97 protein-coding genes, 1 pseudogene and 1 riboswitch (2 of these 99 running past the window's edge) are annotated in these 114703 nt (G+C 74.1%); of the genes and pseudogenes, 41 read left to right on the forward strand and 57 right to left on the reverse strand.

Features of this window, described 5'->3' with window-relative positions:
• Window positions 1-138 carry the 3' portion of a GTP cyclohydrolase II gene (gene ribA, locus ACFVTF_RS18090; RefSeq protein ID WP_387814532.1) on the forward strand. It extends 492 nt beyond the left edge of the window, so the window shows 138 of its 630 coding nt (coding positions 493-630); its start codon lies beyond the left edge, outside the window; its stop codon occupies window positions 136-138.
• A 36-nt stretch (window positions 139-174) separates the two neighbouring features.
• On the opposite strand, the gene ACFVTF_RS18095 is transcribed toward ribA, so the two are convergent.
• The 4 genes from ACFVTF_RS18095 to ACFVTF_RS18110 all read right to left on the reverse strand — a co-directional run bounded on the left by ACFVTF_RS18095 (window position 175) and on the right by ACFVTF_RS18110 (window position 6966).
• Window positions 175-3594, reverse strand: a complete 3420-nt coding sequence (locus ACFVTF_RS18095) for a hypothetical protein (RefSeq protein WP_387814534.1) — start codon at window positions 3592-3594, stop codon at window positions 175-177.
• Window positions 3595-3887: 293 nt separating this feature from the next.
• The gene (locus ACFVTF_RS18100) at window positions 3888-6002 is read right to left on the reverse strand and encodes a putative bifunctional diguanylate cyclase/phosphodiesterase (protein WP_387814536.1); all 2115 of its coding nucleotides are present in this window, start codon (window positions 6000-6002) and stop codon (window positions 3888-3890) included.
• Window positions 5999-6163, reverse strand: coding sequence for a hypothetical protein (locus ACFVTF_RS18105; RefSeq protein ID WP_387814538.1), 165 nt, complete (start codon window positions 6161-6163; stop codon window positions 5999-6001). The genes ACFVTF_RS18100 and ACFVTF_RS18105 overlap by 4 nt, the downstream gene beginning before the upstream one ends.
• Window positions 6160-6966, reverse strand: coding sequence for an SAM-dependent methyltransferase (locus ACFVTF_RS18110; protein WP_371520875.1), 807 nt, complete (start codon window positions 6964-6966; stop codon window positions 6160-6162). Before ACFVTF_RS18110 ends, ACFVTF_RS18105 begins: the two co-directional genes overlap by 4 nt.
• A 276-nt stretch (window positions 6967-7242) precedes the next feature.
• On the opposite strand from ACFVTF_RS18110, the gene ACFVTF_RS18115 reads away from it, so the two are divergent.
• The 8 genes from ACFVTF_RS18115 to ACFVTF_RS18150 all read left to right on the forward strand — a co-directional run bounded on the left by ACFVTF_RS18115 (window position 7243) and on the right by ACFVTF_RS18150 (window position 16586).
• Window positions 7243-7707 (forward strand): SRPBCC family protein, encoded by a 465-nt coding sequence (locus tag ACFVTF_RS18115; protein ID WP_387814540.1) that lies wholly within the window; start codon window positions 7243-7245, stop codon window positions 7705-7707.
• Between the two features lie 73 nt (window positions 7708-7780).
• Entirely contained in the window at window positions 7781-8935 is a 1155-nt protein-coding gene (locus tag ACFVTF_RS18120) for an aminotransferase class I/II-fold pyridoxal phosphate-dependent enzyme (RefSeq protein ID WP_387814542.1), read from the forward strand.
• A gap of 289 nt (window positions 8936-9224) precedes the next feature.
• On the forward strand, window positions 9225-10514 hold the full coding sequence (gene egtA, locus ACFVTF_RS18125) for an ergothioneine biosynthesis glutamate--cysteine ligase EgtA (protein WP_387814544.1): 1290 nt from the start codon (window positions 9225-9227) through the stop codon (window positions 10512-10514).
• Window positions 10511-11854, forward strand: coding sequence for an ergothioneine biosynthesis protein EgtB (gene egtB / locus ACFVTF_RS18130; protein ID WP_387814546.1), 1344 nt, complete (start codon window positions 10511-10513; stop codon window positions 11852-11854). The genes egtA and egtB overlap by 4 nt, the downstream gene beginning before the upstream one ends.
• Entirely contained in the window at window positions 11854-12603 is a 750-nt protein-coding gene (gene egtC / locus ACFVTF_RS18135) for an ergothioneine biosynthesis protein EgtC (RefSeq protein ID WP_371520861.1), read from the forward strand. Before egtB ends, egtC begins: the two co-directional genes overlap by 1 nt.
• Before the next feature lie 45 nt (window positions 12604-12648).
• Window positions 12649-13620, forward strand: coding sequence for an L-histidine N(alpha)-methyltransferase (gene egtD / locus ACFVTF_RS18140; protein ID WP_363616848.1), 972 nt, complete (start codon window positions 12649-12651; stop codon window positions 13618-13620).
• A gap of 158 nt (window positions 13621-13778) precedes the next feature.
• A complete protein-coding gene (locus tag ACFVTF_RS18145) occupies window positions 13779-15206 on the forward strand; it encodes a sugar porter family MFS transporter (RefSeq protein WP_387814688.1) in 1428 nt (475 codons plus the stop codon).
• Window positions 15207-15503: 297 nt separating this feature from the next.
• Complete coding sequence (locus tag ACFVTF_RS18150; protein ID WP_387814690.1) at window positions 15504-16586, forward strand: nitric oxide synthase oxygenase; 1083 nt, start codon at window positions 15504-15506, stop codon at window positions 16584-16586.
• Window positions 16587-16629: 43 nt separating this feature from the next.
• Here ACFVTF_RS18150 and ACFVTF_RS18155 read toward each other — a convergent pair whose 3' ends face one another.
• On the reverse strand, window positions 16630-17367 hold the full coding sequence (locus ACFVTF_RS18155; protein WP_387814549.1) for a TetR/AcrR family transcriptional regulator: 738 nt from the start codon (window positions 17365-17367) through the stop codon (window positions 16630-16632).
• A 141-nt stretch (window positions 17368-17508) separates the two neighbouring features.
• Between ACFVTF_RS18155 and ACFVTF_RS18160 the strand changes: the two genes are divergently transcribed.
• The 4 genes from ACFVTF_RS18160 to ACFVTF_RS18175 all read left to right on the forward strand — a co-directional run bounded on the left by ACFVTF_RS18160 (window position 17509) and on the right by ACFVTF_RS18175 (window position 22556).
• Window positions 17509-18672: an acyl-CoA dehydrogenase family protein gene (locus ACFVTF_RS18160; RefSeq protein ID WP_387814551.1), complete on the forward strand. Its 1164-nt coding sequence runs from the start codon at window positions 17509-17511 to the stop codon at window positions 18670-18672.
• Window positions 18673-18833: 161 nt separating this feature from the next.
• Window positions 18834-20036: an acetyl-CoA C-acyltransferase gene (locus ACFVTF_RS18165; RefSeq protein ID WP_063350054.1), complete on the forward strand. Its 1203-nt coding sequence runs from the start codon at window positions 18834-18836 to the stop codon at window positions 20034-20036.
• Window positions 20037-20161: 125 nt separating this feature from the next.
• A complete protein-coding gene (gene fabG / locus ACFVTF_RS18170) occupies window positions 20162-20932 on the forward strand; it encodes a 3-oxoacyl-ACP reductase FabG (RefSeq protein ID WP_387814692.1) in 771 nt (256 codons plus the stop codon).
• A 253-nt stretch (window positions 20933-21185) separates the two neighbouring features.
• The gene (locus ACFVTF_RS18175) at window positions 21186-22556 is read left to right on the forward strand and encodes a S53 family peptidase (protein ID WP_350875433.1); all 1371 of its coding nucleotides are present in this window, start codon (window positions 21186-21188) and stop codon (window positions 22554-22556) included.
• A 175-nt stretch (window positions 22557-22731) separates the two neighbouring features.
• On the opposite strand, the gene ACFVTF_RS18180 is transcribed toward ACFVTF_RS18175, so the two are convergent.
• Complete coding sequence (locus ACFVTF_RS18180) at window positions 22732-24885, reverse strand: hypothetical protein (RefSeq protein WP_387814554.1); 2154 nt, start codon at window positions 24883-24885, stop codon at window positions 22732-22734.
• Between the two features lie 158 nt (window positions 24886-25043).
• Here ACFVTF_RS18180 and ACFVTF_RS18185 point away from each other — a divergent pair, with 158 nt between their 5' ends.
• The gene (locus ACFVTF_RS18185) at window positions 25044-25586 is read left to right on the forward strand and encodes a hypothetical protein (protein WP_387814556.1); all 543 of its coding nucleotides are present in this window, start codon (window positions 25044-25046) and stop codon (window positions 25584-25586) included.
• A gap of 207 nt (window positions 25587-25793) precedes the next feature.
• Here the strand turns inward: ACFVTF_RS18185 and ACFVTF_RS18190 are convergent, their stop codons facing one another.
• From ACFVTF_RS18190 to ACFVTF_RS18250, 13 genes are all read right to left on the reverse strand, one after another.
• The gene (locus tag ACFVTF_RS18190; protein WP_387814558.1) at window positions 25794-29840 is read right to left on the reverse strand and encodes a BTAD domain-containing putative transcriptional regulator; all 4047 of its coding nucleotides are present in this window, start codon (window positions 29838-29840) and stop codon (window positions 25794-25796) included.
• Entirely contained in the window at window positions 29840-30286 is a 447-nt protein-coding gene (locus ACFVTF_RS18195) for a hypothetical protein (RefSeq protein WP_371520841.1), read from the reverse strand. Before ACFVTF_RS18195 ends, ACFVTF_RS18190 begins: the two co-directional genes overlap by 1 nt.
• Before the next feature lie 164 nt (window positions 30287-30450).
• Window positions 30451-30912: a TadE/TadG family type IV pilus assembly protein gene (locus tag ACFVTF_RS18200; RefSeq protein ID WP_387814560.1), complete on the reverse strand. Its 462-nt coding sequence runs from the start codon at window positions 30910-30912 to the stop codon at window positions 30451-30453.
• Between the two features lie 77 nt (window positions 30913-30989).
• Window positions 30990-31367, reverse strand: a complete 378-nt coding sequence (locus ACFVTF_RS18205) for a TadE/TadG family type IV pilus assembly protein (RefSeq protein ID WP_387814562.1) — start codon at window positions 31365-31367, stop codon at window positions 30990-30992.
• 35 nt (window positions 31368-31402) lie between these two features.
• Window positions 31403-31696, reverse strand: a complete 294-nt coding sequence (locus ACFVTF_RS18210; protein WP_371520835.1) for a hypothetical protein — start codon at window positions 31694-31696, stop codon at window positions 31403-31405.
• A 53-nt stretch (window positions 31697-31749) separates the two neighbouring features.
• Window positions 31750-32628, reverse strand: coding sequence for a hypothetical protein (locus ACFVTF_RS18215; protein WP_371520832.1), 879 nt, complete (start codon window positions 32626-32628; stop codon window positions 31750-31752).
• Window positions 32625-33587 carry a type II secretion system F family protein gene (locus ACFVTF_RS18220; protein ID WP_387814564.1) on the reverse strand — a complete coding sequence of 321 codons (963 nt, stop codon included), beginning with the start codon at window positions 33585-33587 and terminating at the stop codon, window positions 32625-32627. Before ACFVTF_RS18220 ends, ACFVTF_RS18215 begins: the two co-directional genes overlap by 4 nt.
• Entirely contained in the window at window positions 33584-35218 is a 1635-nt protein-coding gene (locus ACFVTF_RS18225; protein WP_387814566.1) for a CpaF family protein, read from the reverse strand. Before ACFVTF_RS18225 ends, ACFVTF_RS18220 begins: the two co-directional genes overlap by 4 nt.
• Window positions 35208-36515 carry a hypothetical protein gene (locus ACFVTF_RS18230; protein WP_387814568.1) on the reverse strand — a complete coding sequence of 436 codons (1308 nt, stop codon included), beginning with the start codon at window positions 36513-36515 and terminating at the stop codon, window positions 35208-35210. The genes ACFVTF_RS18225 and ACFVTF_RS18230 overlap by 11 nt, the downstream gene beginning before the upstream one ends.
• Complete coding sequence (locus tag ACFVTF_RS18235; RefSeq protein ID WP_387814570.1) at window positions 36515-37327, reverse strand: SAF domain-containing protein; 813 nt, start codon at window positions 37325-37327, stop codon at window positions 36515-36517. Before ACFVTF_RS18235 ends, ACFVTF_RS18230 begins: the two co-directional genes overlap by 1 nt.
• Window positions 37328-37566: 239 nt before the next feature.
• Complete coding sequence (locus ACFVTF_RS18240) at window positions 37567-38511, reverse strand: hypothetical protein (protein ID WP_371520818.1); 945 nt, start codon at window positions 38509-38511, stop codon at window positions 37567-37569.
• Window positions 38505-39077, reverse strand: a complete 573-nt coding sequence (locus ACFVTF_RS18245) for a hypothetical protein (RefSeq protein WP_387814572.1) — start codon at window positions 39075-39077, stop codon at window positions 38505-38507. The genes ACFVTF_RS18240 and ACFVTF_RS18245 overlap by 7 nt, the downstream gene beginning before the upstream one ends.
• Before the next feature lie 188 nt (window positions 39078-39265).
• Window positions 39266-40120 (reverse strand): hypothetical protein, encoded by an 855-nt coding sequence (locus ACFVTF_RS18250; protein ID WP_387814574.1) that lies wholly within the window; start codon window positions 40118-40120, stop codon window positions 39266-39268.
• A gap of 202 nt (window positions 40121-40322) precedes the next feature.
• Between ACFVTF_RS18250 and ACFVTF_RS18255 the strand changes: the two genes are divergently transcribed.
• The 3 genes from ACFVTF_RS18255 to ACFVTF_RS18265 all read left to right on the forward strand — a co-directional run bounded on the left by ACFVTF_RS18255 (window position 40323) and on the right by ACFVTF_RS18265 (window position 42887).
• Entirely contained in the window at window positions 40323-40766 is a 444-nt protein-coding gene (locus tag ACFVTF_RS18255; protein ID WP_371520811.1) for a pyridoxamine 5'-phosphate oxidase family protein, read from the forward strand.
• A gap of 125 nt (window positions 40767-40891) precedes the next feature.
• Entirely contained in the window at window positions 40892-41344 is a 453-nt protein-coding gene (locus ACFVTF_RS18260; protein WP_350875401.1) for a MaoC family dehydratase, read from the forward strand.
• A gap of 358 nt (window positions 41345-41702) precedes the next feature.
• Window positions 41703-42887, forward strand: coding sequence for an MBL fold metallo-hydrolase (locus tag ACFVTF_RS18265; RefSeq protein ID WP_371522932.1), 1185 nt, complete (start codon window positions 41703-41705; stop codon window positions 42885-42887).
• A gap of 34 nt (window positions 42888-42921) precedes the next feature.
• On the opposite strand, the gene ACFVTF_RS18270 is transcribed toward ACFVTF_RS18265, so the two are convergent.
• The 3 genes from ACFVTF_RS18270 to ACFVTF_RS18280 all read right to left on the reverse strand — a co-directional run bounded on the left by ACFVTF_RS18270 (window position 42922) and on the right by ACFVTF_RS18280 (window position 48209).
• Window positions 42922-43866 carry a DUF389 domain-containing protein gene (locus ACFVTF_RS18270; RefSeq protein WP_387814576.1) on the reverse strand — a complete coding sequence of 315 codons (945 nt, stop codon included), beginning with the start codon at window positions 43864-43866 and terminating at the stop codon, window positions 42922-42924.
• Window positions 43867-43983: 117 nt separating this feature from the next.
• Complete coding sequence (locus tag ACFVTF_RS18275) at window positions 43984-46755, reverse strand: DUF6493 family protein (protein WP_387814578.1); 2772 nt, start codon at window positions 46753-46755, stop codon at window positions 43984-43986.
• Window positions 46752-48209, reverse strand: a complete 1458-nt coding sequence (locus tag ACFVTF_RS18280) for an SWIM zinc finger family protein (protein WP_387814580.1) — start codon at window positions 48207-48209, stop codon at window positions 46752-46754. The genes ACFVTF_RS18275 and ACFVTF_RS18280 overlap by 4 nt, the downstream gene beginning before the upstream one ends.
• Before the next feature lie 136 nt (window positions 48210-48345).
• Between ACFVTF_RS18280 and ACFVTF_RS18285 the strand changes: the two genes are divergently transcribed.
• The 4 genes from ACFVTF_RS18285 (at window position 48346) to ACFVTF_RS18300 (ending at window position 52226) form a co-directional block, all read left to right on the forward strand.
• On the forward strand, window positions 48346-49245 hold the full coding sequence (locus tag ACFVTF_RS18285; protein ID WP_387814582.1) for an acyl-CoA thioesterase: 900 nt from the start codon (window positions 48346-48348) through the stop codon (window positions 49243-49245).
• A gap of 129 nt (window positions 49246-49374) precedes the next feature.
• The gene (locus ACFVTF_RS18290; protein WP_350875391.1) at window positions 49375-50034 is read left to right on the forward strand and encodes a TetR/AcrR family transcriptional regulator; all 660 of its coding nucleotides are present in this window, start codon (window positions 49375-49377) and stop codon (window positions 50032-50034) included.
• Between the two features lie 244 nt (window positions 50035-50278).
• Window positions 50279-51922 (forward strand): BCCT family transporter, encoded by a 1644-nt coding sequence (locus tag ACFVTF_RS18295; protein ID WP_371520796.1) that lies wholly within the window; start codon window positions 50279-50281, stop codon window positions 51920-51922.
• Window positions 51923-52040: 118 nt separating this feature from the next.
• Complete coding sequence (locus ACFVTF_RS18300) at window positions 52041-52226, forward strand: hypothetical protein (RefSeq protein ID WP_371520793.1); 186 nt, start codon at window positions 52041-52043, stop codon at window positions 52224-52226.
• Between the two features lie 164 nt (window positions 52227-52390).
• Here the strand turns inward: ACFVTF_RS18300 and ACFVTF_RS18305 are convergent, their stop codons facing one another.
• A complete protein-coding gene (locus ACFVTF_RS18305; protein WP_387814585.1) occupies window positions 52391-54202 on the reverse strand; it encodes a DUF2398 family protein in 1812 nt (603 codons plus the stop codon).
• 234 nt (window positions 54203-54436) lie between these two features.
• Between ACFVTF_RS18305 and ACFVTF_RS18310 the strand changes: the two genes are divergently transcribed.
• Window positions 54437-55246 (forward strand): lysoplasmalogenase, encoded by an 810-nt coding sequence (locus ACFVTF_RS18310; protein WP_387814587.1) that lies wholly within the window; start codon window positions 54437-54439, stop codon window positions 55244-55246.
• 70 nt (window positions 55247-55316) lie between these two features.
• Here the strand turns inward: ACFVTF_RS18310 and ACFVTF_RS18315 are convergent, their stop codons facing one another.
• The 7 genes from ACFVTF_RS18315 to ACFVTF_RS18345 all read right to left on the reverse strand — a co-directional run bounded on the left by ACFVTF_RS18315 (window position 55317) and on the right by ACFVTF_RS18345 (window position 63040).
• Window positions 55317-55988 (reverse strand): hypothetical protein, encoded by a 672-nt coding sequence (locus ACFVTF_RS18315; RefSeq protein WP_387814589.1) that lies wholly within the window; start codon window positions 55986-55988, stop codon window positions 55317-55319.
• 154 nt (window positions 55989-56142) lie between these two features.
• A complete protein-coding gene (locus ACFVTF_RS18320) occupies window positions 56143-56946 on the reverse strand; it encodes an exodeoxyribonuclease III (protein ID WP_063350028.1) in 804 nt (267 codons plus the stop codon).
• Between the two features lie 154 nt (window positions 56947-57100).
• Window positions 57101-58894: a gamma-glutamyltransferase gene (gene ggt / locus ACFVTF_RS18325; protein WP_387814591.1), complete on the reverse strand. Its 1794-nt coding sequence runs from the start codon at window positions 58892-58894 to the stop codon at window positions 57101-57103.
• Between the two features lie 114 nt (window positions 58895-59008).
• Entirely contained in the window at window positions 59009-60115 is a 1107-nt protein-coding gene (locus ACFVTF_RS18330) for an ROK family glucokinase (protein WP_371520780.1), read from the reverse strand.
• 2 nt (window positions 60116-60117) lie between these two features.
• The gene (locus ACFVTF_RS18335) at window positions 60118-60996 is read right to left on the reverse strand and encodes an ATP-binding cassette domain-containing protein (RefSeq protein WP_387814594.1); all 879 of its coding nucleotides are present in this window, start codon (window positions 60994-60996) and stop codon (window positions 60118-60120) included.
• Window positions 60993-62024 carry an ABC transporter permease gene (locus ACFVTF_RS18340; protein ID WP_363616784.1) on the reverse strand — a complete coding sequence of 344 codons (1032 nt, stop codon included), beginning with the start codon at window positions 62022-62024 and terminating at the stop codon, window positions 60993-60995. Before ACFVTF_RS18340 ends, ACFVTF_RS18335 begins: the two co-directional genes overlap by 4 nt.
• Complete coding sequence (locus ACFVTF_RS18345; protein ID WP_387814596.1) at window positions 62021-63040, reverse strand: sugar ABC transporter substrate-binding protein; 1020 nt, start codon at window positions 63038-63040, stop codon at window positions 62021-62023. Before ACFVTF_RS18345 ends, ACFVTF_RS18340 begins: the two co-directional genes overlap by 4 nt.
• Window positions 63041-63352: 312 nt before the next feature.
• On the opposite strand from ACFVTF_RS18345, the gene ACFVTF_RS18350 reads away from it, so the two are divergent.
• Window positions 63353-64498 (forward strand): alpha/beta hydrolase, encoded by a 1146-nt coding sequence (locus ACFVTF_RS18350; protein WP_371520772.1) that lies wholly within the window; start codon window positions 63353-63355, stop codon window positions 64496-64498.
• An 89-nt stretch (window positions 64499-64587) separates the two neighbouring features.
• On the opposite strand, the gene ACFVTF_RS18355 is transcribed toward ACFVTF_RS18350, so the two are convergent.
• A complete protein-coding gene (locus tag ACFVTF_RS18355) occupies window positions 64588-66180 on the reverse strand; it encodes a PucR family transcriptional regulator (RefSeq protein ID WP_387814598.1) in 1593 nt (530 codons plus the stop codon).
• 451 nt (window positions 66181-66631) lie between these two features.
• On the opposite strand from ACFVTF_RS18355, the gene ACFVTF_RS18360 reads away from it, so the two are divergent.
• The 5 genes from ACFVTF_RS18360 to ACFVTF_RS18380 all read left to right on the forward strand — a co-directional run bounded on the left by ACFVTF_RS18360 (window position 66632) and on the right by ACFVTF_RS18380 (window position 73581).
• Window positions 66632-67519 (forward strand): FAD binding domain-containing protein, encoded by an 888-nt coding sequence (locus ACFVTF_RS18360; RefSeq protein ID WP_387814600.1) that lies wholly within the window; start codon window positions 66632-66634, stop codon window positions 67517-67519.
• Window positions 67516-68004 (forward strand): (2Fe-2S)-binding protein, encoded by a 489-nt coding sequence (locus ACFVTF_RS18365; protein ID WP_371520762.1) that lies wholly within the window; start codon window positions 67516-67518, stop codon window positions 68002-68004. Before ACFVTF_RS18360 ends, ACFVTF_RS18365 begins: the two co-directional genes overlap by 4 nt.
• Entirely contained in the window at window positions 68001-70370 is a 2370-nt protein-coding gene (gene pucD, locus ACFVTF_RS18370) for a xanthine dehydrogenase subunit D (protein WP_387814602.1), read from the forward strand. Before ACFVTF_RS18365 ends, pucD begins: the two co-directional genes overlap by 4 nt.
• A gap of 322 nt (window positions 70371-70692) precedes the next feature.
• On the forward strand, window positions 70693-72207 hold the full coding sequence (locus ACFVTF_RS18375) for an NCS2 family permease (protein WP_387814604.1): 1515 nt from the start codon (window positions 70693-70695) through the stop codon (window positions 72205-72207).
• Window positions 72208-72312: 105 nt separating this feature from the next.
• Window positions 72313-73581, forward strand: a complete 1269-nt coding sequence (locus ACFVTF_RS18380) for an XdhC family protein (RefSeq protein ID WP_387814606.1) — start codon at window positions 72313-72315, stop codon at window positions 73579-73581.
• Between the two features lie 9 nt (window positions 73582-73590).
• Here the strand turns inward: ACFVTF_RS18380 and ACFVTF_RS18385 are convergent, their stop codons facing one another.
• The 12 genes and pseudogenes from ACFVTF_RS18385 to ACFVTF_RS18440 form a co-directional block, all read right to left on the reverse strand.
• Window positions 73591-74211, reverse strand: a complete 621-nt coding sequence (locus ACFVTF_RS18385) for a LysE family translocator (protein ID WP_387814608.1) — start codon at window positions 74209-74211, stop codon at window positions 73591-73593.
• A gap of 113 nt (window positions 74212-74324) precedes the next feature.
• Window positions 74325-76163 (reverse strand): SDR family oxidoreductase, encoded by a 1839-nt coding sequence (locus ACFVTF_RS18390; protein ID WP_387814610.1) that lies wholly within the window; start codon window positions 76161-76163, stop codon window positions 74325-74327.
• Window positions 76160-77023 (reverse strand): M24 family metallopeptidase, encoded by an 864-nt coding sequence (locus ACFVTF_RS18395; protein WP_387814612.1) that lies wholly within the window; start codon window positions 77021-77023, stop codon window positions 76160-76162. Before ACFVTF_RS18395 ends, ACFVTF_RS18390 begins: the two co-directional genes overlap by 4 nt.
• A gap of 27 nt (window positions 77024-77050) precedes the next feature.
• Window positions 77051-78133, reverse strand: coding sequence for a PDR/VanB family oxidoreductase (locus ACFVTF_RS18400; protein WP_387814614.1), 1083 nt, complete (start codon window positions 78131-78133; stop codon window positions 77051-77053).
• Window positions 78134-78278: 145 nt separating this feature from the next.
• A complete protein-coding gene (locus ACFVTF_RS18405; RefSeq protein WP_371520743.1) occupies window positions 78279-79196 on the reverse strand; it encodes a metal-dependent hydrolase in 918 nt (305 codons plus the stop codon).
• A 240-nt stretch (window positions 79197-79436) separates the two neighbouring features.
• The gene (locus ACFVTF_RS18410; RefSeq protein WP_063350013.1) at window positions 79437-80216 is read right to left on the reverse strand and encodes an IclR family transcriptional regulator; all 780 of its coding nucleotides are present in this window, start codon (window positions 80214-80216) and stop codon (window positions 79437-79439) included.
• A gap of 325 nt (window positions 80217-80541) precedes the next feature.
• Complete coding sequence (locus ACFVTF_RS18415; protein WP_063350012.1) at window positions 80542-82002, reverse strand: catalase; 1461 nt, start codon at window positions 82000-82002, stop codon at window positions 80542-80544.
• Window positions 82003-82312: 310 nt separating this feature from the next.
• Window positions 82313-83359, reverse strand: a pseudogene (gene alc, locus ACFVTF_RS18420) (allantoicase); the annotation flags it as partial.
• 9 nt (window positions 83360-83368) lie between these two features.
• Window positions 83369-84772 (reverse strand): allantoinase AllB, encoded by a 1404-nt coding sequence (allB, locus tag ACFVTF_RS18425; protein ID WP_387814617.1) that lies wholly within the window; start codon window positions 84770-84772, stop codon window positions 83369-83371.
• A gap of 251 nt (window positions 84773-85023) precedes the next feature.
• On the reverse strand, window positions 85024-86166 hold the full coding sequence (locus ACFVTF_RS18430; RefSeq protein ID WP_371520732.1) for a glycerate kinase: 1143 nt from the start codon (window positions 86164-86166) through the stop codon (window positions 85024-85026).
• A gap of 441 nt (window positions 86167-86607) precedes the next feature.
• Complete coding sequence (locus ACFVTF_RS18435) at window positions 86608-87495, reverse strand: 2-hydroxy-3-oxopropionate reductase (RefSeq protein ID WP_387814619.1); 888 nt, start codon at window positions 87493-87495, stop codon at window positions 86608-86610.
• A 154-nt stretch (window positions 87496-87649) separates the two neighbouring features.
• Window positions 87650-88495: a TIM barrel protein gene (locus tag ACFVTF_RS18440; protein ID WP_387814621.1), complete on the reverse strand. Its 846-nt coding sequence runs from the start codon at window positions 88493-88495 to the stop codon at window positions 87650-87652.
• A 225-nt stretch (window positions 88496-88720) separates the two neighbouring features.
• Between ACFVTF_RS18440 and ACFVTF_RS18445 the strand changes: the two genes are divergently transcribed.
• The 7 genes from ACFVTF_RS18445 to ACFVTF_RS18475 all read left to right on the forward strand — a co-directional run bounded on the left by ACFVTF_RS18445 (window position 88721) and on the right by ACFVTF_RS18475 (window position 94684).
• The gene (locus ACFVTF_RS18445) at window positions 88721-88966 is read left to right on the forward strand and encodes a thiamine-binding protein (RefSeq protein ID WP_079136014.1); all 246 of its coding nucleotides are present in this window, start codon (window positions 88721-88723) and stop codon (window positions 88964-88966) included.
• The gene (locus ACFVTF_RS18450; protein ID WP_371520723.1) at window positions 88963-89343 is read left to right on the forward strand and encodes a helix-turn-helix domain-containing protein; all 381 of its coding nucleotides are present in this window, start codon (window positions 88963-88965) and stop codon (window positions 89341-89343) included. Before ACFVTF_RS18445 ends, ACFVTF_RS18450 begins: the two co-directional genes overlap by 4 nt.
• A 262-nt stretch (window positions 89344-89605) precedes the next feature.
• Window positions 89606-90109 (forward strand): 2-oxo-4-hydroxy-4-carboxy-5-ureidoimidazoline decarboxylase, encoded by a 504-nt coding sequence (gene uraD, locus ACFVTF_RS18455; RefSeq protein WP_371520720.1) that lies wholly within the window; start codon window positions 89606-89608, stop codon window positions 90107-90109.
• 94 nt (window positions 90110-90203) lie between these two features.
• On the forward strand, window positions 90204-90539 hold the full coding sequence (gene uraH / locus ACFVTF_RS18460) for a hydroxyisourate hydrolase (protein WP_363579258.1): 336 nt from the start codon (window positions 90204-90206) through the stop codon (window positions 90537-90539).
• Between the two features lie 32 nt (window positions 90540-90571).
• Window positions 90572-91492: a factor-independent urate hydroxylase gene (pucL, locus tag ACFVTF_RS18465; protein ID WP_387814624.1), complete on the forward strand. Its 921-nt coding sequence runs from the start codon at window positions 90572-90574 to the stop codon at window positions 91490-91492.
• Between the two features lie 274 nt (window positions 91493-91766).
• Window positions 91767-93230: a nucleobase:cation symporter-2 family protein gene (locus ACFVTF_RS18470; RefSeq protein ID WP_387814626.1), complete on the forward strand. Its 1464-nt coding sequence runs from the start codon at window positions 91767-91769 to the stop codon at window positions 93228-93230.
• A 68-nt stretch (window positions 93231-93298) separates the two neighbouring features.
• The gene (locus ACFVTF_RS18475; protein WP_371520710.1) at window positions 93299-94684 is read left to right on the forward strand and encodes an 8-oxoguanine deaminase; all 1386 of its coding nucleotides are present in this window, start codon (window positions 93299-93301) and stop codon (window positions 94682-94684) included.
• Window positions 94685-94995: 311 nt separating this feature from the next.
• Here the strand turns inward: ACFVTF_RS18475 and ACFVTF_RS18480 are convergent, their stop codons facing one another.
• A complete protein-coding gene (locus tag ACFVTF_RS18480; protein WP_387814628.1) occupies window positions 94996-95382 on the reverse strand; it encodes a gamma-glutamylcyclotransferase in 387 nt (128 codons plus the stop codon).
• A 153-nt stretch (window positions 95383-95535) separates the two neighbouring features.
• Window positions 95536-97188, reverse strand: coding sequence for a malate synthase A (gene aceB, locus ACFVTF_RS18485; RefSeq protein WP_387814630.1), 1653 nt, complete (start codon window positions 97186-97188; stop codon window positions 95536-95538).
• Between the two features lie 188 nt (window positions 97189-97376).
• Between aceB and ACFVTF_RS18490 the strand changes: the two genes are divergently transcribed.
• Both ACFVTF_RS18490 and ACFVTF_RS18495 read left to right on the forward strand, forming a co-directional pair.
• Entirely contained in the window at window positions 97377-98174 is a 798-nt protein-coding gene (locus tag ACFVTF_RS18490) for an IclR family transcriptional regulator (protein WP_387814632.1), read from the forward strand.
• Between the two features lie 205 nt (window positions 98175-98379).
• Window positions 98380-99006 carry a hypothetical protein gene (locus ACFVTF_RS18495; RefSeq protein WP_387814634.1) on the forward strand — a complete coding sequence of 209 codons (627 nt, stop codon included), beginning with the start codon at window positions 98380-98382 and terminating at the stop codon, window positions 99004-99006.
• Window positions 99007-99024: 18 nt separating this feature from the next.
• On the opposite strand, the gene ACFVTF_RS18500 is transcribed toward ACFVTF_RS18495, so the two are convergent.
• Window positions 99025-100371 carry a hypothetical protein gene (locus ACFVTF_RS18500; protein WP_387814636.1) on the reverse strand — a complete coding sequence of 449 codons (1347 nt, stop codon included), beginning with the start codon at window positions 100369-100371 and terminating at the stop codon, window positions 99025-99027.
• A gap of 2 nt (window positions 100372-100373) precedes the next feature.
• Window positions 100374-100540: riboswitch (cyclic di-AMP (ydaO/yuaA leader) on the reverse strand.
• 290 nt (window positions 100541-100830) lie between these two features.
• A complete protein-coding gene (locus tag ACFVTF_RS18505; RefSeq protein ID WP_387814638.1) occupies window positions 100831-102141 on the reverse strand; it encodes an esterase/lipase family protein in 1311 nt (436 codons plus the stop codon).
• Window positions 102142-102350: 209 nt separating this feature from the next.
• Between ACFVTF_RS18505 and ACFVTF_RS18510 the strand changes: the two genes are divergently transcribed.
• A complete protein-coding gene (locus ACFVTF_RS18510; protein WP_063349998.1) occupies window positions 102351-102680 on the forward strand; it encodes a MoaF N-terminal domain-containing protein in 330 nt (109 codons plus the stop codon).
• Window positions 102681-102785: 105 nt separating this feature from the next.
• On the opposite strand, the gene ACFVTF_RS18515 is transcribed toward ACFVTF_RS18510, so the two are convergent.
• Window positions 102786-103928 (reverse strand): alpha/beta hydrolase, encoded by a 1143-nt coding sequence (locus ACFVTF_RS18515; RefSeq protein ID WP_387814640.1) that lies wholly within the window; start codon window positions 103926-103928, stop codon window positions 102786-102788.
• Window positions 103929-104146: 218 nt separating this feature from the next.
• Window positions 104147-104767 (reverse strand): TetR family transcriptional regulator, encoded by a 621-nt coding sequence (locus ACFVTF_RS18520; protein ID WP_387814642.1) that lies wholly within the window; start codon window positions 104765-104767, stop codon window positions 104147-104149.
• Between the two features lie 138 nt (window positions 104768-104905).
• On the opposite strand from ACFVTF_RS18520, the gene ACFVTF_RS18525 reads away from it, so the two are divergent.
• Complete coding sequence (locus ACFVTF_RS18525) at window positions 104906-105670, forward strand: SDR family NAD(P)-dependent oxidoreductase (RefSeq protein WP_387814644.1); 765 nt, start codon at window positions 104906-104908, stop codon at window positions 105668-105670.
• A 161-nt stretch (window positions 105671-105831) separates the two neighbouring features.
• Here ACFVTF_RS18525 and ACFVTF_RS18530 read toward each other — a convergent pair whose 3' ends face one another.
• On the reverse strand, window positions 105832-106545 hold the full coding sequence (locus ACFVTF_RS18530) for a TetR/AcrR family transcriptional regulator C-terminal ligand-binding domain-containing protein (RefSeq protein ID WP_387814646.1): 714 nt from the start codon (window positions 106543-106545) through the stop codon (window positions 105832-105834).
• 107 nt (window positions 106546-106652) lie between these two features.
• Between ACFVTF_RS18530 and ACFVTF_RS18535 the strand changes: the two genes are divergently transcribed.
• Window positions 106653-107678 (forward strand): carboxymuconolactone decarboxylase family protein, encoded by a 1026-nt coding sequence (locus ACFVTF_RS18535; RefSeq protein ID WP_387814648.1) that lies wholly within the window; start codon window positions 106653-106655, stop codon window positions 107676-107678.
• A 29-nt stretch (window positions 107679-107707) separates the two neighbouring features.
• Here ACFVTF_RS18535 and ACFVTF_RS18540 read toward each other — a convergent pair whose 3' ends face one another.
• The 6 genes from ACFVTF_RS18540 to ACFVTF_RS18565 all read right to left on the reverse strand — a co-directional run bounded on the left by ACFVTF_RS18540 (window position 107708) and on the right by ACFVTF_RS18565 (window position 112463).
• Window positions 107708-108217: a GNAT family N-acetyltransferase gene (locus ACFVTF_RS18540; RefSeq protein ID WP_387814650.1), complete on the reverse strand. Its 510-nt coding sequence runs from the start codon at window positions 108215-108217 to the stop codon at window positions 107708-107710.
• 96 nt (window positions 108218-108313) lie between these two features.
• Window positions 108314-109306: a phosphotriesterase gene (locus ACFVTF_RS18545; RefSeq protein ID WP_387814652.1), complete on the reverse strand. Its 993-nt coding sequence runs from the start codon at window positions 109304-109306 to the stop codon at window positions 108314-108316.
• Window positions 109303-109851 carry a carboxymuconolactone decarboxylase family protein gene (locus tag ACFVTF_RS18550; RefSeq protein ID WP_387814654.1) on the reverse strand — a complete coding sequence of 183 codons (549 nt, stop codon included), beginning with the start codon at window positions 109849-109851 and terminating at the stop codon, window positions 109303-109305. Before ACFVTF_RS18550 ends, ACFVTF_RS18545 begins: the two co-directional genes overlap by 4 nt.
• A 17-nt stretch (window positions 109852-109868) precedes the next feature.
• Window positions 109869-110489: a DUF4865 family protein gene (locus ACFVTF_RS18555; RefSeq protein WP_387814656.1), complete on the reverse strand. Its 621-nt coding sequence runs from the start codon at window positions 110487-110489 to the stop codon at window positions 109869-109871.
• A 125-nt stretch (window positions 110490-110614) separates the two neighbouring features.
• Window positions 110615-111181: a TetR/AcrR family transcriptional regulator gene (locus ACFVTF_RS18560; protein WP_387814658.1), complete on the reverse strand. Its 567-nt coding sequence runs from the start codon at window positions 111179-111181 to the stop codon at window positions 110615-110617.
• 262 nt (window positions 111182-111443) lie between these two features.
• Entirely contained in the window at window positions 111444-112463 is a 1020-nt protein-coding gene (locus ACFVTF_RS18565) for an LLM class flavin-dependent oxidoreductase (protein ID WP_371520661.1), read from the reverse strand.
• Window positions 112464-112870: 407 nt separating this feature from the next.
• On the opposite strand from ACFVTF_RS18565, the gene ACFVTF_RS18570 reads away from it, so the two are divergent.
• Window positions 112871-113860, forward strand: a complete 990-nt coding sequence (locus tag ACFVTF_RS18570; RefSeq protein WP_387814660.1) for an aldo/keto reductase — start codon at window positions 112871-112873, stop codon at window positions 113858-113860.
• Between the two features lie 114 nt (window positions 113861-113974).
• Here ACFVTF_RS18570 and ACFVTF_RS18575 read toward each other — a convergent pair whose 3' ends face one another.
• Window positions 113975-114703 carry the 3' portion of an LLM class flavin-dependent oxidoreductase gene (locus ACFVTF_RS18575; protein ID WP_371520658.1) on the reverse strand. It continues 345 nt past the right edge of the window, so the window shows 729 of its 1074 coding nt (coding positions 346-1074); its start codon lies off the right edge, out of view; the stop codon is at window positions 113975-113977.

The following is a 114703-nucleotide window of genomic DNA, read 5'->3' on the forward strand; positions in this document are numbered from 1 at the left end:
CAGCTGGCCGACCTCGGGATCACCGTGCGGCGGCGGGTGCCGACCGGCGTCCACCTGTCCGCGAGCAACGTGCGCTACCTGCGGGCGAAGGTGGAGCGGACCGGGCACTCGATCGAACTGTCCCGGCTGGTCGGCTGAGCCGGACGACGGCCGGACCGGATGACGGCCGGACCGTCAACCGTCCGCACCCGCACCCGCACCCGCACCCGCCCGGACCGTGCGCAGCACCCCGTACGCCGCGAGCGGGAGCGCGACCAGCAGCGCGGCCCAGAACGCGCCGTGCCCCCAGAACTCCGCGACGGCCGCGAACTGCCCCTGGAACACCGGGATCCGCAGCGCCTCGACCGGGCCGAGCGGTCCGGGCCAGGCGCCGAGCACCAGGGTGGCGGGGATCCAGCAGCCGAGGAGCGCCCGGGCGGTGCCCGGCGTCCCCAGGGTGCTCGCGAGGGAGACGACGGCCAGCAGGACGACGAACCCGGACTGGTAGGCCGCGCCGCTCTGGCCGGTCCCCCAGGAGGCCGGCGTCGGGTGGTGCCCGGTGGCCGCCAGCCGCACCTCGACCGCCGCCCACAGCAGCAGGGCCAGCACACCGGTGCTCCCGAGCGCGAACAGCGCGCGGTCGCGGGCGCCCACGGGGCCCGTCCGCCACTGCTTGCCGTCCCACCGTGCCGCCGCGCCCCGCCCGGCGAGCCGCCGCCAGGCCTCCCGCGCCTGCCGCCGGGCCTCGTGCGCGGGCTTCAGCAGCCGGTCCGCCGCGCGCTCGATCAGCGCGAACGACGCCAGGATCGCCGCCACCGCCGCGAGGCCGGCCCAACTGCCCATCCCGCCCTCGAACATGACCACCCGCTCGGCCACCGGTCGCGGCATCTCCAGGCCCGTCATCGGCGGTCCGAGCCGCAGGTAGCCGATGGCGAAGGCCCCGACGCCGGTCAGGGCGGCCGTGCCGAAGCCGACCCGGGCGGGGAAGAAGGCCAGGACGGCGGCGGCGACCAGCGCCGCCCCCAGTTGGCCGACCACCTGCTGGGCCGCGTGCTCGCCGGCCTTCTTCAACGGCCCGCCGAAGGCGCCGTCCGGCGAGATCTTGAGCTGGACCCCGGCCTCGACGGGGTAGCGGAACACCGCCCCCGCCCACAGCAGCAGCCCGAGGGCGAGGAACAGCAGCAGCACGGCGCCCGCCCGGCGCGGCAGGCCGGTCCGGGCGTGCGGCCACCACTCCCGCAGCCCGGCCGCCCAGTCCACCGGCGTCCGTTCACGCCCGCCCGGCCACAACCGTCCCGGCCACCTGTCCCGGCCGGCCTGGCTCTCCCGCCCTGCCCCGCCCTCCCGGCCCTCCGCACCGTCGGGCCGCTCGCCCCGGCCCCGGCCGCGCGGGCGCAGCGTCTCGGCGGCGACCAGGGCCGCGCGCCCGGCATCGTCCCCCGGGTCGGCGCCCACCGCCCGCCGCCGCAGCGCCGACCAGCGGCGCCGGACCGCCTCCGGCGCGGCGGTCGGGTCCGGCGCGGGTCGGCGCACCGCGGCGCGTACGGCGGCGCGGATCCCGGAGCCGGCGGCCAGGGCCGCGTCCACCACCACCGCCGCGACCAGGGCGGCGAGCTCCGCCACCCGTTCGGGCAGCGGCAGCCGGTGCAGGGCGGTGGGCAGCGGCGAGAGCCGGCCGAGCAGCCGGTCGCGTTCCTCGGGGCGCACGCTCAGCCACACCACCAGCCGGTGTGCCTCCTCGCGCTCCTGCGGGCTGAGCCCGTCGCCGCCCCGCCGGCCGCCGCCGACGGTGCGGGCGGCACGGTCCACTTCGGCCAGGACGTCCGGGAGCCGGGCCAGGGCGAGCAGTCGGGAGCAGTGTTCGCCGGAGCACTCGGGGTGGAAGCAGTCGTAGCGGGCGGCGACGGCCGGGGCGCCGACCCGGACCAGCGCGTCGATGAACGCGGCGCCGTCCGGCTCGGTGGCGATGCGTTCCAGCCCGGGGGTGTCGATCGGGCGGTCGAGGTAGTGGGGGGTGGCGGAGGGGGCGAAGGCGGCGCCGAAGGCGAGCACCGCGAGGGCGGCCACGGCGTCGCGGCGGGAGCCGGGTGCCCGGGCGACGTCGGTCAGGTGGTGCAGGTCGAAGACGTTGTCCTGGACGTCGTCGCGCAGCCAGTCGCGCAGCCGCTCCGCTCCCCCGGCGGAGAGCCAGCGGGCCGCGTCGCCGGAGCGCCGGAGCAGGACCTCGGCGAGCTTGGCCGGGTCGGTGAAGGGGGAGCCGAAGAAGGTGATCGGCCGGTGGGTGCGGCCGGTGTCGGCCCGGGTCTGCCGCCGGACCACCGCGGGGCTGCCGCCGGCCAGCCAGCTGCGGACCTGCGGGGCGGTCCAGCGGTCCTCCGGGTTCTTGGTGAACAGCCCTTGGAGGAGCAGCAGTTGGCGTGGGTCGGCGAGGGCGGAGAGGTCGACCTCGTCCCCCAGGACCAGTTCCAGCTGAAGCACCTCGTCGCTGATCAGCAGGCCGTCCGCGCCGAGGAAGCGGGGGCGGCCGGTGAACAGCTCGTACAGGACGTTGCCGAGCGCCCACCAGGGCCCGGCCTCGTGGTTGCGGCCGGCCAGGAGTTCGGGGGCCATGTACGGGATGGTGACGATCGTCTCGGGCGTGAAGCGGCGGCTGGCGGTGAGCCGGGCGACGCCGCCGAAGTCGGCTATCACGAACTCCCCGGGCGCGCGGCCGGGGCGGACCAGGACGTTGGCCGGCTTGAAGTCCAGCGGGTTGCGCTCGATCCGGCGTTGCCAGAAGTCGAGCAGGGCGACGAGCTCGTAGACGATCCGCTCGGCCTCCCGCGGGTCGGTGGGCCGGCCGCGCTCGCGCAGTTCGGCGAAGTGGTCGGCGAGGGTGACCGGCAGGTACTCCATGGCCACCCAGTCGAGTTCGGCGCCGTGGTGGCCGACCCGGCCGAAGTCGACGATGTGCGGGACGTGGCGGCGGTAGTCGTCGTTGCGCAGGTAGCCGAGCAGGTCGGCGTCCATGGACTGGCCGGCGGCCGTCACCTTCACCGCGGCCTCGCCGCCGCCGTCGGTGCGCCGGACGTGCCAGACGGTGCCCTCGGTGCCGGAGCCGGCCACGCCGAGCGGGGCGAAGCGGCCGCGCAGGGCGTCGGGGAAAGCGCCCGCGAACCGTCCGCCGGTGGGCCCCGCACCCTCCGGCACCCCGCCCTTCGATGTCCCGCTCCCTGGCACCCCGACCACGGGGCCCCCGCCGCTCCGGCTGGGCCCGGGGCCGACGTTGTCGGCCCAGCCGGGGGTGGCGGCGCGCCCGGCGCCCGCGCGCCGCTGCACCTTGGTCGGGGCCTCCGGGTCGACCCGCTCCGGCGCGGCCCGCTGGACCCTGGTCGGGGCCTCCGGGTCGAAGCGGGCCCCGCCGTCCGGCTCCCGTCCGGTCGCGGCGTCGGGGTCCGTCCGGGTGCGCGGGACGGCTCCGAGCCGGGACGGCCGGTCCGGCACGACACCGAGGCGCCGCCCCCACGGCCGCCGGTCCGCCCTGGTCGGGGGCTCGGGCCGGGCCCCGGGGCCGCTCTGCGGCCAGGGGCCTGGTCGGTCGTCGTCGGCCGGGCCGGCGTCCTCCGGTGTGGCCATGGCGGCGCTCTCCTCCCCGCTTCCCGGGGCCGGCGCGGGGCCGTAGCCGCGCGCCGCACGGCCCCGGGTGGTGATTTTGACGCGCCATCATCCCGCATGGTGGGCCGTGGTGTTGGCCGATTTTCCGGAACGCGACCGAGCGGTTGCACGACCGCCGCCGAACGCCGCCGCGGGCCTCCCCCACCTGCCCGGCCCTGCCTCCTTCGGCCGCGGAGCCGACGCCCCCGCCGCGTCAGCCCCGATACGCCCCCCCACACACACACGCCAGCCACCCACACGTCAGCGGCGACGCGTCAGCCCCCGACCGGGCGCCCCCGGGGCTCCTCGGCGATCCGACGGGCGATCTCGCCCGGCCGCACCGGGCGGCCGAAGTGCCAGCCCTGCGCCCAGTCGCAGCCGATGGTCCGCAGCCGTTCGGCGTCCTTGCGGGTCTCCACGCCCTCGGCGGTGACGGTCAGCCCGAGCGCGTGCGCCATCGACACCAGGCCGCTGACGATCCGCCACCCGGTGGACTCGTCCTTCTCCGGATCGTGCAGGTCGCCGACGAAGGAACCGGCGATCTTCAGCCCGGACACCGGCAGGTCGCGCAGGTACGCGAGGTTGGACCAGCCGGTGCCGAAGTCGTCCACGGCCAGCGACACGCCGAGGTCCACCAGCCCGTGCAGGGTGCGCAGCGCCTCGTCCTCGGGCCCGACCACGGTCGACTCGGTGATCTCCAGTTGCAGCCTGGCCGGTTCGAGGCCGGTCGTGTCGAGGATCCGGCCGAGGTCGGTGACGAGCGCCGCGCTGCGCGCCTGGCGGACCGCCAGGTTGACGTTCAGCTGCGGCGCGGCGTCGCCGAAGCGCTTGACCCAGTCCGCGGCCTGGCCGCAGGCCTGCTCCAGCACCCAGCGGCCGAGCGGCATGATCAGCCCGGTCTCCTCGGCGGTGGTCACGAACTCGTCCGGGCCGAGCACGCCGAGCTGCGGGTGGCGCCAGCGCACCAGCGCCTCCACCGCGGCCAGCCGGCCGTCCGCCAGCGCGTACAGCGGCTGGTAGTCGATGAAGAACTCGCCCCGGTCGAGGGCGGCCGGCATCCGCACCGACACCGCGTAGCGGCTGACCGCGCGGGCGTTCTCCTTGGGGTCGAACAGCGTCCAGCGGCCGCGGCCGGCCTCCTTGGCCCGGTACAGCGTCAGGTCGGCGGCCCGGACGGCCGCGCCCGGGGTGGTGGTGGACACCCGCCGCTCCAGCACGCCGACGCTCGCGCCCACGGCCAGCTTGTGGTCGCCGATCAGCACCGGCCCGGCCAGCGCCTTGAGCACCGTCTTCGCCGCCGCGACGGCCTCCTGCTCGCCCCGGCAGTTCTCCAGCAGCACCACGAACTCGTCGCCGCCGAGCCGGGCCACCAGGTGGCCGAGCGGGTTGAGCGCGGCCTTCAGCCGGGCGGCCACGGCGGACAGCAGCTGGTCCCCGGTGTCGTGGCCGAGGCTGTCGTTGACCACCTTGAAGCCGTCGAGGTCTACGTAGCAGAGGCCGAACCTGGCGCCCGGGTCCGGATCCTCGAACAGCTTCTCCAGCCGCTCGAAGAAGGCCGCCCGGTTCGGCAGGCCGGTCAGCGGGTCGTGGGTGGCCTGGTGGCGCAGCCGCTCCTGGAGCCGGTAGCGGTCGGTGACGTCCTCCAGCATCGCGACCTGGTACTGCGGCACGCCGTCGTCGTCGCGGATCAGCGAGACGGTCAGATGGGTCCAGACCACCTCGCCGTCCTGGCGGTAGTACGGCTTGTCGAACTGGAAGTAGTCCCGCTTGCCGCCGATCAGCTCCTCGTACGCCTCCCACACGCCCGGGGTGTCCTCGGGGTGGACGAGATCGCCGACCCGGCGGCCGGTCATGTCCTCCGGGCTCGCGCCGAACAGCTGCTGGAGCGCCTTGTTGACCGCCAGGATGTTGCCGTCGGTGTCGCCGATGCCGATCCCGATGGCGGCGCTCTCGAACAGCGCCCGGAACCGGGCCTCGGAGGCGCGCAGCGCCCGCTCGGCCTCCTTGCGGGCGGTGTCGGCGGCGGTGCGGATCGCCTCCTGCTCCCGCAGTGTGCGCTCGCGCAGGGCGGCGGCCCAGCCGGCCGCGAAGGCGCCGGTCAGGGCCGGGCCGCGGTCGTCGCCGAGCGGCTGCGCCTGGAGCAGTTCCACCGCCCGGGCCAGCACCACCGGGTCGGTGAAGTGCGCGTCGACCAGTTCCGCGCCGGCCTGCTCGGCCAGCCGGGGCTCGAACGGCTCGCCCAGCTGCGCGCGGTGGAGCAGGGCGGCGGTCCGGGCGATGAGGCGGCCGAGCAGCCCGGGGTGGACGGCCGTGCCGTGGTCGGCGGAGAGCAGTCGCGCCCAGGCCTCGTGGAACCGCTCGGCGCTGCCGGACACCGGGGCGGCGCTCATGCGTCCACCCGGGTGCGCGCGGTCGGCGCTGCGGGGTGGACGCCGCGGGCGGCGGTCCGGGCGGGGGGCGCGGTGGTCCGCGCGGCGGGCACGGCGGGGTGACCGGCGGCCGCTTCGCGGAGCCCGCGGCCGTCGGTCACCCGCCCGATCCGTCTGCTCAAGGGCGGAACCCCACGCCCGCCACCCCGGACATCCGCTCGGGGTGCTCGCCGACCGTCTCCGGCTGGTCCGGGCGCCACTGCGGCAGGTAGACGACGCCCGGTTCGACCAGCTCGAAGCCGGCGAACATCCCGCTGATCTGCTCGTGGGTGCGCATGGTCAGCGGGGTCGGCGTCCTGCGGTAGAGCTCCTGGTGGTCCTCCGCCTGGTCCGGGCGGCCGTCCAGGGAGGCGTGCGAGAGGACGAGCGCGCTGCCGGGCGGGAGCGCGTCACGCAGCGTGCCGATCAGCTTCCACGGGTCCTCGTCGTCGGTGACGAAGTGCGCGACGGCGACCAGCAGGACGGCCACCGGCTCGCCCTGCGCCAGCAGGGCGGCCACCTCGGGGCGGGCCAGCAGGTCGTGGACGTCGCGCAGGTCGGCCTGGACGACCTCGCTGCCGGGGTCGTCCTCCAGCAGCAGGCGGCTGTGCGCGACGGCGACCGGGTCCCGGTCCACGTAGAGGACCGTCGCCTCGGGGCGGATCGCGCGGGCGATCTCGTGCACCGCGCCGAAGGTCGGGATGCCGGAGCCGATGTCCAGGAAGCGGGTGACGCCGCGCTCGGCCAGGTAGGACACGGCCCGTCGCAGGAAGGCCCGGTTGGAGCGCATGATCTGCGGCAGTTCCGGCCACAGGGCCATCGCCTTGCGCGCCATCTCCCGGTCGACCTCGAAGTTGTGCGAGCCCCCCAGGTAGTAGTCGTAGACCCGCGCGGCGTTCGGTTTGTCCAGGTCCGTGCCCTCCGGTACCCAGCTCGGTCGCCGCATGCCTGTGACTCCTTCACTCCGTTTTCCGGGGATGCAGTGCCTCGCGACAACTGCTGTGACAGACGAGACTACAAGCACACAAGATCCTCCCCTGCACCCCGAACGGCTGCAAGCGGAACACCTCCCTCCTGGCATGCGACGTTTACGGAGCGTTCCCCTCCCGTCTCACCGGAACCGGTCCCGCCGACGGCCGGGCCACCGTGGGGCCCGGCCGTCGGCGAGCGAACCCGACCGAAACGGGCCGGCCCCGGACCTGGGCGCCCTAGGGTGGGGCGCGTGGACCCCAACCACTACCGCTTCCGGGGCACGTGGCGACTCGCGGCGCCGGCACCCGACGTGTACGCGGCGCTGGAGGACGTACGGAGTTACCCGCTGTGGTGGCCCGAGGTCCTCGAAGTCCGGCCGACCGGCGAGGAGTCCGGGGACCTCGTGGTGCGCGCGCTGCTGCCGTACCGGCTGGTGATCCGCCTGGAGGCGCGACGGCACGACCCGGCCGCCGGAGTGCTGGAGGCGGCCATGCGGGGCGATCTCACCGGGTGGTCGCGGTTCACCGTCACCACGGAGGGGCCGGGCAGCCGCGTGCTCTTCGAGGAGGACACCCGCCCCGGCAAACCCCTGCTGCGCCGCCTCGCCCTGCCCCTGCACCCGCTGTTCCGGGCCAACCACGCGGTGATGATGCGCCGGGGGCGGCGGGGGCTGGCGGCGCACCTGGGCAACGAGGACGGGCCGGCGACCGGGTGACCACACGGCCGGTGGCGGCCAGGACCCGTCCGGCTCTAGCGTGGCGGCGCACCCCCGACCACCGGAGGCCGTCATGCCCACCACCGCACCGGACGCGTTCGGCTTCGCGGCCCCCTTCGACCGGACCGGGACGGGCAGCAGCAAGTGGGCCCGCGCGGGGGCGCCCGGGGTGATCGCGATGGGCCTGGCGGACATGGACCTGCCCGGGCCGCCGGCCGTGGCCGCCGCGCTGGAGCACCGGGCCCGCCACCGCGCGTACGGGTACACGGTGTGCGATCCGGCCGGGCGGGCGCTGGTGGCCCGCTGGTACCGCTCGCGGCACGGCGTCGAGGTGGATCCGGACTGGGTGCTGCTGCTGCCCTGCGGCCCGCGCACCGCCCTGCGCCTGCTGCTGGAGACCGTGCGCCCGCAGGCGCCGGTGCTGTTCCCGACGCCGGAGTGGGGCGGCTTCGCCCAGCTGTGCCGGGCGGCCGGCCTCCCGTACCGGGAACTGCCCCTGGCCGCCGGCCCGGACGGCTACCGGCTCCCGGACGGTCCGCTCCCCCACCCGGCCGGAGCCGTCCTGCTGAGCAGCCCGCACAACCCCTCCGCCCGGGTCTGGCCGGCCGCCGACCTGCGGGCCCTCGCCGAGCGGGCGGCGGAGGCCGGCGCGCTGCTGGTCTCGGACGAGGTGCACGGCGACCTCACCCACCCCGGGTACGTCCACCCGGTGGCGGTGGCCACCGTCGACGCGGCGCTCCGCCCCCGGGTGGTCACCCTGAACTCGGTCGGCAAGACCTTCAACTGCTCCGGCCTGCCGAGCAGTTTCGCGCTCGTCCCCGATCCGGGCCTGCGCGCCCGGTTCACCGAGGTGCTGGCCGGCTTCGGCCTCTGGGAGGGCGGCCTGCTGGAGCAGACCGTCCAGCGGGCGGCGCTGGCCGAGGGCGGGCCGTGGCTGGACGCGCTGCTCGCCCACCTCGCCGCCGCCCGCGCCCGGCTCACCGGCCGGCTGGGGCCCGCCGTCCGCTCCGCGCCGCAGTCCTCCTACCTGCTCTGGCTGGACGCCGCCGCCCTGGGGCTGCCGCCGGACGGGGCCCGCCGGGCGCTGCTGGAGCGCTGCGGCCTGGAGGCCTCGGACGGCGCCGAGTTCGGCCCCGGCGGCCGGGGCGCGCTGCGGCTGAACTACGCCCTGCCGGGCCCGGTGCTGGACGCCGTCCTGGAGCGCCTGGAGCGCCTGGACCGGCGGTGACCGAACCGCCGGGCCACCCCGCCCGGCAGCCCCACGCGGGCCCCGCCCGACACCCCCGCGCACGCCCGGAATACCGCCCCGGATCCCCGGATTCACCCAATCGCGCCACCCCTGACCTGCAGAAACGAACGTTCACGCGATATTTGCGAAGCGCCCCCGCATGCTCCGTAGCAGACTGGGCAGGGTAGTTCGGGCCGCAATCCTGACCCCGAGGATGGTAAGTCCGGTGATACCGACATCCCGCACCACTCCGCCCGACCGGCAGAGCCCCCCAGCGCCCCCGCCGGGGGTGACCCCGCTGACCGAGTCGGGGGCGCTCAGCCACGTGTCGGGCGTCTGCTTCAAGATCGGACCGCCCCGGTTGGTGGGCGTCGAGGTCGAGTGGTTCGTCCACGACGACCGATGTCCCGGAAAGCCCGTCCGACCGGAACTGGTCCACGCCGCACTGGAGTCGCTGCCACTGGGCGGCCCGGACGGAGCCTCGCTCCCCTCCGGCTCGCGGCTCACGCTCGAACCCGGCGGGCAGGTCGAGCTCAGCTCCCCGCCCGCCACCGGCCTCCTGGCCTGCGTCGAGGACACCCGACGCGATCTGACCGCCCTGCGGGCCGCCTTCGCGGCACAGGGCCTGCGCCTCACCGGCACCGGGACGGACCCGCTGGCCCGCCCCCGCCGGATGGTCCTGGACCACCCCCGCTACCTCGCGATGGAGCGGTTCTTCGACTCCGCCGGCCCCTGGGGCCGGATCATGATGACCGGCACGGCCTCGGTGCAGGTGTGCCTGGACGCCGGCGACGCGGACGGCCCGCACGCGGTGGAGCGCCGCTGGCGACTGACCCACCTGCTCGGCCCGGTCCTGGTCGCCGCCTTCGCCAACTCCCCATTACTGGACGGCAGGCCGACCGGCCACCGCTCCACCCGGCAGACCGTCTGGTCCCGGATGGACCCGACCCGCACGCTCGCCCCGGAGCCGGACCACGGCGACCCCGGCGAGGCCTGGGCCCAGTACGTGCTGGACGCCGAGGTGCTGTGCGTGCGCCGCCCCGAGGGGCTGCCGTGGACGGCCCCGCCCGGCCTGACCTTCCGCGACTGGGTCCGCGGCGGCGGCGAACGCCCGCCCACGCTGGCCGACTTGGACTACCACCGGACCACCCTGTTCCCGCCGGTGCGCCCACGCGGCCACCTGGAGCTGCGCATGATCGACGCCCAGCCCGGGGACGGCTGGGTGGTGCCCACCGCCCTGGTGACCGCGCTGCTGGACGACCCGCTGGCCGCCGAGGCCGCGCTCGCCGCGCTGGAGCCCCTGGGCCGCCCGGACGGTCCGCGCCCGCCGCGCAGCGACGTCTGGCGCCGGGCCGCGACGCTGGCCGTCACCGATCCCGAGCTGCGCCGCGCCACCCTGACCTGCTTCGCCGCCGCCGACGCCGCGCTGGGCCGCCTGCCCGGCGCCGGCCGGCTGCGCGCCACCGTCGCCGAGTTCGCCGAGCGCTACCCCGCGCGCGGCCGCTGCCCGGCCGACGACCAGCTGGACGCCCTGCGCGCCGGCACCCGACGCACTCCTCCGGAGGAGGCCGCACCATGACCGACGTCCGCCCCCCTGCCGCCCCGGCGGCGGGCACCGAGGAGTTGCGCGAGACCATCGCGGCCGAGCTGCTGGCCGCCCGCGCCCGCACCGCCGCGCTCACCGACTGCGTCGAGGACGGCGACCTCACCGCCCAGCACTCGCCGTTGATGTCCCCGCTGGTCTGGGACCTGGCGCACATCGGCAACCAGGAGGAACTCTGGCTGCTGCGCAACGTCGGCGGCCGCGACCCGATGCACCCGGAGATCGACCCGCTGTACGACGCCTTCCAGCACCCCCGGGCCGAGCGGCCGAGCCTGCCGCTGCTGGCGCCCGCCGAGGCCCGGGCGTACGCGCACGAGGTGCGCGGCCGGGTGCTGGACCTGCTGGCAGCCAGTCCGCTGGAGGGCGCGCCGCTGCTGGACGCCGGGTTCGCGTTCGGGATGATCGCCCAGCACGAGCAGCAGCACGACGAGACGATGCTGATCACCCACCAGCTCCGCCCGGGGGAGCCGGCGCTGACCGCTCCCCCGCCACCGCCCGCCCCGGCGGACGCGGCCACGCTGCCCGCCGAAGTGCTCGTCCCCGCGGGGCCGTTCACGATGGGCACCGACACCGAGCCGTGGGCGCTGGACAACGAGCGCCCGGCGCACGTGGTCGAGCTGCCCGCCTTCCTGCTGGACACCACGCCGGTCACCAACGCCGCCTACCAGCGGTTCATCGCGGACGGCGGCTACGACGAGCCGCGCTGGTGGACGCCCGAGGGCTGGGAGCACCGGCGACGGGCCGACCTGACCGCCCCGCTGTTCTGGCGCCTGGACGGCGGCCAGTGGCTGCGGCGCCGGTTCGGCACGGTGGAGCCCGTCCCGGCGGACGAGCCCGTCCTGCACGTCAGCTGGTACGAGGCGGACGCCTACGCCCGGTGGGCCGGACGGCGGCTGCCGACCGAGGCGGAGTGGGAGAAGGCGGCCCGGCACGACCCGGCGAGCGGCCGCTCCCGCCGCTACCCGTGGGGCGACCAGGCCCCCGGAGCCGAGCACGCCAACCTCGGGCAGCGGCACCTGCGCCCGGCCCCGGCCGGCGGCTACCCGGCGGGCGAGTCCCCGTACGGCGTACGGCAGTTGATCGGCGACGTGTGGGAGTGGACGGCCAGCGACTTCCGCCCCTACCCCGGGTTCCGGGCCTGGCCCTACCAGGAGTACTCGGAGGTCTTCTTCGGACCCGAGTACAAGGTGCTGCGCGGCGGATGCTTCGCGGTGGCGCCGGTCGCCTGCCGGGGCACCTTCCGCAACTGGGACTACCCCGTCCGGCGGCAGATCTTCGCCGGGTTCCGCACCGCCCGCGACCTGGAGGTGGCCTGATGTGCCGCCACCTCGCCTACCTGGGTGAGCCGGTGGCGCCGCGGGAGCTCCTGGTGCACCCGCCGCACGGCCTGTACCGGCAGTCCTGGGCGCCCAGGGTGCAGCAGTACGGCACGGTCAACGCGGACGGCTTCGGCCTCGGCTGGTACGCGGACGGCGACGAGGTGCCGGCCCGCTACCGCCGGGAAGGGCCGATCTGGGCGGACGCCGCGTTCGCCGACCTCGCCCGGGTGATCCGCACCCGGGCACTGCTGGCGGCGGTCCGCTCCGCCACCGAGGGCTGCGCGGCGGGCGAGAGCGCGGCGGCGCCGTTCGCGGCCGGGCGCTGGCTGTTCAGCCACAACGGCGTGGTGGCGGGCTGGCCGGGCAAGCTGGACGCGCTGGCCGCCCTGCTCCCGCCGGCCGAGCTGCTGGAGCTGGAGGCCCGCTCCGACTCGGCGCTGCTGTGGGCCCTGGTCCTGCACCGGCTGCGGGCGGGGGCCGGGCTCGGCGAGGCGCTGGCGGGCACCGTCGCGGACGTCACCGCGCACACCACCGGCCGGCTCAACCTGCTGCTCACCGACGGCCGCACGCTCGCCGCGACCGCCTGGGGCGACACCCTGCACCACCGCGACCTGCCCGGGCTCGGCACGGTGGTGGCCTCCGAGCCGTACGACGACGCCCCCGGCTGGACGGCCGTCCCGGACCGCTCGCTGGTGGTGGTCGACGAGCGCGGCGTCACCGTCCGTCAGCTCCTCGGTCACTACTGATCCTCCACCGCCCCTTCATCTTCTGAACAGAGGACCCACCCTGTCATGGACACATTTGATCTCACCCGGCTGCTGCCCGCCGACCACTTCAGCAGCGCGCTGCGCCACGACGTGCAGCACGGCCTGACCTCCGAACCCAAGTGGCTGCCGCCGAAGTGGTTCTACGACGCGCGGGGCAGCGAGCTGTTCGAGGAGATCACCCGGCTGCCGGAGTACTACCCGACCCGCGCCGAGCGGGCCATCCTGACCGCCCGGGCCGGCGAGATCGCCGCCGCCACCGGGGCCCGCACGCTGGTCGAGCTGGGCTCCGGCTCCTCCGAGAAGACCCGGCTGCTGCTGGACGCGCTGCGCGCGCTCGGCACCCTGGAGACGTACGTCCCGGTGGACGTCAGCGAGAGCGCGCTGACCGCCGCCGGCGTCGCGCTCGCCGCCGAGTACCCCGGGCTCGCCGTGCACGGCGTGCTGGCCGACTTCACCGCCCGGCTCGGCCTGCCCCCGGAGGGCGGCCCCCGGCTGGTCGCCTTCCTCGGCGGCACCCTGGGCAACCTGCTGCCCGAGGAGCGGGCGGCCTTCCTGCGCGGGCTGCGCGCCGCCCTCGACCCGGGCGACTTCCTGCTGCTCGGCACCGACCTGGTCAAGGACCCGTCGGTGCTGGTCGCCGCCTACGACGACGCGGCCGGGGTGACCGCCGAGTTCAACCTCAACGTGCTCAACGTGCTCAACCGCGAGCTGGGCGCCGACTTCGACCCGACCGCGTTCGCGCACGTCGCGCGGTGGGACCCGGACCGGGAGTGGATCGAGATGCGGCTGCGCTCGCTGCGCGCGCAGACCGTGAAGATCCCGGCGCTGAACCTGCCGGTGCACTTCGACCGGGGCGAGGAGCTGCGCACCGAGGTGTCCGCCAAGTTCCGCCGGGAGCGGGTGTCCGCCGAGCTGGCGGCGGCCGGGCTGCGGCTGAGCCACTGGTGGACGGACGAGGAGGGCCGGTTCGGGCTGTCGCTGTCCGCCCCGGCGTAGGGGCGGTCTGCGGCATAGGGACAGTCGGCGCAGCTGAATTTGCTTGTTCACCTTACGAATTCTCAGAGCAAAAATTGAGGTTTCCGGTGTACAAGACTTAAACGAATAAGGGTTACGATCTCGGCTACCGAGCTCAGCGTTGAGTACCAGGAGTCAAGATCGTGAGCGTCACCAAGCAGCCCTCCGGGGCGGTCGAGGCCTCCGCGCCCGGCCGCCTCGGCTTCGTCGTCTTCATCACCGCCGCCGCAGCCCTCGGCGGGTTCCTGTTCGGCTACGACAGTTCCGTGATCAACGGCGCCGTCTCCGGGATCCAGGAGAAGTTCGGCGTCGGCGACGGCGTGACCGGTCTGATCGTCTCCTCCGCCCTGCTGGGCTCGGCGATCGGCGCCGCGCTGGCCGGCCGGTTCGCCGACCGCTACGGCCGCATCAAGGTCATGAAGGCGGGCGCGCTGCTGTTCGCGGTCAGCGCGGTCGGCTCGATGCTCCCCTTCGCCGCCTGGGACCTCGCCTTCTGGCGCGTGCTCGGCGGCGCGGCCATCGGCATCGCCTCGGTGATCGCCCCGACCTACATCGCCGAGGTCGCGCCCACCAAGTACCGGGGCCGGCTGGCCTCCTTCCAGCAGGCCGCGATCGTGCTCGGCATCGCGATCTCCCAGCTGGTCAACTGGCTGCTGGCGAACGCGGCCGGCGGCGACACCCGCGGCCAGCTGCTCGGCCTGGAGGCCTGGCAGTGGATGCTCGGCATCTGCGTCGTCCCGGCCGCGGTCTACTTCACCCTCGCCTCGGTGATCCCCGAGTCCCCGCGCTACCTGATCCAGGCCGGCCGGCTGGACGACGCCCGCGCCGTGCTCGCCCAGGTCGAGGGCCAGGACGTCGACACCGACGCCCGGATCGCCGAGGTCCAGGGGCTGATCGCCTCCGACCACCGCCCGCGCTTCGGCGACCTGCTCGGCGGGCGCTTCGGCCTGCTGCCGATCGTCTGGGTCGGCATCGGCCTGTCGGTCTTCCAGCAGCTGGTCGGCATCAACGTGATCTTCTACTACTCGTCGATCCTGTGGCAGTCGGTCGGCATCGACCAGAGCAACTCGCTGCTGATCAGCTTCGTCGGCTCGGTCATCAACATCCTCGGCACCGTGGTCGCGATCCTGCTGGTGGACCGGATCGGCCGCAAGCCGCTCGCCCTGATCGGCTCGGCCGGCATGGCCGTCGCGCTCGGCGCGGCCGGCTGGGCGTTCTCCTCCGCCACCGGCAGCGGCGACAACGTCTCGCTGCCCGACCTCCAGGGCACCGTCGCGCTGGTCGCCGCCAACGCCTTCGTGCTGTTCTTCGCGATGTCCTGGGGCGTGGTCGTCTGGGTGATGCTCGGCGAGATGTTCCCGAACCGCATCCGGGCCGCCGCGCTGTCCGTCGCCGCCTCCGCGCAGTGGATCGCCAACTGGGCGATCACCGTGTCGTTCCCGTCGATGTCGCGCTGGAACCTGTCGGCGACCTACCTGGTGTACGCGGCGTTCGCGGCGCTGTCGATCGTCTTCGTGGCGAAGTTCATGAAGGAGACCAAGGGCGTCCGGCTGGAGGACATGGGCTGATCCGACAGTCCGACCATCGGCCCCCGCACCCTAGCGCGATCAGCGCGGGTGCGGGGGCCGAATCGTTCACTCCCTGCGGCGGCCCGGACACCTCCGGTACTCCTGTTCGCCAGGAGGGATGTGTCCTTGATCTTCAACCGGCTCCGCGCCCGCAGACCAGCCGCCGCCCCCGCCGGCGGCTGCCCGTACGCCCACGCCCACGCCCCGGCCGGGCACCCGGCCGCCGCGGCCCAGCCGTCGCCCACGCCGTCGTCCCCACCATCGCCCACGCCGCCGTCCCCGCCGCCGCCCCCGCCGCTGTTCACCGACCCGGAGCAGGCCGCCGAGTTCATCCGCCGCTTCCATCACGAGCAGCCCGCCACCGGGGCCCCGGACGCCCGGGTACGGGCCGTCCTCGACGAGATCGAGCGCACCGGCAGCTACGAGCACACCCCCGCCGAACTCGCCTACGGCGCCAAGCTCGCCTGGCGCAACGCCGCCCGCTGCATCGGCCGACTGTACTGGCGCAGCCTGGTGGTGCGCGACCTGCGCCACCTCGGCTCGGCCGACGACATCGCCGCCGAGTGCTTCGAGCACCTGCGGCTGGCCGGCAACGGCGGACGGATCCGCCCGGTGGTCTCGGTGTTCGCCCCCGACCGCCCGGGCCGCCCGGCCGCCCGCATCGTCAACCAGCAACTGGTCCGCTACGCCGGCCACCGGGTCGGCGACGCCGTCGTCGGCGACCCGGCCGGCACCGCACTCGCCGCCCGCGCCCGCGACCTCGGCTGGAAGTGCGCCGAGGACCGCTTCGAGGTGCTGCCGCTGCTCGTCCAGGAACGCCCCGACGAACACCCGCACTGGTACGAACTGCCGGACGACACCACGCTGGAGGTGCCGCTCACCCACCCCGCGTACGACTGGTTCGGCGGCCTGGGCCTGCGCTGGTACGCGGTGCCCGCGATCAGCGACATGACGCTGGAGATCGGCGGCGTCCGCTACCCGGCCGCGCCCTTCAACGGCTGGTACATGGGCACCGAGATCGGCGCCCGCAACCTCGCCGACGCCGACCGCTACGACCTGCTCGGCACCGTCGCCGAGCACCTGGGCCTGGACACCTCCAGCGCGCGCACGCTCTGGCGCGACCGCGCGCTGATCGAACTCAACATCGCGGTGCTGCACTCCTTCCAGGAGGCCGGAGTGACGATCGCCGACCACCACACCGAGTCCGAGCGCTTCCTCCGGCACGTCGCCCAGGAGAAGCGGCTCGGCCGGCCGACCCCGGCGGACTGGAGCTGGATCGTGCCCCCGGTCTCCGGCGGGCTCACGCCCGTCTACCACCGGTACTACGACCCGGTGGACCCGTCGCTGCGGCCGGCCTTCCTGCCGCGCGAGCCCTGGTGAGGCGGCGGGGGCGGCGGGGACGGGGGAAGGCCCGCAACGGGGTCTAGGAGCGTTCGGTGAGGCGCTCGAAGCGCAGGACGAGCCCGTCGAGCAGTGCTTCCAGGCCGGTCTCGAAGGCGCCCTCGTCCACCGTCCCGCGGTGCCCGGCCAGCCGGTGCGCCTCGCCGAGGTGCGGGTAGTCGGCCGCGTCGTACACCTCGGCGTCCGCGGGGAAGCCGGCCGCGAAGGAGGCCAGCGCCGAGCCGGTGACGAAGTAGCGCATCAGCGCGCCGATCCGGGTGGCCTGGCCGCGCGGCCAGCCGGCCTCGACCAGGTGGCCGAAGACCGCGTCGGCCAGGCGCAGCGCGTTCGGCCGGCGGCCCGGGCCCTGGGCGAGCACCGGCACGATGTTGGGGTGGGCGGCGAGGGCGGAGCGGTAGGAGCGGGCCCAGTCGCGCAGCGCGTCCGGCCAGGGCGTGGGCCCGCGGTGGGGCGTAGCGGTGGGCAAGCGGTCGGGCGCGCCGTCGGGCAAGCCGCCGGGAGTTCCGTCGGAAGCTCCGTCGGGAGTTCCGTCGGGAGTTCCGAACATCGACAAGTCGACCTCGCCGATCACACTGTCCACCACCGCGTCCAGCAGTTCGTCCTTGGTCGCGACGTGGTTGTAGAGCGAGGGACCGCTGACCGACAGTTCGGTGGCGAGGCGGCGGGTGGAGAGGGCCGCCAGGCCCTCGGCGTCGATCAGCCGCAGAGCAGCGGCGACGATGCGCTCGCGGCTGAGCAGCGGGGTGCGCGGGCGGGCCATCGGGGTGCTGCCTCCGGTTCCTCCGGTCGGGTGGGGCGGGGACCGATTCTGGCAGGCGCCCCTTCCCAGCGCGGGCCGGCCGGGGCTACAGTCCCCCCATAAAACTTGCAGCGCTAGTTTAATGGATCTGGAGCCGCCGCCGTGAACCTGGAGCTGTCCGAGGAGCAGAGCGCCGTCCGGGACCTCGCCGCCTCCTTCACCGACCGCGAGATCGTGCCGCACGCCGCCGCGTGGGACCGCGCCGAGTCCGTCGACCGCGCGATCATCGGCAAACTGGCCGGGCTCGGCTTCCTCGGCCTCACCATCCCCGAGGAGTACGGCGGCAGCGGCGGCGACCACCTCGCGTACTGCCTCGTCCTGGAGGAGCTCGGCCGCGGCGACTCGGCCGTCCGCGGCATCGTCTCGGTCACGCTCGGCCTGGTCGCCAAGTCCGTCAACGGCTACGGGACCGAGGAGCAGAAGCGGCACTGGCTCCCCCGGCTCACCTCGGGCGAGTCGCTCGGCTGCTTCGCGCTCACCGAACCCGGCACCGGCTCCGACGCGGCCAACCTCAGCACCCGTGCCGTCCGGGACGGCGACGACTGGCTGATCAGCGGCGCCAAGATGTTCATCACCAACGGCACCTGGGCCGACGTCGCCCTGGTCTTCGCCCGCACCGGCGGCGACGACCCCGACCGGCAGGGCCACAAGGGCATCACCGCGTTCCTGGTGCCCACCGACCTGCCCGGCTTCACCCGCACCGAGATCCACGGCAAGCTCGGCCTGCGCGGCCAGGCCACCGCCGAACTCGCCCTCGACCAGGTCCGGGTGCCCGACGGCGCGCGGCTCGGCGAGGTCGACAAGGGGTTCCGGGTGGCGATGTCCGCGCTCGCCAAGGGCCGGATGTCGGTCGCGGCGGGCTGCGTCGGCATCGCCCGCGCCTGCCTGGAGGCCGCCGTCCGCTACGCCGGCGAGCGCGAGCAGTTCGGCCGCCCGATCGCCTCGCACCAGCTCGTCCAGGAACTGCTGGCCGGCATCGCCGTCGACGTCGAGGCCGCCCGGCTGCTCACCTGGAAGGTCGCCGACCACATCGAACGCGGCCTGCCGTTCGCCACCGAGTCCTCCGTCGCCAAGCTCCACGCGAGCGAGGCCGCCGTCCGGGCCGCCAACAACGCGCTCCAGGTGTTCGGCGGCTACGGCTTCATCGACGAGTACCCGGTCGGCAAGTACCTGCGCGACGCGCGGGTCATGACCCTCTACGAGGGCACCAGCCAGATCCACCAGTTGCTCATCGGCCGCGCCCTCACCGGGGTCAACGCCTTCTGACCAGCCCGTTCCCTCTTGTCCGAGCAACCACGAAGACCCGATCGGTCCGCCCGGACCCCGGGGATCACCCGGACCGTCCTGACCGCTCGGACCACCCTGACCGCTCGGATCACCCTGACTGCTCGGATCACTCGGATTCAACCGGATAGGAGCCCGACGACGTGCGTCCCGTCTACTTCGCCGCAGCCCGCCGCACACCCATCGGCCGACTGCGCGGAGCGCTCGCCACGGTCCGCCCGGACGACCTCTCGGCCACCGTGCTGCGCGCCCTGCTCGCCGACGTCCCCGCCCTCGACCCCGCCCGCATCGACGACGTCTACTGGGGCGCCGCCAACCAGGCCGGCGAGGACAACCGCAACGCCGCCCGGATGGCCGTCCTGCTGGCCGGCCTGCCGGAGACCGTCCCCGGCGCCACCGTCAACCGGCTCTGCGCCTCCGGGCTGGAGGCCGTCACCCTCGCCGCCCGGGCCATCGGCTCCGGCGAGGCCGACGTCGTCCTGGCCGGCGGCTGCGAGTCGATGACCCGCGCCCCCTTCGTCCTCCCCCGCCCCGACGAGGCTCTCCCGCACCGGATCGAGACCTACGACACCCGGCTCGGCTGGCGGCTCACCAACCCCCGGATGGCCGAACTGCACGGCGTGCTCAGCATGGGCGAGACCGCCGAGGAGGTGGCCGGCCGGTACGGCATCGGCCGGGAACGCCAGGACGCCTTCGCGCTGCGCAGCCACCAACGGGCCGCCGCCGCCCGCAAGGACGGCCACTTCGACGCGGAGCTGATCCCGGTCGAACGCCCCGACGGCGTGACGGTCGGCCAGGACGAGGGCATCCGCGAGGACACCAGCCTGGAGAAGCTCGCCCGCCTCAAGCCCGCCTTCCGCCCCGGCGGCACCGTCACGGCCGGCAACGCCTCGCCGATGAACGACGGCGCGGCCGGGCTGCTCCTGGTCGGCGAGGAGGCGCTGCGCGACCTCGGACTGCGGCCGCTCGGCCGGTACGTGGCCGGCGCCTCCGTCGGGGTGCACCCCGACGTGATGGGCATCGGCCCGGTGCCGGCCACCCGCAAGGTGCTCGGCCGGGCCGGCTGGTCGCTGGCCGACCTCGACACCGCCGAACTCAACGAGGCCTTCGCCGCCCAGGCCCTGGCCTCCGCCGACGGCATCGGATTCACCCCCGAACAGGCCGACGAACTGGTCAACCCGAGCGGCGGGGCGATCGCACTCGGCCACCCGCTGGGCGGCTCCGGCGCGCGCATCCTCACCACCCTGCTGCACCGGATGCGCCGCACCGACGCCCGGCGCGGCCTCGCCACCATGTGTGTGGGGGTCGGTCAGGGCACCGCCGTCCTGGTCGAGAACGTTGACTGAGTGCGCGCTCGCGTTTCGCACTCGCGATCACGTCCGAGTTCACGTCCGAGTTTGATTTCACGTCTGAGTTCGCGTCCGAGTCCAAGGGAGCACCGGGAATGACTGAAGTAGCCGCAGTGGCTGAAGTGTTGGGCCTGGCAGGCAGGTTCGCGGGCAGGGTCGCCGTCGTGACCGGCGCCGCCCAGGGCATCGGTGCGGCCACCGCCCACCGGCTCGCCCAGGAGGGCGCGGCCGTCGCCGTCGTCGACCTCACCGCCGAACGGGCCGCCGGGGCGGTCGCGGAGATCACCGCCAAGGGCGGCACCGCTCGGGCGTACGGCTGCGACGTGGCCGACTACGACGCCGTCGAGGCGGTGTTCGCGCAGGTCGCGGCGGACCTCGGCGGGGTGCACATCCTGGTGAACAACGCCGGGATCACCCGGGACAACCTGTTCTTCAAGATGCCGAAGGCCGACTGGGACGCGGTCCTGACCGTCAATCTGACCAGCGCGTACAACTGCAGCCACGTCGCACAGAAGTACATGGTGGCGCAGAAGTACGGGAAGATCGTCTCGCTCAGCTCGCGCTCCGCCCTCGGCAACCGGGGACAGGCCAACTACGCGGCCGCCAAGGCCGGCATCCAGGGGCTCACCGCGACCCTCGCGATCGAGCTGGGGCCGTTCAACATCAACGTCAACGCCGTCGCCCCCGGGTACGTCGCCACCGCGATGACCGCGGCCACCGCCGAGCGGGTCGGCAGCACGGCCGAGGACCAGCAGGCGGAGGTCTCCGCCCGGACCCCGCTGCGCCGGGTGGGACAGCCGGAGGAGATCGCGTCCGTGGTCGCCTTCCTGGCCAGCGAGGACGCCTCGTACGTCAGCGGGCAGACGCTGTACGTCAACGGCGGGGCGCGGTAGGTCTGGCCCGGGCGGGGACCTTCGAGGGCCCTTCAGCATTAGTACGATAATACTGACGTGTCGTCACATGACCGTCCCGGGCGTGGGGTTACCTTCGCCTGGGACGGCCTTTACCTTTTCGCGTAGCCGATCATGACCATGCCTCTGATCAGGCGACCCCACCAAATGACTATGGCATGATCATGCGGCAGTCGATGGGATGGCCGGACCGACCCGACCGGACCAGGTCGGGCCCTGCGCCCCAAGGAGTCCCATGGGCAGCCCCGCCCCCCTTCGCCGTGCCCTGGCTCTGCTCGCCGTCGGGGCCACCGCCCTCACGGCCGGCACCATCGCCGTCCCGGCGGTCGGCGCCGCGACCGCGGCCCCCGCGCACGACCTCACGGGCGTCCACGTCCGCCCCGCCTCCTTCGGGCACCACAACGCCCAGGGCCGCACCGCCCCGCTGACCACCACCCAGTGCGTCAGCCAGATCGGCATCCACTGCTACTCGCCGCTGCAGTACCGGAACGCCTACAACCTGAACCCGCTGTACCAGGAGGGCATCACCGGCAAGGGCCGCACGATCGTCATCGTCGACTCCTTCGGCTCGCCGACCATCCAGCACGACCTGGAGGTCTTCGACAAGCAGTGGGGCATCCAGGACACCAACGTCGAGGTGGTCAAGTGGGGCAACGTCCCCGCCTTCGACCCCAAGAACCCCGACCACACCGGCTGGGCCGGCGAGACCACGCTGGACGTCGAGTACGCCCACGCCATCGCCCCCGACGCGCACATCGTCCTGGTCGAGACCGGTGTCGCCGAGACCGAGGGCACCACCGGCCTGCCCGAGATGATGGACGCCGAGAAGGCCCTCATCAAGGCCGGCCGCGGCGACGTCATCTCGCAGAGCTTCGGCGCCACCGAGAACACCTTCCCGGGGTACGACAAGGGCGACTTCAAGTCGCTCACCGACCTGCGCTACGCCTTCCAGGCCGCCGCCGACCACAACGTCACCGTGCTCGCCGCCTCCGGCGACAACGGCGCCACCGACTCGCAGACCAACGGCACCGACCTGTACCCGTACAAGGTCAACTCCTGGCCGTCCTCCGACCCGCTGGTCACCTCCATCGGCGGCACCCAGCTCACCCTGGACGACAACGGCGCGCGCACCGCGCCCGACAAGGTGTGGCACGACAAGTCCGGCGCCGGCGGCGGTGGCGTCTCCGGCATCTTCGAGCGCCCGTGGTACCAGGCCGGCGTCGCCAACGTCACCGGCAACCACCGCGGCACGCCCGACATCAGCATGAGCGCGGCCGTCGACGGCGGCGCCTGGACCTACGAGTCCTACGACCCGACCTCCGTCGGCTGGCACCTCACCGGCGGCACCAGCGAGGCCACCCCGCTGTTCTCCGGCGTCGTCGCCCTCGCCGACCAGCTCGCCGGCCACCGCCTCGGCCAGCTCAACTGGCGCCTGTACGGGCTCAACCTGCTCCCGAGCGCGTGGAGCGGCATCACGGACGTGAAGGAGGGCGACAACTCCTGGGGCGGCGTCACCGGCTACACCGCCACCGAGGGCTACGACCTCTCCAGCGGCCTCGGCACCATCGACGGCGCGAAGTTCGTCCACGCCATCGCCGGTCGCTGACGGGCCACGGTGGACGGCAGGTAGCAGGTAGCGGCTGACAACTGACAGCGAACAGATAACAGATTTCGAAATCTGTTATCTGTTCGCTGTTTTCTGTTTCCTGTTCGCTGTCATCTGTCATCTGTTCGCGGCCAGGTGCCGGTCGGTCCGGCCCAGCCGCGCGCGGCGCGAAAAGTCAGACGCGGTCCGCCGGGGCGGAAGCAGGCGTCGCGGCGGGCTCCGGAGCGGCGGCCAGTTGGGCGAGGTAGCGCTCGGCGGCGCGGAGCTTGCGGCCGTCGGGGCCCGGGAGGTAGGCGCGGAGCTCGATGATCTCCGGGGCGATCCGAAGGGCCACCGCGCGGTCGGGGACCGAGCGCCAGCAGGCCTCGGCGTTGGTGGCCGCCTGCTGGGTCTCCGGGTGGTCCGACCCCTGCGAACGGAGCAGCGCCAGGGCCACCTCACGGTAGATGTCCGCGGCCTCGGCCGGCCGGCCCGCGAGACGGCACACGTGTGCCCGGACCTGGCGCACCTGGAGGACCGGTTCGGAGACGGCGCCGTGCTCGGCGATCGCCTCCAGTTCGAGGGCGAAGGCGAGTTCGGTGGCGGCATCGTGCTCCCCGGCGTCCGCGCTGCGGACGATCCGGCCGATGGCCTCCCGGTAGTCGGCACGCGGCTGACCGGACACCGGAGCGTCGACGGGCACCGCGTCGGCAGGTGCCTCGTCCGCGGGGGCCTCTGCCATCGGGACCGCGTCCACGGGGGCCGCGTCGTCGGTCGGGGCCGTGTCGTCCGGCGTCTCCGCCGTCGGCGCCGCGTCGGTGGGGGCCTCGTCAACGGGAGGAGCCTGCGCCGAAACGGCGTCCGCCGGTGCCTGCTCCGGCTCCCGCTCCCGCTCGGACTCCAACTCCGGCTCCGACGCCTGCTGCTGGGTCTTGGCCAGCGTCACGCCTGCGAACGGCTCGACGGCCTCGGGCGTCGCGTCCGCCGGAGCGGGCTTGTGCAGGGTCACGCCGGCCGGACCGGCCGGCTGCCCCTTCAGCAGGCTGACCGGGCGGGCCGGCCTCGGCGGGGTGGGCGGCACGCCGGGCTTGACCAGGCTCACCGGACCGACCTCGGTGGCGGGAGCGGGGGAGGCCGACGGCCGCGGAGCCGTGGGCGCCACGGGCGGTTCGACGACGGCGTCCTGTGACTCCGCCCGGCCCGGCACCGGCGGCACCGGCGCCACCGACACCGCGGGCTGCCCGGACGGCACCACATCGGCGCGCACGGCATCGACCGGCACCGCATCGACCGGCGGCACCGCGTCGGTCGGCGCCGACACGTCGGCCTGCGGACCGTCGCCCCGGCGGGCGGTGTTGCGGAAGACCGGGCGGTCCGGTGCGTGCGTGGCCAGGATGACGACGTCCGGCCGCAGCACCGAGTACACCTGCTGCCGCAGTTGCTCGGGCGCGAGCACGTCGCCCGCGCCGGGGCGGCCGCCGTGCAGCGCCTCGATCAGGGCGCGGGTGAAGGTGCCGACCTGCTCCGGGTCCGGGCTGACGACCGCCCAGAGCGGGATGCCCTCGCTGAGCGGCGAGGCGGCGCCCTGGAGGTACGGCCAGGCGTTCTGGTCGGCGCTGAGGTCGGCGACGACGAGGGTCTGCCACTCGGCCGGGCGGTGGCTCAGCTCGGCGGCGACGGCCTGCCAGGGCAGGCCGTCCTGCTTGGAGTCGCGCAGGGTGAGCTGGAGCTGTCCGCCGCGCTTGTCGGCGACCACGTGGCCGCCCAGGTGGACGAGCAGCGGCCCCGGATGGCGGGACGCGGCGCGCAGGTGGGCCAGGACGGTGTGCGGGTCGCCGGCGCCGGGGAGGTGGACGGCGTCCACGGCGTCCGCGGCGAGCAGCACCTGTGGTGAGACGGCCGCGAGCATCGCGGACAGCACCGACGCCTGGGCGGGACCGCCCCGACCCCAGGTGCGGCGCCCGGAGTTGCCGTAACCGCCCTCGACGACCAGGATCCGTCCGCGCGGAGCCGACCCCAGTCCACCCGTACCGGGGGCGTTCACGCCCGGGGCCGGGAAGGGCGGCGGCGTGGCCGCGGACGGCGGCGCGCCCACGGCGGGCATGCCGGTGACGGTCCATCCGGTGGGCGCGGTCGGCGGCGGGCCCGGCACCGTGGCCGGAGCCGTCGGAGCCGACGGCGGGGCGGCCGGAGCGGACGGCGGGAGCGGGGGCACGGGCGGCGGCTCGTAGAGCGCGGCGGGCCCGGGCGGGTGCTCCTCGGCCGGGGTGCGCGGCGGCGGTACGGCGTCCCAGGGGCCCGAGTCCGCTGCCGGTTCGGGGCCTCCGGGGACAGCTGTCGTCTCCGCCATCTTCTGGTCACCACCCACCCCGCCGCTCCGCGGCGTCTGATGCCCTTGCTGGGTGGTGCCTACCACCACTCCCGTCGCGCCACCCTACGAGATCCCGGCACACCCGATCCAGGCCGGGTCTCCGATCGGCGCGCCACCCGGCCCGCTATCGTGCCGTCATGGCAGGCCCCGGTGCACCTCTCCTGTTCCTCGACGTCGACGGACCGCTCATCCCCTTCGGCGCGCCGCCCCCTGGCGGCTACCCCGTCTTCCGCGGCGCCTCCGCCGCCGCACCCGGTCCGGGCGTCAACCCCCTGCTGGCCCGCGTCGATCCGGCACTCGGCGGGCGCCTGCTGAGCCTGCCCTGCGAACTGGTGTGGGCGACGACGTGGATGTCCGATGCGAACGAGTGCCTCTCCCCCTGGCTCGGACTACCACAACTGCCCGTCGTGGACTGGCCGGTGGCGGAAGGCGACGAACCGGCCGGCCTGCACGGGAAGACCCGCGCACTGGTCGCCCGGGCTGCCGGCCGCCCGTTCGTCTGGGTGGACGACGAGATCACCGCCACCGACCGCCGCTGGATCGCGGCCCACTCGCCCGCCCCCGCGCTCCTCCACCGCGTCGACCCCCAACGCGGCCTCATCGCAGCCGACTTCGCCACCCTGGACGCCTGGTTGCGCGCACTACCGACCCGACACGCCCTGGACTCCCCGACCATCTGAGCTCCCGGACCGTGGACTGCGCCGCCGTCCGGGACGTCCACACCGCCACCGAGCGCACCGTCGACGGCCGGTGCGTCCGCTCGACCTGACCGACCTGACCGACCTGGCCAACCTGACCGACCTGACCGACCGCCCCCACCGGCCCTGCCCTGCATGCCGCTGCCCGGTCACCCCGAGGGGCGGCCGGGCAGCGGCATGCAGGGGACGTCAGGAACCGGCCAGCAGGTCGCGGAGCAGGGCGACGGTGTCGGCGTCCAGGTCACGGCCGGTACGGCGGCTGAGCGCGTCGAGACGGTTGACGGCGCGCAGGAGTTGGTCGCGGGCGCCGGCCGAGGCGTAGGCGTAGAAGAGGTCCCGGTGCAGGAGTTCGACGTCCGGGGCGACGGCGAGGCCGCGGAAGACGGCGGCCTCGGCGCTGCGGTGGTCGCCGTACTGCAGGCGGCGGGCGGCCAGTTCGTGGGCGGTGTCGACGATCGCCGCGATCATGTCCTGGCGTTCGGCCTCGGCCCAGCCGTAGGAGGCGGGCGGGGCCTCGGCGAACGGGGCGCCGCGCACCAGGGCCAGGGCGTGGGCGAGGGCGGCGTCGGCGGTGGCGCTGGTGCTGCGCATGCCGCGCCGGTAGAGGCTGCGGAACTCGTCCCAGTCGCAGGTGACGACCGGGGTGAAGGAGTAGCCGTCGGTGGTGTCGGTCGGCAGGAAGGCGCGGCCCTCGGGCGAGGTGCCGAACCAGGCGGCCAGGTCGGCGAGTTTGCCGGGGAGCGGGCTCTTGGCGTCGGCCGCGGTGGGGTGCGGGTCGAGGTGGGCGGCGCCGGGGTGGAGGTCGTGGTCGAGGGCGTGGTGGTCGGCGCCGGGCCGCAGCGCGAGGTAGACGGCGAGTTCGGTGAGCCGGGACAGTGCGCCGGGTTCGGCGGTACCGAGGGCTCCGGCGACGTCGACCGGGCCGAGCAGGCGGATCCGGGGGGCGTTGCGGGCGGCGTGGGCCTCCGGGGAGCGCAGGATGGCGAGCAGGTCGTCGCTGTCGCTGCGCCCGGGAGCGGTCTGGGCGACCGGGGCGACGGCGGCGGGGCCGGGCTCGGATCCGGGTTCGACCCCGGGCTCGGCGTAGGAATCGGCCTGGGAACCGGCTTCGGCGGCGGGCACGAGATCGGGCACGAGGTCCGGCGAGGGCTCCGGCCGGGACGGGACGCGCGGGTCGACGCCGGAGGGCGCGGGCGCGGGCTGGTGGACCGGGGCCGGCTCGACGGGCGGCTGCGGCGCGACCGGCTGGACGGACTGGACGGCGGGCACGGACGGCACGGGCTGGACGGACGGCACGGCGAGGACGGCCGCGGGGGCTTGCTGCGGTGCCTCCGCCGCATCCTCCGCCACCGCGTCCGGGCGGCGCAGGTCCCGGGTGGCCTCGTCCCCCGCCTCGTCGGAGGCCTCGTCGACGACCTGACCGACCACCAGCTCTTCCTCGGTCCCGATCCCGCTCCCGGTACCGACCCCGACCCCGCTCCCGTTCCCGGCCTCGGACTCGGCGGAGGCGGCCTGCCACCCCTGCCCGTTGACCGCGTACCGCCCCGGCCCGGCCGGAGGGGCCGGCACCGGCGTCGCCGGGTCGGTGCCCGCGAACGGGCTGGCGCCGGTGCCGATGACCCGGGCGAGCAGCCGGGGCCCGGCGGCCGTGTCCGTACCGCCCTGCGCGCCGGCCGCGGGGGCCCCGACGGCGGCCAGGACGGGTACGGCGGCGGGCAGTTCGGCCGTGTCGGTGTCGTCGTCGTCCGCGTCGGGGTCGAGGCCGGGACCGTCCAGGGTCCAGGCGGGGGCCGGGTGCTGGGTGAGGTCGTCGGCGGCGCGGAGCAGTTCGGCGACCTGGTCGTACTGCTGGTCGCTGAGCCGCTGGAGTTCGACGGTGAGGTGCAGGCCGGGGATGGCCGCCTGGCCGGTGGTCGGGAGGGTCCAGCGGGCGACGGGGCCGGTGCCGCGTTCGGGGGCACGGGTGATGACGGCGACGCAGGTGCGCGGCCGGGCGTCGAGCAGCCGGCCGAGTTCGGCGGGGACCTCGCCACCGGGCTGCTGGGCGCAGAGCACGATCTCGGGGGTCCAGGACTCGTCGGCCTGGCCCCGGCTGCGGGCGTCGCGCGGGCTGGCGGCCTCGGCGGCGACCAGTGTGGCGCGGGCCTTGGCGGTGCGCGGGCCGAGGGCGGCGAGCGCGGCCTCCAGGGTGGGGTGGCGGTGGATGCGTTCGGCGGCCGGGCCGCTGATCGGCACCTCCTCGGCGAGGTCGACCAGGTGCAGGTGGAGCCGGTCGGCGAGCGGGCTGTGCGCGAGTTCGATGGCGAGGGTGCGCAGGATGTCGCGGGCGTCGTCGGGGTGGCCGGAGAGGTGGAGCAGCCGGACGGCCTCCAGGTCGGCGAGGACGACCGAGCCGTCGGGCGAGGTGCCGAGGGTGACCAGGGCGGGGTAGGGCGCGGCGGTCTTGCGGGCCTGGGCGGCGCTGAGCAGGTCGCCGGAGTCGAGGCTGCACCACCAGACGTTGGCGGCGTGCGCGGCGCGGAACGGCGCGATCGGGGTGGCCGGGCCGGAGAGGTGCAGTTCGATGGTGTGGCCGGGGGTGATCCGGGCGGCGACGATGGCGGGCAGGCGCTTGCCGCCGCGCACGGTGTTGCGGGCCATGGTGCGCAGGGCGCGGTCGAGCAGGTCGAGGCCGGCGCCGTCCTGACGGGCCCTGAGCTCGTTCTCGAAGGCGGCGGCCTCGGCGTCGGGCATGGTGATGCGGTGCCGGGGGCGGCGGGCGCGCAGCTGGGTGCCGCGCTTGTGGGCGACGGTGCCGACCATGACGGCGGCGAGCAGGACACCGACGGTGGAGGCGGTGAGGGCGATGGAGTAGTCGTCGGCGGCCGGTTCGGCGTGCGCGGCGGGGGCGGGCGCATGGGTGGGGGCGTGGGTGGGCGCCGGGGTGACGGGCTGGGACGCGGCCGGGGTCGGCGCGGCCTGGGTCGGCGCGGGGGCGGGGGTGGCGGGCGCCTGATCGGCCGACGGCGCCGGCTGCGGCGCGGGAGCGGGCTCGGACGAAGGCGCAGGAGCAGGCGCCGGAGCAGGCGCGGGGGCGGCCGCCCCCGGCACCGTGAGCACCATCCCGGGCACCAGCACGTCCGGATCGGTCAGCCGTTCCCCGTCCGGTGCCTGGGCGCCCTTGTTCGCCTCGAACAGCTTCGGCCACGCCTCGGCGTCCCCCAACTCCTTTTGGGCGATGGCGGACAGGCTGTCCCCGCCCTGGACGGTCACCGTCGCGTGCCCGCCCGCACCCGGCTCCGTCCCGGCCTGCGGCACCTGGGCCGACCCGGCACCGGGAGCAGGGGCGGGCGCGGGCTCGGACGAAGGAGCAGGCGCGGGAGCGGGCGCCGACCCGTCCGCCTTCGCGTCCCCCGGCATCAGCAGCGCCCACCCCGGCTGGATCGGCCGGTCGGCGTCGAAGCGGATGCCGGAATCGTCCATCACCCGGCCGTCGTTGAGCTTGGCGATGTCCACCCACCGTTCACCGGAGCCCAGTTGGCGTTCGGCGATGGACCACAGGCTGTCGGCGGGCCGGCTGTCCCGCACGGTGTACGTGGGGTTCTGCTCGGCGGCGGGCGCCAGGGCGGGCGCGGCCTGGGCGGCGGGCAGGGCGGCGCGCTGCACGCCGGCCACCAACTGCGCCGGGGCGGTGGCGGTGTGGGCCGGGGTGGCGGCGAAGGCCGAGCCGGCGACCGGCATCAGCGCGAACACCGAGCCGACCAGGCCGGCCGCCATCCGCTGGCTCCAGCCGAAGGCGGGGATGCGGCGGGCGATCCGGCCGCGCAGCTGCGCGGGGATCTCCAGCAGGACGGAGAGCGCGAAGCAGGCCCAGGCGAGCCAGCCGACCACGACCAGCAGCCAGAGGAACAGCCGCCCGTCGTCCGGGCCGGTGAGCGCCTGGCCGACGCCCTCCGGCGCGACGTCGCCCATCGCGGCGACCGCACGGGTGCCGTAGAGCAGCAGCGCGGGGACACCGAGCAGCAGGGCGAGCAGGGTGACCAGCGCGGCGAGCGCGGCGATCAGGGCTGCGCCGCGGCCGCGCCCGCGCGGTGGGCGGGGCACGGGGGCGGCGGGGCGGCCCGCGGCCCGGTGTCCGGTGTGGGCCCGGCCGGTGGCGCCCCGGGCCTGGTCCGTGGCGCCGGGGCTCCGGCCCTTGGCGGTTCGAGCCCGGCCCGGGGCGGTTCGGGCCTGGTCCTTGGCACGTGGCGCGGCCATCAGTCGGTCTCCGCTTTCTCGACTCCGTGGACGAGGGTCGCACTGCCCTTGCCCGTTACCTTCCGCTCCCCGAGCGCGCCCAGCAGGACGGGCCGGTAGTCGGCCCGCACGGTGACGGTGACGACCTTGCCGTCGCCGGAGAACTCGACCTCGCCCGCCTGAAGGCCGTACAGGGCCAGGTAGGCGTCGGCGGCCTGCCGGACGTATTCCTGCTGGACCTTGAAGCCCTTCCCCTGGAGGACGGCGGCCTGGTCGAGCTGCTGCCCGCCGACCCGCGCGGCCTCCTGGGCGTAGGCGTCGGTGCGTTCGGCGACCCGCAACCGGCCGCCGGCGTCGATCACCAGGGCGATGACGAGCACGACGTAGGCCGCGCAGATCGCCACGAAGAGGGCGACCGCGCCCCGGTCGGAGCGGCGCCGGCGCCGCGCCCTGACAGGCACTCCCATCCCCCCTGCCCCTCCCGCCCCTCGTCCTCCCCGCCGGCCCCCACCGGGCGCCGGCCGGTCCCGTCGCGTCATCCCCCGTGCGCTCTCCGCTTGCGTCTCCCCCGCGCGGGCCGTCCCCAATCCCCCGTCGTGGCCCGTGTCCCGCCGGGTGCCGCCCCGGGTGGTCATGTGCCCCGGTAGCGGTCCACCACGGAGGTGAACTCGCCGACGAGGTGCTTCGTCACGGGTACGCCGGACGGTCCGCCGAGCAGGTCCGCCAGTTCGACGTCGCACACCACGGTGACCTTGACGGTCGTGACGGCGCCGCCGGGCAGGTCCAGTTGGCCGGGCACGACCTGGACGGTCCCGTTGCGGCAGGAGACGCCCTGCTGGCGCAGCGTCGCGAGGGCCGAGTCCCGGCCCGGCTGCGTCATCCCGTCGACGCTGCGCTGCAGCGAGGCGGTGCGGGCGCCGGCCCGGGCGGCGGCCTCGACCGTACCGGCCGTGGTCTGCACCCGCCCGGCGGCGATGGCCACCAGGACCAGCCCCACCACCGGCGGCACGACGATCGCCGCCTCGATGGCGACCGAGCCGCCGTCGCTCCGCCGGACCGGCCACCACCGGGGTCGGCGCGTCGAACGGCGCACGGCGCGGGGCTCGGAACGGCCCTCGGCGCGGCCCTCCGCACGGAGCGCCGGCCACCGGTCGGTCCGGGTCCGCGGTCTCACGGCGCCACCGCCACCGGCGGGACGAAGTGCTCACGCGGCGCCTCGGCGAACTGCCTGAGGGCGGGCGCCGACAGCCCGGGTATCAGCAGCGGCGGGCGCACCGCCACGGTGACCCGGACCACTTCGGGCGTGCTGCCGTCGGTCGTCACCGTGTACGAGTGCACGCCCTGCCGGTCGAGGAAGTCCCTGGCCTGTCGGCGCGCCGCCTCGTTCTTCACCTCGTCCGTCGCGCTGCCCTGGATCCGGCCGGCGTCCACGCCCTCGCGGGCGGCGGTGAGCGCGAGCTGGCGGTCGTACCACAGCAGCGCGGCCTGGACGACGAGCATCAGGAGCACCAGGACGACCGGGAAGACGATGGCGAGGCTCACGCTCATCGACCCCCGGTCGCCGCGGCGGCGAGGTCGGTACGTCACTTGGTGGCGCCTCCCGCGGCCCCGCCCGCACCCGGCATGTTCGGGTCCTGCTCGACCTTCTGCACGACCTTGTCCTTCAGCAGGTACAGCGCGGTCGCGACGGCGCCCGCGACGAAGACCAACGCGATGATGGCGAGGGCGAGTTCGATGCTGATCGCGCCGCGGTCGCCGCGCGCGCGGGCGGCCCGCAGCCGGCCGAGCCGCAGGGTGAACAGCAGCAGGGCGAACTGCACGGGCAGCAGGACGGGCCGGATCAGCCGGCCTGCCAGGTGGACGAGTCGGACGGTCATTCGGGTCTCCCGGGGTGGAGTGCGGTGTGGTGCCAGATGCCCTGTGAGGAGGGTCAGTTGAGCATCTGGTGGAGTGCGGGGAAGACGATCAGGACGGTCATCAGCAGGGTGAGGGCGGCTCCGGGTGCGACCATCCGCTCGCTGTCGGCGTTGGCGCGGGCGAGGTCCTCGGCGAGCAGCTCGCCGCGCAGACCCTTGGCGCGCGCCCGCAGGGTGTCGTACACGGCGGCGCCGTCGGTGCCGGACAGCCGCATGATGTCCGCCACGTCCTGCAGCGGGCTGAGCCCCAACTCCTCGGCCAGCGCGTCGAGTCCGGCCCAGGGCGGGAGCCGGTCGGTGGCGGCGCGGTCGAGGGCGTCGCGGATGCGCCGGAACACGGTGCCGCGCCCGACCGCGGCGGCGCGGCGCAGCGCCTCGGCGGGCCCGCAGTCGGCGGCCCGTTCCAGGGCGACGAGTTCGAGGTAGGCGGCGATGCCGTGCAGGTACTCGGTGCGCGCCTCCTTGGCCTCGCCGCGCACGATGGCGTCGGGGACGAACCAGAGCAGGCCGGCCAGCAGCGGCCCGGCCAGCAGCGGCAGGGCGAAGGGCAGGCCGATGTCCATCAGCACGGCCATCGCGCCCAGGTAGGCGGGCAGCAGCAGGCCGATCGCGGCGAACAGCAGCTTGTGCACCATGAACCGGGCCGGGGCGCGGCCGATCAGGGCGAGTTCGCGGTGCGGCAGGGACACTCCGCGCAGGCCGATCGAGCGCTCGCCGATCCGGTCGTACCAGCTCGGCCGCTCGTCCGGGTCCGCGGCCCGTTCGGCGGGGGTGCGGTGCAGCCGGTCCAGGGCCTGGCGCAGGTCGGGCGGCGCGGGGCGGAGTTCGGCGACCAGCAGGGCGACGCCGCCGGCGGCGACGGCCCCGGCCAGCACGGACCAGGGGGAGATCACCGGACCTCCCCGAGCGGCTGGAGCGCCTCGTCCTCGCGCACCGGGGCGCGGCGCCCGGCCTTGCCGCGCCGGTCGGGCGCCAGCAGCCGGGGCACCGGCGGGTGCGAGGCGAGGGCGCGCATCCAGGCGATGATCGCGACGAACAGGGCGGCGACGACGGCGAGCACGATCTGGCCGAGCAGCGTGCCGTACGGCCGGGTGTACTCGGTGTTGAAGGAGCCGACCGTGACGACCAGCACGATGATGCCGACCAGCCAGCGGATGGTGGTGCGGTGCTTGGCCCGGTCGGCCTCGATGGCGCGGCGCTGGCGGACCTCCTCGCGCACCGAGTCGGCCATGTCGGCCAGTGCCCGGGCCAGGCCGGGGCCGCTGTCGCCGGACCGCAGCACGAGCGCGGCGAGCACCTTGTCGGCGGTGGCGTCGGCGACGCTGTCGGCGAAGGCCTGGAGCGCCTCCTCGGGCCGCCAGCGGGCCTGGAGCCGGGCGGCCAGTTCGCCGATCTCCTCCTCCAGGGCGGCGGGGGCGGTGCGGCGGCTGGTGACGATGGCCTGGTTGAGGCCGACGCCGAGCAGCAGCACGTCGGCGATGCGCTGGGTCCACTCGGACAGCGCCTCCAGGCGTTCGATCCGGCGGGTGTCCGGGCGGGTGGTGTCGAACAGCCAGGGGAGGCCGAACACGGCCAGCGGCACCAGCAGGGCGGCCAGCGGGATGCCGGTGAACAGCCAGGCGAGCGGGGCGCCGGCGAGCGCGAGCGGCAGTTGGATCCGGCGCAGCCGGGCGACCCGGGCCGAGGCGGCGCCGGGGGCGCCGTACCAGAAGACGTGGGCGCGGCCGGCCAGCGGGCTGCTCCGCTCCGGGGTCTCGTCCTCGTCCGCCGGGTCGCTGCCGCGGGCCCAGGCCACCAGGGCGACCAGGCCGCCCGCGACGGCCAGCCCGCACAGGGCGAACAGCAGCATCATCGCGCGCCACCGCCGATCCGCAGTTGCAGCGGGGTGGCCCAGCCGCCGTAGCGGGAGCCGAGCAGGGCGGCGTCGAAGCCGGCCCGGCGCAGGTCGTCCAGGCACTGCGGCGGGGTGTGCGGGACGGCCCGCGGCTCGCCGAGGTCCACCCGGGGGCCGAACACGGTGTTCAGCGCGGGCCGGCCGCTCTCGCCGAGGCCGGCGACCTCCAGGACGTGGGAGACGAAGCGGTGCCGGCGGCCGCCGACGGCGGTCTCGTCGACCATGGTGACGTGCACGATGAGGTCCAGGGCGTTGGCGGTGAGCCGGTAGGCGAGCGAGTCGGTCATGTGCGAGCCGTACTCCAGGCAGAGTTCGGCGATGCGGTCGACGACCATGTGCGGGCCGCGGGCGTGCAGGGTGCACATCGAGCCGCCCTCGCCGTTGGTCATGACCCGCAGCATCGGGACGACCTCGCCGGATCGGACCTCGCCGACGATGATCCGGGACAGCGTCATCCGCAGCGCCGCCGGGATGAGGTCGCCGATCGTCAACTCGCCCGCCAGGCGGCCTTCGACGCGTTCGCCGTTGCCCTCGCGGGCCTCCATCGGGACGACCTGGCGCAGGTGGCCGAGCGTGTGCAGCCACAGCTCGAACTCCGACTCCAGGGTGCCGATCCGCTCGTCCGGCGGGATCTCGGCGGCCATCGCGCGCAGCAGGCTGGTCTTGCCGACGCCCTGGGTGCCGGTGATCATCACGTTCTTCCGGGCCCGGATCGCGGCGGCCAGGAACGCGGCCAAGGTGCTGTCCAGGGTGCCGAGTTCGACCATCTCCGGCAGGGTCGCCGAGGCCACCCGGTGGCGCCGGATCGCCACGTACGGGCGGGGCGTCACCTCGGTGAGCGCCTGGAGGCGCATGCCGCCCTCCAGGCGCAGCGCGAGGGTCGGGCTGGCGGTGGACAGGCTGCGCTCGCCGCCGCCGTGCTGGCGGGCCAGGTCCTGGAGCAGTTCGACGAGTTCGGCGTCACTCTCGGCCACCGGCGGTACCTGGCGCAGGGGTTGGTGCACCCGGGAGATCCACACGTCGTCGCAGCCGTTGATCAGGATGTTCTCGATCTCCGGGTCGTCCAGGTAGGGCTGGAGCCGCCCGGCCCGGAACAGCAGGTCGAAGACGGCCTCGGCGAGCGCGCGGTCCTGCTCCCGGGTGGGCGGGATGCCGTGGGTCTGCGCGTAGGCGTCGGACCAGCGGGCGACCGCCTCCTCGATCAGCGCGCGGCCGCGCTGGCGGCGGGTGGCGCGGTCCGGTTCGGCGCCCGAGGTGGCGGTCAACCGGGTGATCTGCTGGTGCAGTTCGGCCGCGACCTGGCGCTTCAGCTCGCGGGCCACCTGCGGGTCGACGGCCGGCCGGGTGGCGGCGCCGCGCAGGTCGAGCGAGGGCAGCTGGGAGGGCACGGCGGTGGGCGTGGCCGCGCCGCCCGGCTGGGCGTACGGCGGCGGCACGGGCTGCGGGGCGACGGGGCCCGGCCGGTAGGCCTGGGGCGGGGCGGCCGCCGGCGCCTGTGTCTGGGCCTGTGTCGGGGCCTGGGCCTGGGTGGCCCAGGGCAGTGCGGCCGGGTCGGCCGCGGGGTGCTGGTGCAGGGGGCTACCGCGCACGGAGCACCTCCCCGGGGTTGTACGGCTGCGGACCGTTCGGGCGTGTCTGATCGGGTGTCACGGCGGGCTGCTGGAGCGGGAAGCGGCCGTCGTCCTCGGGCTCCGGGCGCACGTACCCGGGCTGCTGGTCGTACGCGGCCCCGCTCTGCTGGTCGTACGGGGTGAACCCGCCCTGCTGGTCGTACGCGCCGTAGCCGGCCTGCGGCCCGTACGGCGGCTGCGGCGACTGCGGCGACTGCGGCTGCTGGACGTGCCCCGGGAACGGGGCCGGAGCAGCCGGCTGGGGGGCCAGCCCGGCCAACGGCGCCACCGGGCCGGTGGTGATCACCGGCCCGACCGGCTGCGGCGGGGTGTACGAGGGCTGCTCCCCCTCCACCGGCCGGTACGCCGTCGGCGCGGCCGCCTGCGGGGTCGGCACCGGGGGCTGGGCGTGCACCGCGGTCGGGGGCTGGGCCGCGGTCCCGGTCCGGGCCGCGGCGGTGAGCTGGGCCGGGACCGGCGCGGCGGTCGGCGCGAGCCGCTGGCGACGGCGGCGGACCAGCAGCTGCACCTCGTCCGCCGCCGAACGCGCCGTCCGCATCAGCTCCGAGCGGATGAACCGCCGGTCGGTGATGTCACCGCCGTCGGAGAGCACCCGGGCGGTGCGGGTGGCGTGCGGCAGCAGCCCCAGCACCGGGAGGCCGAACTCGCGCGCCACCTCCGGCCCCGAGTACGGCCCCTCGGCGACCAGCAGCAGTCCGAGCGCGTCCACCCCGGTGCCGGCCGTGGCGAGGTCCTCGGCGAGCGCGGCCAGCCGGGGCCGGGCCGAGCTCAGACCGCGCAGCGTGGTGCGGACGGTCACCGCGACGACGTCCGCCCGGCGGGCCAGCACGGCGCTCACGCCGGTGGCGCCGGAGCGGCCGAGGTCCACGATGACGTCGTAGCCCTGCGGTTCGAGGCCGTGCAGCAGGTCGACGAGCGGCTCCCAGGTGTAGGCGAGGCCCGGGGCCTGGGTGGGGTCGGTCAGCCCGGGCAGCAGCAGCCGCTCTGCGGTGCCCTCGGGCGACAGGTCGATCAGCTGCTCCCAGATGGTCTCGGCGAGCAGTCCGCGCCGGTCCGCGACGGCCAGGTTGCGCAGCCCGTACACCGCGTCGACCCGGCCCTCCAGGGCGCCCGCGAGCACCGCGCCGCCGTCCGGGTCGGCCTCCACCAGCAGGACCCGCCGTCCGGACTCCAGCGGCCAGGCCAGCAGCAGGGCCAGGGCCGCCGTGGTCGCGCCGGGCGCGCCCGGGCCGCCGGCCACCGCGATCACCGCCATCAGGCGCCACCCGCCCCGGTCGGGGGCACAGGGGCCGTGGCAGCGCCGGGGGTCCCGGTCGCCGGGGCCGTCGGCGCGGTACTGCCGCCGGTGCCCGCACCGGCGGTGCCGGTCGCGCCGCCGGCCGCGGCGGCGCGCGGGGCCAGCAGGACCTGGATCCGGCCGCCGGCCACCCACTGCGCCAGCCGGGGGCCGTCCGCCGCGCCGACGGCCACGTCGATCACCTGGCTGCCGTCGGTGTCCACCCGGCCGACCGTGATGACCGTCGCGGGCATCGAGTCGGCCTTGGTGTTGTCCGGGGTGTAGACCACGACGATCTGCAGCCCGGGCTGGAGCCGGCTGGCGGGCAGCTGGCTGCGCTTGGCCGAGACGCCGACCACGATCTGGCCCGGCTGCACCGCCAGGGTCTGCGCGACGTCGCCCCTGGTGAGCATCGCGCCGCGCTTGAGGTCGGTGGCGGCCCGCATGCCGACCGCCTTGTCCCGTTCGGTGGCGGACAGCGGCCGCAGCGCAGGATCCCCGGCGATCCGGGCCACCACCAGGTCGTCGTCGGTGATCACCTGCCCCCACGGGATGTCCCGGGCCAGCGCCAGCACGGCGACCCGCTGGCCGGTGCTGTTGTAGAGCACCGCGCCGCCCAGGCCGCCGGCCGCGATCAGCGCGACGGCCATCGCCAGCACCGCCGGGCGCCGCCGCCGGGCCCGCAGCGTCCGGCCGGGGACGTGCGGGGCGGCGCGCCCCTTGCCCCTGCCCGCACCGCCGCCCTGGGCCTCGCCCGGCCCCTGCCCCTGGTCCGGGACCGCCACGGACACCGCGGCCCCTGCGGGTGTGCCGGATCCCGGCGTCGCGAACGTACGGTTCTCCACCGGGTTCCGCCCTTCCCTCGTGCTCGTTCCGGATCGTCAGTACTGGGTTCTCGGTGCTCGGGTCGTCGCTGCTCGGGCCGCCGGTGCCGGGCTCCGACGCCCGGGCTCCGGTGCCGTGGTCGCGTGCGGCCGGGCCGCCGGCGCCCCGCAGCCGGGCCGCGGGGCATCGGACGTCCGCCGCCGGGTCAGTTGAGGACCTGCACCTCGGCGACCTTCAGCGTGAAGTTCGAGGACTGCGGCATCTTGACGTCGAAGGTCTTCGCGTTCGGCCCCGTGACCACGACCTCGCCCACCCAGTTCGCCGTCACCGTGCCGTTGAAGACGCCGCTCTTCCTGGTGCCCGAGCCCACGGCGAACTCGTAGCCGCAGTCCGGTGACTTGGCGGCGCCGTACTTGGGGTCGTACGGCGTCCCGGCCTTGTCGCAGGTCACGGAGACACCGGTGTCGAAGATCCAGGTCACACCCCTCAGCACCGGGGTGACGGTGACGGAGGCCCCCGGGACGGACAGCGTCTTGGCCGCGGGCGCCGCGACGCCGTCCAGCCAGAGCCAGACCGGCGCCTTCACCACCGCCGTGCCCTTGGGCGCGACACCCGCCGTCGGCTTCGGGAAGCGCATCTCATGGGCCAGGCCGAAGCCGACGTCCACCAGGTTCAGCGCCGGCGGCCCGGCCGGCGAGGTGGCCTCGAAGACGATCTCGGCGCCGTCCTGCCCGCCGCCCGTCTGCGGGCAGACCTTCGAGTAGAGCGCGCCCTCGGACGGCTTGTGGCCCTGCCACGCCGGGTCGCTCTCGGGGGGCGGGTTGTCCAGCGGACGGAAGTAGCACCCGACGCCGCTGTTGAACCAGCCGCGCTCCGGGTCGTGGCAGGGCCACTGCTGGTCGTGGTAGCTGCACAGCAGCGGCCCGTCGCTCGTACCGCCCCCGCCGCCACCGCCCGGCTGTGACGGTCCTGGCTTCGGTTTCGTGCCACCGGTGTTGACCCCGGAGCAGATCACGTCCGGGTAACACTGTTCGGCACCTCCGCCCGGCGGTTCGTCCGCCGCCGCCGACACCGCCGAGGCCAACAGCAACCCGGCGGACAACGGCGCGAGGATCGCGAATCGCCGGGCCGGTTTACGCGTGTTCAGCATGCCCGGTCCACCTCCCGCTTGAAGTCGTAGATCAGCCAACGTGCTTGGAACCAGCGCAGGGACGCGGTCGCGACGTAGCGGTTCAGTCGGTCGCCCGGATCCTTTGCCACCTGGGTGACGGCGTCGACGCGGTGCCATCCCGACACGTCGACGCAGTCCTCGATCACGGCGGTCTGCGGATCGGCTTTCAGGTCAATGGCCTTGACCACCGCCGAATTGCGCGGCGTTCCGGTCATCACCAGTTTGGCGTCGCGAAGTTGGCGGAGCCCGACCAGGGTGTCGGTAAGGGCCCGTCCGGAGGAGTACGTCTCCAGAGCGAATCCGTCCGAATCCGACCGCCCGAACGCCTCGGTCTGGGCCTGCCACCAGTCCTGATACGTCTTCAGGGCCAGTCGCCCCATGGCACCTTCCGGGCCGTCCGTCGGCGCGATCGAGGTGTTTACCGAACCACCCGAAGGAGGTACCGGATCCACTCCCGCGACACTGGGCGCAGCCGTTCCGAGCCGATCGACGGAACCATCGGAACCGCCGCTCGCACAGGCGCCGAGGAGCAACACCAGAACCACCCCACCGACCCCAACCGCCCCAGGGCGCAACACATTTCCGCGCTGCCGCATCGCCCCACCTCGTCGCGACCGACCGATTCGTGATCCGTGGCCGCCGGAAGAATTTCCGTCGTCCCGCAGGTGTTTCCGCTGGGGATCGATTCTTCGCCAACCCACCCCATCACGGCAACACCTCAGGCCACCTGACCTTACGCGGAAGGCGGTTCCGTCGGGGCACTTTCCCGCCACAGAACGGCCAACAGTTCTTCGGAAAGCGACAATCCGGCCAATGCGCCCCGAACCGCGGCCCGATTGCGCATCAACAGGCGCCCGCCCTGCGGCGGAACGAGCAGGCGCGCGCCCGGCGCACCCGAACCACCCGGCGCTTCGCCCCCGTCGAGCAGCGCGGCGACGGACGGCTGGAGGTCCAGCGGGGCGACGGCGGCCGGGGCACCCGGGACGCCCTGCCGCAGCACGGTGGTCAGGGCGTGGCTGAACGAACCCTCACCACCCGGCAGCACGGCGTCCCGGCCGCGTCTGCCCGGGGTGTACCGGCCGACCCGGCCCCACAGCGGGACGCGCGGGTAGGCCAGCAGTTCGCCCGCGCCGTCCTCGCCGCCGCCGCGCTCCAGCGCCGCCCAGGTGTCCCGGTCGGCCACCGCGTCGACCAGCAGCAGGGCCTCCTCGTGGTCGCCGTGCACCATCGCGCTGACCACCCAGTCCCAGGCCAGGCCGCGCCGGTAGGCGTTGTCGGCGGTGCTGCCGCCGGTCACCAGGGCGAGCCGGCGCCCGCGCGGATCGACCGCCAACTGGCCGACCAGGCAGACCACCAGCCACCGGCCCGGGTGCTGGGCGGCCTCCCGGACGGCGGTGAGCATCGCGTTGGCGTCCGCGTCCGGCGCCACCTCGGTGACCCGGCAGCCGGCCGCGCCGACGTCGAACCACATCCCGGGCAGCACCCGCGCGAGCAGCCGGGCCCCGTCCGGCGCCAGCGCCGAGCCCCCGAAGCCCCGATCGGGCCCCCCGTTCGCCCCGATCACCACCAGGTCGACCCCGCCCGCCATCCGCACGCCCCCTCCCATGCCGGCCCCGGCGCACCCGGGGCCGCCCGCCGCGCCCGCCGCTGCCGTGGTGAGCAGGGGCGCGTACCGTACCGCCGCCGGGCAGGCTACCGCTCCGGGCGGCCGCCGACGGGGCTCCCGGCCCGTCCGCTCAGGGACCATGGGCCCTATCGGCACACGCGCCGACCGGAGGACGATCGGACGCATGGAGCGTGAGGACCGTGTGGAGACCCTGAGCGAGGCCGAGTGCCTGCGGCTGCTCAGCACCGTGCCCGTCGGGCGCGTGGTGTACACCGAGCACGCGCTGCCGGCCGTGCTACCGGTCTCCTTCGAGGTCCTGGACGGGCGGTTGGTGCTCGCCGTGCGCCGGGGAAGTGCCACCGCGCGCGGGCTTGACGGCACGGTGGTGGCCTTCCAGGCGGACCTGCTGGACCCGGTCACCCGGACGGGCTGGAGCGTGCTGGTCCACGGCCGGGCGGACGTGGTGCGCGAGCCCGAGCAGGTGCGGCGGGTGCTGCGCTCCGGCCTGCGGCCGTGGGTGGGGGACCCGGAGCCCATGTTCGTCGCGCTGGTGCCGGAACTGGTCAGCGGTCGGCGACTGTTCCCGACCGGGCAGGACGCGCCGGGGCGCGGGGCGCTGCGCTCCTGAGACACCCGCAGGCCGCCGCGCCCCCGGGTTCCGGGGTTCCGGGGTTCCCGGTTCCGCACCGCTGACAGATACCGGCGGGTACGCATACGCTTCCGGCGTCCTGACCCCTCCCCCAGGAGCGCACCGTGACGAGCTTCGCCTCCCTCGCCGATCTGACCGCCGCCGTCGGCACCGAACTGGGCACCAGCGAGTGGCACACCATCGGACAGCGGCAGATCGACCTGTTCGCCGAGGCGACCGGCGACCACCAGTGGATCCACGTGGACCCGGAGCGGGCCAAGGAGAGCCAGTTCGGCTCGACCATCGCGCACGGCTACCTGACCCAGTCGATGATCCCGGTGCTGGCGAAGGAGTGCTACGGCGTCGAGGGCGTGCGCATGGCGCTGAACTACGGTTCGGAGAAGGTGCGCTTCCCGGCGCCGGTGCCGGTGGGCACCGCGATCCGGGCCACCGCCGAACTGCTCTCGGCCACCGAGGTGCCGGGCGGGGTCCAGGCGCTGGTGCGGTTCACGATCACCAGCGCGGAGAGCGCCAAGCCGCACTGCGTCGCGGAGACGATCACCCGCTTCTACGCGTAGCGGCACCGGACGCTTCTAAGCGTGGCGGCACCGGGCGGTGGCCCTGGGCGGGCGGTGGGCGCGCGGCCGGGGCGGGGTACGCCGAATGGCCCGCGCGGGGCCGCTCACCAGGTCCGGACGGCCCATGACGAGTAATCTCCGACGAGATGGTTGTCGTATCGCAGTGGCCTCACCAGTCGCCCGGATACGCGCCCCGGCATGCCCGGTAGCCGTGACCGTCCTTGGAGGAGCCTTGCCCCGCCCCGCCCCCTGGTTCTCCCGCCTCGCCGGTCTGTCCTCGCAGTTCACCACCCCGCCGACCAGCAGCCCGACCACCAGCCCGGCCCTCGGCCCGACGGCGAACCGCACCGGGTCGGACCTGGCCCGACTGCCCCGCGCGGCCTGGCACCGGGTCCGGGCCGAGGCATTCGGGGCCGAGCCCCGGGGCGAACGGCTGGCCCGGATCCACCGCTCCCCGCAGTTCGCCGACGGCGCCTTCCGCAACCCGCTGCCCACCCGCCGCCTGGTCTACGAGCGCAGCCCGCTGGAGATCACCCGCGCCCAGCTGACCGGGGACAAGACCCGCCGGGCGCCGACCGCCGCCGTACCCGTGCACCGGCTGCTCCCGGTCGACCTCGCCCTGCCGCCGGACTCCGGACTGCGGCTCACCTGGCTCGGCCACGCCACCGTGCTCGCCGAGATCGGCGGGCGGCGGGTCCTGATCGACCCGGTGTGGGGCGAGCGCTGCTCGCCGTTCGCCTGGACGGGGCCCAAACGGCTGCACCCGATGCCGCTTCCGCTGTCCGAACTCGGGCCGGTGGACGTGGTGGTGATCTCCCACGACCACTACGACCACCTCGACATGGCCACCATCCGCGAGCTGATCGGGACGGCCGCGGTGTTCGCCGTCCCGCTCGGCGTCGGCGCGCACCTGGAGCGCTGGGGAGTACCGGCCCGGCGGATCGCCGAACTCGACTGGTGGGAGTCGGTCGAGGTCGCCGGGCTCACCCTCACCGCCACCCCGGCCCGGCACTACTGCAGCCGCGGCCCGCGCACCAGCGCGCTGTTCCTCTGGGCGTCCTGGGTGGTGGCCGGCGGCGGGCACCGGATCTTCCACAGCGGGGACACCGGCTACTTCCCGGGCTTCGCCGAGATCGGCCGCCGGCTCGGGCCGTTCGACGCGACGCTGATGCAGGTCGGCGCGTACAGCGACTTCTGGCCCGAGGTGCACATGACGCCCGAGGAGGGCGTCCGGGCGCACCTGGACCTCGGCGGCGATCTGCTGCTGCCGATCCACTGGTGCACCTTCAACCTGGCGACGCACCCCTGGGAGGAGCCCGCCGAACGGGTGGTCACGGCGGCGCAGGCGCTCGGCGCCCGGCTGGCGGTGCCCCGGCCCGGCAAGCCCTTCGAACCGGTCGACCCGCCCGCGCTGCGGCTGTGGTGGCGCGCGGTCGCGGCCACGCCCCGCGGCATCGAGCCACTGGTCGGGGACCGCAGGGCGGTGCCGGTCCGGGAGCGGGCGACGGATCTCAGCGAGCAGATTTCGAGATCCGTTCGCTGAAGCCCGTCATCCGTTCGCTGTCAGCCGCCCGCCGTCACTCCTCCGCCCCCGGCCGCCGGAGGCGGATCAGCGCCCAGGCCCGCTGCTGCACCAGCAGGGTCAGCACCCCGGCCAGCACGATCCCCAGCAGGTTCAGCAGCAACTGCACGCTGGAGCCCCAGAACTGGCGGAACTCCCCGTACCCGAGCGCGACGGTGGCGTTGGCGGCGGCGGGCACCGTGGTCACCGAGATCGCCACTCCGACCAGCATCCCGGCCTTCGAGGAGGTCAGCGAGAGCACGCCCGCGATGCCCGCCAGGAAGGCGACCACGAAGGACGTCGCGTCGGGCTGCCAGATGAACGAGGTGTTCGGCCGCGCGGCGGCGAACTTGGCCTCGCTGAACAGCCCGAGCCCGTCCATCAGCAGAGAGAACCCGACGGTCAGCGCCATCGCCACCGCGAAGCCGGTGACCAGCGCGTTCAGCGACCGCAGTGCCGGGCGCAGCCGCCGCTGGACCAGCGCCACGCACAGCCCGGCCAGCGGCCCGAACTCCGGCCCGACCGCCATCGCCCCGACGACCAGGACCGCGCTGTCCAGCACCGCGCCGCACGCGGCCAGCATGGTCGCCACGGTGAGGAAGGCCAGGAACACCCAGGTGAGGGTGGACTCCTCGTGCGTGATCTCGGAGACCGACTCCCAGACCAGCGCGTCGGCCCCCTCCCCCGGGGCCAGCCGCTCGGCCTCGTCGGCGGCCGCCGAGATGGTCAGCTCGATGTCGGAGACGTCGATCGCCCCGCGCTCGGGCAGGCCGGTCCCGCGCAGCGCCCCCAGGACCTCGTCCGCCGACTCGCGGGCGACGTCGCAGAGCACCACGTCCCCGGCGGGCCGTACGGCCGCGCCCGGCAGCACCACGACGTGCGTCACCCCGACCACGGCGTCCAGGCTGCTGAGCACGGGCTCCCGCAGGTCGGGCGGGACGATCAGGCGCAGGTGCAACACGAGCACTCCGGTGGGACGGGGCGGGCGAAAGTCCCGCCCACCCTAGGGCGTGTCGTCAAACCCCCGCCTGCGCGCCGTCACCCGGTGGTGCTCCCCGCCCTGTCGGCGGCCGCGGTGTCACCCCGCCAGGACGTCCCGCAGGGCGCGGGCCTCCTTGACCAGGCGGCTCGATCCGCCCTGCTCCGCCGTCGCCGTCACCTCGGCCACCGGCCCCCGGGCGCGGGTGCGCCGGGCGCAGTCCGCCGCGAGGGCGAGCAGGTCGCCGAGGCCCCGGGCGGGCGTGCCCTCGCCGCCCAGCAGGACCGGCAGCGCAGGCCCGAGCACCGACCAGACCGTGCCGTAGGCGCCCGTCCCGGCGGCCAGGGTGAGCGCCGCCGCGAGCCGGTTGAGCTTCACCGCGCCGCAGTCGACCAGCGCGCCGAGTTCGCGGCCGAGCTGCGCGCCGTCCAGGTCGCCGCGGGCGGCGAGCACCAGCAGGGCGTCGACGGCCGCCGTCCGGTCCTCGGTGTGCCGGGCGCCCAGGCCGTAGGCCAGCGCCAGGTGCAGAGCGAGCCCGGCCGGGCCGCCGGCCTCGGCGAGAGCGGGCAGCAGCCGGCCCGCGTCGCGCTCGTCCCGGTCGGCGCCGGCGGCGAAGTGGTCGAGCCACCGGGCCGCCAGTTCCTCCCGGTGCCAGGGGAGCATCGCGGCCCAGTGCGCCGTGGGCCGCCACGTCCAGTCGCCCACCTTGCGGGCCCGGGCCACGCTCGGCTCGGTGCCCTCCAGCAGCGCCCGGAACTCGGGGGCGAGCCGCTCGCCGTCCGGGCCCTTCGGGCCGGCCCCGATGCCGGGCTGGGCGACGGCCACCCGCCGGACGTCCTCCCACCAGCGGTCCGCGTACTGGTGGCCGTGCTTCGAGCCCCGGCCGGGGGCGAACAGCACCCGCTCGGACGGCTGGTCGGGCAGGCCGCCGGCGCGCAGCCACTGGGCGGCCCACCGCCCGGACGGCGAGGTGAGCGCGTCGGCGGCGCGCAGGACCCCGGCGTCGGCGCGGGGGCCGACCCGTAGCAGGGCCGCGCACAGGTCGGCCCGGCCGGGGGTGATGCCCGCCGCCTGGTACCCGGCGAGGCGTTCGACCAGCGTGCCGGGGTCGAGCGCCCCGGTGGTGTCGGTCGGGATGGCCAGCAGGTAGGGCGGCCGGTCGTCGGTCACCTGCCAGGCGGCCTCCTCCAGCCGGGCGGCGAGGGCGGTGCCCTGCGCGGTGTTGTTCTGGCCGCGCAGCGGGGAGCGCTTCTTCTTGCCGCTGAGGAAGTCCCAGGCCCGGTGCGACGGCGTCTCACCCGCCACCGCGGCCACGACGTGGAGGACGTCCCGGGGCGAGCAGTCGCGCCAGCGGTCGACGCCTCTCCACGGGTGGACCCGCCGGACCGGCTCCAGCGCCTCGGCGAGCGCCGCCCGGTCCTGGTGGGCCTGGCGGACCAGGCCGTCCAGCACGCGCTCGAAGACCGCCGGCTCCGGCTCGTCGGCGGCGAGCAGGGCGGACAGCTCTTGCGCGAGTTCGGCCGCCGAGGCGATCGGCGGGCCGAGCGGGAGGGGCTGGGGGGCGGGCGGGAGGAGTTCGTTCCACCCGGTGTCCGGGTCGTCGTCGCCGTCGCCACCGACCGGTGCGCCGAACAGTTCTCCGGCGCGCTGATGGTGGGCGGGGTTCAACGCCTCGGCAGCGAGGCGCAGTTCGGGCAGGACGGCCTCCCCGGCCGCGCGCAGGTGCCGGGCCACCACGTTCAGCGCCCGCTCCTGGACGGCCTGGTCCGGGTGCCCGAAGGCCTCGGCGGCGGCGAGCACCACCGGCCCGGACCGCCCGGGCTCGCGCCGGGCCGCCCGCTCCAGCCAGCCGAGTTGGGCGCGGACGAGCTTCTTCTCGGTCCGGAACAGCACCACCGCGGAGGACTCGACCAGCACCTCGGGCTCGATCAGCCCGGCCTCGTCCAACCCGGCGAGCACCTCCTGGGCGTGCCCGGCGACCACCGACAGCCCGTCCAGCAGTGGCAGCACGTCCCGTACCCGGGCCGCGTACTCCTGCTGCGTCGGGGCGAGGGCGCACAGCACGTCCAGGAAGAAGCGCTGGTCCGCCGGCTTGCCGCCGCGCAGCAGCCGGGCCAGGCAGCGGTCGATCAGGTCGGCCCGGTCCAGGTCTCCGGCAGCGGCGAGGTCGGCGATCGCCTCCGTCCAGGCGTCCCCGCGGCGTCCGCTGAACCGCCAGGACAACGGCACGCCGACGTCGGCGAGTTCGAACACCCGGGGCAGCAGCACCGGGGTGAACACGTCGGCCCGCAGCAGTGCGAGCAGGGTGGGCTGCGGGCCACTGGCCAGGCGCTTGCGGTCCATCCACTCGCGGACGAAGGGCTCGCTCTGCGGCACCGCGCAGCCGGTGCGGTGCACCACGTCCTCGATCACCGAGTACAGCGACCAACCCCAGCGCGGCACCTGACGGTCGGCGAGCCGGGTGGCCACCTCGATCTGCCACTCCACCGGCTGCGCCGCGACGAGTTGGGCCAACGCGGGGTGCTTGGCCCACTCCCGCACGGTGAAGTCGCGGCCGCCGAGCCAGGTGGCGGCGCCGGCCGGGCCGGTGTGGCAGCCGGCACCGGCCAGCATCAGGGCACCCTTGCTGCGGATCGACTCCTTCGACCAGTCGTCGCGCAGTTCCTTGCGCAGCGCCTTCAGCGCGGGCAGGCAGTCCCGGCGCTGCGCCTGGTCCAGCGCGGCGACCAGCGCCGGTATCTGCGGGATCCGCCCGCCCCGGACGGCGGCGAGCAGGTCCTCGACCGCCGCCCCGCCCCGCGCCGCCTCCGGCATCGGCGCCGCCTCCGCTCCGCCCAGCACCGTTTCCGACCTCCGTGCCACCGCGCTCACGCCTGGACCCCCTTCTCCGTCGTCGGAACCGCCACAACCCCCGGAACCACCGGAAGCGTCGAAAGCGCCGGAACCGTCGGAACCTGCTCCCCGGCCACCCGCCGGCCCGCCTCCCGCACCATCGCGACCGCCAGCGCGTGCTTGCACGGACCGCGCCCGCCGCGGTACTTGGCCCACCAGAGGCAGGTGCAGCCGAGGCGCCCCGCCTCGTCCGTACGCACCCGCTGGATGTGGTCGTCCACCGTGACGACGGCCGTCGTGCCGCCCGGCTCCAGCCGCACCGCGCCGGCCGCGACCAGGGCCCGGGCGGCGCGCAGCCGCGGGTTGGCGGCCTCGGCCCGCCCGGCGTCGTACGGGAGCTGGCGGTGGAAGTAGGCGGCCTCGGCGGTGTCGTAGCCGATCTGCCCGGCGGTGCCGAGCCGGGTGAGCGCGGCGCGGACCCGGTCGTGGCTGAGCCCGGACTGCTCGGCGAGGTCGGCGACCTCGATCCGCGGTTCCCAGGCGAGCAGCACCGCGACGAGGTCGGCGTCCTGCTCGGCGGTGCCGGTGGCGAGCGCGCCGAGCACCCCGCCCTCGCCGGAGAAGCCCCGGGAGGCGTCGGGCGAGAGGGTCAGGGTGAGCCGCATGCCGGGCAGGACCACCTCCCACGCCGAGGCGGCCGGGCCGGTGGCGGCGACCGGGCCGTACACCCGCAGGGCGAGCGCGTGCCGCAGCACCCGCTGGAGCGCCACCAGTCGGTCGGGCCCGGGCAGGCAGACCGCGCCGGGCACCGGCCGGGTGGTGGGCCGCAGCGTCCGCCCGGCCGGGACGACCCAGGCAGTGCTGGTACGGCCGCCGCGCGGCAGCGAGCGCAGGAAGCGGACCGCCTCGGCGGCGGGCAGTTCGGCGCGCAGGTCGAAGCCGGCGGCGACGACCTGGGTCTCGGCGAAGCCGCGCAGCCAGCGCTGCGGCAGCGGCACCTTCTTCTCGACCAGCGGCCCGTCGAAGCTGGTGACCTCCAGCGCGTCCGGCCCGACCGCGAGGTGCAGCGGGTCGGTCGGGCCGATCCTGCTCAGGGCCTCCCGCAGCGGGTTGTTGACGTCCACGTTGGTGGTGCCGTGGCCGATCTCGTCGCCGTCGAGGCCGGCCTGGAGCACGTCGAGCCGGGCGTAGACGCCGCAGCAGCCGGAGAACGACTCGAAGCGCAGCCGGTCCCCGTTGGCGGTGACCACCGGGTCGAGCGAGGCGCGCAGCTGCGGCTGGTAGTACCGCGCGGCGGCGACGTCCGCGACCGCGAGCAGCGCGGCGGCGGCCGGCGCCGGGTCGGCCAGGAAGCCCGCGAAGAAGCGCGGGTTGGCCGCCTCCCCGAGCGGGGTGGCGCCGCCGGAGGTGGCCAGGTCGAGGCGCCGGCCGTCGGCGCCGTCGAGGACGGCGGACGGGCGCAGATAGGCGTACGCGTGTGCGGATTGCGTCATGCCGAACACGCTAGGTGAGGGCACTGACAATCCGTCGGATCGCGACCGCACTGGAACAGGTTCTACCCGGTGTCGGAGTCCCCGGGCGTTACCCAGGTCACACCGCGACGCGGCGGAATTCTGCCACTATGGGCCCGTGACCGACCTGACCGAACAGGAAATCCGGGCCGACCGCCCGACCGGCGCGTTCGCCGGACTGCTGGAGCTGGAACGACTGGACGAGAACACGTTCCGGGGCCGCTGCCACGCCGGGGCGCCGATGCGCGCCTTCGGCGGACAGGTCGCCGCGCAGGCGCTCACCGCCGCCGGCCGCACCTGCGAGGGCCCGCGCGCGGTGCACTCGCTGCACGGCTACTTCCTGCTCCCCGGAGACCCGTCCCAGCCGATCCACTACGAGGTCGAACGGGTCCGCGAGGGCGTCTCCTACACCACCCGCCGGGTGACGGCGGTGCAGAACCAGAACGCGATCTTCACCCTCTCCGCCTCCTTCAAGCGCCCCGAGACCGCCACCGACCGCCACCGCACGATGCCGCCGCTGCCCGGGCCGGAGACCCTGCCGGACGCCTTCTCGCTCTGGGACCCGGCCCTGCGCGCGGCGATCACCGGCACCGGCGGCTTCCGCGACCTCGAACTGCGCTTCGTCCCGCCGGACGCGCCGGGCGTGCCGGCGTCCGTGCCGGGGATGCCGCAGCAGTTCGTCTGGCTGCGCATCGCCTCCCCGCTGCCCGAGGGCGACCCGCTCCTGCACGTCTGCGCGCTCACCTACCTCTCCGACCTCACGCTGGCCTCCACCGCCGGGCTGCACGAGCAGCCGAACTTCTTCCAGCGCACCGAGCCGCCCCGGCTGCTGATCGCCTCGCTCGACCACGCGATGTGGTTCCACCGCCCGTTCCGGGCCGACGAGTGGCTGCTGTTCGCCCAGCGCAGCCCGTCCTCCTCGGACGGCCGGGGGCTGTCGCTCGGCGAGTTCTACGACCGGGACGGTCGGCTGGTCGCCTCCGCCGTGCAGGAGTCGCTGATCCGCCGACTGCGCTGACCCGGCGCGGGACGGGACGGGACGAAGCGGTCACCGCCCCCGGCCCCGGCGACGGTGACCGCACGGCGAACGCAAGGGGGCCGGTCGGCGTCATACTCCTGAGCGGCCCCGGCCCGTATCATGGTGCGGGTGACCAAGGTTGACCTGTCACCACGGCCGGTGGAGGCGATGTCTCCGCGCCAGCTCGAACGCCGCGGAAGCCTGATCGCGGCCGCGCTCGCCCTGGTGAACGAGATCGGCGTCGAACGGCTGCAGATGAAACAGGTCTGCGAGCGGTCCGGAGTCGCCCTGGGGACGGCGTACCGCTACTTCTCCTCCAAGGACCACCTCCTGGCCGCGGCGATCGCCGAGTGGCACCGCCTGCTGCTGGCCGACCTGGTGGCGGAGCTGCGCGGCCCGCGCGCCGGGCTGGGGGCCACCGACCGGGCGGTCCGCTTCGTCCGCGGCGGGATGCGGGCCTACCAGCGCCAGCCCGAGCTGGCCCGGCTGCGGGTGGCCGTCGCCGCCTCCACCGATCCGTTCGCCAGCGAGACCCTGCAGGGCATGGCCCGGGCCGACAGCACCGCCCTCCAGGCGGTGACGACCGAGGTGCCGGCCGCCGCCAGCGACCTGGTGCGGCACATCGTCGCCCACGCCTGGCAGGGCGAGCTGACCGCCTGGGTGACCGGACGCACCACTCTCGGCGACGCCCGCCGGCGACTGGAGGACGTGGTGCGGCTGGTGCTGAACCCGTACGAGACGCCCTACCCGGCGCCTTACGAGGTCCCGTCCGGCGCCCACCGGCCCTGACCCGTCCGACGCGACAGCCGGCTCAACTCCCCGGTGCCGGACGGCTTCCGCCCGTGGTTGCGGCTCGCCGCGCACGCCCCGGCCCGTGAGCACCCGGCCTGACGGGACGTAAGTCCCCTCCCTCCGCCTCCCCGGCGCGCCCTCCCGCCCCTCGCGGCACGAACTGGACATAGTGCGACATGCAGCTTTAATCCGCCGATGTCGCCGAAGCCCCCGTCCGCCCCGAGGCAGGAGAGTCCACCCGATGAGCAGCCAGCCGCCGCAGCCCGACCAACACGCGGAGGAGCCCGACGAACCCGCCGCGACCCTGCCCGTCGACCGGGCGGTGTTCGGGATCAGCGCCGCCCTGGTGCTGGCCGTGGTCGCCTGGGGCGTCTTCGCCGAGGACTCGCTCGGCCGGACCTCCAGTGCCGCGCTCGGCTGGGTTCTGCACAACTTCGGCTGGCTGTTCGTGGTGGCCGCCGACGTCTTCCTCGTCCTCACCGTGCTGCTCGCCTTCAGCCGCTTCGGCCGCATCCGGCTCGGCCGCGACGACGACGAACCCGAGTTCTCCACCCTCGCCTGGGTCGCCATGATGTTCAGCGCCGGCATGGGCATCGGCCTGATGTTCTACGGCGTCGGCGAGCCGCTCCAGCTGTTCGCCACCCCGCAGCCCGGCTCCGGCCTGGAACCGCAGAGCGCGGCCGCCGCCCAGCAGGCCCTGGAGTTCTCGCTGTTCCACTGGACGCTGCACCCGTGGGCGATCTACGCCGTCGGCGGCCTCGCCCTCGCCTACACCACCTTCCGCAAGGGCCGCGGCAACCGCATCTCCGCCGCCTTCGTCCCGCTCATCGGCCAGCGCGGCGCCGACGGCTGGCCCGGGCGCGCGATCGACCTGCTGGCAGTCTTCGCCACCGTCTTCGGCTCCGCCACCAGCCTCGGCCTCGGCGCGCTCCAGGTCGCCGACGGCCTCGGCTACATCACCTCCGTGCGCAACACCCAGAACGCCCAGCTGATCATCATCGGCTCGCTGACCGCCGCCTTCGTGCTCTCCGCCTTCTCCGGCGTCCACAAGGGCGTCAAGTGGCTCTCCACCGCGAACGTCGTCCTGGCCTCGCTGATCATGCTCTTCGTCTTCGTGTTCGGCCCGACGGTGTTCGCGCTGGACGCGATCCCCTCCACCGTCGGCGGCTACCTCTCCGACCTGCTCGGCATGTCCACCCAGACCGGGGCCTTCACCGACGAGAGCTGGCTCGGCTCCTGGACGATCTTCTACTGGGCCTGGTGGCTCTCCTGGGCCCCCTTCGTCGGCACCTTCATCGCCCGTATCTCCCGCGGCCGCACCATCCGGCAGTTCCTGATCGGCGTCCTGCTGGTACCCAGCGGGGCCACCGTGATCTGGTTCTGCGTGATGGGCGGCACCGCGATCCGGCTGGTCTCCACCGGAGCGGCCGACCTGGTCGCGACCATCCCGAAGGGCGCGGAGGCCTCGCTGTTCGAGATGCTGCGCTCGCTGCCGCTCGGCTCCGCCACCAGCGTCGTCGCCGTGCTGCTGGTGATGACCTTCTTCATCACCAGCGCCGACTCCGCCTCCCTCGTCCTCGGCTCGCTCTCCAGCCGCGGCTCGCTGCACCCGCGCACCTGGCTCGTGGTCGTCTGGGGCGTGCTGATGGGCGGGGTCGCCGCCGCCCTGCTGCTGGCCGGCGGGCTCACCGCGCTGCAGAACGCGACGATCCTGGTCGCGCTGCCGTTCGTGGCCGTGATGCTGCTGCTCTGCGTGTCCCTGGTGAAGGAGCTCCGCGAGGACCCGGCCGCCGGCCCGTCCCGCCTGCACCCCGTGCACGGCCTGCGCGACGCCGTCCGGGTCGCCGTCGGCGAGGCCCTCGCCGAACGCACACCACGCCGCTGACCAGCGCGTACGCCCCACCCGTGCAGGTGGGGCGTACGCGGCCAACCGACGCCCAACCCCCGCCCGGACTTCACCCGCGCGTACCGACCGTTCACACCACCCTGGGACCCTCCCTGTCATGAACGCCAGCCCTCAGGCGCCCTACCAGGAACCGCGCTTCCCGCTCCCCCGGCGCCACCGCCGGCTCCTCGCCGCCACCGCCGTCCTCGCCTCCATCGCCCTCGGCACCTTCGGCGTCGGCGCCACCGTCGAGACCGTCCAGCACGACACCGTCGCCGCCACCACGGCCACGGCGAGAAAGTGACCCGCGAGAAAGCGACCGGCGAGAAAGCGACCGACTGACCGTCCGATCCGCCCCTTCAGCACCGCCGTCCGCCCCCGGACGCGGTGCTTCCGCCTTTCCGGCGACGGCGGAGCGACGAGGCGAGACGGCGAGGCACGACGGCGGAGCCGGGCGGCGGACCGGCCTCAGGCGTGCCGCTGCTCCCGGGCCCCGGCCGGCGCGGGGCGGGAGTGGCGGCCGGTGCCGGGGACGGGGTGGAAGTCCGGGGCGGGGGCGTAGCGGGCGGCGGGCGGGCGCAGGAGCCAGCCCGGGGGGCGGCTGCCGCGGGGGGTGGGGGTGATCAGGCCGAGGTTGTGGAGCAGGTCGAGGGCGTCGCGGCGCAGCGCGGTGCGGTCGGCGAGGTAGTCGCGGCGCCAGCGGGCCGGGAGGCCGTACTCGTCGGCGATGTCGCCGAGGAGGCCGTCTATCAGCGCGTCGGGGATCGGGACGTCGCCGCCGGTGGTGGTCTCGCCGGGCAGCGGGCGGACTTCCTCCACCAGGCGTTCGAGCAGCAGCAGGGCGGCCTGCGGCAGGGGGCCGGCGCCGGGGAAGACGAGGTCGGTGAGCTCGTCGGCCGGGTCGAGCAGGGCGACACCCTCGGTCCGCAGCTCGGTCTCCAGGCCGAGGAAGTCGGCGAGCGCGGCCGGGCCGCTCAGCCGGTGCTCGTGCAACCAGGCGCGCCGGTCCTCGGGGAGGTCGGCGTCGAGGACGGCGGGGGTCTCGGCGAGCAGACGGCGCACGGCGGTGGCGGGTTCGGCGTCGGCGGCGCGGCGGATCAGGTCGGCGGCGTCGTCGGCGAGGGCGGGCGGGCCGACCGGGACGGCGCGGGCGAGTTCGCGGTCGACGGTCAGTACGGCGGCCCGGGCGGCGGGGTCGGCCGGGCCGGCCCCGCCGGCCGGCAGGTCGCCGAGGACCTGCCAGTCGGCGAGCGCGGCGAGGGCCATCGCACGGTCGGCCGGGCCGGCGGCGAGGCCCGGCGCCACGGCGCGCATGGCGTCCAGCAGCCGCCCGTACGGCAGTTGCTCGGGGGCGTCGACCAACAGGGCGAGAGCGAGGGCGAGTTGGGCGTAACCGGCGGGGGTGAACGGGGCACCGGTCGCGGGGTGTTCGAGGCGGCGGGCGGCGCCGGGGCCGAGACCGGCCTTGCAGAGCCGGGCGTGCCAGGGGCCGACGACGAGCCGGTAGCCGAGCAGGGCGTCGAAGCGTTCGACGAGCCAGTCGCGGTGACGGCGGATCAGCGGGAAGCCGTCGGCGTGCGGGCCGGAGGCGGTGACCAACGGGTGGGCGAGCAGCAGCCGGGCGGCGATCCGGCGTTCGGCGGCGGGCAGGTCGACGGCGGGAAGGGGCGAGGCGGAGACGTCCGCGACGGGCGGGGCCGGGGCCGGTATCGGAAGGTCCTGGCCGGAACGGTCCTGCGCGCCCGGCACCGGGCGGGTGCGCTCGGGCTTGCGGTGCCTGCCGGGCCTGCCCGGCTTGGCACCTGACCGGACGACGGGCAGCGCGGAGGCGTCCCGCCGGGCGCGGCGCAGACCGCCGACGGGGCGGGGCTCCCGGGAGCGCAGGGCGGCGGTGGCGTGCGCGGTGGGGCCGTGCCACCAGCTGACGTCGGCGTCGGGCGCCGCTTCGGCGGGGGCGCCGAGATGGCGGGCCGGGTAGAGGCCGAAGGAGGCGGCGCACAGGTCGTCGGCGGTGCCGGGGGTGGCGGCGGCGAACCAGTGGGCGAGCCGGAGCAGGCCCGGGTCGGGCGAGAGCACGGAGGCGGCGCCCGGCTCGGGCGCGGGCCTGGTCGGCGCGGCGTCAGCACGGGGGCCGGACACGGCTTCGGGCGCCGGCCCGGCCGCGGGTTCGCGTACGGCGAGGAGGGCGTCGGTGGGCCTCCGCCCCGTCCCGCCCGTGCGCCCGTCCGGCCTGCCGGTGGCCACCCGGGTGGCGCCGACCGCGTACTCCTGCTGCTCCATGTCGGGGACCAGACTAGACGGTGGCCGGGTCACCCGGTGGCAGCAACCGGCCGTGCGCCGAAGTGACCGGCCGCCCTCCGCTACGCCACCCGCCGGCCCGCACCCGCCGCCGCGCCGTCACCCGCCCCGCACCACCCGGGTTACGCACCGGTAACCCGCTCTTCCGCCGCACCGGCGGGTCGCTTAGGGTTCGTCCCACTCCCCCACCGCCCGACCCCGGAGGTCAGCAGCCGCATGAGCATCCGTACGACCACCCGTGCCGTCCTCGGCGGCCGCCTGCGCTCGGCCGCCGGCCTGCTCGGCGGCTTCGCGGCCGCCTCGGCGACGCACCTGGGCGCGATCGCCTCCGGCGCGTCCGTGCTGCAGAACGCCACCAAGCCGGCCCTGATGCCGCTGCTGGCCGCGCACAGCGTCGCCGCGGCCGCCACCGCCGGGCGGCGGGCGCCGAAGCCGCTGGCCCCGGCACTGCTGCTGAGCGCGGGCGGGGACGTGCTGCTCCAGCTGAAGAACGACACCGCTTTCCTTGCCGGGATGGGCTCGTTCGCGGCGGCGCACGTCTGCTACGTGACGATGTTCGTCCGGCGCGGGGCGCTGACCGACCGTCGGCGGGCCCTGGTGGTGGCGGCCGCGTACGCAACCGCCTGGGCGGCCATGGTCGGGCAGCTCTGGCCGGACCTCGGGGACCTGCGGATCCCGGTGGCCGGCTACAGCCTGCTGCTCGCCTCCACGGCCGTCACCTCGGCCGGGCTGGGCTGGCGGACCGGGCTGGGCGGGGCGCTGTTCCTGCTGTCCGACACGCTGATCGCCACCCAGCTGGCGAAGTGGCGGGAACTGCCGGGGCACCAGTTCTGGATCATGGCGACGTACGTCCTGGCCCAGTACCTGCTGGCCAGCGGCACCCTCCGGCACGGGCACGGGCACGGGCACGAGCACGAGCACGAGCACGGGCACCGTGAGCTCGAACCCGGGCACGAGAACAAGCACGGGAAGGGAACCGGGCACGGGCCTCAGCAGCAGCGGAACCCCGCACCGCAGGCCGGCTGACACGCCTGTGCGCCGCCGGCCCGGTCAGGGTCCGACGGCGCGCGGGAAAGGCAAAAAGGCGCGGTGCCCATCAGGCACCGCGCCGCCGCAGCAGCCAGAATCCTCCGACTCCGCCCGCCACCAGGGCCAGGCCCCCGGCCAGCTCCGCCGGATCGGCCGCGACAGAACCGCCGAGGCCGGTGTTCACGGCGCCGTGCGGGGCGACCTGCTGGCCGCCGGCGCCGGACTGGCCGAGCGAGCCCGCCCACTCGCCGGCCGCCTTGCCCCAGTCACCGAGGCCTTTCTCGGGACCCTTCTCGGCGCCTTTCTCGGGCCCTTTCTCAGGGCCTTTCTCAGGGCCCTTGTCGGAGCCCTTGTCGGAGCCCCTGTCGGAGCCGGCGACCGGGACGCCGGCGACCGCGACCTTGGTGGAGAACGCCCCGCCGTCCGGGCAGGTGCCGTCGATCTTGTTGTCCCCGGAGTGCTGGCCGGCCAGTCGGGCCGTGCCGCTGTGCTTGCCGTCGGAGCCCAGGGTGAGGGTGGCCGGACCGCCCTCGAACGCGGCGGAGTGGGCGGTGATGGTCTTGGCGTCGGGCTTGTCCGACTTCTCACAGGAGACCGTGAGCTTCACGGTCTGGCCCGGTGCGGCCTGGGACGGGCTGACCGAGGCCGAGCCGTCCCTGGCGGATGCGAGGGGGGCCGTCAGGCCGGTCAGCACCGTCGCGCCGATCAGGGCGGCGGCGGCCGTACGCAAGGGGCGCATGCCGGAACCTCCGGGATTCTCGGGCGCAGCCGGGGGGACTCCGATGTCCACGTGGTCGAACAACTGCACCCGGTTATGCCCGACGGTAGGCAGCCCGCCCGGCCCCGGCCACCGGTCGGGACCGTTCGGGTTACCACCCCTCACCCAGGGTGATTCACAGGTCGAGGTCCACCACGACCGGCGCGTGGTCCGAGGTGCCCTTGCCCTTGCGGGCCTCGCGGTCCACATAGCTGTCGGTGACGGCGTCCACGAAGGGCTTGTTGGCGTAGGTGAGGTCGATCCGCATGCCCCGGTTCTTGGGGAACGCCAGCTGGCGGTAGTCCCAGTAGGTGTAGGGGCGGTCGTACTTGAGCGGGCGCGGCACCACGTCGTGCAGGCCCACCTCGCCGAGGGCCTCCAGCGCGGCCCGCTCGGCGGGGGTGACGTGGGTGAGGCCCTCGAAGGCGGCGACGTCGTAGACGTCCTCGTCGGCGGGGGCGATGTTGAAGTCCCCGAGGACGGCGAACGGGCGGGGCCCGGCGGCGTCCTCGGTGGCGGCCGTGCGCAGCGCCTGCAGCCACTCCAGCTTGTAGCGGTAGTGGGCGTGGTCGACCTCGCGGCCGTTGGGCACGTAGACCGACCAGACCCGGACCGGGCCGCAGGTGGCGGCGACGGCGCGCGGCTCGACGTCGGGCAGCAGGGCGCCGTCGGCGAGGTAGCCGGGCTGGCCGGGCAGGTCGCGCACGACGTCGTCCAGGCCGAGCCGGGAGACGATCGCGACGCCGTTCCACCGGCCGGTGCCGTGGGCCGCGGTCTCGTACCCGAGGGCGCGCACCTCCTCGTACGGGAAGGCGTCGGCCGCGCACTTGAGCTCCTGGAGGCAGAGCACGTCGGGCTTGGCGCTCTCCAGCCACTCCAGGAGCTTGGGCAGCCGCGCGGTGACGGAGTTGATGTTCCAGGTGGCGATGCGGACGGTCACGGCGGGCGGCCTTCCCGGTGGTTCGGTACGGACGGGTGCTTCGGTACGGACGGGTGGTTCGGTCAAGACGAGGGGTGGGCACCCCCCGAGGGGACGCCCACCCCGAACATACCGCCCGGCACCGACAGCGCGGCCCGGCCGGCTCACGGCCCGGTCAGCCCGTGGGCCGGACCACCGCCGCGGAGCCGCCCCCGCGCCGGACCGGTTCGGCCGCGGCCACCCACCGCCCGTCCGGCAGCCGTTCGACGCCGGTCGCGGCACCGATCTCGGCGACGGACGTGAAGCTGTGCCCGAGCGCCTCCAGGGCGGCCCGTTCGGGCAGCGCCAGGAAGCCGGGCTCGGCCTGGGTGGCGACGGTGTTGCGCTGGCTGGCGCGCGGTGCGGCGATGGCCTGTTCCAGGCTCAGGCCCCGGTCGAGCCGGCCGAGCAGCACCTGGAGGGTGGTGGTGATGATGGTCGCGCCGCCGGGGCTTCCGGTGGCCAGCAGCGGTTCGCCGTCGCGCAGCACGATGGTCGGGGAGATCGAGGAGCGCGGCCGCTTGCCCGGGCCGGGCAGGTTGGGGTCGGGGACGCCCGGGGTGAGCGGGGTGAAGTCGAAGTCGGTGAGCTCGTTGTTGAGCAGGAAGCCGCGGCCGGGGACGGTGATGCCGCTGCCGCCGGTCTGCTCGATGGTGAGGGTGTAGGAGACGACGTTGCCCCAGCGGTCGGCCACGCTGAGGTGGGTGGTGTTGGGGCCCTCGTAGGGCTCGGCGACGGCGGGGCCGGCCTCGGCGCAGTCGGCGGGGTGGCGCGGGTCGCCGGGGGCGAGCGGGCTGGTGAGGGCGCGGTCGGGGCTGATCAGGCAGGCCCGGGAGGCGGCGTAGCGCGCGGAGAGCAGTTCCTTGGTGGGGACGTCGCCGAAGGCCGGGTCGCCGACCCAGCGGTTGCGGTCGGCGAAGGCGATCCGGGAGGCGTCCAGGAAGTGGTGGTAGTACTGCGTGTCGCTGTACGCGCCGAGGTCGCCGTCCTCCAGGATGCCGAGCGCCTCGCCGACGGTGGTGCCGCCGGAGCTGGAGGGGGCGATGGAGTAGACGTCGTAGTCGCGGTACGGGACGTGGGTGGGCGCCTGGCGGCGGACCTGGTAGGCGGCGAGGTCGGCGGTGTCGATCCTGCCCGGGCGGGCCTTGCGGCCGGAGGCCGGGTCGACCGGCGGGTGCTGGACGGTGTTGGCCACGTCCTTGCCGAGGTCGCCCTGGTAGAAGGCCTTGACGCCGTCCTTGGCGAGCAGCCGGTAGGTGGCGGCGAGGTCGGGGTTGCGCAGGACGGTACCGACCTCGGGGGGCTTGCCGCCGGGCAGGTAGAGCTTGGCGGTGTCCGGGAAGTCCTTGAAGCGGTCGTAGTTGTCGGCGGTCTGGCCGCGGAAGGTCTGGTCGACGACGAAGCCGTGGTCGGCGATCCGCTCGGCCGGCTGGAGGGCGTCGGCGAGCGTGCGGGTGCCCCACTGGCGCAGGGCGGTGTCCCAGGTGGCCGCGGTACCGGGGACGCCGACGGACAGGCCGCTGGTGACGGCGTCGGCGAAGGCCAGCGGCTTGCCGTCCTCCAGGAACAGCCCGCTGTCGGCGGTGCGGCCGGCCACCTCGCGGCCGTCGATGGTGTGCACCCGGCCGCTGGCGTGGTCGTAGTAGACGAAGTACCCGCCGCCGCCGATGCCGGAGGAGTAGGGCTCGGTGACGCCGAGGGCGGCCGCGGTCGCGACCGCCGCGTCGACCGCGTTGCCGCCCTTGCGCAGCACCTCGATGCCGGCCGCGGTGGCGTCGGCGTCGACGCTGGCCACCGCTCCGCCCCGGCCCACCGCCTCGGGGGCCTTCGGGGGCGGGGCCGCCTGCGCCGCCCCGGCCGGCCCGGCGCAGGACCAGACCAGGGCGGTGGCGAGCAGCAGCGGTGGTGCGATACGGGCCAGAGCCCTCATCCGAGTCCTCCTGAGTCGACGTCAACTCCGTTGTCTCACAGGAGGCATGATCCCGACAATCACACCGCACCGCTACCAACCGGTAGTTGACGGAACCGAATCAGGCGGAAGGACTCAGACGCCGCTGCGCTCGACCCGGCGCCGCTTGATGGTGCGGAACCGGCGGGCGACCTGCCGGGCGAGGTCGGCGGCGCCGACCAGGCCGGCCTCGTTGCCGAGTGCGGCGTGCACGATGCTCGCCTCGGGCCGGAAGCCGCGCCCGGTGAGGGTGCGGCGGAAGGTGTCCCGGGCCGGGCCGAGCAGCAGGTCGCCGGCCTCGGAGACGCCGCCGCCGATGACGAAGCGGCCCGGGTCGAGCGCGGCGGCCAGGTTGGCGATGCCGACGCCGAGCCAGGTGCCGACCTCGTAGAGCAGTTCGGTGGCGGTCGGGTCGCCGGCCCGGGCGGCCTCGGTGACCAGCGGTCCGGTGATGCCCTCGACGGTGCCGCCAGCCCGGGCGAGCAGCGGCTCCACCACCGGGGACTCCTCGGCGACGAGTTCGCGGGCGTCGCGCACCAGCGCGTTGCCGGAGGAGTACTGCTCCCAGCAGCCGCGGTTGCCGCACGGGCAGCGGTGGCCGCCGGGCAGCACCTGCATGTGGCCGAACTCGCCCGCCAGGCCGTACTTGCCGCGGTCGACGTAGCCGTCGCGGACGACGGCGCCGCCGATGCCGGTGCCCAGGGTGAGCATCACCATGTGGTCCTCGCCGCGCCCGGCGCCGAAGCGCCATTCGGCCCAGGCGGCGGCGTTGGCGTCGTTCTCGACGATCACCGGGAAGCGCAGCCGCTCGCTGAGCGCCTGCTGGAGCGGCTCGCCCCGCCAGTTCAGGTGCGGGGCGAACAGCACCGTGGAGCGGTCGGCGTCGACCCAGCCGGCCGCGCCGATGCCGACGGCGTGGACGTCGTGCCGGTCGGCGAGCTCCAGCACCAGGTCGACGATGACGTTCTCGACGACCTTGGCGCTCTTGCTCTTGTCGGGGGTGTCGGTGCGCAGCTTCTCCAGCACCTTGCCCTCGCCGTCCACCACTCCGGCGACCACCTTGGTGCCGCCGATGTCGACGCCGATGGTGGGCAGCCGCAGTATCCCGGCGGGCAGGGCGCGGCGGCGGCGCTCGGCGCGGGGGCCGAGGCCGAGCAGGGTGGGCAGGACGGCCGGCCGGGTGCTGCCTTGGGGGCTGGTCACGGCTACGGACGCTCCTCACGGGGCTCGGGGTCAGTACGGGGCTGGGGTTCGGTGCGGGGCTCGGGTTCGGTGCGGGGCTGCGGTTCGGTGCGGGGCAGGGGTTCGGTGGGCCGGGCCAGCTCGTGCGAGAGTTCGGCGAGGTCGGAGCCGCCGGCCATCTCGGTGGTGAGCTGTTCGAGGCCGATCTCGGCGCGCGGGTGGCTGCCGGCCATCCGGCCCCGCTTGAGCAGGGTGAAGTGGTCGCCGACCAGGTACGCGTGGTGCGGGTTGTGGGTGATCAGGACGACCCCGAGCCCGGCGTCGCGGGCGGCGGTGACGTACTTGAGCACCACTCCGGACTGCTTGACGCCGAGCGCCGCGGTCGGCTCGTCCAGGATGAGCACCTTGGCGCCGAAGTGCACGGCCCGGGCGATCGCCACGCACTGGCGCTGGCCGCCGGAGAGGGTGCCGATCGGGCGGTCCACGTCGTGCAGGTCGATGCCCATCCGGGCGAGCGCCTCGCGGGTGGTGGCGCGCATCGCCTCGGCGTCCAGGCGCAGGCCGCCCCAGCGGCGGTGGCCCTGCTCGGAGCCGAGGAAGAAGTTGCGCCAGACCGGCATCAGCGGGACGACGGCGAGGTCCTGGTAGACGGTGGCGATGCCGCGGTCCAGGGCCTGGCGCGGGGAGTCGAGCCGGACCTCCTCGCCGCCGACGGTGTAGGTGCCCTCGTCGTGCTGGTGCAGCCCGGAGATGATCTTGATCAGGGTGGACTTGCCGGCGCCGTTGTCGCCGAGCACGCAGCTGATCTCGCCGGCGTGCAGGGTGAGCGAGACGTCCTGGAGGGCGCGGACGGTGCCGTAGCTCTTGCCGACGCCCTCCAGGGCGAGCAGTTCGGTCTTCATCGGGGCCCCCGTTCGGCCTGGCGCTTGACGTACGCGTTCAGCAGGGCGGCGAGCAGCAGCATCGCGCCGAGGAAGAACTTGAACCAGTCCGGGTTCCACTGGGCGTAGATGATCCCCTTGCTGGCCATGCCGAAGATCAGCGCGCCGAGCGCGGAGCCGACCACCGAGCCGTAGCCGCCGGTGATCAGGCAGCCGCCGATGACGGCCGCGACGATGTAGATCAGCTCGTTGCCGACGCCCTCGCCGGACTGCACGGTGTCGAAGGAGAACAGCAGGTGCTGGCCGAGCACCCAGGCGCCGAAGCCGACACCGAGGTAGAGCAGGGTCTTGGTGCGGGCGACCGGCACGCCGACCGCGCGGGCGGCGTCCGCGTCGCCGCCGACGGCGAAGATCCAGTTGCCGAAGCGGGTGCGCAGCAGCACCCAGCTGCCGACCGCGAGCAGGCCGAGCCACCACCAGACGGTGGCCTTGATCGTCAGCCCGCCGACGGTGACCTCGGAGGCGAACAGCCAGCGGCAGGAGGCGAAGCCCTCCATGTCGGAGATCGGCTTGGTCGAGACGGTGCCGGAGACCAGCTTGGTGACGCCCAGGTTGGCACCGGTCAGCATCAGGAAGGTGCCGAGGGTGACGATGAAGCTGGGCAGCCGGGTACGGCCGAGCATCCATCCGTTGAAGGCGCCGACGGCCAGGGTGACGGCGAGCGAGACCAGCGTGCCGACCCAGGTCACCGCGGTGAACTGGTAGGAGACCATCGAGGAGGTCAGCGCGGCGGTGGTGACCAGCACGCCCGCCGACAGGTCGAACTCGCCGCCGATCATCAGCAGCGAGACCGGGACGGCCATGATCCCGATGGTGGACGCCGCGTAGAGCACGGTGCCCAGCGAGGAGACCCGCAGGAAGGGTTCGGCGGCCACCGCGAAGACGGTGAACACCGCGACGGCGGCGATCAGCGAGCCGAGCTCGGGGCGGGCGAGGAGGCGGCGCAGCGCGGCCGGGCGGTCCTGGGCGAGGACGTCGGTGGTGCTCACCTGGTCCCCCTCGCGACGTACTCGGCGAGCGCGTCGGCGTCGTCCTTGGTCAGGATCTGCGGGCCGGTCGCGACGGGCTTGCCGCCGCCGAGCATGTCCAGGTTGGACTTGTACAGCCAGAGCAGGTCGACGCCCTCGTAGCCCTGGAGGTAGGGCTGCTGGTCGACGGCGAAGCCGACGGAGCCGGACTTGAGGCCGGCCACCACCTGCGGCCCCAGGTCGAAGGTGTCGAGCTCGACGGCGCGGTGGACGTCCTGGACGGCCTGGAGGCCGGTGGCGGCCATCGGGCCGGAGAGGGTGAGCACGGTGTCGATGGACGGGTCGGCCTGGAGCTTGGCGGAGATCGCGGCGCGGGCGTCGGGCATGTTCACGCCGTCCACGTACAGCACCTGGAAGGCGCCGCCGGCCTTGGACTGGGCACCGGAGCAGCGCTGCTCCTGGCCGATGTTGCCCTGCTCGTGGATGACGCAGAGCACGTTCTTGCGGCCGCGGCCGGCCAGCTCGGTGCCGGCCGCCTGGCCGGCGGTGGACTCGTCCTGGCCGATGTGGGTGAGCGCGCCGAACTTGGCGGAGTACTCCTGTCCGGAGTTCACGGTGATCACGGGGATGCCGGCGGCCTTGGCCTTGCCGAGGACGTCGGCCATGGCGTCGCCCTTGGCGAGGGTGACCAGCAGGCCGTCGACCTTCTGGTCGATGGCGGCCTGGACGAGCTGGACCTGGTTCTGGGTCTGCGCGTCGTTGGAGTACAGGAAGGTGATGTTGTCCTTGGCGGCGGCCTGCTCGGCACCCTTGCGCACGCTGTCCCAGAAGGCGTCGCCGGCACCGGCGTGGGTCACCATGGCGACCTTCCAGCGCGGGGTGGTGACGGCGCTGCCGCCGGCGGCCGACGCCTTGGCGCGGGCCTCCTCGGCGCGGAGGCCTCCGGTACTGCTGCAACCGGCCGTGGTGACCGCGAGTGCCAGGAGGGCGCAGACGGGCCAGAAACGGCGGGACGGGCGAAAGCGGGTTGTGCTCATCCCCATAGTCTCTCTGGCCGGGCGGCACGTGGATGACACCGCCTCGCCCGGCGGCGCCCGCGACGCGGGAGGTAAGGTGCCCCGGGGGACCTTCCTGGAAGTTCGCTGGACATCTCGTCCGGACGACCGCCGTCCGGGTGGCAGACTTAGCGCCGACCCGAAGCAGGAACATCACAGGAAACGTGATGTTCCTCTCAGGTTCCGCACAGATTCGGATGGCAACCGATCATCGGTTCCGCGCCGTCCAATGCCATTGGAGTGCGTTCGGGCGAGTGGGGCTCGGGCGGCCAGCAACCCGGATACGAGAACTTGATGCAACTGACAGGTACGCCATTCTTCATCCTCACCGTCATCCTGGTGCCGGTGTCCATCGCGGTGGCGCTCCTGTACTGGGGCAAGGTCCGCGGACCGAACCCGGTGCGGATCCTGTCCAGGCTCGTCATGATCATGTTCTGCCAGATCACGGCCGTGCTGATGGTCTTCGTGATGGTCAACAACGCCAACCTGATCTACGGCAACTGGGACGACCTGCTCGGCACCGGTGACCACGTCCGGGCCGTGCCGCAGGTGGCGCCCGCCGACCAGGGCGCCGCGGGCAAGGACGGCGCCGGCCAGGGCGGCGGCGACGCGGCCAAGCAGCCGCCGAAGGCGCTCCAGAAGTTCGCCGGCGTGGGCGACCCGGCGGTGCCCGGCGACGTCCAGAAGACCGAGCTCAAGGGCCAGGTGTCCGGGGTCGACGGCGAGGTGCTGGTCTGGCTGCCGCCGCAGTACAACGACCCGGCGTTCAAGGACAAGAAGTTCCCGGTGGTCGAGCTGATCCCGGGCTACCCGGGCTCCTCCTCCACCTGGTACGGCACCCTCAAGGTCTCCGAGCAGCTCAAGCCGCTGATGCAGCAGGGCAAGGTCTCCCCGTTCATCCTGGTCTCGCCGCGCACCCTGCTCCTCGGCAACCACCAGGACGCCGGCTGCACCGACATCCCCGGCAAGATCAACGCCGACGCCTGGCTCACCCGGGACGTCCCGCAGATGATCATGGACAACTTCCGCGCCGACCCGTCCCCGGACCGCTGGGGCATCGCCGGCTACTCGGCCGGCGCCCACTGCGCGGCCAAGCTGTCCCTGGCGCACCCCAACCGGTACCGGGCCGCGATCTCGATGTCCGGCTACAACGACCCGGCCTCCGAGAGCGACTCCCTGGTCGGCAAGGACCCGAAGCTGCGCGAGGCGAACAACCCGGTCAACATCCTCAAGAGCGCCCAGCAGCCGCCGAAGGTCAGCCTCTACATCAGCGGCAAGAAGGGCGACGGCCTGGAGGACGGCCAGGCGATCGCGGCGGCGGCCAAGGAGCCGACCAAGGTCCAGGTCCAGGAGAGCAACGGCCCGCACACCACCGAGCTGTGGAAGACCATGGTGCCGAGCATCTTCGAGTGGATGACCTCGGTCATCCCGCCGCAGTAGTCCCAAGCAGTAACGATCATGCAGGTGGGCCCGCCGCGAGTGCTCGCGGCGGGCCCTCCTGCATGGGGCACGGCTCTCGGGACCGGCCGTCAGGCCAGTTCGAGCGCCAGGTAGAAGTCCACCCGGTCCTCCAGCCGGGAGAGGTCACGGCCGGTCAGCTCCTCGATCCGGCCGATCCGGTAGCGCAGGGTGTTGACGTGGACGTGCAGCTGCGCGGCGCAGCGCGTCCAGGAGCCGTCCGAGCGCAGGAACGCCTCCAGGGTGCGGACCAGGTCCGCCTGGTGCTCGATGTCGTACGCGATCACCTTGTCCAGCAGCCGGCTGCGGAAGGCGCGGCGGACCTCGTCCGGGACGGCCGCCAGCAGCAGCACGTGCGAGGCCAGCTCCTCGGGGCCCGCCACGCAGACCCGGCCGACCCGGGCGGCGGCGATCCGGCGGGCGTGCCGGGCCTCCTCCAGGGCGCCGCGCAGGCCGCCGGCCTCGGAGGCGGGGGCGGAGACGCCGAGGGTGATCCGGCCCTCGGAGCCGAGGCCCGCCTCCAGCGGGGCGAGCAAGTCGCGCAGGGTCTCGGCGGGCACCGGGCCGTCCAGGGCGGGCAGCACCACGACGGCGCCGGAGCCGGCCCCGGCGACCAGCGCGCGGTCGGTGGTGCCGCCCAGCGCCTCCTCCAGGACGGCGCGCACCACGCCCTCGGGCAGGCCGGTGCCCTCGGCGCTGAGCACCAGCCAGGACCCGTCCTGGGCCTGGGGTTTGGGATCGACGCTCTCGTAGCGGGCGGCCATCGCCGAGGAGGCGTACAGGGTCCGGCTGATCTCGGCCGGGTCGGCGTCGCGCTGGAGCAGGGCCAGCACCTCGTCGGCGAGGCGGCGGCGCAGCCGGCGGCCCTCGTCGCGGCGGTGGCGCTCGGCGGCGACCAGCCGGGCCAGGTTCTCGGCGAGCTGCTGGCGCTTGGTGGTCCACTCGGTGACGTCGCCGGCCACCGCGAGCACCCAGTCGGCCAGCGGCGCCTGGTGGTCGGCCGAGGCCGGGGCGGGCAGCAGCGAGTAGGAGCCGCCGGCCAGGCGGGCCCGGTGCGGGGGGCGGCGGCGCTGGCGCTGGGCGCCGAGGTGGGCGCGGACCAGCTGGTCGCGGTCCTCGGCCGGGAGGCGGTCGGCGGGGCCGGCGATCACCGCGCCGGTGGGGGTGAGGACCCAGCAGTCGAGGTCGAGGTCGCCGCCGAGCAGGTCCAGCACCGCGTCCAGGCCGCCGCCGCCCGCCGCCGAGACCAGCAGGCGGTGCCGGTCGACGAGGGCGGCGAGGTCGGCGGCGCGGTCGGCGGAGACCTGGCGGCCGATGAACTCGGTGACGGTGCCGAAGGCGATGTCGTCGGGGACGGCCAGCAGCGGCATCCGGTGCCGCCGGCAGGCCTCCACCAGGTCCTCGGGCACCGGGCCGACCTCGGCCTCGCCGGCCGCCAGGGCGACCGCGCCGCCGGCCACGATGGTCCGCACGAACCGCTCGGAGTCGGCCGGGGCGGTGCGCCACAGCATGCCGGTGAGCACCAGCTCGCCGCCGTGCAGGTAGCGGCCGGGGTCGTGCAGGTCCGTGGTCATGACGCCGCTGACCTGCCGGTCCAGCTCGTCCTCGGCCGCGAGCAGGCGCAGTCGCGGGGCGCCGGGGGCGAGCAGGTCACGGACACGCATCCGCGGACTCCTAACGGGGGCTGAGGGTGGGATGGGGCTGAGGGGTGGGCCGAACGGGGGAGGCCCGAGCGTTCGGTCGGGGGTCACAGTGTGCCCGAACATCCGTACTTGTCGTCACGTCCGGGCGGGCGACCGGATCACGGGCCCGTCGCTTGCGAATCACGGCCGGATTACGGTCGTAGGTAGCACCTGGTGAACACCTGGGCTGCGCATTCCTCTCCTTAGAGGAACGTACAGGATGCCGGGCGGGAGCACAGCCGGGGCTTCATGCCATCGGTGACTGCCTGTGGGCCCCGTCCCAGCGGTTCACTGGGCGACACGCCGCCGGACGCAGCCCGGTGACCGGGGCCCGACGCGGAGGCGACGAAGCGGTTGGTTGAGAGGTCCGAACACCGAGTTCCGGGCAGTGTGCCCACCCGCCCGGCAGGCGACGACTTGAGGAGACACCCGCATGGAGTTCCTTCGGCCCGCTACCTGGGACGAGGCACTCGCGGCGAAGGCCGAGTACCCGACCGCGCTGCCCATCGCGGGCGGTACGGACGTCATGGTCGAGCTGAACTTCGACGTGCACCGGCCATCCGCGATTCTCGATCTGAACCGCATCACCGAGCTCACCCAGTGGTCGAACGACGACGGCGTCGTCAGGCTCGGCGCCTCCGTCCCCTACTCCCGGATCATCGACGAACTGTCCGGGCCGCTGCCCGGGCTGGCGCTGGCGGCCCACACCGTCGGCTCCCCGCAGATCCGCAACCGCGGCGGCGTCGGCGGCAACCTCGGCGCGGCCTCCCCGGCCGGCGACTCCCACCCGGCGCTGCTGGCGGCCGGCCGGGACGTCCAGGTCGAGGCCGCCTCCGTGCGCGGCACCCGGCTGATCCCGATCGACGACTTCTACGTCGGCGTGAAGCGCAACAGCCTGGAGGCCGACGAGCTGATCCGGGCCGTGCACATCCCGGTGGCGGACGGCCCGCAGCAGTTCTCGAAGATCGGCACCCGCAACGCCATGGTGATCGCGGTCTGCGCCTTCGGCTTCGCCCTCCACCCGAAGAACGGCACCGTCGGCACCGGCATCGGCTCGGCCGCCCCCACGCCGCGCCGCGCCGTCGAGGCCGAGGAGTACCTGGCGGGCGTGCTCGCCGAGCGCGGCCTCTGGGAGTCCGGCGACCTGCTGGGCGCCGAGGTGGTCCGGCGCTTCGGCGAGCTGGTCAAGGCCGCCGCCTCGCCGATCGACGACGTCCGGGGCACCGCCGACTACCGTCGGCACGCGCTGGCCGTGATGGCCCGCCGCACCCTCACCTGGACCTGGAACGACTACAGCAAGCAGATCAGGAGCGCGGCATGAGGGTGACTTTCACCGCCAACGGCAAGCCGGTCGAGGCGGACGACGTCTGGGAGGGCGAGAGCCTCCTGTACGTGCTGCGCGAGCGGGTCGGCCTGCCGGGCTCGAAGAACGCCTGCGAGCAGGGCGAGTGCGGATCCTGCACGGTCTACCTGGACGGCGTGCCGGTCTGCAGCTGTCTGGTCGCGGCCGGCCAGGTGCAGGACCGCGAGGTGCGCACGGTCGAGGGCCTGACCGGGGAGAACGGCGAACTGGGCCTCGTCCAGCAGGCGTTCGTCGATGCCGGCGCCGTCCAGTGCGGCTTCTGCACCCCCGGCCTGCTGGTGCAGACCGACGCGCTGCTGGAGCGGGACGCCCAGCCGAGCGACAACGACATCCGCGAGGCGCTGTCGGGCAACCTCTGCCGCTGCACCGGCTACGAGAAGATCATGGACGCGGTGCGGCTGGCGTCCGCCCGCACGTGCGCCGGAAAGGCCGTTTCGCAATGACCACCCGCACCATCCAGGGCCAGAAGAACCTCCAGGACATCCGGCAGGCCAGCAAGGACGGCATCGGCGGCTCGCCGCTGCGCCCGGACGGCCACCTCAAGGTCAAGGGCGAGTTCGCGTACTCCTCCGACATGTGGCACGAGGACATGCTCTGGGGCATGGCGCTGCGCTCGCCGCACCCGCGCGCCACCATCCTGTCGGTGGACATCTCCGAGGCGCTCAAGGTGCCCGGCGTCTACGCCGTCCTCACCCACCAGGACATCCCCGGCGCGAAGTACTACGGGCTGGAGATCCAGGACCAGCCGGCCCTGGCCATCGACAAGGTCCGCTACCACGGCGAGGCGATCGCCCTGGTCGCGGCCGACCACCCGGAGACCGCCCGCCGCGCGGTGAAGAGGATCAAGGTCGAGTACGAGGTGCTCACCCCGATCGTCACCGAGGAGCAGTGCCTCGACCCCGCCACCCACGGCTACGTGCACGAGCCGCACGAGTACAAGTCGCACGGGTACGGCAACATCTGCCACGAGCAGCGGCTGGTCTCCGGCCTCGGCGTCACCGACGAGGTCCGCGCGCTCGCGGACGTCATCGTCAGCGGCGACTACGAGGTCGGCATGCAGGACCAGGCCTTCCTCGGCCCCGAGTCCGGCCTCGCGGTGCCCGCCGAGGACGGCGGCATCGACCTCTACATCGCCACCCAGTGGCTGCACGTCGACCGCCAGCAGATGGCCCCGGTGCTCGACCTGCCCGAGGAGAAGGTCCGGCTCACCCTGGCCGGCGTCGGCGGCGCCTTCGGCGGCCGCGAGGACCTGTCGATGCAGATCCACGCCTGCCTGCTGGCCCAGCACACCGGCAAACCGGTCAAGATCGTCTACGCCCGCGACGAGTCCTTCTTCGGCCACGTGCACCGCCACCCCGCCAGGATGCACTACGAGCACGGCGCCACCCGCGACGGCAAACTGGTCTTCGCCGACTGCCGGATCGTGCTCGACGGCGGCGCGTACGCCTCCGCCTCGCCCGCCGTGGTCGGCAACGCGGCCTCGCTCGGGCACGGCCCGTACGTGATCCCCAACGTGCGGATGCACGCCATCGCGCTCTACAGCAACAACCCCTCCTGCGGCGCCATGCGCGGCTTCGGCGCCGTCCAGGCCGCGTTCGGCTACGAGTCGCAGATGGACAAGCTGGCCGTCGAACTCGGCATGGACCCGGTCGAGTTGAGGCAGCTCAACGCCATGTCGGAGGGCGACTTCATGCCCACCGGCCAGCAGATCGACTCGCCCGCCCCGGTCGCCGAACTGCTGCGGCGCGCCAAGGAGATGCCGCTGCCGCCGCCGCTGGACACCGAGCACCCGGACGTGCGCCAGCTCCCCGGGGCGCTGTCCAACACCTCGCACGGCGAGGGCATCGTGCGCGGCGTCGGCTACTCGGTCGGCATCAAGAACGTCGGCTTCTCCGAGGGCTTCGACGACTACTCCACCGCCCGGGTGCGCCTGGAGGTGATCGGCGGCGAGCCCGTCGCCATGGTCCACACCGCGATGGCGGAGGTCGGCCAGGGCGGCGTCACCGTGCACGCCCAGATCGCCCGCACCGAGCTGGGCGTCGAACTGGTCACCATCCACCCGGCCAACACCGAGGTCGGCTCGGCCGGTTCGACCTCCGCCTCGCGCCAGACGTACATGACCGGCGGCGCCGTGAAGCTGGCCGCCGAGGCGGTCAGGCGGGCGCTGATCGAGAAGGGCCGCCGCCGCTACGGCTGGACCCACGGCGACATCACGCTGATCGCCGGGAAGGTCGTCTCGGAGAGCGCCGGCGTGCTGGTTCCCATGGTCGACCTGCTCGGCGACGAGGCCATCGACCTCACCCGCGAACACCACCACCGGCCGACCGTCCCCTTCGACAAGGAGACCGGGCAGGGCTTCGGCCACGTCCAGTACACCTTCTGCGCCAACCGCGCGGTGGTCGACGTGGACGTCGAACTGGGCCTGGTCAAGGTCGTCGAGCTCACCGCCGTCCAGGACGTCGGCAAGGCGCTCAACCCGCTCTCCGTCGTCGGCCAGATCCAGGGCGGCTGCACCCAGGCGCTCGGCCTCGCCGTGATGGAGGAGATCATCGTGCGGGACGGGAAGGTGCGCAACGCCTCCTTCACCGACTACCTGATCCCCACCATCCTCGACACCCCGCCGATCCCGGTGGAGATCCTCGAACTGCCCGACCCGCACGCCCCGTACGGGCTGCGCGGCGTCGGCGAGGCCCCGACCGTCTCGGCGACGCCGTCGATCGTGGCCGCCATCCGCAACGCCACCGGCCTGGCGCTCAACCGGATCCCGGTCCGGCCCGAGCACCTGACCACGGAGGCCCCCGGGGCCTGACGCCCCCGGAGCCCACGAGCTCCCCCGGGCTTCAGGCCCCCGGGAGCAGGAGAACCTCCCCGGGGCGGCGACCGTCTTCCCCGCCGCCCCGGGGCCGCTCCACCGCGCCACCCCCACTCGCGTGCACCACCCACCGGCACGCGAGCGCACCATCCCGCTGCCTCTCCCACGCCGGGGTTCTGCAGCGGTGCGCACCACCCACGCACCGCGGGCACCGCCACAGTGCGCCCAGTGAGTCGAGCAGTCCCCCTGCGCCAACCTCGTTGACTGGCAGTCAGGTCGGCTCGCCCACCCCAACCCCCTTTGACACTTGGGAGTGGACATGACCCAGATCCCCACGGAACACAGCCCCACGGAACCCGGCCCCACGGAAGAAAGACCCGCCGAGGACGACACCGCCTCGCCGGCCCCCGCCCTCACCTCGGCCCCCGCCCCCGCTCCGAAGAACGCACTGGACGCGTACTTCAAGATCACGGCCCGGGGATCGACCTTCGGAAACGAGATCCGCGGCGGCCTCACCACCTTCATGGCGATGGCCTACATCGTGCTGCTCAACCCGATCATCCTGAGCGGCGCCGACGTCAACGGCCTCAAGCTGGACCACGCACAGCTCACCACCGCGACCGCGCTCGCCGCCGCCGTCACCACGATCCTGATGGGCGTGGTCGGCAACGTCCCCCTGGCGGTCGCCGCCGGGCTCTCGGTCTCCGGCGTGATATCCGCGCTGGTGGTGCCGCACACCACCTGGCCCCAGGCCATGGGCCTGTGCGTGATCTACGGCCTGCTGATCGTCCTGCTGGTCGTGTCCGGGCTCCGCGAGAAGATCATGAACGGCATCCCGCTGCCGCTCAAGCACGCCATCACCATCGGCATCGGCCTCTTCGTCTCGCTGATCGGCCTGGTCAAGGCAGGCTTCGTGCACACCGGCGGCCCCACACCGCTCGCGCTCGGCCCCTTCGGCGAGCTGGCCGGCTGGCCCGTCCTGGTCTTCTGCCTCACCGTGCTGACGATCTTCGTCCTGCTGGCCCGCAACGTCCGCGGCGCGATCCTGATCGGCATCGCCGGCGGCACCGTGGTGGCTTTCGTCATCAACGCGGTCGCCGACCTCCCCGCGAAGACCTGGGTCAGCTCCGCCCCGGTGTGGCCGGGCAGCCCGGTCTCCGCGCCCGACTTCGGCCTCTTCGGCCACGTCGACCTCTTCGGCGCCTTCGGCAGCCACGGCCTGGGCGCCATCAGCGCCTCGGTCGCCGTCTTCACCCTGGTGCTGGCCGGCTTCTTCGACGCGATGGCCACCATCATCGGCGTCGGCACCGAGGCCGGGCTGGCCGACAAGCAGGGCCGGATGCCCGGCCTCTCCAAGGCCCTGTTCATCGACGGGGCCGGCGGCGCCGTCGGCGGCCTGTCCGGCGCCTCCGGCCAGACCGTGTTCGTCGAGTCCGCCACCGGCGTCGGCGACGGCGCCCGCACCGGCCTCGCCTCGACCGTCACCGGCGGCGTGTTCGCGCTGATGCTGTTCTTCTCGCCGCTCGCCGCGATCGTCCCGACCGAGGTGGCCTCCGCCGCCCTCGTCGTGATCGGCTCGATGATGATGAGCCAGGCCCGGCACATCGACTGGTCCGACCGCGAGGTCGCCATCCCGGCCTTCCTCACCTGCACCCTGATGCCGTTCACCTACAGCATCACCGCCGGTGTCGCCGCGGGCGTCATCTCGTACACGGTCATCAAGGCGGGCACCGGCAAGTGGCGCGAGCCCGGTCCGCTGATGTGGATCCTCACCGGGGTCTTCGTGGTCTACTTCGCGCTCACCCCGATCAAGTCCTGGCTGGGCGTGCACTAGCCCCTCCGGCCGGAGAGGACCTGGCCGCACCGCCGCCGTGCGGGAATCGTTTCCCGTACGGCGGCACCTCCCGTCTACCCTCGCTTGTGTAAGGAGCTCTCCGACATGCAGGACATCGCCGAGCAGTTGCAGGCCTGGCACGCGGCCGGGCGCGCCTTCGCCGTGGCCACCGTCGTCGGCGTCTCCGGCAGCGCGCCCCGCGACCCGGGGGCGGCCCTGGCCGTCGACGCGGCCGGCGAGGCGATCGGCAGCGTCTCCGGGGGCTGCGTCGAGGGCGCGGTCTACGAGCTGTGCCAGGCCGCCATCGAGTCCGGCGAACCCGTGCTGGAACGGTTCGGCTACAGCGACGAGGATGCCTTCGCCGTCGGCCTGACCTGCGGCGGCGTCCTCGACGTGTTCGTCCAGCCGATCCGGCCCGGGGCCGACGACGGGCTCGACGCCGGCATCGCCTACATCGCCTCCGGCACCCCGGTCGCGCTCGCCCGGGTGATCGCCGGGCCCGGCGGGCTCGTCGGCGCCACCGTCGCCGTCACCGCCGACACCCACCACGGCGCCCTCTCCCCCGTCCTCCCCCCTGCCCCCTCGACGGCCCAGCCGTCGCCCGCCGCCGCCCCTCCGGCGACGCGCCCCGCGCGACACCTCCTGACCGCGCTCGAACGGGCGGTCGTCACCGAGGCCCGGGCCATGCTCGACGCCGGACGCACCGGCCGGATCGTGCTCGGCCTCGACGGACGCCCCTGCGACGACCGCGACCAGGGCACCGTCACCTGCTTCGTCGAGTCCTACGTGCCCGCGCCGCGGATGCTCGTCTTCGGCGCCATCGACTTCGCCGCCGCCGTCGTCCGGATCGGCCGCTTCCTCGGCTACCACGTCACCGTCTGCGACGCCCGGCCCGTCTTCGCCACGAAGCGGCGCTTCCCCGAGGCCGACGAGGTCGTCGTCGACTGGCCGCACCGCTACCTCGACTCCCAGCTCGACCGGATCGACGGGCGCACCGTGCTCTGCGTGCTCACCCACGACGCCAAGTTCGACATCCCGCTGCTGGAACGCGCCCTGCGGCTGCCGGTCGGCTACGTCGGCGCGATGGGCTCGCGCCGCACCCACCGCGACCGCGAGGCGCGGCTGCGCGAGGTCGGCCTCACCGAGGCCGAGATCGGCCGGCTGCGCTCCCCCATCGGCCTCGACCTCGGCGCCCGCACCCCCGAGGAGACGGCGGTGTCCGTCGCCGCCGAGATCATCGCCCACCGGCGCGGCGGCAGCTGCCTGCCGCTCAACGCCGGGGACGGCCCGATCCACCACGAGGCACCGGCCACCCCCGAGGAGCCCCGGGCGGCGCGACAGGCACGACGCACGCGACGGACGCACGCCGCCTGAGGCCGGCGGTCAGTCGCTCAGCGCCAGCTTCACGCCGAAGCCCACCACCACCGCGCCGGTCACCCGGTCCATCAGCCTCCGGGCGGCCGGGCGGCGCAGCCAGCCGCGCAGCGCCCGGGCGAAGCCGACCAGGACGGTCGACCACAGCACGCCCTCCACCACGTGGACGCAGGTGAGCGCCACCCCGGCGGCGAAGTGCGGGGCACCGGCGGGGATGAACTGCGGCAGCACGGCCACGTAGAACACCCCGACCTTGGGGTTCAGCAGATTGGTCAGCGTGCCGCGCCGCCAGCCGTACCCGAAGCCGCCCTCGGCCGGCTCCTCCTCGGTCTCCGCCTCCCCGCCCCGGCTGCGCAGCATGCCGACACCCATCCACACCAGGTACGCGGCCCCGCCCCAGCGCAGCACCTCGTACGCCACCTGCGAGGCGGTCAGCAGCGCCGTCACCCCGGCCGAGGTCAGCGTCCCCCAGACCAACGTCCCGGTCTGGATCCCCAGCACCACCCCCCACGCCTGGCGCCGCCGCCCGAGCGCGGACGTGCGCAGCACCAGCGCGGTATCGAGCCCGGGCGTCAGCGTGAGCAGCCCCACGACGAGGGCGAAGGACCACAGAGCCGTTGTCATCTCCATGGGCCTCGATGCTCTCACAGGCCCGATGGGGCCCTCGGGCCAACCTCCCGGAGCTGAGCGGGCCTGCGGTATCGGGAGCGATTCTTGCCGATACCGCGGCCCGTGCGGACCGCTCAGGTGACGTTGAGGCGGGCGGCCAGGCGTAGGAGGCCGGGGCTGAGGCGGGAGAGGAAGCGGGCGGCCTTGGCCTCGGGGGTGACGGGGACGACCGGCTTGCCGGTGCGGACGGCGGTGAGGATGGCGGTGGCGACCTTCTCCGGGGGGAAGCCGCGGCGGGCGTAGAGCCTGGCGGCGCGGGCCTGCTTGGCGGCCTGCTGGTCGGCGGTGGTCGCGGAGAAGGTGGAGGTGCGGGTGATGTTGGTGTTGACGATGCCCGGGCAGATGGTGGAGACACCGATTCCGTGCCCGGCGAGTTCGGCGCGCAGGCAGTCCGAGAGCATGAACACCGCGGCCTTGCTGGTCGCGTACGCGGTGAGCGCCTTGGACGGCAGGTAGGCGGCGGCCGAGGAGACGTTGACCAGGTGACCGCCCTGGCCGCGGTCGGCCATCAGCGTGCCGAAGGCGCGGCAGCCGTGGATGACGCCCCAGAGGTTGACGTCCAGGACGCGCTGCCACTCCTTCTCGGTGGTCTGCAGGAACGTCCCGGAGTGGCCGATGCCAGCGTTGTTGACCACCACGTCGGGCACCCCGTGCTCCTCCGCGACCGCCTGGGCGAAGGCGTCCACCGCCGCACCGTCGGCGACGTCCACCCGGTAGGCGTGCGCCTGCGGGCCGATCAGCGAGGCGAGTTCGGCGGTGCGCTCGGCGGCGGCGAGGTCGAGGTCGCAGACCACGACGCGGGCGCCGTCCTCGGCGAAGGCGAGCGCGGTGGCCCGGCCGATGCCGCTGCCGCCGCCGGTGACGACGACCAGCCGGCCGTCGCCCCGCTCCCGGGTCGGCTCGGCGCTTCCGCGTTCGATGCGGGCGGTGAACTCGCGGACCATCTCGGCCACGATGGCTCCCTTCTCCAGCAGCGCCGACCAGTGGCCGGCGTGCAGCGTCCGTCGGGTCAGCTCGGGCACCCAGCGCTCCAGCCCCTCGGAGAGGAACGGGGCGACGTAGCGGTCCCGGGTGAGGGTGATCAGCTGGACCGGCACCTGCGTCGGGCGCTCGCGCGGACTGCGCAGCGTGGGGCGGAAGTTGGCCCGGTACAGCTCGATGCCGCGGACGGCGTCGCGGCGCAGGCCGGGCTGCGGGTGGTCGGGCCGCGGGGTGACCTGCTCCAGGTCGCGCAGCACCCGCGGCCAGGCCCGGGCCAGGCCCAGGCGCCACACGCCGGGGGCGAGGAAGGGCAGGTGGAAGGCGGTGATGTACCAGGAGTGCAGGCCCTGGTGGAGGAGTTGGCGCAGGTGGCGCGGGGTGGGCCGGCGCATCCGGTGGCGCAGCCAGTACCCCATGTGGTCCAGGCAGGGGCCGGACATGGTGGTGTACGAGGCGATCCGCCGCTCGGAGCCGGGCTCGGTGACGGCCTCCCAGGACTGCAGCGAGCCCCAGTCGTGGGCGACCACGTGCACCGGGCGGTCGGGGCTGACGGCGTCGGCGACCGCGAACAGGTCGGCGGCCAGGCGTTCCAGCCGGTAGCCGTCCCGGGTGGCGGGCACTCCGGACCGGCCTGCGCCGCGCACGTCGTAGCGGACCACGTGGTGGTCGCGGGCGAGGTCGGCGGCGACGTCGTCCCAGACCGCGTGGGTGTCCGGGTAGCCGTGGACCAGGAGGACGGTGGGGGCGGCCGGGTCGCCCTGTTCGAAGACGGCGAGCGGGAGGCCGTCGGAGTCCACGGTGCGGCGGCGCACGGGCGACGCGTCCAGCGTCTTCGAGACGGCCAGCGCCTTCCGGGCGTCCGGGGCGTCCGGGGCGTCCGGGGCGTCCGGGGCGTCCGGGGCGTCCGGGGCGTCTGCGGCGGGGGTGGTCATCGGGCGGCCTCCAGGGCAACGTCGTGGGCGGCGTCCGCCGTCCAGCGGCGGACGTGCGGCAGGTCGTCGTCGAGCCAGTGGGCGTCGTCCTCGGTGACCACCAGCAGTTCCTCGAACTTGATGCCCACGCCGCGGAAGCCGATGTGCGGCTCGACCGCCCACAGGCCCGGGGTGGGCGCGTGCCGGGACGACCGGCCGTCCGCCCAGAGCGGTGAACGGCCGTGCAGGCGCTCGGAGATCAGTTCACGCCCGAGGGTCTGCAGGGTGCGCACGCCGAAGCCGAGGACGTTGACCCCGGCCGGGCCGCGCACGGTGGTGCGGGTGACCTGATGGCCGATCACCCGGCCCGGGTAGACCTGGTGGCGGTTGTCGTAGCCGTGCGCGGCGATCTGGGCGTCCACGGCCGCGTACACCTCGTTGAGCGGACGGCGGGCGCGCACCTCGGCGAGGATCAGCTCGCGGTACACCTGGAGGTCGGCGGCCAGGCGGTCCCAGACGCGGTTCTCGCCGACCTTGCCGCCGTAGCCGATGTCGGCGGTGTAGCCGTCGACGATGGGCGCGCAGTCCAGGACGTACGGCATGCCCTCCTCCAGGCGGCGGTTGCCGGCGAAGAACTGGAGCGGGGTGTGGAAGTGCCGGAAGGCCGTGCGGTCGCCGAACCAGGCGAACGGGACGTGGAAGAAGTCCTGCACCCCGGCGGCGACCAGGCGGCGGCGCAGTTCGGCGGTGGCCTGGCGTTCGGTGACGCCCGGTTCGATCCAGGCGGCGACCTGTTCGGCGCAGTGGTAGGCGAGTTGCTGGGTCTCGCGGAAGCGGGCGAGGTCGCGCTCGTCGTAGGGGAAGGTCGGGGGGTTCGCCATCGGGGCTCCTTCTACAGGTCGAGCACGCTACAGGTCGAGCACCAGGGTCTCGCCCGCGGCGGCCCGGGAGACGCAGGGCAGCACGGCGCCGTCGGCGCGCTGCTCGGGGGTGAGCCGGCGGTCCCGGTGCTCGGGCGTGCCGGCCAGCAGGCGGACCTCGCAGGTGCCGCAGAAGCCCTGGTGGCAGGAGTACGGGAGGTCGGGACGGGCTTCGCGCAGCACGTCCAGGGCGGAGCGGTCGGCGGGGACGGCCAGCGCCGGGCCGTCGACGCCCAGGCGCACGGCGAAGGGCGCGCCGCCGATGACCGGGGCGGCGCCGAAGCGCTCGAAGTGCAGGGCGGTGGAGGGGGATTCGTCCAGGGCGCGCTGCACGGCGGTGAGCATCGGGGCCGGGCCGCAGCAGTAGACGGCGGCGCCGCGCGGGGCGTGCGCGAGCAGGTCGGCGCCGGTCGGCACGCCGTGCTCGTCGTCGGTGCGCAGCACCACCCGGCTCGGGTCGAGGGCGCGCAACTCGTCCGTGTACGGGAGGGTGTCGGCGCTGCGGCCGACGTGCACCAGGCGCCAGTCCAGGCCGTGCCGCTGCGCCTCGCGGGCCATCGGGAGCAGCGGGGTGATGCCGATGCCGCCGGCGAGCAGCAGGACGGCGGGCTCGGCGCAGAAGGCGAAGCCGTTGCGCGGGCGGCGGGCGGTGAGGCGGCTGCCGGGGTGCAGGGTGTCGTGGATCTCGACGGAGCCGCCGCCCCCGGGCAGTCGCCGTACGGCGATCCGGTAGGCGGCGCGGTCGGCTGGGTCGCCGCAGAGCGAGTAGTGGCGTTCGCGGCCGGAGGGCAGGGCGAGGCGCAGGTGGGCGCCGGGCTGCCAGCCGGGGAGCGGGCCGCCGGAGGGGTCGGCGAGCCGCAATTCGACGACTTCGGAGGCGAGTTGGCGGCGGGCGGCGACGACCAGCTGGAGCGGCGGGGTGGGGCGGCTGAGCGGGCGGCGGGGGTTGCGGCGCAGCAGGGGGCCGCCGAGGGCCGGGGTGTAGCGGTCGCCGAATGCGGTGAGCCGGCGCATGAACGTGTCGGCGCGGGGGCGGCCGTAGAGGTCAGGGGGCGGGTTGAGCAGGTCCATCCGGCGGTCCTTGGCGTCTGGGAGGGGGCGTGAGCGGCGGGTGACGGGTTTCGGATTTCAGAGTTCAAAGTTCAGGGTTCAGATAACAGATAACGTTTTCTGTCATCTGTTATCTGTTGTCTGAACCCTGTTGCTTGACCCCTTGTCAGTGACCCACCGCCGCCGCGCGGGCGGCCGGGGAGGCGGCGAGGTAGCCGAGGGCCTGGCTGGAGGAGCCCTCCTGGGTGGGGTGGTAGCCGGGCCGCAGGTAGCGCAGGCCGGAGCGGATCGACCGGACCGGGTCGGGCAGCAGGCCGCGCCTGGCGATCCTGCCGGCCTCGCGCCAGGTGGGCTTGAGCCGTCCGTCGAGGGTGGGGTCGGCGGCGAGCAGGAAGCGGGCACCGCGCACCCAGAGGTGGACCAGCAGCGGCCCCGAGACCGCCATGCCGCGGACCCGGCGCAGGTAGCCGGGGTCGAGGTGGACCATCAGGTCGAAGGCGACGCTGCGGTGTTCGACCTCCTCGGCGCCGTGCCAGCGCAGCAGGTCGAGCATCGTCGGGTCGGCCTTGGCGCGGTCCAGGCCCGGGGAGTTGAGCGCCCAGTTGCCGAGGAAGGCGGTGAAGTGCTCGATCGCCGCCACGAAGGCGACCCGCTCGATGAGGTTCTCGCGTCGCCGCGCCGGGCTGAGCCCGGGCTTGTCGCCGAGGACGCGCTGGAACAGCCAGGCGATCTGCCGGACGTACGGACGCGGGTCGAGCCCCTGGCCGAGCAGGTGGTCGAGGACCTCCTGGTGCGCCTCGGCGTGGATGGCCTCCTGGCCGATGAACCCGAGGACCTCCTCGCGCAGTTGCTCGTCGCGGATGAGCGGCAGCGCCTCCTTGAAGACCTTGACGAACCAGCGCTCGCCCTCGGGCAGCAGCAGGTGCAGCACGTTGATGACGTGGGTGGCCATCGGCTCGTCGGGGATCCAGTGCAGCGGCAGCCGGTCCCAGTCGAAGCGGACGTCCCGGGGTTCGAGGACGAGGCTGTCGTGGACGCGCGCGGCGGGGACGGCAAGGGCGGGTACGGGGGTGGAGCGGGGCACGGCAGGCCCTCCTGACCTCGGGGCGGCGGCTCGACTCAGGGAAACGTACTCGCGGGTAGCGGCTGGGACAAGGGGTTCGGCGACTCTTATCGACATCGAGTCTAATAAGTGACACACCCTGGGGCCGTCATCGGAAACGCGCGCGAACGACCGGGCTCCTGAACGAACATGCCCACGAACGAACACGTGGGCCCCGCCGGATCACTCGGATCCGGCGGGGCCCACGGGAACGACCGGCCGTCAGACCGCCATCGCCAGCATCAGCGGCGCCGCCCGGGCCGCCAGCAGCTCGGCGGCGGCCTTCAGCTTGTGCACGTTGTCCACCGGCATCGACGTGGCCAGGCAGCCGACCGTGCTGCCCGCCGTGATCGGGACGGCCGCGCACACCGTGCCGAGCGCGTACTCCTGGATGTCCAGCACCGGCACGGTGGCCGGCTGCCGCTCCAGCCGGTGCATCAGCTGGTCGGCGTCGGTGACGGTCCGGGAGGTGAGCCGGGCCACCGGGTGGCGGGAGAGGTGGTCCCAGCGGGCGTCCGCGTCGAGCTGGCCGAGCAGGCACTTGCCGATCGCGCTGGCGTGCGCGGTGGCCCGGAAGTCCACCCACTCCTGCACGGCCGGCGCGTACTCGGCCGCGGACACCGCCTCCACCGACAACTCGCCGTCGTGGTAGCGGGTGAAGTACACTGCCGCGCCCAACTCGTCCCGGAGCTCGGCGAGTTTGCGGTTGAGCCGGGCCTTCACCAGCTGCTCCCGGTTGTGCTGGCCGAGCAGGGCGAAGGTGCCGCCGAGCACCCAACCGCCGTCCTGGCACTGGAGGTAGCCCTCGATCTCGAGGATCTCGGCGAGCTGCCGGACGGTCGGCAGGCCGAGCGAGGTCTCCCGCGCGAGGGCGACCAGGGTGGCACCGTCAGGGTGCCGGTCGACGGCCTCCAGCAGTCTGAGGGCGTGCTGCAGGGAGGTGAACGGGCCGGCGAGGCCCTGGTCCAGCGCGGCGTGGCGACCCGGGGCTGGTGTCGACATGTCGTCCCCTTCCGATGTCCCCCCACGGAGCGACCGCGGGCGCTCTCCAGCCTATCGACCCGGCGGGCCCGGCGACTGCCGTCCGTGAATATCCGTGAACATTCCGTGGAGTACCCACCGACAGCCTGGAGGAACGGTAGTGGAGGACAGCACGACGGCCCCCTCCCCTACTGCCCCGGGAGGAGGGGACCGCCCCGCGGCCGCCGGGTTCGGGGCCCCGGCGGCCGGTGGGGGCGGGTCAGTCGGTCAGCGGGGCGTCACGCGCGGCGCGCCACGGTGGGGTGGCTCGGCCCTCGTCACGCGTGGTGCGTCATGGCAGGGCGGTTCAGCCCTCGTCGCCCGCCCGCAGCTTGGCGACGGCCGCCTCCAGGCGGGCGCCGTACTCCTCGTCCGCGGCGTGGAAGTGGGCGAGGTTCTTCTCGACCACGTCGTCGCGGCTCACCTGGGCGAGGAAGCCCGCGATGTTGTCGATCAGCCGGGTCCTCTCGCCCGCGGACATCAGCCGGTACAGCTCGCCGGCCTGGAAGAAGTCGTCGTCCTTGGTGTGGGCCGGCGTGGTGTAGGTGCCGGTGTAGCCGTCCAGCCGGACCGGCGCGGCGAGCGCGGTGTCGGTCTGGGCGGGGCCGTCGTACGAGTTGGGCTCGTAGTTCTTGCCGCGGCCGGACTTGTTGACGGCGTGGAGGCCGTCGCGGCCGTAGTTGTCCGCCTCGGTGGCGCGCGGGGCGTTCACCGGCAGCTGGGTGTGGTTGACGCCGAGGCGGTAGCGCTGGGCGTCGGCGTAGGCGAACAGGCGGCCCTGGAGCATCTTGTCCGGGGAGGGGCCGATGCCGGGCACGAAGTTGTTCGGCGAGAACGCGGACTGCTCGACGTCGGCGAAGACGTTCTCCGGGTTCCTGTTGAGCACCAGGCGGCCGACCTTGACCAGCGGGTAGTCGGCGTGCGGCCACACCTTGGTGAGGTCGAAGGGGTTGAAGCGGTAGTCCGCGGCCTCGGCCACCGGCATCAGCTGGACGTAGAGGGTCCAGGACGGGAACACGCCGCGCTCGATGGCCTGGTGCAGGTCGCGCTGGTGCGAGTCGGCGTCGGCGCCGAGCACCTCGGCGGACTGGTCGCCGTCCAGCGAGCGGATGCCCTGGTTGGTCTTGAAGTGGTACTTGACCCAGTAGGCGTCACCCTCGGCGCTGACCCACTGGTAGGTGTGCGAGCCGTAGCCGTTCATGTGGCGGTAGGAGGCCGGGATGCCGCGGTCGCCGAACAGCCAGGTGATCTGGTGGGTCGAGGCGGGCGAGTGGGCCCAGAAGTCCCAGACGTTGTCCGCCTCCTGCACGCCGGTGTACGGGTCGCGCTTCTGCGAGTGGATGAAGTCGGGGAACTTGAGCGGGTCCTTGATGAAGAAGACCGGGGTGTTGTTGCCGACCAGGTCGTAATTGCCCTGCGCGGTGTAGAACTTCAGCGCGAAGCCGCGCGGGTCGCGCACCGCGTCGCTGGAGCCCAGGTTGCCGGCCACGGTGGAGAACCGCAGGAAGACCTCGGTGCGCTTGCCGACCTCGGCGAGGAAGTCCGCGCGGGTGTACTGCGACACCTCGTCGGTGACCTCGAAGTAGCCGTACGCGCCGGAGCCGCGGGCGTGCACGACGCGCTCCGGGATGCGCTCGCGGTTGAAGCGGGCCAGCTTCTCCAGCAGCTGCTGGTCCTGGATCAGCAGCGGGCCGTACTCGCCGGCCGAGGCCGAGTTCTGGTTGTCGGCGACCGGGGCGCCGGACTCCGTGGTCAGGATCTTGGACATGGAGGGTCCTTCAGATGTCGATAAAAGCGGTGCGTGGAGAGTGAAGTGACGAAGAGTCAGTTCATGGCACAGGGCTCTGCGGATCGCCGAACGGGCGTCAGACGCCCAGCAGGCGCCAGACCGCCGAGCGGCGGCGGGAGGAGTGCTCGCCGTCGGGGCCGTCTTCGGGCCGGAGCGCGGCGACGGCGCCGACGGCCGCGGTCCGGTCCGCCAGCGGGCGGGCGGCGGTCAGCGCGGCGGCCTCGTCGGCGGTCAGGCCGGCCTCGGCGAGGGCCGCGGCGGCCTCGGCGGCCGGGACGACGTTGAACCAGCGCAGCGCGAGGGCCGCTCGGCCGGCCTCGGTGAGGCGGCCGGTGAGCCGGAGGCGGGCGAGGCCGCCGTCCGGGTGGACGTTGATGCGCACGTGGGTCACCGGGCGGCCGGCGTCGAGCCGGAAGCGGTGCCGGGTGTCGGGCTGCAGGCGGGTGCGGGGCAGGATCTCGAACCACTCGCCGTCGGCCGGGTCCGCCCCGGTCGAGGCGTCGAAGCCGACGAGGTCGGCCCAGCCGGGGGCATTGGCGACGAAGTGGGTGGTGTCCACCTCGGCGGCCAGGGCCTCACCGCCCCCGGCCAGGGCGATCTGCACCCAGTCGTTGGCCTTGTCGCGCCGACGCCGGGTCTCCCAGCCCTCGCCCATGACGGAGGCGCGGCCGGGAGCGTTCAGGTTGTGCGGGGAGGAGAAGTAGCGGTCGGACGCCGCCTCGGCCACGCCGCCGTACTCCTGGGCGGCCAGGTCGAAGGTCAGGCCGTCCAGTTCGCGCGGGTCGGGCAGCACCTCGCCGTGGACGCGCAGCCGGGCGACGCCGCCGTCCGGGAAGATGTTGAGGCGGATGTGGGTGTAGCGGTTGGCGTCGTCGACGGCGAACTCGTGGGCGGTGTCGCCCTGGAGCGGGGTGCGCGGCACCAGCGTGGTCCACTCGGCGTCCGCCACCTCCTCGGGCGAGGGGTGGCCGGGCACGGAGGCGGCCTCGACGGAGGCGCTCTCCGGGTAGTTGCCGGTGAAGTGGGCGGTGTCCACCACCAGGCCGCGGACCACACCGGCGGCGCCGAGCCGGACGATCGCCCAGTCGTGGTCCTGGTCGGTGGGGTGGGGCTGGTCGGCGGAGACGCCGCGGCGGCGCTTGGACTCCCAGCCGTCCATGATCTGGCCCTTGTGGCCGAAGGTGTGCGGGCGGAACTCGGCGGGCTTGGCGACCAGGAGGTTCTCGGCGTCGGCGAAGGTGTCCTCGTTGGTGGCGACGACGCCCGCGCCGAGCAGCCGCGAGGCCAGGTTGACCAGCTCGGTGAAGGGAGCGCTCGGGGTGTCGGCAGTGGTCACGAAGTCTCCTCAGGACGGGCGATCGGACGGGGTGGTGGGGGCGGCGGCGGGCCGGGTGAGCGGGCGGCCGAAGGGCTCGGCCGAGACGTCCACCGCGCGGCCGCGCAGCCAGGTGGTGCGGACCGCGCCGGTCAGCGTCCGGCCCGCGTACGGGGTCACGGGGTTGCGGTGGTGCAACTCGCGAGGGTGGACGGCGAATTCGCCGTCGGGGTCGAAGGCGACCAGGTCGGCGTCGCAGCCCGCCGCGATGGCGCCCTTGACGCCGGTGAGGCCGACGAGCTCGGCCGGTCCGGCGGACATCCAGCGGACCACGTCGGCGAGGCCGTGGCCGCGGCGGCGGGCCTCCGTCCAGATCGCCGGCAGGCCCAGTTGCAGGGAGGCGATGCCGCCCCAGGCGGCCGCGAAGTCACCGCTGCCGCCGTACTCGGGCAGCAGCTTGAGGTCGGGGGTGGAGGGCGAGTGGTCGGAGACCACGGCGATGAACTCGCCGTCCGCCAGGGCCTGCCAGAGCAGGTCGCGGTTGGTCTCGTCGCGGATCGGCGGGCAGCACTTGAAGGCGGTGCCGCCGTCCGGCACCTGCTCGGCCGCCAGGGTCAGGTAGTGCGGGCAGGTCTCGGCGGTGACCTGGACGCCGTCCTCGCGGGCCTGGCGCAGCAGCGGCAGCACGGCGGCGGAGGAGACGTGCAGGATGTGGACGCGGGCGCCGGTGCGCCGGGCGGTGTCGAGCAGGACGGCGACGGCCACCGTCTCCGCGTCGGCGGGGCGGGAGGCGAGGAAGTCGCGGTAGTGGACGCCGGGTTGCTGCGGGGCGGCGGCCAGCACGGCCGGGTCCTCGGCGTGGATGATCGCCAGCGCCCCGAGCCGGGCCTGCTCGGCCAGCGCGGCCTCCAGGTCCGCGGCCTCGACGTGCGGGAACTCGTCGACGCCGGACGGGGCGAGGAAGCTCTTGAAGCCGAACACGCCGGCCTCGTGCAGCGGCGCGAGGTCCGGGACGTTGCCGGGGACGGCGCCGCCCCAGAAACCGAGGTCGACCCAGGCCTGGCCGTCCGCGGTCTTCCGCTTGGCGGCCAGGCCCTCCAGCGTGGTGGTGGGCGGGACGGAGTTGAGCGGCATGTCGATGATCGTGGTGACGCCGCCGGCCGCGGCGGCCCGGGTGGCGGTGGCGAAGCCCTCCCACTCGGTGCGGCCGGGCTCGTTGACGTGCACGTGGGTGTCGACCAGGCCGGGCAGCAGGGCGGTGTCGCCGAGGTCGGCGAGGCCGCCGTCGCCGCCGGGCCGCTCGCCCGCGAGGAGCGAGCCGTATGCGGCGACCTGCTCGATCTTCCCGTCCCGGATCAGCACGTCGGCGGGGCGCTCACCGTCGGGCAGGACCACCCGTCGGGAGCGGATCACCGCTGGCTGGCTGAAAGGCATGGGAGACCTCCGAAACCTGGAAGTTGGGGGTGGGCGCCGGGCAGGAACCGGGAGGGGGCCCGGGAGGGAACCGGGCGGGTAAGCGAAGGATTGCCGGGAGCCTAGGCCCGCCTTCAACAAAACGTCAATGGAGGAACGTACGAGGGAAACGCACGGGGAAACGCACGGGGGATCCGCGCGCCCCGTCGGCACGGGGGATCGGCCCGACCGATCGGCCTGCGGGACGGGGCACGGCGGACCGGCACGGGGGATCAGCCGGACAGCAGCTCGCCCGCCAGCCGCTCCCCCGCGACCTCGGCCAGCTCACCGGCCTTGGTCATGCTGTCCCCCGGCTGCTCCGCGAGGTCGGTGAGGGCGATCGCGGCGGCGAACCCGGCGGCCCGCCACTCGGGCTCGGACAGCTCCAGCCGCCCCGCCACGGCGGCCACCCGAACCCCCGCCCGGGCGGCCGCCGAGGCAACGCCGGCGGGGGCCTTGCCGTGGAGCGTCTGCGCGTCCAGACAGCCCTCGCCGGTCACGACGAGGCGTGCCCCACGCACGGCCTCGTCGAAACCCAGCAGTTCGAGCAGCAGCTCGATACCGGGTCGCATGGTGGCGCCGAGCAGCGCGAGGGCGGCGAAGCCCACCCCGCCGGCGGCCCCGGCACCGGGGGCGTCGCGCACGTCCCGTCCGGTGGCCAGGGCGACCTGGTCGGCGAAGCGGGTCAGGCCCTCCTCCAGGATCACCAGGTCGTCGCCGTCGGCGCCCTTCTGCGGGCCGTAGACGGCGGTGGCGCCGCGCGGGCCGAGCAGCGGGTTGTCCACGTCGCAGGCCACGACGATCTCGACGCCGGCCAGCACGTCGGCCAGCGGGCCGGGCTCGATCCGGTCGAGCCTGCGCAACGCGGCTCCGCCGGGAGGCAGTTCCGCGCCCTCGGCGTCGCGCAGGCGGGCGCCGAGGGCCTGGACCATGCCCGCGCCGCCGTCGGTGCAGGCGCTGCCGCCGAGGCCGAGCACGATCCGCTTGGCGCCGAGCGCCACGGCCCGGCCGATCAGCTGGCCGACGCCGTAGGAGCCGGCCGCGAGCGGGGCGGTGCGGCCGCCGGGGAGCCGGGCGAGGCCGGAGGACTGCGCCAGCTCGACCACGGCGGTGTCGCCCCGCACGGCCAGCGCGGCGTCCACCGGCAGGCCGGTCGGCCCGGCCACCTTGGCCGGGACACGGGTGAAGCCGGCCGCGAGCGCGGCGGCCAGGGTGCCCTCGCCGCCGTCGGCGACGGGCAGTTCGCGCACCTCGACGCCGGGCGCGGCGCGCCGGACGCCGGCGGCGATCCGGGCGGCGACCTCGGCACCCTCCAGGGTGCCCTTGAACTTGTCGGGAGCTACGACCACATGGCCCTGGTGGGGGGTGACGGGCATGGTGCGGTCCTCACTTCCGTACGGGGTCTGGCGATGTTTCGACAGCCTGTGCCAAGCATGGGCCCGGGTGCTCCCGGGATGCGACCCCCTGTCAGGAGATACGCCCCCCGTCGCGAGGGTCCGCCCCGCCGGGAGGGTGTGCCCCGCCGGGAGGGTGCGACTCCCGGCGGGAGGTGCGACCCCCTCCCCGCCGTTCCCCTCGTCCCGCTTCCGACGTACGAGAGGCTCCCCTCGGCGGGGAGGGGGCCAGGCGAGGCGTACCGGCACGACCGAAGTGCCCCCGACAGGGGAGTACGCATCACCGGCTGGATCGACCGGCGGGCGGGCGGATGAGCCCCGGCCCGCCCGCCGGTCGGGTCTGACCTCCTGGTGGCGCGGGCACGACCGGATGAGGTACACGCCACCAGGAGGAGTTCACGGGGGCCCGAGGAGCCCCGGGTCCTACTTGACCTCGCGGCCCGAGAGGCGCTCGACGCCGCGCAGCAGCGCCGAGTGGTCGAGCGAACCGTCGCCGTTGGCGCGGGCGGAGGCGACCAACTGGGCCACCACGGCGCCGACCGGCAGCGCGGCGCCCACGGCGCGGGCGGCGTCGGTGACGATGCCCATGTCCTTGTGGTGCAGGTCGATCCGGAAGCCGGGGGCGAACTCGCGGTCGACCATGTTCGCCTTCTTGCGGTTCAGCACGGTCGAACCGGCCAGGCCGCCGCCGAGCACGTCCAGCGCGGCGGGCAGGTCGACGCCGGCGTTCTCCAGGAACACCACGGCCTCGGCGAGCACCTGGATGTTGACGGCGACGATCAGCTGGTTGGCGGCCTTGACGGTCTGGCCGGCGCCGGACGGCCCGACGTGGATGACCGTGGTGCCCAGGGCGTCGAACAGCGGCTTGGCCTCGGCGAAGTCCTCGGCGGCGCCGCCGACCATGATCGACAGCACCGCCTCGACGGCACCCGCCTCGCCACCGGAGACCGGGGCGTCCAGGGTGCGCACGCCCTTCTCCTTGGCGGCCGCCTCGACCTTCTGGGAGGTCTGCGGGGTGATCGAGGACATGTCGATCACAAGGGTGCCGGGCCTGGCGTTCTCCAGCACGCCGCCCTCGCCCAGGATGGCCTGCTCGACGTGCGGGTCGGCCGGGACCATGGTGATGACGACCTCGGCGTCCTTCACCGCGTCCGCGATGCTGGTGGCGCCGTGGCCGCCGGCCGCGACGAGGGCGTCGATCTGCGGCCGGGTGAGGTTGTAGCCGGTGACGTGGTGGCCGGCCTTGACCAGGTTGGCGGCCATCGGGCTGCCCATGATGCCGAGGCCGATGAAGGCGATCTTGCGGCTCATCGCGTCGTTCCTTACGTCGTTCGTGGGGTGGGGAGGGTGGTGGGCCGGGCTTGCTCGGCGGCGTGCGGCCCGCCCGCTCGGCGGCGGCGCAGGGCCCGCCTGCTCGACGCTTCCTCAGCGCCTGCTCAGCGCCTGCTCAGCGCCTGCTCAGCGGCTACTCGGCGGCGCGGTGCTCGCGCGGCAGCCACCCGAAGCTGTCGGCGCTGACGCCGGTCGAGGGGCGGTACTCCAGGCCGATCGGCCCGGTGTAGCCGGCGGCGGTGAGCCGGGCGAAGAGGTCCTCGAAGTCCAGCCCGCCGGTGCCGGGCTCGTTGCGGCCCGGGTTGTCGGCGATCTGCACGTGGCCGAACCGGTCGGCGTAGGCGTCGATGACGGCCGGCAGGTCCTCCCCGTTCCTGGCCAGGTGGTACAGGTCGCAGAGGAACTTCGCGTTGCCCAGGCCGGTGGCGACGTTGACCTTGTCGACCACCTCGACCGCGGCGGCCGCGGAGACCAGCGGGTAGTCCGGGGACTCGGCCGTGTTGAGGGCCTCGATCAGCAGGATCGCGCCGATCTCGTGCGCGGCCCGGGCGGCGAGCACCAGGTTCTCCAGCGCGAGGGCGTCCTGCTCGGCGGCCTCGACGCCTTCGATCCGGTTGCCGTACAGCGCGTTGAGCGCCTTGGCGCCGAGCGAGGCGGCGAGCCCCGCGGCGACCGGGACGTTGGCCCGGAAGCGGTCCTTCTCGGAGGGCACCGAGACGGTGCCGCGGGCCCCGAGGGTGAGGTCGTCCAGGAAGTTGAGGCCGGTGAGCCGCACGCCCGCGTCGCCGAAGGCCTTGCGGAGGGTGTCCAGCTCGGCCTCGGACGGGGTGGGCTCGGCGCCGAAGGGCCACCACAGCTCGGCGGCGGTGAAACCGGCGGCCGCGGCCGCGGCGGGACGCTCCAGCAGCGGCAGTTCACCGAACAGGATCGACAGGTTGACCGTGAAGCTGTGCCGGGAAGCGGCCGTCACGTCACTCACCTCTCACTCTCTTCCGAGATCCGCAACTTCCACGATCCGGAAGAGGGATTCTGCGTGGTGGAAGCATCTCCGGCTCGGCGAGCAGGTGTCAAGACCGCCGCAACATTTTGTTGAGGAAGGCCGGACGTGAGCCCGGAACCCCCCTCCCGCCGGTACCGCGGCCGCCTGATCGACCGGCCCCTGCCCGCCCGCACCGGCGCTCGCTACAGTGAGCACGTGCGATTGATGGTGGAGTTCACGACAGAACCGTTCGAACTGGACACGTTCCCCGAGCACGCCGCGGCGGCCCGCCAGGTCGTCGACGAGGCCGGCCTGGCCGTCTCGGTCGGCCCCTTCGGGACCGGCGCCGAGGGCGAGGCCGACCAGGTGCTCGCCGCGGTGACCAAGCTGCTCCGGGAAACCCTGACCGCGGGTGCGACCCGGATCTCGGTCCAGGTCAGCGTGCTCGGCGAGGAGGGCGGTACGCCGTGACCGAGCACGTGGAGCACCCGCTCGCCCTGGCGATCAAGCCGCTGCTCGACGCCGTCGGCGCGACGCCCGTCCGGCTGGACGAGGCGAAGTCCGAGGACGTCGTCCTGGAGTGGGAGGGCACCCCGACGCTCGCCGTCCGGCTGCCGCACCTGAGCAGCGCCCTGGACCGGCTGCTGGCCGAGATGACCCGCCAGTTCGACGGCCGCCCGCTGGCCGAGCTGGACCGCGGGGAGAAGCAGCGGGTCGTCGCCCTCCTGGAGGAACGCGGCGCCTTCACCGTCCGCCACGGGGTCGAGACGGTCGCCTCGGCGCTCGGCGTCAGCCGGTTCACGGTGTACAACTACCTCAACCGCCAGGACGGCTCGAAGCCCTCCTGACCCCGGTCGATCCTCCGGCCGATCCCCCGGTCGATTCCGCCAGGGCTTCCCCCTGGCGGAAACCTTCCGGACGGGCGGACCCCGCCGGCGCGGCCAGTCCGAACCGGCCCCCGGCGGGGCGCACTTGGCGAATCGCACACGAATCGCGCCGACAACGGCGGCCGGTTCAAAACGTAACCACCAACCGTTCAACAAAGTGTTGACGGCCGGGTGGGGTGGATCTAGCTTGTGCGGGTGGCACCACTCTTCAGGAGGTCCACCCGTGACCAACCACCCCCACACCCTTGACGCCCTGGCCGCGGCCGACACCGCGGACCTGGAAGCCGTTCTGCTGGAGGTCTGCTCCAGCCCCCACTGGGCCGCCGACGTCGCGCGGGCCAGGCCCTGGCCCGACCGGGAGTCCCTGCTCACCGCCAACGCGGCGGCCATGGCCGGACTGACGGTCGCCGACCTGCACGACGCGATGGCCGGCCACGCCCGGATCGGCCGACCCCGGACCGGCGACGCCACCTCGCAGCGGGAGCAGGCCGGCATCCAGGGCGTGGACCAAGCCCTCCTCGACGAACTGCACGAGGCCAACGCCGCCTACGAGGCCAAGTTCGGCCACGTGTTCCTGATCTGCGCGACCGGCCGCACCGCGGCCACCATGCTCGCCGCCCTGCGCGAGCGCCACCCCAACGACGCCGCCACCGAGGCGGAGATCGTCCGGGGCGAACTGCGCAAGATCAACGACATTCGACTCAATCGCCTGCTCGACGCATCCTGACGAGCCCTGGCGGGCCCCGCCGGAGAGATCCTGACGGATCGTTAGCATGCGTTGACGAATGATCACTTCTGCCATCAGTAAGGTCACTTCACCCATGACTGGCATCTCCACCCACGTGCTCGACACCAGCCTCGGCCGCCCGGCCGAGGGCGTCCCGGTCGAGCTCGCACTGCACACCGAGGGTGGCTGGCAGGTGCTCGGCACCTCCGCCACGGACTCCGACGGCCGGGTCAAGGACCTGCCGGCCGTGGAGGCGGGCTCGGTCGTCCGGCTGCTCTTCGACACCCGCGCCTACCACGCGCTCAAGTCGGCGGAGCCGCCGTTCTTCCCCGAGGTCTCGATCGTCTTCACGGTCGCGCCCGCGCAGCACCACTACCACGTGCCGCTGCTGCTCAACCCGTTCGGATACTCGGTCTACCGCGGAAGCTAGTAGACCGACCTGGAAGCCCTAGGAGCCACGTCATGGCCCACGTGCTCGGTCAGAACCAGTACGGCAAGGCGGAGAACCGCATCGTGCGGGTCTACCGCGACTCCACCCGGCACGAGATCAAGGACCTGAACGTCTCGGTCTCCCTCCGGGGCGAGTTCGAGGACGTCCACCTCACCGGGTCGAACGCCAACTGCCTCCCCACCGACACCACCAAGAACACCGTGTACGCCTTCGCCAAGGAGCACGGGATCGAGTCGGCCGAGGCCTTCGGCATCATCCTGGCCCGCCACTTCGTCGACGACACCGAGCGCGGCGTCGTGCACAGCGCCCGGATCCGGATCGAGGAGTACGCCTGGGACCGGATCAAGACGCCGGACAACTCGGCCCGCTTCATCGGCTCGGAGGAGGTCGGCCACTCCTTCGTCCGCAACGGCCAGGAGACCCGCACCACCGAGATCGTCTACGACGGCGAGACCGTCCAGGTCATCTCCGGCCTCAAGGACCTCGTCGTCATGAACTCCACCAACTCGGAGTTCTGGGGCTACATCAAGGACAAGTACACCACCCTGCAGGAGGCGTACGACCGCATCCTCGCCACCCAGGTCACCGCCCGCTGGAAGTACGGCTACGACGGCCGGGACGGCGAGGCCCAGCCCAACTGGAACCGCTCCTACACCCACGTGCGGCGGCACCTGCTGGAGGCCTTCGCCGAGACCTACTCCTACTCGCTGCAGCAGACCCTGCACTCGATGGGCACCCGGGTCCTCAACAACCGCGCCGAGGTGGACGAAGTCCGCCTGGAGCTGCCCAACAAGCACCACTTCCTCGTCGACCTGGAGCCCTTCGGCCTCAAGAACGAGAACGAGGTCTACTACGCCGCCGACCGGATGTACGGCCTCATCGAGGGCACCGTGCACCGCGAGGGCGTCGTCCCGGTCATCCCCGTCGCCTGACCGCCCCACCCCAATGGGCACCGCCCGGAATCGCCGCACCCGCCGGCCCCCGAACGCCGGCCGCGTCCGGGCGGACAGCAGTACCCGCACCACCGGCACCACCCGTTCCACCAGTTTCTCCACCCCCACCCACCGGAGTTCGTGTCTGCCTCGCGGCGGCCGGCCCGGGGCACTGGAGAAGCGCTCCGAGGGATTCCTGCACCGCCGTCCCGCCCTCGGGGCAGCTCCAGCGCCGCGGGCGCGCCGGGAGTCACGGGCACAAGAGGGGCTCGACATGGCACCCAGCGACACCAGCAGTAAAGACGGCGGTTCCACCCCGGAAAGAACCCCTGGCCCGGACGGCACGTCGGCACACCTCCCCGGTGAACCGTCCGGGCCCGGAACCCACCCCGTGGACGAGTTGCTGCCCCCGGTGAAGCTCTTCTCCACCGGACTCCAGCACGTCGCCGCGATGTACGCGGGGGTCGTCGCACCCCCGCTCATCGTCGGCGCCGGCGTCGGGCTCTCCCCCGCCGAACTCGCCCTGCTCATCTCGGCCAGCCTGTTCACCGCCGGACTGGCCACCCTGCTCCAGACCCTCGGCTTCTGGAAGATCGGCGCGCGACTGCCGTTCGTCAACGGCGTCTCCTTCGCGGGGGTCGCGCCCATGATCGCCATAGCCAAGGAGCACAGCCCGAAGGACGCCCTCCCGGTGATCTTCGGAGCGGTGATCGTCGCGGGGATCCTGTGCTTCCTCGCGGCACCGTACTTCTGCAAGCTCATCCGGTTCTTCCCCCCGGTCGTCCAGGGCACCGTGATCACCCTCATCGGGGTGTCCCTGCTTCCGGTGGCGGTCAACTGGGCGCGCGGCGGCTCGCCGGGCGCCCCCGGATACGGCTCCATGCGGGCCGTCGGGCTCGCCGCGATCACCCTCGTCGCGGTGGTGCTCTGCAACCGGCTGCTGCGCGGCTTCTGGCAGCAGCTCTCGTTGCTCATCGGCCTGGCGCTCGGCACCCTGATCGCCTTCCCGCTGGGCCTGGCCGACTTCGGCGCGGTCAAGGACGCGAAGGTCTTCGCGCTCCCCTCCCCGTTCCACTTCGGCGCGCCTGTCTTCGACGCCGCCGCGATCATCTCGATGTGCATCGTCATGGTGGTCGCCATGACCGAGTCCACCGCCGACATGCTCGCCCTGGGCAAGATCGTCGAGCGCGAGGCCGACGAACCCACGCTCGCCGCCGGCCTGCGGGCCGACGGACTGGCCACCGCGCTCAGCCCCGTCTTCAACGGCTTCGCCGCCAGCGCCTTCGCCCAGAACATCGGGCTGGTGGCGCTGACCAAGATCCGCAGCCGCTTCGTGGTCGCGGCCGGCGGCGGCATCCTGATCCTGCTCGGGCTCTTCCCCGTGCTCGGGTCGCTCGTCTCCCTGGTGCCGCAGCCCGTCCTGGGCGGCGCCGGGATCGTGCTCTTCGGCACCGTCGCGGCGAGTGGCATCCGCACCCTCGCGGAGGCTGGGATGGAGTCCAGCTCGAACACCATCCTGGTGTCCGTGTCGCTCGGCGTCGGCATCATCCCCATCGCGGTGCCGACCTTCTACGACTCCTTCCCGGAGGCCGTCCGGACCCTGATGCACTCCGGGATCTCGGTCGGCTGCGTGATGGCCGTCCTGCTCAACCTGCTCTTCCACCACGTCGGAGCCGCCCGCCGGACCAGATCCGGCAAGACCTCCGGCGCGACGGTGCCGACGGCGACACCGTCCTGACCGGCCCGGGAGGGGCGCACGCCGCTTGGCGCACGCCCCTCCCGGCCCTCCCCCATAGGAGTGACACCATGGCAGTCCAGCCCCCACCCGCCGACCAGCGGATCGTCATCGAGAACGTCGCGATCGCCACCGTCGACGCCGCCGACACCGAGTACGCCCGCGGCCACGTGGTCATCCTCGGCAACACGATCGAATCGGTCGGCGACGGACCCGCCCCGCAGTGGCTGGACAACGTGGTGCGCCGGATCAACGGCGAGGGCCACCTGATCACCCCCGGCCTGGTCAACACCCACCACCACTTCTACCAGTGGATCACCCGCGGCCTCGCCCAGGACGACATCCTCTTCGACTGGCTCGTCGCCCTCTACCCGACCTGGGCCCGGATCGACGAGAAGCTCGTCCACGCCGCCAGCCAGGGCTCCGCCGCCGCCCTCCTCAAGTCCGGCTGCACCACGGCCTCCGACCACCACTACGTCTTCCCCAAGGACGGCGGCGACGTCCTCGGCGCCTCCATCGAGGCCGTCCAGGAGCTCGGCCTGCGGTTCACCGCGCTGCGCGGCTCCATGGACCGCAGCAAGAAGGACGGCGGCCTCCCCCCGGACCACGCGGTCGAGGAGCTCGACGACATCCTCACCGCCTCCGAGGCCGCCGTGGACACCTACCACGACTCCTCCTTCGGCTCGATGCTGCACGTCGCGATCGCGCCCTGCTCTCCGTTCTCGGTCTCCACCGACCTGCTCCGCCAGTCCGCCGAACTCGCCCGCCGCAAGGGCGTCCGGCTGCACACCCACGGCTCGGAGACCGCCGAGGAGGAGCAGTTCTGCAAGGAACTGTTCGGCATGGGCCCGACCGACTACTTCGAGTCCGTCGGCTGGCTCGGCGAGGACGTCTGGATGGCGCACTGCGTCCACATGAACGACTCCGACATCGCCAAGTTCGCCGAGACCGGCACGGGCGTGGCCCACTGCCCCTCCTCGAACGCCCGGCTGGCCGCCGGGATCGCCCGCGTCCCCGACATGCTCAGGGCCGGCGTCCCGGTCGGCCTCGGCGTCGACGGCACCGCCTCCAACGAGTCCGGCGAACTCGGCACCGAGCTGCGCAACGCCCTGCTGATCAACCGTCTGCACGGCTCCCCGACCGCCCTCACCGGCCGCCAGGCGCTGCGGCTGGGCACCATGGGCGGCGCCCGGGTGCTCGGCCGCCAGGACGAGATCGGCTCGATCGAGGCCGGCAAGCTCGCCGACCTGGCGCTGTGGAAGATCGACGGCGTCCTGCACTCCTCCATCGCCGACCCGGTCGCCGCCCTCACCTTCGGCGCCCTGCCGCCGCTGGCCGTGCTGTTCGTCAACGGCAACGCCGTCGTCGAGAAGGGCCAGCTGACCACCGTCAACGAGGACCGGATCGCCCGCGCCTGCGCCCGCGCCGCCAAGGAGCTCGCCGCCCGGCCGCTCTGACGCCCCGCCGGTCCTCCTCCACCCCTGAACTCCGGGCCGCCCAGGGACGGTGCGTGACCCGGACTCCGCAACCCGGCCCTCCCGGCCGGCGCGCGGACCGCAGCCCCGGACCCACGGCGAGGGTCCGGGGCTGCGGCGTGCCCGGGGGCGGGTGACGAGCGACGAGTGACAGAAAACAGCGAACAGATAACAGCTGACGAAAGTTGTCATCTGTTATCTGTTCGCTGAAATCTGTTCTCTGAAGTCCGTTCGCCGTGACTCGCTTGCCGCGATCCGTCCGCTGTGGTGCGTCCGCCGCTACGCGTCCGGTCTCAGGCGGCGCGCCCGAGCGAGCCGAGGTAGGCGCGCCAGCCGCCGTGGTGGGTGATCTCGCGGTGCACCCCCCGCTCCACCTCGCCGCGGGCGAGCAGCATCGACAGGCAGGCGGAGCCGTCGTCGAGCTTGATGACGCCGAGCTCCAACTCCCGCGGCTCGCCGGGGAGGATGACGTCGCGCAGGTGCTCCAGGGTGATCTCGTAGAGCTCGCCCTCGATGGCGGTGTCGACCGCCGGATCGGCGAGCAGGCCCGGGCAGACGTCGTCGATCGAGAAGAAGCGGTAGCCGGGGGCCGTCCGGGCCGGGCCGACCAGCGAGTCGGCGACCTTGGCGTGGAACGGTCCGCCGACCATGGCCTGGCCGTTGAAGAAGATGCGGGGCACGGTTGAACTCCTTACCGGGTACCGGGAAAAGGCCGTTCCGCACGGCGCCGGGAGGACAGGTGGGATCGTCGCCGTACGGAACGGAGCAATGGGCCGGCGGGACTGCTACACCCTGGCAGGCGGCAGCGGCGGCGCCGGCGGATAGATTGGGGCTCAGCCCAGCAGGGGAAGCGCGGGGAGGGTCAGGAAGTCCGCGAACTCCTCGGCCAGGGCGACCTGTTCGAAGAGCTGGGCGGCCTCGCGCCAGCGGCCGCCGGCGTACGCGTCCGCACCCAGCTCGGCCAGGAGTTCGGCCAACTCCGCGGCGACCAGGGCGCGGACGAGGTCCGCGGTGGCCTTCTCACCGGTGTCGGACAGGACGACGCCGTTGTGGATCCACTGCCAGATCTGCGAGCGGGAGATCTCCGCGGTGGCGGCGTCCTCCATCATGTTGAAGATGCCGACCGCACCGAGGCCGCGCAGCCAGGCCTCGATGTAGCGGATGCCGACCTGGACGGCGTTGTGCAGCCCCGCGTGGGTGCAGCTGCCGCCGGCGCCGGCGATGTCGAGCAGCTGGGCCGCGGTGACCGGCTCGGAGGGCCCGGGGTGGTCCTTCTGGTGGGGGCGCTCGCCGAGCACCGCGTCGAAGGACGCGCGGGCGACCGGCACCAGGTCCGGGTGGGCGACCCAGGAGCCGTCGAAGCCGTTGCCGGCCTCGCGGTCCTTGTCCGCCTTGACCTTCTCCAGGGCGGCGGCGTTGACCTCCGGGTCCCTGCGGCTGGGGATGAACGCGGCCATGCCGCCGATCGCGTGGGCGCCGCGCCGGTGGCAGGTCTGCACCAGCAGGCGGGTGTAGGCGGCCATGAACGGCGAGGCCATGGTGACGCTGTTGCGGTCCGGCAGGACGTACTGCTCGCCGGCGTCGCGGAAGTTCTTGACGATCGAGAACAGGTAGTCCCAGCGCCCGGCGTTGAGGCCGGCCGCGTGGTCGCGCAGCTCGTAGAGGATCTCGTCCATCTCGAACGCGGCGGTGATGGTCTCGATCAGCACGGTGGCGCGGACGGTGCCGTGCGGGATGCCGAGCGCGGCCTGGGCGTGGGTGAACACGTCGTTCCAGAGCCGGGCTTCGAGGTGGCTCTCGGTCTTCGGCAGGTAGAAGTACGGGCCGGAGTTGGGGTCCTCGGCGCCCTTGGCGAGCAGCCGGGCGGCGTTGTGGAAGAAGTACAGGCCGAAGTCGAGGAAGGCTCCGGCGACCGGGGTGCCGTCGACGAGCAGGTGGTTCTCGTCCAGGTGCCAGCCGCGCGGGCGGACCACGACGGTGGCGAGTTCGGCGGCGGGCTTGAGGGCGTACGCCTTCCCCGCGGAGGTGGTGAAGTCGATCCGGCCCTCGAAGGCGTCGATCAGGTTGATCTGGCCGCTGACCACGTTCTCCCAGGTCGGGGAGGTGGCGTCCTCGAAGTCGGCGAGCCAGATCCGGGCGCCGGAGTTGAGGGCGTTGATGACCATCTTGCGGTCGGTGGGACCGGTGATCTCGACCCGGCGGTCCTGGAGCGCGCGGGGCGCCTCGGCGACCTTCCAGTCGCCGGCCCGGACGTCGGCGGTGTCGGGGAGGAAGTCCAGCGTGCCGGCCCTGGCGATCTCCGCCCGGCGGGCCTTCCGCGCGGCCAGGAGCTCCTGTCGGCGCCCTTCGAAAGCGCGATGGAGGCCGACGACGAAGGCGACCGCCTCCGGAGTGAGCACCTCCTCCGCCCGGTGAACGCGCGGACCGGCGACAGTGACGACCGGAGCAGCGGGGGAGGCGCCGACGGGTCCCTGTTCTGTAGCCATGGGCAGGACACTCCTAAGCGGTTGAGCCTGGCGAAGGGAGCTCCGGTGGGAACTTCCTTGATCGGAACCCACCTGTCGGTGGATTCGATTCTGTAAGGTGGAGACTAGTTTCCGCGATACAGAATTTCAACGGTTTGTTGATGTGATCGCCGGGACTCTACTCCTCCCCGACAGCGAAGGGAACGCCGGTGGTTTCGACCCCCGACACAGCATCGACGGCCAGCACGGACCGCGCGACCGGCGGCGTGCAGTCCGTCGAGCGCGCCTTCCAACTCCTGGAGGCGCTGGCCGACTCCGGCGGCGTGGCCACCCTCAGCGAGCTCTCCGCCAGCTCCGGCCTGCCGATGCCGACCATCCACCGCCTGGTTCGTACCCTCGTCCAGCAGGGCTATGTACGCCAGGACACGGCGCGTCGCTACACCCTCGGCCCCCGGCTGATCCGCCTCGGCGAGACGTCCAGCCGGCTGCTCGGCAGCTGGGCCCGCCCCTACCTGGCCGAACTCATGGAGGCCACCGGCGAGACCGCCAACCTGGCGGTGCTGGAGGGCGGCGAGGTGGTGTACGTCGGGCAGGTGCAGTCGCGGCGCTCGATGCGGATGTTCACCGAGGTCGGCCGACGAGTGCAGCCGCACTGCACGGGCGTCGGCAAGGCGCTGCTGGCCCAGCTCCCCGAGGACGAGGCGCGCGCCATCCTGGGCCCCAACCCGCTGCCCGCGCACACCGAGTACACCGTCACCGACCCGCAGGAGCTGCTGCACCAGCTCGCCGAGGCGCGCGAGCGCGGCTACGTGGTCGACGACCAGGAGCAGGAGATCGGCGTCCGCTGCATCGCGCTCGCCGTACCGGGCGCGCCGACGCCCACCGCCCTGTCGGTGTCCGGCCCGGAGGCCCGCATCCGGGCCCTGGAGGAGCAGGCCGGCACGTCCTCGCTGGTACCGGTGATGCACCACATCGCGGCTCGGCTGGGGCAGGTCCTCGCCCCCTGACCCGTCGTCACCGCCCGCTTCGCGCACGGGAAGTCGATCCGGTCGACTTCCCGTGCGCGCGCTCCCCCGTTCGAGCGGACACCGAGCGGGTTGCACCTACCCCCGGCGCAGGCTCCGCCACCCTGGTGCGGACGCGGCCCGCAACGGCGCGGGCGGCCGGGGCCCCGGGACAGGGTGGACGACGATGACGTGCAGGCGTTCGACAATGCGGGGCGGGTCCGGGCAGGGCGGGTCCGGGCAGGGCGGGTCCGGGCGCGGCCGGGCCGGGCGCGGCGAGTCCGGGCAGGCCGGCAGGCTCTGCGGATTCCGCGCGGCCTCGCTCGTCGCCGCGATGGCGGCCGGCTGTTCGGTGGCGACGCTGACCGCCGACCCGTCCTGGGCACGCCGGCCCGAGCCCCGGCCGGCGGTGGACACGGCAGCCCCCACGGCGTCCCGCTCCGATCTGGAGGTGGTCCGGCTCGACCCGGACGCCGCCCCGCCCGGCGGCACCACCACCGTCCACGCCTTCATCGCCAACCGCGGCCCGGACACCACCGCGGCACCGTTCACCGTGCTGGTGACGCTGCCGCCCGGGGTCTCCCCGGAGGGCCCGTACTTCCCCGAGGACTGCGAGGTGCGGCTCAACGGCCGCCAGGTGCGCTGTGTCTTCCCGGCCGGACTGCCCCCGCTGCGCAGCGCGACCGCGCTGGTGCCGGTGCGCCTCTCCCCGGACCTGCCGATCGGCAGGCTCACCGGCGGCTCGGTCACGGTGCGCGGCGTGGACGACCCGGACGAGGGGAACAACCGGCAGCCGTTCGACATCACGGTGGTCGAGACGGCTCCCGGCTCCTGACCCGGAAGCCCCGAGGGCCTACCGGTACACGCGGACGTAGTCGGCGGCGAAGGTGATCGGAGCGGTGCCCTGCGGCGCCGGGTGGTACTTCCCCGCGCCGACCGACAGGTTGAGGATCAGGTACGCCGACCAGTTGGCGCCGACGCCCTTGCCGTCCGAGAACACCTTGGCGCCGTTGACGTACCAGTCGACCGAGGTGGCGCCGTAGTAGGTGCCGATGGTCACCCACTGGTCCTTCGCGACGGCGCCGGCGTCGGTGTAGTACTTGGGGTTGCCGGGGTTGACGTGGTTGGTCAGCTCCAGCAGGTTCGGGTTGTCGGGGTGGTACTCGAAGGAGTCGACCTCCCCGTTGCCGTTCTTCCAGGTCCAGAAGGCAGGCCAGGCGCCGGAGCCGGACGGCAGCTTGACCCGGGTCTCGGCGTAGTCGCCGGTCCTGACCTGGAAGCCCTCGCTGGAGCCCTCGGTGGTCAGGAAGCCGGTGTTCCAGGCCTGCTTGCCGTTCTCCAGCGTGGTGGTGCCGGGCGCGGCGGTGAAGGTGGCGACCCCGTTCGCGACGCTGACGTTGTTCTTGTTCAGCAGGTCGAGCTTGTTGTCGTCCGGGTTGTGGTTGCCGTACTTGTAGGCGGTGCTCTTGTCGCCGACCCAGCGCGAGCCCCAGCTGATCGGGCTGTTGAACTCGTCGGACCAGGTCAGCGACTTGCCGGCGACCGGGGAGGCGGGGGTGCCCGCCGACGGGCCGGCGGTGGCGCTCGGGCTGCTCGGGCTCGGGGTGCTCGTCGGGGTCGGCTTCGCGGTGGGGGTCGGGGTCGGGGTCGGGGTCGGGGCGGGAGTCGGCTTCGCGGTGGGCGCCGGGGTCGGAGTCGGAGTCGGCGCCGGGGTCGGAGTCGGAGTCGGCGCCGGGGCGCTGGAGACCACCAGCTGCTGCGAGGCCAGGTTGTGCCAGGCCCCGCCGAGGTCCTGCCAGAAGCCGAACTGGGTGTACGTCCCGGCCGGCAGGGCGCGCGCGCCGCTGGTGAAGGACAGGCCGCTCGGGCAGATCTGCACGTTGGAGGCGTTGCCCGGGAAGTCGAGGTTCGCACCGGCCGCGTTCCGGACGCCCACGCCGACGGTCTTCGCGGTGAAGCAGGCCGAGGAGTGGAGGGTCAGCGAGGCGGTGGCGGCCTGGTTGGCGACCATGGTCGCCGGGGCGAGTCGGTCCTGGGTGACGGTCGGGGTGGTGGCGGCCTGGGCGCCGGAGACGGCCGGCAGGCCGAGCAGTCCGGCGCCGGTGACGGCGAGTGCTCCGGTGACGGCGAGGGCGGCGTTGCGGCCCCGGTGGGAGGGGCGGGCGTGGCGCGGCGCGCGGCGCCGGGCAGGCTGGTGCATGGCGGTGTCCTCTGCGACGCCTGCGAGGTGAGCTGTCGGATTCGGGCTGAGGCAGCCCGGCCGCCGGTGGAAGCGGCTTCACCCCTAGCCACGGCCCGCACGCGGGAGCGTACGGGCCGGGCGCTGACCTTGGTTCCCCCGCTCCCGTCCGCTGTGGTGCTCGGTTGCCGGCCGACGGGTGGACAGGACTCGGCGTCCCGACGGCGGGGGTCCGCGAGGGCGGACGACGGTTGCAGGCTAGGCAGGCCGTGCGTGAACGGACAACCTGCCAGGGCCGGTTGTCGCACAGGTCACAGTGGTGTCGATCAACGACGCTGCGTGGTGGATCAGTTGGGACGGATCAGCGGAGCCGTTGAGCTGCCGAACGACGAATCGGTGAATCGACGGGCCTCGGGTCCACGGGCCCACGGGTCCACCGGTCCACGGGTCCACGGGTCCACGGGTCCACGGGTCCACGGGTCAAGCGAGCCAGTTGTCGACCTGGCTCTCGGCCTCCGGCGCCCAGGCGAGTTCCAGGTGGTTGAGGCCGGTGAGCAGCCGGGTGCCGCCGATCGTCGCGATGCCGGTGGTGTCCAGGGCGCTCGCGGTGAACACGATGCCGTCACTGGGCCCCCGGTTCTCGTTGAGCACGCCCGGGATGTCGGCGGACCCGCCCGCGAGCAGGTAGGTGCGCACCGACGCGGGGACGCCCGCCTGTTGCAGCGGCGCGATCAGCGAACCGGCGTCGATCGCCGCCTGGATGCCCTGGCCCGAGGTGTAGAAGCCCTGGCCGCCGTAGTAGGTGGTCCACCAGTCCTGGGCGGTGCCGTCCACCCCGTACCGGCCGTCCCAGCGGGCGAGCAGCTGGCGCTGGCCCGGGTAGCAGTCGTAGCCGCCGGTGGGCAGCACGCCGAGGCAGGGCTGCGCCGTGTAGGTGCCGTAGCAGGTCATGTAGAGGTGCGGGGACGGCGCGTTGGCGGTGCCGCCGCAGGCCGGCCAGCTCGCGAGGTCGAACGACCAGCCGTGCGCGTACACGTAGTCGAGCCCGCCGTTCGGGCCCCCGAGGGTGATCAGGCGGCGCACGTCGCCCGCGTAGGCCCGCCCCCAGGACGGGCGCACCGAGGACACGTACGCCCGGGCGGCGACCTCGCCCTTGCTCCACGCCACCACGTCCACCTGGGGGACGCCGAGACGGGCCCGGATCAGCGCGACGGCGTCGCCGACGGCCTGCGCCTGGAGCAGGTTGTCGCCCTGCTTGTGGGCGAAGCCGATGGCGAACACCCGGTGGCCGGTGCCGGCGAGGTACTGGGCGAGGCCGGTGGACGGGCAGGCGGAGGCGCCGCAGGTGCCGCTCTCCCCCGGGTTCGCCCAGGCGCGGTCGGCGTTGTCGTTGGCGCCGTGGACCAGCAGCACGGGGGTCGGACGGCTGCCGGTGTCCCAGCCGGTCGCCGAGTACAGCAGGAAGCGGCTGGAGGCGGGCTGGCCGGTGCCGCCGAAGTACGTCCGGCGGGCGCCGTCCTGGTCGCCGCGGCCGTCGGCCGGGTACTGCTCGGTGCGGAAGCCGGGGGTGGTGTCGAGGTAGCGCTCGACCTTGGCCCAGCCGTTGCCGGGAGCGGGGAAGGCGGCTTCGAGGGTGAGCGGGGCGGTGGCCGCCTGGGCGGCGGTGGCCTGGGCCGGAATGGGGGTGCCGAGGAGCAGCGCGGCGAGGGTCAGCAGGAGGGCGGACAACGCGGTGGGGGTGCGTCCGACGGCGGTGGGGGTGTGCCGCATGGGAGTGGGGGTGCGTCTCATGGGGGTGGACGGTAGGACCGGCCGCCGGCGGGCGCCCAGGTGCCCGCCGCACACCCCGCGGGCCTGCGCGGTGGCGGCCGGTGCCGTGGCGCACCGCCCACGGGTGCGCCCACCCGGCTCACCGGGTCGGATAAATTGGAGGTCCGACATCTTCCGCAGTGCACAAGACCGCCGTGCACGGCCCCACAGGAACGAGGTACCGCCCCACCATGACCGCGCCCCTGCCCGCCTTCGCCGGCCGCACCTACCTCTTCCGGGCCGACAACGGCGCGGCCTTCCGCAACACCTACTCGGCCGACGGCCGGCGGCTGCGCTGGGAGGGCCTCGGCGAGTCGGCGGGCCAGTGGGAGGACGTGCGGCTGCACGTCGCCGAGGTGGCGCCGGAGATCTACTTCATCAGCTGGACCGAGGAGAGCGGGATCACCGTCAGCCACGTGATGGACCTCGGCCGGCTGACGGTACGCGCCTTCTGGACGTACGAGGGCGAGGGCGGCCGGGTCGGCGAGCTGCACACCGGGACGCTGGAGCGGGTGGCCTGAGCCTTACCGCTCCCGCGCCCCTCGCTGTCCGCCTGCTTACTCAGGCCGTCTGAGCAGACTGCCTGCTCGGACGGCCTGCCCAGGCGGTTTGCTCAGGCGGTTTGCTCAGGCAGCATGGTTCGGGACCTTGAGGTGCTGGGACAGCCACTCCAGCGAGGACGGCAGCAGCGCGCTCCAGGTCTCGAAGTTGTGGCCGCCGTTCTCCAACATGCTGTAGGAGACCTTCATCGGGGACTGCACGGCGTCGACGAAGGCCTCGGTGTCGCGCCGGTAGTCGCCGTCGCCCTTCTTGGTGCCGGCCAGCAGCACGGACACCCTGGGCTGCGGCAGGTTCTTCAACCGCCACATCAGGTTGGCCTCGTCACGACGCTGCTTGCTGCCGCCGAACAGGTCGCCCGTGGTCGGGTCGTCGGCGGCGTCGTAGTAGGCCGAGAGCGCGACGGCGGTCGGAAAGACGTCCGGGTGGCGCATGGCCAGCTTGAGGGCGCAGTAGCCGCCGGTCGAGTTGCCCATGAAGGCCCAGGCCTGCGGGTCGGAGGAGACCCGGAAGCTCGCCTGGATCGCCGAGGGGACGTCCTTGGTGAAGTACGTGTCGGACTGCGCGCCGCCCGGGATGTCCTCGCACTCGGTGTCCTGCGGCAGGGCCGGCGAGGGACGCATCAGCACCATGACGGTCGGCTGCATCTTGCCGTCCTGGAGCAACTTGAGCGCCGCGCCCGGGTAGTTGAACCGGGTGATCAGGTTCTCGGCGATCCCGGGGAAGCCGGTGCTGACGATCACCGCCGGGAACTGCCGCTGCGCGTACTCCGGTTGGAAGTACTGCGGCGGCAGGAAGACGTACCCCTCGGTGGACAGCCGGCTGGCCGCGCCGTCGATCCGCACCTTGCGGATCTCGCCGGACTGGCTGGGCTCGCGGCCCATCGCGCCGCCGCCCTTGACGGAGGCGTGGCCGATCGTCTCCACGAGCAGCCGGCCGGACGCGTCCGCCTTGTTGTGGATCACCACCGGGCCGGTGTCACCGGTGCCCAGCAGGTCGTCCCAACTGCTGTAGAAGGCGAAGTAGTTGTTCGCCACCAGGCCGAGCGCGGCCAGCACCGCGAGCTGGGTGGCGAGCAGGGCGCCGATCCGGCCGAGCACCGCCTGCCAGCTCTGCTTGGCGAGTCGTGGCCACAGCCAGACCGTGCAGGCCGTCATCACGACGGCGATCAATACGGCCAGCGCCAACACCTTGTGGCTCGTCAGACCCATGTCCTACTTGCTCCCACGCCTCGAACTCCCCGCCCCCTCCGTCCAGGACATCCGAGGTGGTCACCCCGGTTCCCCCACCGGGGCGCGCGATCACCCACCCTAACGGGGCCGGAGAGGAGGAACAGGTGACAGATGACAGCCGACAGATAACAGATAACAGATAACGAAATCTGTCAGCTGTTATCTGTTATCTGCTGTCCGTTCGCGGCCGGACGGGCTCAGCCCTCCCGCCCGTAGAGCCGCAGCCCCGCCGTGAGTTCGCGCATGCAACGCGCACCGAGCTCCTGCGGGGAGCCCGGGCCGGCCGTGGGCGCGTCCGAGGCGGCCCATTCCTCCAGCGCGACCCGGATCGCGGCCGTCGCCGCAGCGGCGGCCAGACGGATCTCCAGCGGGTCGGTGCCGCCCGGGCAGCGCGCCGCGAGGACCGCCCGCAGCCGCTCCTCGGAGTCGGCGTGGACGCGCTGCCACGTGCCGTCGAGGCTCGGGTCGCGCAGCAGGCTTCGTGTCCACTCCATCGCCTCGACCGCCTCGCCGTCGGGCGGGGTCAGCGAGGCGACCGCCGAGCGCTCCAGCGCCTCGCGCAGCGGCAGATCGGCCGGGGCCTCGGCGAGCTGGTCGACCCAGCGGCGCCCGCCGGCCGCCAGCAGCGGCGCGACGGCGTCCTCCTTGACGGAGAAGTACCGATAGAAGGTGCGCAGCGAGATGCCCGCCGCGAGGGCGATCTCCTCGGCGGTGGTCGCCTCGGCCCCGCGCTCGGCGAAGAGCTCGGCGGCGGTGCGGGCGATGTCCAGCCGGGTGGCGTCGCGGCGGCGCTGATTCAGGGTGGGGCGTCCGGTCACAGGGTCAGCGTACGCGGGCCGGTGCCACTGTGGCGCGTTGCGCCGGAGTGACACTTGGAGGACTTATTGGCACGTTATGCCACGAAGGCGTACCGTGCCTCTTGAGGCCGAAAGGCCACGAACGAACGGAGTACCACCATGGAGCGCTTCAGCGGACGGAACGTCCTGATCACCGGCGGCGGCTCTGGCATCGGCCAGGCGACCGTGCACCGCATCCTCGCCGAGGGAGGGAAGGTCGTCGCCGTCGACGTCGACGAGGACGGCCTGAAGGCGACCCTGGACCGCGCGACCGCCGACGGCACCGCGGACCGTCTGGCCGTCCAGGTCCTGGACATCTCGGACGAGGCGGCCGTCGTCACCGGCGTCGCGGCGGCGATCGCGAACCTCGGCGGGCTGGACGCCCTGGTCAACGCGGCCGGCATCCTCCGCTCGTCGCACACCCACGAGACCAGCCTTGAGTTCTGGAACAAGCTCCTCGCGGTCAACCTGACCGGCACCTTCCTGATGACCCGCGAGGCGCTCCCCGCGCTGCTCGCGGGCGGCAGGGGCGTGGTGGTCAACTTCAGCTCCACCTCGGCGAGCTTCGCCCACCCCTACATGGCCGCGTACGCCGCGACCAAGGGCGGCATCCAGTCCTTCACCCACGCCATCGCCTCCGAGTACGCGAAGCAGGGCCTGCGCGCGGTCTGCGTCGCGCCGGGCAGCATCGACAGCGGCATGACCCACAACCCGGGACTGCCCGCCGACGCCGACTTCAGCCTGCTCGCCAAGCTCGCCCCGGCCCTCGGCCAGGGCTTCGCGGGTCCGGAGACGGTGGCCGGGGTGATCGCGATGCTGGCCTCCGACGACGGCGCGTTCGTCACCGGCACCGAGCTCCGCATCGACGGCGGTACCCACATGTGAGCCGCCGGACGACCGCACGACGGCGGGGCCCCGACCACTCCCCTGGTGACACGGGCCCCGCTGTCGCATCGCGGGCGGCGGGGCCAGGCTCGCGGCATCCGCCGAGATCGTGACGGCCACCGGGGCCGTGACGGCCGCCGGGATCGCGAAGGCCGCTCGGGTCAGCCGAGGCCGCCGTTGCGGGCCGCGGCGAGAACGGCGGCGGCGGCGCGGTCGGCGGTGTCGCCGCCCACCCGCTCGGCCGTGATCAGAACCCGGAAGTACAGCGGCGCGGCGAGGTTCTTGATGACCTCGGCCGGGTCGGTGCCGGGTGGCAGCTGCCCGCGTTCGACGGCTCGGCGGACCACCGGTTCGGCCCGCCGCAGCCGGTCGCCGAAGATCCGCGCCCGCACCTCGGCCATCGCCGGGACCCGGACCGCGTCCGACAGCAGGACGGCGAGCACGGCGCTGCCGGACGGGCCGGTCAGCCAGGCCGCGAGGCCGCGGGCGAGGGCGCGCAGGTCGTCGTCGACGGAGCCGGTGTCCGGGATGGGGATGTCGGTGGCGATCTGGCCGGCCAGGGCGTCGACGAGCAGGGTGCCGCGGTCCTTCCAGCGCCGGTAGACGGTGGTCTTGTGGACGCCCGCCCGCTGCGCGACCCCGTCGACGGTGAGCGCGGTGTAGCCGGTCTCGGCCAGTTCCGCGAGGGCGGCGGCGAGCACCGCCGTCCGGACCTTCTCGCCGCGCCCGAGCGTGGGCCGGGCGGCGGCAGTCCGGGCGGGCTCGGCTCGCTCGGCAGCCTCGGCGGGTTCCACGGGCTCGACGGGCTCGACGGCTTCGGCAGGTTCGGCGGCTTCGGCAGGTTCGACGGGTTCGGCGGGTTCGGCGGGGCGCATTGCAACTCCCGGTTGCGTTAGGGCGAGCGGCGTGTCACGCTCACCGTATCGCAACTGCGGGTTGCGATAGCTGGGACAGAAGTCCGGGACATCAGGAGGGGACCCGCATGCCCGCGCCCTACCGCCACACCACGCCCGTCCGACCCGAGGCCGCCACCGGCCAGGTGGCCGCCGTGTACGCCCAGATGGAGCGGGACTTCCTGCTCGCCGACGGCCCGCTGATGAGCCTCTCGCCCGCCCCCGCGGTGCTCTCCGCCACCTGGGCGCTGCTGCGCGAGGCCGAACTGGCCGGGGCCGCGGCGCGCACCGACAAGGAGGCCGTGGCCGGCGCCGTCTCGCTCGCCAACCGCTGCCCGTTCTGCACCGAGGCGCACGCCCTGCTCGCCCACGGCGCCGGCGACCACCGCCTCGCCGAGGCCGCCAGGACCGGCCGCGCCCCCGAGGACGCCGGGCAGGCGGCCCTGCTCGCCTGGGCGGCGGCCACCCGTACACCGGGGGATCAGGCCCTGGCCCGCCCGCCCTTCCCGGCCTCCCTCGCTCCCGAGTTCGTCGGGACGGTGCTGGTCACCCACTTCATCAACCGCATGGTCACCGCTCTCCTGGATGAGGAGGCGCTGCTGCCGGAAGCCCTGCGCCACTCCGTCGACGAGCGGCGGACCGCCGCACTGGCGGTGGCGAAGGCGGCCCGTCTCACGGTGGTACCCGGCGCCGGCCTCACCGTCCTCGGCGGCTCCCCCGTCCCCTCCCCTGGTGGCGCCACGCCCGCCTGGGCCGGGGACGGCGCGATCGGCCCCGCCTACCTCGCCCTGCGCGCGGCCGCGTCGGAGGGCGGCGGCCTGCTGACGGACCCCGCCCGCGCCGCCGTCCTGGACGCGCTGGCCACCTGGGACGGCACCCACCCGCCGCTCGGCGGCGACCCCGTCGGCCCGTACCTGGCCGGGCTCGCCGCACCCGAGCGCCCGGCCGCCCGGCTCGCCCTGCTCACCGCCCTCGCGCCGTACCGGCTCGCGGAGGCCGACGTGGCCGCCTGGCGCGCCGTTCGGCCCGGGGCCGACGACGGGGAGCTGACGCGGCTGCTCGCCTTCGGCGCGTTCGCGGCCGTCGAGCGGGTGGCGGGGTGGATCGGCGGGTGACCGGCCCGTCCGGCCGTCAGCTGCGACCGTCAGCGCAGTGGCTTCGCCATCACGAGCTCCCGGGTGACCCCGTCCGCGAGCAGCCCGCCGGGCTCGGCGAGCGCGGTGAAGCCGTGTCGGCGGTAGAGCGCGATCGCCGGTTCGTTGCCGGGGAGCACCGCGAGGCGCAGCGTGGTGCCACGGGATGCGCGGGCCCAGCGCTCGACCTCCTCCAGCAGCAGGTCGGCGACGCCCCTGCCGCGTGCCTCCGGTCCGACCCACACCGAGCGCAACTCCCGTACGCCGTCGGCTCCGGGGAGACCGTCCGCCAGACCGACGGGAGTGGCGTCCGGACCGTCCGGACCATCCGGACCGTCCAGCAGCGCCGCGACGTGGTGGGCGCCCGGAAGGTGCAACCGGGCGCGCCACCGTTCCTCCCCGCCGTGGTGCCAGTCCTCCAGGCGGGCCTTGAAGGCGTGCGGCGAGTCGGAGAGGGCGGCGAGGCGCAGGTCGCGCCAGAGCGGCCAGTCGTCGGTCGTGAGGATGCGCAGGGTCACCATGGCCGTCACGGTAGGGCGTGGGCGGCGGGCCTTCACCGGAGACCCGGGGTCGGCCTGCGACGGGTCGAGACCGGGGCGGGGCCGAGCGGGGACGGTTCAGGGCGTGCGCCAGTCGGTGGCGAAGGCGGCGGCCGGGTTGGCGGTGAGGAGGAGGCCGGGCAGTTCGGGGCCGAAGGCGCGGGCGAGCCGTGGGACGAGGTCGTTGAGCAGTGTGGTCGGGCCGTCGGCCCGACGGGCGGTGCGGGTGGTGGTGTCGGCGCCGAGGAGAAGACGGGAGGCGTGGCCGGCCTCGACGAGGTCCGCGATGACGTCGAACGCCTGGTGGTCGGCCGGGTGGCCGGCCCGGGAAGGACTGTCCAGCGCGAAGTAGACGCCTTCCGCGGCGAGTTCGCGGTGCACCCGCACATCCGGCAGCCGGGTGAGGTGGCCGAGGACGATCCGGTGGGGCGGGACGCCGTGTCGAACGTGCAGCCGGTTCAGGACGAGGTGCGGGTCGGCTCGGGGTTCGAGGTGGACGGCGATCGGGGCACCGGTGGCGTGGTGCGCGTCGGCGGCCGCGGCCATCACCCGCCGGGTGTGCGCCGTGGTGGTCCCGGGGTCGCAGGCGATCTTGATCAGGCCCGCCCGGACGGCCTCGGGCGACGCGGGTGCTTCGGGGGCTTCGACTGCTGCGGGGGCCTCGGCGGCTACGGGCGGTCCAGGCAGCTCGGTGGCCGGTTCGGCCGTCAGCCCGGTGGTGAGTTCCGCGATGAAGCGTTCGGCCAGCCCGTCGTACAGGGCGGGGAGGGTGTCCGGGTCGTAGTGGGCCTCCTGGTGCAGGCCGGTGGCGGCGACGACGTGGACTCCGGTCGCACGGGAGAGCTTCGCGAGGGAGTCCGCTCCGCGGCCCATGCCGTACGGGGTCCACTGGACGAACGACCGTCCGCCGGCCGCCGCGAAGGCGCGCAGGACGCCCTCGGCGGCGGCCGGGTCGTCCAGTTCCTCGCCGGGGAGCAGGGGGCTGCGGATGAAGAGGTGGTCGTGGGAGTCGGTGGCACCGAGTTCCGCGGGGTCGAGGTCGCCGAGGACGGTATGGATCATGGGGGTCATGCCGGGTCCGCCTCGGTCGGGGATACGGGGACCGGGGACGCGGGGACCAGGTCTGCCGGGGTCGGGGACGCCTCGGTCGGGGACGCCTCGGTCGGGGGCGCCTCGGCGAAGGTGGCGGCGGCGACCCGCAGGCCGGCCAGGGCCTTGGGGACGCCGACGTAGGGGGCGAGGTGGACGATGACCTCGGTGATCTCCTCCCTGGCCAGGCCGATCCGCAGACTGTTGCGAACGTGGTCGGCGAGCTGCGGCTCCACGCCGCCGAGGGCGGTGAGCGCGGCCAGGTTGGCCACCTGCCGGTCGCGCAGGGCGAGACCTGGGCGCTGGTAGGTGCCGCCGAAGAGACTGGTGACGATCCAGTCGGGGAAGCCGGGCGCGAGACCGTCCAGGCCGCCGAGGGTCGCGGCGGCGACCGGGCCGGCGAGGTCGGCGAGCAGGGCGTAGCCGGCTTCGCGGTCGAGCGGCGCGGGGGTCAGGTCGGCCGGTGCCATCGGGGCGGGGGCCAGGGCGGCGGGGTCGGTCGCGGGGGCGGTCGTGGGGCTGGTCATGGGAGTGGCGAAACCTTTCACCAGTGCCGGCCGCCGGGCAGCCGGTCGAGTTCGGGACGGGACAGGTGCAGCACCTGGTAGCGGATGCCCGGCACGTCGTCCGGGGCGGGGCCGCGCCAGAGGGCGAAGCGGACCAGCTCCCAGCGGCTCGGGTCCACCGCGACGGCGGCGGTGTGCAGAGCGGGGTGCGCGGGCAACTCGGCGAGGGCCCGCTCGACCGCCTCGGCGGGATCGTCGGACTCGGAGAGCCTGACGGTGTGGCGGGTAGCCGTGGTCGTGGTCGCGGTCGAGGTCGCGGTCGAGGTCGAGGTCGAGGTCGCCGGAGCGTCCGGCACGGCGCCGTGGGCCAGGCCGGCGCCGAGCCAGTGACGGACGGCCGGGCGGCCGAAGTCGGCGCTCAGGCCGCGAAAGCCCGGTCCCCAGAGGAAGCTGTTCATGCCCTCGACGGTGCGCCAGAGGTAGAACGGCGCGTACTGGTTGACGGGCGACCCGTCGCGGCCCCGCTCGCGGACCAGGTACGCCTTGAGCCCGAGGCCCGGGTGCGCGTCGAGCAGATGGCCCTTGTCCGCGACGCGCTTGCGGATGATCCCCAGGTCGTAGTCGGCGGGGAGGGTGATCTCGTACTGCATGGCGTGCACGGCGGGTCTCCTCGGTCGGATCGTCGAGCGGGCATCGCTCGGCCAGTCGGTCACGCGCTCGGTTGCCGGGTCGGTCGCACGGTCACGCGGCCGGCCACGCGGCCGCCCAGCCGTGCGCGGCGCGGTCAGGCGGTGCGCTGGGCGGCGAGCAGGCCGAGGGCGCCGCGTACGGCCTGTTCGAAGGGCTCGGCCCGGCCGGCCGCGCGCGCCAGGACGTAGCCGCCCTGGACGACGGCGACCACGGCGGCGGCGGTGTCGGCCGGGTCGACACCGGGGGCGAGCTCGCCCGCCGCCTGGCCCTCGGCCACCAACTCGGCGATCCGGGCGCGCAGCCAGTCGAAGGTCTCCTCGACGGGGGCGCGCAGTTCGGGGTCGGCGATGACGTCCGGGTCCTGGGCCATCCGGCCGATCCGGCAGCCGCGCAGTACGTCGCGGTCGCGGCGCAGGTAGGCGGCGATGCGGTCGTACGCGCTGCCGGGGGCGGACAGGTCGGCGGCGGCGACTCCCCGCAGCTGCTCGGCACTGCGGCGCAGGGCGGCGGCGGCGAGGTCGGGCTTACCGGCGAAGTGGTGGTACATGCTGCCCTGGCCGACACCGGCGTGCTGCTGGATGGCCTTGGGGCTGGTGCCGACGTAGCCGCGCTCCCAGAGGAGTGCCTGGGTGCTCTCGATGAGGCGGTCCTGGGTGGTCATGCGAACCACTGTACATACCAGTAGGTACAGAAGGCCAGGGATGGCCCGGCTCGACGCGGACGCGGGGCGGGCCGAAGCGGTCCGCGCCGGGGATGAGGCGGGGGCAAGGCGGGGACGAGGCGGGCGGACGGGTCCGCGCCGGGGACGACCGAGGGCCGTGCGCCGCCCCCCGGCGGCCACGGCCCCTCGCCCGCTCGTCTCCCCCGCCCCGACCGGCGGCACTCCACCGCGGCCGGTGGCGCGCGTCACGTCGGGCGGGCGCTCACGGAAGCTCGCGCCTGACCACCGGGGCCACCTCCGCCGCGAACAGCTCCAACTGCTCCCGCTGCGCCCCTTCCGTCAGAGCGTCGACTCCGATCCCGACCACCTCGTTGCCGAAGGCCTCGTGATAGCGGTGGATCTTCTCGATCACCTGCTGCGGGCTTCCGACCAGGGCCGAACCGTGCTCCAGCGCGTCCTCCAGCGAGGCGAACGGCGACTTGTTGTGCCGACCGGCCGCCGAAGCGAACATCGCGTCCCAGTACGGACGGAAGCCCTCGACCGCGTCCTGCGAGCGCTTGGCGACGTACAGCCCGCCGAAGCTCGCGCCCACCCTGGCCTCCCTCGGATCGCGCCCGTAGTGCGCCCAGCGCTCGCGGTAGTGCTCCACCAGGGAGCGGTACTTGGCCAGCGGGTGGAAGGAGTTGGCGGAGAAGAGCGGATCACCGTAGCGGGCGGCCAGGTCGGTGGACTGGGTGCTGGTCGCGCTGCCGTGCCACACCGGGATCGGGTCCTGCAACGGGCGCGGCGCGACGGCCACGTCCTTGAGCGGCGGGCGGGTCGAGCCCTCCCAGGTCACCCTCTCCTCGCGCCAGAGCCGGCGCAACAGGCCGTAGTTCTCGGCGAGCGCGTCCCACTGGCGCTCCTCGGGCAGGCCGAACAGGTCGAAGTGCCGCGGGTCGTTGCCCTTGCCGATGATCAACTCGACCCTGCCTCCGGAGAGCTGGTCGAGCAGGGCGTAGTCCTCGGCGACCCGGACCGGATCCAGGATGCTCAGCACCGTCACCGTGGTGAACAGCCGGATGGTGGAGGTGCGGGCCGCTATCGCGCTGAGCAGCACCGGCGGCGCCGGAGAGAGGAACGGTTCACCGTGCCGCTCCCCCACGCCGTAGCCGTCGTAACCGAGTTGCTCGGCCACGACCGCCTGGTCGATGACGTTCCACAGCTTCTCCTGCGGGGTGCGCTGGACGCCGGTCACGGGATCGGGTCCGTTGGCGACGAGGGACGAGACGGTGAACCGCACGGCGGTCTCCTTGGGGGCGCTCGATGGGGCCTCGGCGCGACGCCCTGACCCGAGGCGCGGGCACGGCTGCCGAGGAGGGGCGGCGGCGGCCCGCGCGGAACGCCCGGGTACGGGCTGCGCTCACGCGGGCGGCACCGGGAGGGGATCGCGGCGGAGCGGCTCTGGGGCGGCGTCAGCGCGAGGTGCAGCGGCGGCCGCGACAACAGCGGGCCGCGGCGGCCGCGGGCGCGGTCACGGGTGCCGCCGCGGGCACGATCGCGGTTGGGGTCGCGGGTGCGGTCACAGTCTGGACGGTCATCACGACTCCCCCCTCGCCTCGCACGCGTACGATCCTCCGCGAGCATAAGCACCGGTCAGAAACGGGGCAAGGGCTTGATCCGCTCGCGGCGACTGGCAAGATGTCCGGCATGAGCTACCTCGCCGCGGATGACCGCTATGCCTCGATGACCTACCGCAAGGCCGGCCGCAGCGGCGTTCAGCTGCCGGCCGTCTCCCTCGGCCTCTGGCACAACTTCGGTGACGCCCAGCCGCTGGAGGTCCAGCGGGCGGTGCTGCGCCGCGCCTTCGACCGGGGGATCACCCACTTCGACCTCGCGAACAACTACGGCCCGCCGTACGGCAGCGCCGAGCGCAACTTCGGCTACCTGTTCGCCCAGGACTTCCGCCCGTACCGCGACGAGCTGTTCATCGCCAGCAAGGCCGGCTGGGACATGTGGCCCGGCCCGTACGGCAACGGCGGCAGCCGCAAGTACCTGCTGGCCAGCCTGGACCAGTCGCTGGGCCGGATGGGACTGGACTACGTCGACGTCTTCTACTCCCACCGCTACGACCCCGACACCCCGCTCGAGGAGACGATGGGCGCGCTGGACAGCGCGGTGCGCTCGGGCAAGGCCCTGTACGCGGCGATCTCCAACTACCCGGCGGAGCAGCACCGGGAGGCGGTGGCGATCCTGCGCGAGCTGGGCACGCCGGTGCTGCTGAACCAGTCGGCGTACTCGATCCTCAACCGGTACGTGGAGGAGGGCGTGCTGGACGCGGTGGGCGAGACCCACACCAGCCTCATCGCCTACTCTCCGCTCGCCCAGGGTCTGCTGACGGACCGCTATCTGTCGGGCGAGGTGCCGGCCGGTTCGCGGATGTCGGTCGGGCGGTTCCTGACCGAGGAGGCGCTCAGCGGGCCGAAGCTGGAGCAGCTGCGGGCACTCAACAAGGTCGCCGAGCGGCGCGGGCAGACGCTGGCGCAGCTCGCGCTGTGCTGGGTCCTGCGGGACCCCCGGGTGGTCTCGGTGATCATCGGGGCGAGCAGCGTCGCCCAGCTGGACCAGAACATCGACGCGCTCGCGGGCGGTCCGCTGACCGCGGAGGAGCTGGCGGAGATCGACCGACTCAGCCTCTGAGCGGGGAGGGGGCGGGCGGGGCTTGCCGGCGGAACGGGCGAACAACTGACAGCTGACAGATTTCATCATCTGTCAGCTGTCAGTTGCTATCTGTTAGCCGTCAGCCGTCAGCCGTCAGCGGCGGATGCCCAGGGCGGGCAGTACCGTTTCCGCAACCCGGTGGGCCTCCTCCAGCAGGGGGTTGCCGGAGAGGATGAAGGTGTCGACGCCCAGCGACTCGAACTCCTGCAACCGCTCGACCACCTGGGCCGTCGAGCCGACCACCGCCGTACCGGGGCCGGGGCGGAACAGGCTCATTCCCGGCCAGAGGTTCGGGTAGGCCTCCAGCTCCCGGGCCCGCGCGGGCACCTTGCCGCCGTGCTGGCGGAACTGCCGCTGCCAGCCGACCCCGTCCTCCCCCTTGGCGCCGCCCAGTTGGCGGGCGTACGTGGCCTCGCTGGTGACGTCGAGCAGACGGTCGGCGGCCGCCCAGGCCTCGTCCTCGGTGTCGCGGACGATCAGGTGCAGCCGCAGCCCGATCCGCAGGGTCCGGCCGTGGGCGGCGGCCCGCGCCCGGACCAGGTCCAGCTTCTCCTTGAGCAGGTGCGGCGGCTCGCCCCAGGTCAGGTAGACGTCCACGTGCTCGGCCGCCATCTCGATGCCGGCCGCCGAACTGCCGCCGAACCAGAGCGGGATGCCGCCGGGCTGGACCGGCTCCAGCTCCCGCAGGCTCGCGCCCGCGTTCTTCAGGTCGTAGAACTCGCCCTTGTGGTCGAAGACTTCGCCGGCGGTCAGGCGCTTGACGATCGACCAGTACTCGGCGCTCAGCCGGTAGCGGTCGTCGTGCTCGACGTCCAGTCCGTA

It is taken from the genome of Kitasatospora sp. NPDC057940 (assembly GCF_042887425.1).
Lineage (GTDB): Bacteria > Actinomycetota > Actinomycetes > Streptomycetales > Streptomycetaceae > Kitasatospora.

Coding starts and splice junctions, on each gene's coding strand:
- ACFVTF_RS18095 (WP_387814534.1), bottom strand. CDS start 3,594: ATGGCCACACCGGAGGACGCCGGCCCGGCCGACGACGACCGACCAGGC.
- ACFVTF_RS18100 (WP_387814536.1), bottom strand. CDS start 6,002: ATGAGCGCCGCCCCGGTGTCCGGCAGCGCCGAGCGGTTCCACGAGGCC.
- ACFVTF_RS18110 (WP_371520875.1), bottom strand. CDS start 6,966: ATGCGGCGACCGAGCTGGGTACCGGAGGGCACGGACCTGGACAAACCG.
- ACFVTF_RS18120 (WP_387814542.1), top strand. CDS start 7,781: ATGCCCACCACCGCACCGGACGCGTTCGGCTTCGCGGCCCCCTTCGAC.
- egtB (WP_387814546.1), top strand. CDS start 10,511: ATGACCGACGTCCGCCCCCCTGCCGCCCCGGCGGCGGGCACCGAGGAG.
- egtC (WP_371520861.1), top strand. CDS start 11,854: ATGTGCCGCCACCTCGCCTACCTGGGTGAGCCGGTGGCGCCGCGGGAG.
- egtD (WP_363616848.1), top strand. CDS start 12,649: ATGGACACATTTGATCTCACCCGGCTGCTGCCCGCCGACCACTTCAGC.
- ACFVTF_RS18155 (WP_387814549.1), bottom strand. CDS start 17,367: ATGGCCCGCCCGCGCACCCCGCTGCTCAGCCGCGAGCGCATCGTCGCC.
- ACFVTF_RS18175 (WP_350875433.1), top strand. CDS start 21,186: ATGGGCAGCCCCGCCCCCCTTCGCCGTGCCCTGGCTCTGCTCGCCGTC.
- ACFVTF_RS18180 (WP_387814554.1), bottom strand. CDS start 24,885: ATGGCGGAGACGACAGCTGTCCCCGGAGGCCCCGAACCGGCAGCGGAC.
- ACFVTF_RS18185 (WP_387814556.1), top strand. CDS start 25,044: ATGGCAGGCCCCGGTGCACCTCTCCTGTTCCTCGACGTCGACGGACCG.
- ACFVTF_RS18190 (WP_387814558.1), bottom strand. CDS start 29,840: ATGGCCGCGCCACGTGCCAAGGACCAGGCCCGAACCGCCCCGGGCCGG.
- ACFVTF_RS18195 (WP_371520841.1), bottom strand. CDS start 30,286: ATGGGAGTGCCTGTCAGGGCGCGGCGCCGGCGCCGCTCCGACCGGGGC.
- ACFVTF_RS18205 (WP_387814562.1), bottom strand. CDS start 31,367: ATGAGCGTGAGCCTCGCCATCGTCTTCCCGGTCGTCCTGGTGCTCCTG.
- ACFVTF_RS18210 (WP_371520835.1), bottom strand. CDS start 31,696: ATGACCGTCCGACTCGTCCACCTGGCAGGCCGGCTGATCCGGCCCGTC.
- ACFVTF_RS18220 (WP_387814564.1), bottom strand. CDS start 33,587: ATGATGCTGCTGTTCGCCCTGTGCGGGCTGGCCGTCGCGGGCGGCCTG.
- ACFVTF_RS18230 (WP_387814568.1), bottom strand. CDS start 36,515: ATGGCGGTGATCGCGGTGGCCGGCGGCCCGGGCGCGCCCGGCGCGACC.
- ACFVTF_RS18240 (WP_371520818.1), bottom strand. CDS start 38,511: ATGCTGAACACGCGTAAACCGGCCCGGCGATTCGCGATCCTCGCGCCG.
- ACFVTF_RS18250 (WP_387814574.1), bottom strand. CDS start 40,120: ATGGCGGGCGGGGTCGACCTGGTGGTGATCGGGGCGAACGGGGGGCCC.
- ACFVTF_RS18255 (WP_371520811.1), top strand. CDS start 40,323: ATGGAGCGTGAGGACCGTGTGGAGACCCTGAGCGAGGCCGAGTGCCTG.
- ACFVTF_RS18280 (WP_387814580.1), bottom strand. CDS start 48,209: ATGACGCAATCCGCACACGCGTACGCCTATCTGCGCCCGTCCGCCGTC.
- ACFVTF_RS18295 (WP_371520796.1), top strand. CDS start 50,279: ATGAGCAGCCAGCCGCCGCAGCCCGACCAACACGCGGAGGAGCCCGAC.
- ACFVTF_RS18300 (WP_371520793.1), top strand. CDS start 52,041: ATGAACGCCAGCCCTCAGGCGCCCTACCAGGAACCGCGCTTCCCGCTC.
- ACFVTF_RS18305 (WP_387814585.1), bottom strand. CDS start 54,202: ATGGAGCAGCAGGAGTACGCGGTCGGCGCCACCCGGGTGGCCACCGGC.
- ACFVTF_RS18310 (WP_387814587.1), top strand. CDS start 54,437: ATGAGCATCCGTACGACCACCCGTGCCGTCCTCGGCGGCCGCCTGCGC.
- ACFVTF_RS18315 (WP_387814589.1), bottom strand. CDS start 55,988: ATGCGCCCCTTGCGTACGGCCGCCGCCGCCCTGATCGGCGCGACGGTG.
- ggt (WP_387814591.1), bottom strand. CDS start 58,894: ATGAGGGCTCTGGCCCGTATCGCACCACCGCTGCTGCTCGCCACCGCC.
- ACFVTF_RS18335 (WP_387814594.1), bottom strand. CDS start 60,996: ATGAAGACCGAACTGCTCGCCCTGGAGGGCGTCGGCAAGAGCTACGGC.
- ACFVTF_RS18345 (WP_387814596.1), bottom strand. CDS start 63,040: ATGAGCACAACCCGCTTTCGCCCGTCCCGCCGTTTCTGGCCCGTCTGC.
- ACFVTF_RS18350 (WP_371520772.1), top strand. CDS start 63,353: ATGCAACTGACAGGTACGCCATTCTTCATCCTCACCGTCATCCTGGTG.
- ACFVTF_RS18355 (WP_387814598.1), bottom strand. CDS start 66,180: ATGCGTGTCCGTGACCTGCTCGCCCCCGGCGCCCCGCGACTGCGCCTG.
- ACFVTF_RS18360 (WP_387814600.1), top strand. CDS start 66,632: ATGGAGTTCCTTCGGCCCGCTACCTGGGACGAGGCACTCGCGGCGAAG.
- ACFVTF_RS18365 (WP_371520762.1), top strand. CDS start 67,516: ATGAGGGTGACTTTCACCGCCAACGGCAAGCCGGTCGAGGCGGACGAC.
- pucD (WP_387814602.1), top strand. CDS start 68,001: ATGACCACCCGCACCATCCAGGGCCAGAAGAACCTCCAGGACATCCGG.
- ACFVTF_RS18375 (WP_387814604.1), top strand. CDS start 70,693: ATGACCCAGATCCCCACGGAACACAGCCCCACGGAACCCGGCCCCACG.
- ACFVTF_RS18380 (WP_387814606.1), top strand. CDS start 72,313: ATGCAGGACATCGCCGAGCAGTTGCAGGCCTGGCACGCGGCCGGGCGC.
- ACFVTF_RS18385 (WP_387814608.1), bottom strand. CDS start 74,211: ATGGAGATGACAACGGCTCTGTGGTCCTTCGCCCTCGTCGTGGGGCTG.
- ACFVTF_RS18390 (WP_387814610.1), bottom strand. CDS start 76,163: ATGACCACCCCCGCCGCAGACGCCCCGGACGCCCCGGACGCCCCGGAC.
- ACFVTF_RS18395 (WP_387814612.1), bottom strand. CDS start 77,023: ATGGCGAACCCCCCGACCTTCCCCTACGACGAGCGCGACCTCGCCCGC.
- ACFVTF_RS18400 (WP_387814614.1), bottom strand. CDS start 78,133: ATGGACCTGCTCAACCCGCCCCCTGACCTCTACGGCCGCCCCCGCGCC.
- ACFVTF_RS18410 (WP_063350013.1), bottom strand. CDS start 80,216: ATGTCGACACCAGCCCCGGGTCGCCACGCCGCGCTGGACCAGGGCCTC.
- ACFVTF_RS18415 (WP_063350012.1), bottom strand. CDS start 82,002: ATGTCCAAGATCCTGACCACGGAGTCCGGCGCCCCGGTCGCCGACAAC.
- allB (WP_387814617.1), bottom strand. CDS start 84,772: ATGCCTTTCAGCCAGCCAGCGGTGATCCGCTCCCGACGGGTGGTCCTG.
- ACFVTF_RS18430 (WP_371520732.1), bottom strand. CDS start 86,166: ATGCCCGTCACCCCCCACCAGGGCCATGTGGTCGTAGCTCCCGACAAG.
- ACFVTF_RS18435 (WP_387814619.1), bottom strand. CDS start 87,495: ATGAGCCGCAAGATCGCCTTCATCGGCCTCGGCATCATGGGCAGCCCG.
- ACFVTF_RS18445 (WP_079136014.1), top strand. CDS start 88,721: ATGGTGGAGTTCACGACAGAACCGTTCGAACTGGACACGTTCCCCGAG.
- uraH (WP_363579258.1), top strand. CDS start 90,204: ATGACTGGCATCTCCACCCACGTGCTCGACACCAGCCTCGGCCGCCCG.
- pucL (WP_387814624.1), top strand. CDS start 90,572: ATGGCCCACGTGCTCGGTCAGAACCAGTACGGCAAGGCGGAGAACCGC.
- ACFVTF_RS18470 (WP_387814626.1), top strand. CDS start 91,767: ATGGCACCCAGCGACACCAGCAGTAAAGACGGCGGTTCCACCCCGGAA.
- ACFVTF_RS18475 (WP_371520710.1), top strand. CDS start 93,299: ATGGCAGTCCAGCCCCCACCCGCCGACCAGCGGATCGTCATCGAGAAC.
- aceB (WP_387814630.1), bottom strand. CDS start 97,188: ATGGCTACAGAACAGGGACCCGTCGGCGCCTCCCCCGCTGCTCCGGTC.
- ACFVTF_RS18495 (WP_387814634.1), top strand. CDS start 98,380: ATGCGGGGCGGGTCCGGGCAGGGCGGGTCCGGGCAGGGCGGGTCCGGG.
- ACFVTF_RS18500 (WP_387814636.1), bottom strand. CDS start 100,371: ATGCACCAGCCTGCCCGGCGCCGCGCGCCGCGCCACGCCCGCCCCTCC.
- ACFVTF_RS18505 (WP_387814638.1), bottom strand. CDS start 102,141: ATGAGACGCACCCCCACTCCCATGCGGCACACCCCCACCGCCGTCGGA.
- ACFVTF_RS18510 (WP_063349998.1), top strand. CDS start 102,351: ATGACCGCGCCCCTGCCCGCCTTCGCCGGCCGCACCTACCTCTTCCGG.
- ACFVTF_RS18515 (WP_387814640.1), bottom strand. CDS start 103,928: ATGGGTCTGACGAGCCACAAGGTGTTGGCGCTGGCCGTATTGATCGCC.
- ACFVTF_RS18525 (WP_387814644.1), top strand. CDS start 104,906: ATGGAGCGCTTCAGCGGACGGAACGTCCTGATCACCGGCGGCGGCTCT.
- ACFVTF_RS18530 (WP_387814646.1), bottom strand. CDS start 106,545: ATGCGCCCCGCCGAACCCGCCGAACCCGTCGAACCTGCCGAAGCCGCC.
- ACFVTF_RS18535 (WP_387814648.1), top strand. CDS start 106,653: ATGCCCGCGCCCTACCGCCACACCACGCCCGTCCGACCCGAGGCCGCC.
- ACFVTF_RS18540 (WP_387814650.1), bottom strand. CDS start 108,217: ATGGTGACCCTGCGCATCCTCACGACCGACGACTGGCCGCTCTGGCGC.
- ACFVTF_RS18545 (WP_387814652.1), bottom strand. CDS start 109,306: ATGACCCCCATGATCCATACCGTCCTCGGCGACCTCGACCCCGCGGAA.
- ACFVTF_RS18550 (WP_387814654.1), bottom strand. CDS start 109,851: ATGACCAGCCCCACGACCGCCCCCGCGACCGACCCCGCCGCCCTGGCC.
- ACFVTF_RS18560 (WP_387814658.1), bottom strand. CDS start 111,181: ATGACCACCCAGGACCGCCTCATCGAGAGCACCCAGGCACTCCTCTGG.
- ACFVTF_RS18570 (WP_387814660.1), top strand. CDS start 112,871: ATGAGCTACCTCGCCGCGGATGACCGCTATGCCTCGATGACCTACCGC.